General features: G+C 54.3%; 91 protein-coding genes and 1 riboswitch (1 of these 92 cut by a window edge). Of the genes, 74 read left to right on the top strand and 17 right to left on the bottom strand.

Annotated elements, in window-relative coordinates; all coding sequences use genetic code 11:
- Nucleotides 1–189 precede the first annotated feature (189 nt).
- The 18 genes from AC27KL_RS22185 to AC27KL_RS22100 all read left to right on the top strand — a co-directional run bounded on the left by AC27KL_RS22185 (nt 190) and on the right by AC27KL_RS22100 (nt 19,526).
- A complete protein-coding gene (locus AC27KL_RS22185; RefSeq protein ID WP_487171078.1) occupies nt 190–1,680 on the top strand; it encodes a methyl-accepting chemotaxis protein in 1,491 nt (496 codons plus the stop codon).
- Between the two features lie 243 nt (nt 1,681–1,923).
- Nucleotides 1,924–3,531, top strand: a complete 1,608-nt coding sequence (locus tag AC27KL_RS22180) for a spore germination protein (RefSeq protein ID WP_487171077.1) — start codon at nt 1,924–1,926, stop codon at nt 3,529–3,531.
- Nucleotides 3,532–3,537: 6 nt separating this feature from the next.
- The gene (locus tag AC27KL_RS22175) at nt 3,538–4,740 is read left to right on the top strand and encodes a Ger(x)C family spore germination protein (RefSeq protein ID WP_487171076.1); all 1,203 of its coding nucleotides are present in this window, start codon (nt 3,538–3,540) and stop codon (nt 4,738–4,740) included.
- Complete coding sequence (locus tag AC27KL_RS22170; RefSeq protein ID WP_036706286.1) at nt 4,733–4,948, top strand: hypothetical protein; 216 nt, start codon at nt 4,733–4,735, stop codon at nt 4,946–4,948. Before AC27KL_RS22175 ends, AC27KL_RS22170 begins: the two co-directional genes overlap by 8 nt.
- A gap of 57 nt (nt 4,949–5,005) precedes the next feature.
- Nucleotides 5,006–6,118, top strand: coding sequence for a GerAB/ArcD/ProY family transporter (locus AC27KL_RS22165; RefSeq protein WP_487171075.1), 1,113 nt, complete (start codon nt 5,006–5,008; stop codon nt 6,116–6,118).
- Between the two features lie 81 nt (nt 6,119–6,199).
- Complete coding sequence (locus AC27KL_RS22160; RefSeq protein WP_487171074.1) at nt 6,200–6,730, top strand: DUF2062 domain-containing protein; 531 nt, start codon at nt 6,200–6,202, stop codon at nt 6,728–6,730.
- 118 nt (nt 6,731–6,848) lie between these two features.
- Entirely contained in the window at nt 6,849–7,667 is an 819-nt protein-coding gene (locus tag AC27KL_RS22155) for a uroporphyrinogen-III synthase (RefSeq protein WP_487171073.1), read from the top strand.
- A gap of 190 nt (nt 7,668–7,857) precedes the next feature.
- Nucleotides 7,858–8,496, top strand: a complete 639-nt coding sequence (locus AC27KL_RS22150; RefSeq protein WP_339322603.1) for a ThuA domain-containing protein — start codon at nt 7,858–7,860, stop codon at nt 8,494–8,496.
- A gap of 106 nt (nt 8,497–8,602) precedes the next feature.
- On the top strand, nt 8,603–8,944 hold the full coding sequence (locus AC27KL_RS22145; protein ID WP_339322602.1) for a phasin family protein: 342 nt from the start codon (nt 8,603–8,605) through the stop codon (nt 8,942–8,944).
- Nucleotide 8,945: 1 nt separating this feature from the next.
- The gene (locus AC27KL_RS22140; protein WP_487171072.1) at nt 8,946–10,616 is read left to right on the top strand and encodes an ABC1 kinase family protein; all 1,671 of its coding nucleotides are present in this window, start codon (nt 8,946–8,948) and stop codon (nt 10,614–10,616) included.
- A 223-nt stretch (nt 10,617–10,839) separates the two neighbouring features.
- Complete coding sequence (locus AC27KL_RS22135) at nt 10,840–12,252, top strand: DEAD/DEAH box helicase (RefSeq protein WP_487171071.1); 1,413 nt, start codon at nt 10,840–10,842, stop codon at nt 12,250–12,252.
- Between the two features lie 257 nt (nt 12,253–12,509).
- Nucleotides 12,510–12,920, top strand: a complete 411-nt coding sequence (locus AC27KL_RS22130) for a YjdF family protein (protein ID WP_487171070.1) — start codon at nt 12,510–12,512, stop codon at nt 12,918–12,920.
- Between the two features lie 22 nt (nt 12,921–12,942).
- Nucleotides 12,943–13,419 carry a glutathione peroxidase gene (locus tag AC27KL_RS22125; protein WP_487171069.1) on the top strand — a complete coding sequence of 159 codons (477 nt, stop codon included), beginning with the start codon at nt 12,943–12,945 and terminating at the stop codon, nt 13,417–13,419.
- Between the two features lie 197 nt (nt 13,420–13,616).
- Entirely contained in the window at nt 13,617–15,680 is a 2,064-nt protein-coding gene (locus AC27KL_RS22120) for a molybdopterin-containing oxidoreductase family protein (protein ID WP_487171068.1), read from the top strand.
- Nucleotides 15,681–15,879: 199 nt separating this feature from the next.
- Entirely contained in the window at nt 15,880–17,106 is a 1,227-nt protein-coding gene (locus AC27KL_RS22115) for an MFS transporter (RefSeq protein ID WP_487171067.1), read from the top strand.
- Nucleotides 17,107–17,171: 65 nt separating this feature from the next.
- Nucleotides 17,172–17,672 carry a GNAT family N-acetyltransferase gene (locus tag AC27KL_RS22110; protein WP_487171066.1) on the top strand — a complete coding sequence of 167 codons (501 nt, stop codon included), beginning with the start codon at nt 17,172–17,174 and terminating at the stop codon, nt 17,670–17,672.
- A gap of 226 nt (nt 17,673–17,898) precedes the next feature.
- Nucleotides 17,899–18,684, top strand: coding sequence for an SDR family oxidoreductase (locus tag AC27KL_RS22105; RefSeq protein ID WP_487171065.1), 786 nt, complete (start codon nt 17,899–17,901; stop codon nt 18,682–18,684).
- Between the two features lie 179 nt (nt 18,685–18,863).
- Nucleotides 18,864–19,526: an MOSC domain-containing protein gene (locus AC27KL_RS22100; protein ID WP_487171064.1), complete on the top strand. Its 663-nt coding sequence runs from the start codon at nt 18,864–18,866 to the stop codon at nt 19,524–19,526.
- A gap of 69 nt (nt 19,527–19,595) precedes the next feature.
- Here AC27KL_RS22100 and AC27KL_RS22095 read toward each other — a convergent pair whose 3' ends face one another.
- The gene (locus AC27KL_RS22095; RefSeq protein WP_487171063.1) at nt 19,596–20,144 is read right to left on the bottom strand and encodes a GNAT family N-acetyltransferase; all 549 of its coding nucleotides are present in this window, start codon (nt 20,142–20,144) and stop codon (nt 19,596–19,598) included.
- Between the two features lie 266 nt (nt 20,145–20,410).
- Between AC27KL_RS22095 and AC27KL_RS22090 the strand changes: the two genes are divergently transcribed.
- The gene (locus AC27KL_RS22090) at nt 20,411–22,108 is read left to right on the top strand and encodes a glutamine--tRNA ligase/YqeY domain fusion protein (protein ID WP_212949922.1); all 1,698 of its coding nucleotides are present in this window, start codon (nt 20,411–20,413) and stop codon (nt 22,106–22,108) included.
- An 80-nt stretch (nt 22,109–22,188) separates the two neighbouring features.
- Here AC27KL_RS22090 and AC27KL_RS22085 read toward each other — a convergent pair whose 3' ends face one another.
- Nucleotides 22,189–23,427: an MFS transporter gene (locus tag AC27KL_RS22085; protein WP_487171062.1), complete on the bottom strand. Its 1,239-nt coding sequence runs from the start codon at nt 23,425–23,427 to the stop codon at nt 22,189–22,191.
- A 181-nt stretch (nt 23,428–23,608) separates the two neighbouring features.
- Here AC27KL_RS22085 and mobA point away from each other — a divergent pair, with 181 nt between their 5' ends.
- Both mobA and AC27KL_RS22075 read left to right on the top strand, forming a co-directional pair.
- Nucleotides 23,609–24,259, top strand: coding sequence for a molybdenum cofactor guanylyltransferase (mobA, locus tag AC27KL_RS22080; RefSeq protein WP_487171061.1), 651 nt, complete (start codon nt 23,609–23,611; stop codon nt 24,257–24,259).
- Between the two features lie 221 nt (nt 24,260–24,480).
- Entirely contained in the window at nt 24,481–25,167 is a 687-nt protein-coding gene (locus AC27KL_RS22075) for a TorD/DmsD family molecular chaperone (RefSeq protein WP_487171060.1), read from the top strand.
- 150 nt (nt 25,168–25,317) lie between these two features.
- Here the strand turns inward: AC27KL_RS22075 and AC27KL_RS22070 are convergent, their stop codons facing one another.
- The 10 genes from AC27KL_RS22070 to AC27KL_RS22025 form a co-directional block, all read right to left on the bottom strand.
- Nucleotides 25,318–25,635: a thioredoxin family protein gene (locus AC27KL_RS22070; RefSeq protein ID WP_487171059.1), complete on the bottom strand. Its 318-nt coding sequence runs from the start codon at nt 25,633–25,635 to the stop codon at nt 25,318–25,320.
- 2 nt (nt 25,636–25,637) lie between these two features.
- On the bottom strand, nt 25,638–26,009 hold the full coding sequence (locus tag AC27KL_RS22065) for a MerR family transcriptional regulator (RefSeq protein ID WP_487171058.1): 372 nt from the start codon (nt 26,007–26,009) through the stop codon (nt 25,638–25,640).
- A gap of 89 nt (nt 26,010–26,098) precedes the next feature.
- The gene (locus tag AC27KL_RS22060; protein WP_339322591.1) at nt 26,099–26,773 is read right to left on the bottom strand and encodes a serine/threonine protein kinase; all 675 of its coding nucleotides are present in this window, start codon (nt 26,771–26,773) and stop codon (nt 26,099–26,101) included.
- Between the two features lie 168 nt (nt 26,774–26,941).
- Nucleotides 26,942–30,166 carry an efflux RND transporter permease subunit gene (locus tag AC27KL_RS22055; RefSeq protein WP_487171057.1) on the bottom strand — a complete coding sequence of 1,075 codons (3,225 nt, stop codon included), beginning with the start codon at nt 30,164–30,166 and terminating at the stop codon, nt 26,942–26,944.
- Between the two features lie 68 nt (nt 30,167–30,234).
- Complete coding sequence (locus AC27KL_RS22050; RefSeq protein ID WP_487171056.1) at nt 30,235–31,155, bottom strand: TetR/AcrR family transcriptional regulator; 921 nt, start codon at nt 31,153–31,155, stop codon at nt 30,235–30,237.
- 249 nt (nt 31,156–31,404) lie between these two features.
- Nucleotides 31,405–32,289, bottom strand: coding sequence for an RNA polymerase sigma factor SigJ (gene sigJ / locus AC27KL_RS22045; protein WP_487171055.1), 885 nt, complete (start codon nt 32,287–32,289; stop codon nt 31,405–31,407).
- 133 nt (nt 32,290–32,422) lie between these two features.
- The gene (locus AC27KL_RS22040) at nt 32,423–32,890 is read right to left on the bottom strand and encodes a carboxymuconolactone decarboxylase family protein (protein WP_487171054.1); all 468 of its coding nucleotides are present in this window, start codon (nt 32,888–32,890) and stop codon (nt 32,423–32,425) included.
- Nucleotides 32,891–32,959: 69 nt separating this feature from the next.
- Entirely contained in the window at nt 32,960–33,274 is a 315-nt protein-coding gene (locus AC27KL_RS22035; RefSeq protein WP_339322586.1) for a DMT family transporter, read from the bottom strand.
- Nucleotides 33,274–33,618, bottom strand: a complete 345-nt coding sequence (locus AC27KL_RS22030; RefSeq protein WP_339322585.1) for a DMT family transporter — start codon at nt 33,616–33,618, stop codon at nt 33,274–33,276. Before AC27KL_RS22030 ends, AC27KL_RS22035 begins: the two co-directional genes overlap by 1 nt.
- A 27-nt stretch (nt 33,619–33,645) precedes the next feature.
- Nucleotides 33,646–34,233 carry a TetR/AcrR family transcriptional regulator gene (locus tag AC27KL_RS22025; RefSeq protein WP_339322584.1) on the bottom strand — a complete coding sequence of 196 codons (588 nt, stop codon included), beginning with the start codon at nt 34,231–34,233 and terminating at the stop codon, nt 33,646–33,648.
- A 314-nt stretch (nt 34,234–34,547) separates the two neighbouring features.
- Between AC27KL_RS22025 and cls the strand changes: the two genes are divergently transcribed.
- Together cls and AC27KL_RS22015 are read left to right on the top strand one after the other, a co-directional pair.
- The gene (gene cls / locus AC27KL_RS22020; protein ID WP_339322583.1) at nt 34,548–36,053 is read left to right on the top strand and encodes a cardiolipin synthase; all 1,506 of its coding nucleotides are present in this window, start codon (nt 34,548–34,550) and stop codon (nt 36,051–36,053) included.
- A 136-nt stretch (nt 36,054–36,189) separates the two neighbouring features.
- Nucleotides 36,190–37,020 (top strand): ABC transporter ATP-binding protein, encoded by an 831-nt coding sequence (locus tag AC27KL_RS22015; RefSeq protein ID WP_212949778.1) that lies wholly within the window; start codon nt 36,190–36,192, stop codon nt 37,018–37,020.
- A gap of 94 nt (nt 37,021–37,114) precedes the next feature.
- On the opposite strand, the gene AC27KL_RS22010 is transcribed toward AC27KL_RS22015, so the two are convergent.
- Nucleotides 37,115–38,632, bottom strand: a complete 1,518-nt coding sequence (locus AC27KL_RS22010) for a phospholipase D family protein (protein WP_487171053.1) — start codon at nt 38,630–38,632, stop codon at nt 37,115–37,117.
- Between the two features lie 226 nt (nt 38,633–38,858).
- Between AC27KL_RS22010 and fni the strand changes: the two genes are divergently transcribed.
- The 3 genes from fni to AC27KL_RS21995 all read left to right on the top strand — a co-directional run bounded on the left by fni (nt 38,859) and on the right by AC27KL_RS21995 (nt 41,745).
- Entirely contained in the window at nt 38,859–39,929 is a 1,071-nt protein-coding gene (fni, locus tag AC27KL_RS22005) for a type 2 isopentenyl-diphosphate Delta-isomerase (RefSeq protein ID WP_487171052.1), read from the top strand.
- A gap of 265 nt (nt 39,930–40,194) precedes the next feature.
- Nucleotides 40,195–41,295 (top strand): redox-regulated ATPase YchF, encoded by a 1,101-nt coding sequence (gene ychF, locus AC27KL_RS22000; protein WP_339322580.1) that lies wholly within the window; start codon nt 40,195–40,197, stop codon nt 41,293–41,295.
- A 219-nt stretch (nt 41,296–41,514) separates the two neighbouring features.
- A complete protein-coding gene (locus tag AC27KL_RS21995; protein ID WP_487171051.1) occupies nt 41,515–41,745 on the top strand; it encodes a hypothetical protein in 231 nt (76 codons plus the stop codon).
- A 121-nt stretch (nt 41,746–41,866) separates the two neighbouring features.
- Here AC27KL_RS21995 and AC27KL_RS21990 read toward each other — a convergent pair whose 3' ends face one another.
- Genes AC27KL_RS21990 through AC27KL_RS21975 form a run of 4 tightly spaced genes read right to left on the bottom strand, consistent with a single transcriptional unit; the run spans nt 41,867 to nt 44,473 of the window.
- Nucleotides 41,867–42,973 (bottom strand): DUF4097 family beta strand repeat-containing protein, encoded by a 1,107-nt coding sequence (locus AC27KL_RS21990; protein ID WP_487171050.1) that lies wholly within the window; start codon nt 42,971–42,973, stop codon nt 41,867–41,869.
- Nucleotides 42,970–43,491, bottom strand: a complete 522-nt coding sequence (locus AC27KL_RS21985) for a hypothetical protein (protein ID WP_339322577.1) — start codon at nt 43,489–43,491, stop codon at nt 42,970–42,972. The genes AC27KL_RS21990 and AC27KL_RS21985 overlap by 4 nt, the downstream gene beginning before the upstream one ends.
- A complete protein-coding gene (locus tag AC27KL_RS21980; RefSeq protein ID WP_036706349.1) occupies nt 43,488–43,910 on the bottom strand; it encodes a zf-HC2 domain-containing protein in 423 nt (140 codons plus the stop codon). Before AC27KL_RS21980 ends, AC27KL_RS21985 begins: the two co-directional genes overlap by 4 nt.
- A complete protein-coding gene (locus tag AC27KL_RS21975; protein ID WP_197069897.1) occupies nt 43,907–44,473 on the bottom strand; it encodes an RNA polymerase sigma factor in 567 nt (188 codons plus the stop codon). Before AC27KL_RS21975 ends, AC27KL_RS21980 begins: the two co-directional genes overlap by 4 nt.
- Before the next feature lie 189 nt (nt 44,474–44,662).
- Here AC27KL_RS21975 and AC27KL_RS21970 point away from each other — a divergent pair, with 189 nt between their 5' ends.
- The 48 genes from AC27KL_RS21970 to AC27KL_RS21735 all read left to right on the top strand — a co-directional run.
- Nucleotides 44,663–44,899, top strand: coding sequence for an SH3 domain-containing protein (locus tag AC27KL_RS21970; protein ID WP_487171049.1), 237 nt, complete (start codon nt 44,663–44,665; stop codon nt 44,897–44,899).
- A complete protein-coding gene (locus AC27KL_RS21965; protein ID WP_487171048.1) occupies nt 44,805–45,056 on the top strand; it encodes an SH3 domain-containing protein in 252 nt (83 codons plus the stop codon). The genes AC27KL_RS21970 and AC27KL_RS21965 overlap by 95 nt, the downstream gene beginning before the upstream one ends.
- Nucleotides 45,057–45,264: 208 nt before the next feature.
- Nucleotides 45,265–46,332, top strand: coding sequence for a peptide chain release factor 1 (gene prfA, locus AC27KL_RS21960; protein ID WP_036706357.1), 1,068 nt, complete (start codon nt 45,265–45,267; stop codon nt 46,330–46,332).
- A 25-nt stretch (nt 46,333–46,357) separates the two neighbouring features.
- Complete coding sequence (gene prmC, locus AC27KL_RS21955) at nt 46,358–47,311, top strand: peptide chain release factor N(5)-glutamine methyltransferase (RefSeq protein WP_487171083.1); 954 nt, start codon at nt 46,358–46,360, stop codon at nt 47,309–47,311.
- Between the two features lie 88 nt (nt 47,312–47,399).
- On the top strand, nt 47,400–48,629 hold the full coding sequence (locus tag AC27KL_RS21950; protein ID WP_487171047.1) for an FtsW/RodA/SpoVE family cell cycle protein: 1,230 nt from the start codon (nt 47,400–47,402) through the stop codon (nt 48,627–48,629).
- A gap of 95 nt (nt 48,630–48,724) precedes the next feature.
- Entirely contained in the window at nt 48,725–49,909 is a 1,185-nt protein-coding gene (locus AC27KL_RS21945) for an FtsW/RodA/SpoVE family cell cycle protein (protein WP_487171046.1), read from the top strand.
- 160 nt (nt 49,910–50,069) lie between these two features.
- Nucleotides 50,070–50,816: a stage II sporulation protein R gene (gene spoIIR / locus AC27KL_RS21940; RefSeq protein WP_487171045.1), complete on the top strand. Its 747-nt coding sequence runs from the start codon at nt 50,070–50,072 to the stop codon at nt 50,814–50,816.
- A gap of 253 nt (nt 50,817–51,069) precedes the next feature.
- A complete protein-coding gene (locus AC27KL_RS21935) occupies nt 51,070–52,206 on the top strand; it encodes an L-threonylcarbamoyladenylate synthase (protein WP_487171044.1) in 1,137 nt (378 codons plus the stop codon).
- 85 nt (nt 52,207–52,291) lie between these two features.
- Nucleotides 52,292–52,852 carry a manganese efflux pump MntP gene (locus tag AC27KL_RS21930; protein WP_487171043.1) on the top strand — a complete coding sequence of 187 codons (561 nt, stop codon included), beginning with the start codon at nt 52,292–52,294 and terminating at the stop codon, nt 52,850–52,852.
- 41 nt (nt 52,853–52,893) lie between these two features.
- A complete protein-coding gene (locus tag AC27KL_RS21925; RefSeq protein WP_487171042.1) occupies nt 52,894–53,481 on the top strand; it encodes a low molecular weight protein arginine phosphatase in 588 nt (195 codons plus the stop codon).
- Between the two features lie 172 nt (nt 53,482–53,653).
- A riboswitch (ZMP/ZTP riboswitch) is annotated at nt 53,654–53,736 on the top strand.
- 155 nt (nt 53,737–53,891) lie between these two features.
- Nucleotides 53,892–54,347 carry a ribose 5-phosphate isomerase B gene (gene rpiB / locus AC27KL_RS21920; protein ID WP_036706374.1) on the top strand — a complete coding sequence of 152 codons (456 nt, stop codon included), beginning with the start codon at nt 53,892–53,894 and terminating at the stop codon, nt 54,345–54,347.
- 12 nt (nt 54,348–54,359) lie between these two features.
- Nucleotides 54,360–54,968, top strand: a complete 609-nt coding sequence (locus tag AC27KL_RS21915) for a TIGR01440 family protein (protein WP_487171041.1) — start codon at nt 54,360–54,362, stop codon at nt 54,966–54,968.
- Between the two features lie 69 nt (nt 54,969–55,037).
- Nucleotides 55,038–56,285 carry a serine hydroxymethyltransferase gene (gene glyA, locus AC27KL_RS21910; RefSeq protein WP_487171040.1) on the top strand — a complete coding sequence of 416 codons (1,248 nt, stop codon included), beginning with the start codon at nt 55,038–55,040 and terminating at the stop codon, nt 56,283–56,285.
- A gap of 287 nt (nt 56,286–56,572) precedes the next feature.
- Entirely contained in the window at nt 56,573–57,202 is a 630-nt protein-coding gene (upp, locus tag AC27KL_RS21905) for a uracil phosphoribosyltransferase (protein WP_036706382.1), read from the top strand.
- A 20-nt stretch (nt 57,203–57,222) separates the two neighbouring features.
- Nucleotides 57,223–58,383, top strand: a complete 1,161-nt coding sequence (gene wecB, locus AC27KL_RS21900) for a non-hydrolyzing UDP-N-acetylglucosamine 2-epimerase (RefSeq protein ID WP_339322571.1) — start codon at nt 57,223–57,225, stop codon at nt 58,381–58,383.
- A gap of 178 nt (nt 58,384–58,561) precedes the next feature.
- Nucleotides 58,562–58,816, top strand: coding sequence for an AtpZ/AtpI family protein (locus AC27KL_RS21895; RefSeq protein ID WP_036706388.1), 255 nt, complete (start codon nt 58,562–58,564; stop codon nt 58,814–58,816).
- A complete protein-coding gene (locus AC27KL_RS21890; protein ID WP_212949792.1) occupies nt 58,809–59,186 on the top strand; it encodes an ATP synthase subunit I in 378 nt (125 codons plus the stop codon). Before AC27KL_RS21895 ends, AC27KL_RS21890 begins: the two co-directional genes overlap by 8 nt.
- 31 nt (nt 59,187–59,217) lie before the next feature.
- Nucleotides 59,218–60,021: a F0F1 ATP synthase subunit A gene (gene atpB / locus AC27KL_RS21885; RefSeq protein WP_487171039.1), complete on the top strand. Its 804-nt coding sequence runs from the start codon at nt 59,218–59,220 to the stop codon at nt 60,019–60,021.
- A gap of 83 nt (nt 60,022–60,104) precedes the next feature.
- A complete protein-coding gene (gene atpE / locus AC27KL_RS21880; protein ID WP_036706394.1) occupies nt 60,105–60,329 on the top strand; it encodes a F0F1 ATP synthase subunit C in 225 nt (74 codons plus the stop codon).
- 129 nt (nt 60,330–60,458) lie between these two features.
- Nucleotides 60,459–60,947 carry a F0F1 ATP synthase subunit B gene (atpF, locus tag AC27KL_RS21875; protein ID WP_487171038.1) on the top strand — a complete coding sequence of 163 codons (489 nt, stop codon included), beginning with the start codon at nt 60,459–60,461 and terminating at the stop codon, nt 60,945–60,947.
- Nucleotides 60,944–61,492 (top strand): F0F1 ATP synthase subunit delta, encoded by a 549-nt coding sequence (locus AC27KL_RS21870; RefSeq protein ID WP_036706400.1) that lies wholly within the window; start codon nt 60,944–60,946, stop codon nt 61,490–61,492. Before atpF ends, AC27KL_RS21870 begins: the two co-directional genes overlap by 4 nt.
- Nucleotides 61,493–61,508: 16 nt before the next feature.
- Nucleotides 61,509–63,023, top strand: coding sequence for a F0F1 ATP synthase subunit alpha (gene atpA, locus AC27KL_RS21865; protein ID WP_036706402.1), 1,515 nt, complete (start codon nt 61,509–61,511; stop codon nt 63,021–63,023).
- 248 nt (nt 63,024–63,271) lie between these two features.
- On the top strand, nt 63,272–64,138 hold the full coding sequence (gene atpG, locus AC27KL_RS21860; protein ID WP_036706404.1) for an ATP synthase F1 subunit gamma: 867 nt from the start codon (nt 63,272–63,274) through the stop codon (nt 64,136–64,138).
- A gap of 113 nt (nt 64,139–64,251) precedes the next feature.
- Nucleotides 64,252–65,655, top strand: coding sequence for a F0F1 ATP synthase subunit beta (atpD, locus tag AC27KL_RS21855; protein WP_212949798.1), 1,404 nt, complete (start codon nt 64,252–64,254; stop codon nt 65,653–65,655).
- A gap of 53 nt (nt 65,656–65,708) precedes the next feature.
- Nucleotides 65,709–66,119 carry a F0F1 ATP synthase subunit epsilon gene (locus AC27KL_RS21850; RefSeq protein WP_036706408.1) on the top strand — a complete coding sequence of 137 codons (411 nt, stop codon included), beginning with the start codon at nt 65,709–65,711 and terminating at the stop codon, nt 66,117–66,119.
- Nucleotides 66,120–66,678: 559 nt separating this feature from the next.
- Nucleotides 66,679–66,936, top strand: coding sequence for a DUF1146 family protein (locus AC27KL_RS21845; RefSeq protein WP_036706410.1), 258 nt, complete (start codon nt 66,679–66,681; stop codon nt 66,934–66,936).
- 390 nt (nt 66,937–67,326) lie between these two features.
- Nucleotides 67,327–68,670, top strand: coding sequence for a UDP-N-acetylglucosamine 1-carboxyvinyltransferase (gene murA / locus AC27KL_RS21840; protein ID WP_212949800.1), 1,344 nt, complete (start codon nt 67,327–67,329; stop codon nt 68,668–68,670).
- Between the two features lie 462 nt (nt 68,671–69,132).
- Entirely contained in the window at nt 69,133–70,473 is a 1,341-nt protein-coding gene (gene spoIID / locus AC27KL_RS21835) for a stage II sporulation protein D (protein ID WP_487171037.1), read from the top strand.
- A gap of 100 nt (nt 70,474–70,573) precedes the next feature.
- Nucleotides 70,574–71,320, top strand: a complete 747-nt coding sequence (locus AC27KL_RS21830) for a peptidoglycan DD-metalloendopeptidase family protein (RefSeq protein ID WP_487171036.1) — start codon at nt 70,574–70,576, stop codon at nt 71,318–71,320.
- A gap of 302 nt (nt 71,321–71,622) precedes the next feature.
- A complete protein-coding gene (gene spoIIID, locus AC27KL_RS21825) occupies nt 71,623–71,904 on the top strand; it encodes a sporulation transcriptional regulator SpoIIID (RefSeq protein ID WP_036715046.1) in 282 nt (93 codons plus the stop codon).
- 199 nt (nt 71,905–72,103) lie between these two features.
- On the top strand, nt 72,104–73,102 hold the full coding sequence (gene mreB / locus AC27KL_RS21820; RefSeq protein WP_036715062.1) for a rod shape-determining protein: 999 nt from the start codon (nt 72,104–72,106) through the stop codon (nt 73,100–73,102).
- An 83-nt stretch (nt 73,103–73,185) separates the two neighbouring features.
- Nucleotides 73,186–74,067, top strand: a complete 882-nt coding sequence (locus AC27KL_RS21815) for a flagellar hook-basal body protein (protein WP_212949804.1) — start codon at nt 73,186–73,188, stop codon at nt 74,065–74,067.
- A gap of 30 nt (nt 74,068–74,097) precedes the next feature.
- Nucleotides 74,098–74,916 carry a flagellar hook-basal body protein gene (locus AC27KL_RS21810; protein ID WP_036715049.1) on the top strand — a complete coding sequence of 273 codons (819 nt, stop codon included), beginning with the start codon at nt 74,098–74,100 and terminating at the stop codon, nt 74,914–74,916.
- A 12-nt stretch (nt 74,917–74,928) separates the two neighbouring features.
- Entirely contained in the window at nt 74,929–75,210 is a 282-nt protein-coding gene (locus tag AC27KL_RS21805) for a DNA-directed RNA polymerase subunit beta (RefSeq protein ID WP_212949806.1), read from the top strand.
- Nucleotides 75,211–75,530: 320 nt separating this feature from the next.
- Complete coding sequence (gene fabZ, locus AC27KL_RS21800; protein ID WP_036715052.1) at nt 75,531–75,968, top strand: 3-hydroxyacyl-ACP dehydratase FabZ; 438 nt, start codon at nt 75,531–75,533, stop codon at nt 75,966–75,968.
- Between the two features lie 40 nt (nt 75,969–76,008).
- Nucleotides 76,009–77,727: a phospho-sugar mutase gene (locus AC27KL_RS21795; RefSeq protein ID WP_212949807.1), complete on the top strand. Its 1,719-nt coding sequence runs from the start codon at nt 76,009–76,011 to the stop codon at nt 77,725–77,727.
- An 84-nt stretch (nt 77,728–77,811) separates the two neighbouring features.
- The gene (locus AC27KL_RS21790; protein WP_487171035.1) at nt 77,812–79,827 is read left to right on the top strand and encodes a DUF5693 family protein; all 2,016 of its coding nucleotides are present in this window, start codon (nt 77,812–77,814) and stop codon (nt 79,825–79,827) included.
- Complete coding sequence (gene csaB / locus AC27KL_RS21785) at nt 79,800–80,933, top strand: polysaccharide pyruvyl transferase CsaB (protein WP_212949810.1); 1,134 nt, start codon at nt 79,800–79,802, stop codon at nt 80,931–80,933. Before AC27KL_RS21790 ends, csaB begins: the two co-directional genes overlap by 28 nt.
- A gap of 30 nt (nt 80,934–80,963) precedes the next feature.
- Nucleotides 80,964–81,710, top strand: coding sequence for a WecB/TagA/CpsF family glycosyltransferase (locus AC27KL_RS21780; protein ID WP_373316228.1), 747 nt, complete (start codon nt 80,964–80,966; stop codon nt 81,708–81,710).
- Nucleotides 81,711–81,824: 114 nt separating this feature from the next.
- A complete protein-coding gene (locus AC27KL_RS21775) occupies nt 81,825–82,949 on the top strand; it encodes an MraY family glycosyltransferase (protein WP_212949813.1) in 1,125 nt (374 codons plus the stop codon).
- Between the two features lie 193 nt (nt 82,950–83,142).
- Nucleotides 83,143–87,132, top strand: coding sequence for an S-layer homology domain-containing protein (locus tag AC27KL_RS21770; protein ID WP_212949814.1), 3,990 nt, complete (start codon nt 83,143–83,145; stop codon nt 87,130–87,132).
- A 137-nt stretch (nt 87,133–87,269) separates the two neighbouring features.
- Nucleotides 87,270–87,611 (top strand): hypothetical protein, encoded by a 342-nt coding sequence (locus AC27KL_RS21765; protein ID WP_036715061.1) that lies wholly within the window; start codon nt 87,270–87,272, stop codon nt 87,609–87,611.
- 449 nt (nt 87,612–88,060) lie between these two features.
- Complete coding sequence (locus tag AC27KL_RS21760) at nt 88,061–91,099, top strand: S-layer protein (protein ID WP_487171034.1); 3,039 nt, start codon at nt 88,061–88,063, stop codon at nt 91,097–91,099.
- Nucleotides 91,100–91,204: 105 nt separating this feature from the next.
- Entirely contained in the window at nt 91,205–91,771 is a 567-nt protein-coding gene (locus AC27KL_RS21755) for a hypothetical protein (protein WP_487171033.1), read from the top strand.
- A gap of 125 nt (nt 91,772–91,896) precedes the next feature.
- Nucleotides 91,897–92,175: an alpha/beta-type small acid-soluble spore protein gene (locus tag AC27KL_RS21750; protein WP_487171032.1), complete on the top strand. Its 279-nt coding sequence runs from the start codon at nt 91,897–91,899 to the stop codon at nt 92,173–92,175.
- 328 nt (nt 92,176–92,503) lie between these two features.
- Complete coding sequence (gene metK, locus AC27KL_RS21745; protein ID WP_487171031.1) at nt 92,504–93,706, top strand: methionine adenosyltransferase; 1,203 nt, start codon at nt 92,504–92,506, stop codon at nt 93,704–93,706.
- 248 nt (nt 93,707–93,954) lie between these two features.
- The gene (locus tag AC27KL_RS21740; RefSeq protein ID WP_487171030.1) at nt 93,955–97,947 is read left to right on the top strand and encodes a SwmB domain-containing protein; all 3,993 of its coding nucleotides are present in this window, start codon (nt 93,955–93,957) and stop codon (nt 97,945–97,947) included.
- Between the two features lie 296 nt (nt 97,948–98,243).
- Nucleotides 98,244–100,451, top strand: partial view of a stalk domain-containing protein gene (locus AC27KL_RS21735; protein ID WP_487171029.1) — the 5' portion only. The gene runs 504 nt beyond the window's last position; only the first 2,208 of its 2,712 coding nucleotides appear in the window; the start codon lies at nt 98,244–98,246; its stop codon lies beyond the right edge, outside the window.

Genomic DNA, 100,451 nt, shown 5'->3' with positions numbered 1-100,451 from the left:
AAGGGGACAAGCCGGTCGTATCGCCGGTATTCCAGGCAGCCAACGGAAAGATGGCCGTGTCGATCTCGCAGGCGGCTCCGTCCGGGAAAGGCGTTCTCTCGATCGAGCTGAATCTCGACAATATCCGGACGCTCACCAAAAGGGGACAAGCCGGTCGTATCGCCGGTATTCCAGGCAGCCAACGGAAAGATGGCCGTGTCGATCTCGCAGGCGGCTCCGTCCGGGAAAGGCGTTCTCTCGATCGAGCTGAATCTCGACAATATCCGGACGCTCACCAATATGAAGCTTGGCAACAAAGGATACATATTCATTACCGACCAGGACCAAAACTACGTCGTCCATCCGAAATATACCGGCAAAAAGGCGGAGGGCGAATTTCTCAAACCGCTTTACGGCAAGTCTGAGGGCAACTTCTCATATACCTTTGAAAATGAGGAACGCCGCCTCGCTTTTACGACGAACAGGCTGACCGGGTGGAAGGTGGCCGGATCGATGTTCGAGGCCGACATTGAAGCGTCCGCGCACGGAATCCGCAATTCGGTGATCATCGTGATGACGGCGTCCATCTTGGCGGCGCTGGCGATCATCTTCTTGAACGTCCGGTCGATCATCCGTCCGATCAGCAAGCTGACGCAGGCGACGGAGCGGATCAGCCAAGGGGATCTGACGGCACGGATCGATACCTCCAGCAGGGACGAGATCGGCCACCTCAGCCGGCATTTCCAAGCGATGGTGGACAACCTTCGGAGCATGATCGTCAATGTCCAGGAAATTACCGGACAGGTAAGCTTGTCCGCCAAAGGATTGTCGACGAGCGCCGACCAGACGACCCAAGCGATCGAAACCGTGACGGAAGCGATACAGGAAGTGGCCGCGGGAAGCGAACAGCAGCTTCGCAGCGTGGAGCAAAGCATGGGCAGCATGGACATCATGTCCACGCAGTCGGAGCGAATCCGCACCCACATGGATGATGCTTCGTCCAAAATGGAGCGGACCACACGGTCGGCCGAGGAAGGCAACGCCGCGGTCGAAGACGTCACGGGCAAAATGGGCGAAATCCATGCCACCGTTCACGAGCTGGACGAAGTCGTCATGCATATGAGCGAACGTACCGGCCGAATCGGGGAAATCGTCACGCTCATGGCGGAAATCGCCAAGCAGACCAATTTGCTTGCGCTGAACGCCTCCATCGAGGCGGCGCGTGCAGGTGAGCACGGGAAAGGCTTTGCGGTCGTGGCCGTCGAGGTCCGCAAGCTGGCGGAACAGTCCGGCCATTCGGCGAAGCGCATCGAAGAATTGGTGGCGGGCATGCGTTCGGAAATGCAGCGGGTGCTTGCGGCGATGGGAGATGCCAAGGGCCGGGTGGCCGAAGGCATGGAAGCCGCAGACATTACGGGCAGATCGTTCACCCGGATCCTCAAAGCGGTTCAAGGCGCGGCGGAAGGCATCCACTCCGCGGCGGAAGCTTCGAGAGAGCTTGCGCGGAACGGTGAAAGCGCCGTGGAGGCGATCCGCCATATCCGGAGCCTGTCGGAGGTGGCTGCCGATAATACGCAGTCGGTATCGGCTTCCGCCCAGGAACAGCTTGCGTCCATCGAAGAAATCGCTTCTTCCGCCGAGCATTTGAGCAGCCTGGCCGAGAAGCTGCAGCATTTGGTGGCCAAATTTAAAATCGAATAAAGGCTCCCGGCAGGGAAAGGTCGTGCCCATGACAGGCACGGCCTTTTTTGCGCAATTGTCCGAATAATTTCCCGCGACTTCTTCCCGAAAAGCAACTCAACCGGCCGAGCGGTCGAGGTCTGCTTTTGCGGGCATGTTCATTTTTTTGGGGTGCCGGCGCCGGCAACACATAATTTATCCAATTTTGGCACAACCTATGGCTCATACGTCCATATTATAGCCGGCATACGAGGGGGTTAGAACATGAGTAAACGCGGAAAGAACCCCGGAAGCAGCGCCCAAGGGCTTGCCTCCGGCACTCCGCTCGGGCTCCCCTCTCCCCCTTGGGAGAAGCTGGAGATCCAGAAAAGCCTCGATCAGAACATCCAGACCTTAAAAACGATTTTTAGAGACTGCTCGGATATGGTATTCCGCTCCATCGAAATCGCTCCGGGCATCAATGCATTCATTGCTTACGTGGAGGGCATCGTGCTCTCGCTGGAGCTTGAAGGGCATATACTTGAGCCGATCGTCGAAGCGTACATGCGGATGAAAAACGAACATCCTCCGGAGCAGATCAAGGCTGCCGATCTCGAACCGCTGGAAAATACCCGCGTTTCCCTGCCGCAGGTGATGAGCGCCACGAAATGGATCGACGCGGTGGAGGGCATCCTCAATTCCAGCGTGGCGGTGTTTGTGGACGGCCTGAGCGAAGCGCATCTGTTCAACATCAAGGGCGGCATCCGGCGCCCGGTCCAAGAGCCGGAGACGGAATCGGTCATCCGGGGCCCGCGCGAAGGATTTACCGAAATGATCCGCATCAATACGGCGCTCGTCCGGTTCAAGGTGAAGACGCCGAATCTCAAGATGTACCGCATGGTGCTGGGGACGGATACCAAGACGGACATCGTCGTTTCTTATATCGAAGGCCTTGCGGATCCAAAGATGGTGAACGACGTCAAAAACAGGCTCAAGGACATTAAAATCGACGGGGTGCTCGAATCGGGCTACATCGAAGAAATGATCGAGGACCACCCGTATTCGCCGTTTCCGCAAATGCTCTATACGGAGCGGCCGGACAGCGTCGCGGCGCAGCTGCTTGAAGGCCGGTGCGCCATTTTCGTGGACGGGACGCCGCTCGTGCTGATCGCGCCCGTGACGTTTTTCCAGTTGATGCAGGCGAGCGAGGATTATTACGAGCGTTTTTTCATCACGAATTTCGTCCGGTGGATCCGGTATATTTTTCTGTTTATCGCTTTGTTCCTGCCTTCCCTTTACATTGCGGTCACGACATTCCATCAGGACATGCTGCCGACGACGCTTGTCCTGAGCATCGCCGCGGCGCGGGAGGCCATTCCTTTTCCGGCGCTGGTCGAAGCGTTAATGATGGAAATATCCTTCGAAGCGCTGCGCGAAGCCGGGATCCGATTGCCGAAGACGGTCGGCCAGGCGGTCAGCATCCTCGGAGCGCTGGTCATCGGGCAGGCGGCCGTCCAGGCAGGGATCGTTTCGGCGCCGATGGTTATCATCGTCTCGATGACGGGGATTGCGTCCTTTACGATCCCCCATTTCAATCTGGCGATTACGATTCGCCTGCTGCGTTTTCCGCTGATGCTGCTGGCAGGCGTGCTGGGGCTTTTCGGCATTATCCTCGGCATTACCTGGATTCTCGTTCACGTGACGCAGTTGTCTTCGCTTGGCGTTCCGTACATGTCGGGCGTCAGCCCGTTCCATGGGCAGGACCACAAAGATATTTTCGTTCGCGTCCCATGGTGGAAAATGCGTACGCGGCCGTCCTGGCTGTCGAAGAAAAATTCGGAGCGGGAAAAGCCGGATATCAACGGCAACCCCGTTTCCGACAAGGTATGGTGATGTTGGATGAAAAAAATACGTGCCGCAGGGCTGCTGCTGAGCGTGTCCGTCGCTCTTACCGGCTGCTGGGACCGCACCGAGATTAACGACGTTGCGTTCGTGATCGGCTCCTGCGTGGACAAAGAAGGCGATCAGGTCCGGAGCACGCTGCAAATCGCGCTTCCCGGCAGTTTGGGCGGGAGCGGGAGCGAAGGCGGCGGAGGCGGAACGGCCGGGAACAAAAAGTACTATCTGGAATCGAAGAAGGGAATCACGCTCCGCAACTCCAACCTGCAAATCCAAGCGGGTAACTCGCGGAGACTCTCTTTCGCCCACCGCAGAACGCTGCTGGTCGGAGAGGAATTCGCCAAAGGGGGCATCAGCGAAATGCTCGACCACTTCGCGCGCATTCCGCAAAACCGGCTTTCGTCCCTGGTCGCGATCACGGAAGGGCCCGCCTATAAAATCATGGACGCGGCCGCGCCGATGGAACAGTTCCCGAGCGAAATGATCCGCGAGTTGATAAATGAATTCACGAAAACGCCAGTCACGCTTAAAGTCCTCGCCAACGATCTGCTGACAACCGGCGTTGACGTAGTTTTGCCTTACATTTCGCTGCAGCAGGCCGTTCCCGATAATATCGGGGACCAGAACGAAAAAAAGAACATTCAAATTACCGGTCTCGCCCTGTTCAAAGATGACCGTCTCGTAGGGGTCATGAAGGGACCGGAAATAAAAATGATCAATTTGGCCATGAATCAGTCTACGTCTACGACATACGACGTGGCGGTGCCGAGCCCCAGCGGGAAAGGATACATCACGATCACGTTCATCGAAAACCTGGTGACGTTAAGACCCGTAATCCACGGCGACAACATTACGATGCACATAGACATTTTGGCCAAGGGAGGGGTCATCGAGAACAACTCCAACTACATTCTAGGCGATGAAAAACATATGAACCGGCTGGAGCAGGAGGCAAGCAAGGAGATCATCGCCCAGATCAAGACCGGGCTTCATAAACTTCAAGACCAGTACCATACCGATATCCTCGGATTCGGCCGGACGATACACCAAAAAAATCCGAAAGCCTGGGACCGCTTTAAGGACCGCTGGGATGAGCTTTACCCGAACGTCAAGGTCGTGGTCAACACCAATCTGCATATCGAAAACATCGGGGCGGTAAACAAACCGTTCGGCAGAAAGGACGTAAAACTGAAACATGATTAAAATTCTGATTATTTACGTGATTGCCTCCGCGATCATTTTGATTACGGACTTCAAGGTGATTCGCGATCTTCCCAAAATCAACCGCTGGTTCACCTATATTTTCCTGCTGGCGGGGATGGGCATTTTCGCTTATACGCTGCAGATCAGCCGCGTCGTGTATGCTTCCGTATGGTTGCAGAAATGGCTTGGCCCGCTAGTGCCTTTTTAGGATCGGGATTTGCGAAAATCCCCGGACATTAAGTCAGGTGAAGGAGGAACGTTTGACGTGCAAAAAATCACCGCCCGCCAAATCGTGCTGCTCGGCATGATCTACGTCATCAACATTACGTTTCTGAACGTGCCGAGCCAGCTGATTACCAGAGCCAGCCAGCATGCTTTTATTAGTTATGTGCTGTCAGGCGCCCTGGTTTTGCTCATGCTGTATTTGCTGACCCGGAGCTCCCTGCGGTTTCCGGGCCAGAACCTGTTCGAATCGCTCACCAGCCGGTTTCCGGCGGTCGGCCGGGTATTCGTGATCCTGTACATCTTGTTTTTCTTCATGATTCTCGTGCGGGATATCCGCATCGTTTCGGATTTTACGAACGTCGTGCTCCTGCCGGTCACTCCGCTCCTGATCACGGCTTTGTGCATTACCGCAACCATTATTTACATCGCCCGGGGCGGGGCCAGAACAGTGCTTGGGATCACGGAGCTGTACGGGCCGATCATCATTATCGTGTTCGCCATGATGCCGGTCATCGCCTTGCGGGACTTCAACTTTGGGCTGATGCGGCCTCTGCTGCATATCGATTGGGGGAGTGTGACCGAGGGAAGCTGGATTTCCGTCGCGTACATCGGTCAGATGCTGATCCTACCGTTCATTTTTTCCGGCAAGGATTTCAAATTCAAGTATGGTTTCTACTCCATGCTGCTCGCCGTAGGCATGCTTGTCGCAGGGGTGGTCATGGTCATTCTTTTGCTCGGGGTAGAGGTTTCCGAACGAATGATGTACCCCACGTACGAACTGGTTCGGCAGCTGCGGATCACGGACTTTCTGGACCGCTTTGACCTGATCGTGGTGGCCTTGTGGTTCCCGGGGGTTCTGCTGAATTTGGCCATCAGCTTGTATATCATTTGTTACGGATTAAAACTTGTCATCCCTTCCGTTTCGGGGAAAATGATGGCGGCGCCGATCGGTTTGTTTGCCTACAGCTGCGCCTTTTGGTTTTATTCCAACTCGATCGAGTTGTTTAACTTCAACGAGGAATGGACGCTGATCGCCCTTGTATTCATCCTCGTTTTGCCGATCCTGATCTTTCTCGTTCACCACCCTGCGAAAAATGCGAAACGAAGGGAACACGGCGGCGACGTATCGTTAGAAAAAGGGGCCCGAAAATGATACAATGGGCATAAGGGCAGGCCTTGACGGTACGGCTCTCCATGCGGCTTGACGCCGTTATGGGTTATGAAGGGTGATTGCATGATAAAAAAACAAAAGAAATATAACCTGTTCCATAAATTTTCGCGGAAGCTGCGCTTCAATATGATCAAGCTGTTCCGTTCCCCGGGCGGAGCCAGGAAGGTTTCGCTCGGCTTTGCGATCGGGTTCGGGCTTGAGATGATCGTCATTTCGACCGGATCGCTCGTGTATCTTATTTTTTATCCCACCGTCAGACTTGCCGGAGGATCGCTCCCCGCCGCCATTATCGGCAACGTCATCGGCAAGCTGACCTTCCTGCCTATCGTATTGCTTCCTTTTGCCAAAAAAATCGGGGAATGGCTGTTTCCGAAAAAAATGATCGGCGTGCCCATGCAGGAACATGCCTGGCGCAATTTGCTGCAAGGGGATTTTACGATCTTCAAGCATCTCTTGCAGGGAGGCCTGCACGTATTGATCGGTATGTCCGTATTCGGGCTCATTCTCGGGGTTATCTCCTACTTTGTCGTTCGGTATTTGTACAACCAGCGGCTTAAGCACCGCTTGTCCAAGAGGGCGGGCGCGCCGATGTAGAGCCGTTTTCGAAGTTTGCGGCCGAAGGCCATAAAACTCGGAAAACTCCTTCCCCTCGTTCTTCCGGTCAAGTATACTGTTCAAAACAGATTCGCTTCCGGGAGAGGGGAATACGTCAATGGCAAACCGATTGGCTGGTAAAACAATTGCCCTAACGGGTCCGCGCAAAGCGGAGGACATGGTCAAAATCGTTGAAAAAATGGGCGGTGCGGCCCTCGTTCGGCCCGCCCAAGGCACGGTGTTTCTGGATGACGAAAAGGTGCGCGGCGACCTGGCGGATTGGATCGGGTCTCCTCCGGACTGGACGATCCTGACGACCGGCATGGGGCTGGATGCATTGTTCGCCGTTTCGGCCGAGATGGGCGCGGAAGAGGATTTTCTCGATGCGCTGCGGCGATCGTCGCTGGCCGCGAGAGGGTACAAAACCGTAAACGCCCTGCGCAAAAGAGGGCTCGAAGCTCTCGTCCGCGACGATGACGGCAGCACGTCAGGCCTCATCCGCGGGCTTGCCGAATATCGGCTTCGGGACGCGGAGGTCGTGCTGCAGCTTCACGGCGATCCGGCGCCGAAGCTGGAAGCGTGGCTCGCGGAGCAGGGCGCGAAGGTCCGGAAGGTACTGCCTTATCGGCATACCCCGCCTGAGCCGGAGCAGCTGGAGCGGCTGCTCGAGGATATTTTGACCGGCGCGGTCGACGCCGCCGCCTTTACGAGCGCCCCGCAAATCCGCAATTTGGCGGAATACGCTAGGTGCCAAGGCAAACTTGAGGCGCTGGTAGCCGCCTTCGAAGGGCCCGTCGTCGCCGCGGCCGTCGGCAAACTGACTGCGCAGGCGCTGCGGGAGGAAGGCATCGCGCGGGTCGTGTATCCGTCCGGGGACGAGCGGATGGGCAGCATGCTTGTCGAGCTTGCGCGTTATTTTCAGACGCAGGATGCATAAAAATCATACTTGGTGTATTGGTTCAGGCATGAAAGCCATAGAGGGATGCGGACGAAAGCGGCATCCCTTTTTCATTAGGCTCCCTGCGAAAGGACGTCGATCCGCCCGCACGTGTTTCATGCATTCAAAATTGTGGAATATGACAATATAAGAATAGCCAAGAATGCGTTTTACCGAAGGAGGAACAGCTTTGTACAATAAAAAAAGCATTTTGCTCGGCGACTATACCCATCCGAAATTCCATCCGCTGCAGGGCGTGGACGCGCAGATCAGCTACATACTGAACGAGGTCATCTCGGTCCAATGCAGCGAAAACAAAAATTTGCTGCTTCTCGAGCATCTGAAGCCGTTTGACCTGTGCATCTGCTATTTCGACCTGTGGGACGATCAGGTTTCAAAGCAGCAAACGTCGGGTCTTCTTTCTTATGTCAGCCAGGGGGGAGGTTTGCTGGTGCTTCATAACGGCCTGTCGCTGGGGAACCGCCGTTATGAGCTGGCTCAGCTGATGGGCGGCCGTTTTGACGGGCATCCGCCGATTCAGCCGATCTCCTTCCGCGTGAGCGGGGAACATCCCGTGACCGAAGGCGTCGAACCGTTCGAACTCGAGGAGGAGCCTTACCAAATCCGGTTCGATCCGCTGACGGAAAAAGAGGTGCTGCTTGAATACAAGCTTGGGGAAGATTGGTACCCGGCAGCCTGGACCCATGAATACGGCCTTGGCAGAGTCGTTTATTTCATGCCGGGCCATCATGAGCCGACGTTCCAGCACCCGCAAATCCGCAAGCTCATCCTGCAGGCAGCCCGCTGGGCGGCCCATCTTCCCGGCTAAGTTCGGAGGGAAACCGATTTTCGGCGGCGTCAGAATAACGGTCTTTTAAATACGTAAGGCGATTTCAGGGTATAATAAGGGAAAATGAACCATGGGAGGGAATATGATGAGTGATCTGTTGAAAAAAGCCATCTCGCTCGGATGGGGCCTGACCATCGTCAGCAAGGAAAAAATCGAAAAAACGGTCGAAGAGTTGGTGAAGCGCGGCGAACTGGCGCCTACGGAATCCAAGGACCTGATCGAACGGCTGGTCGAACGCGGTGAGGAGGAGAAGTCCCAGTTCAAAGATTTTCTGAGGGAGCAAGTTCAGCGGATTTTGACAGAGCTTCATGTACCTTCCGGAAAGCAGGTTGCCGATCTGGAGCGGCGCATCGAGGAGCTGGAACGGAAGCTCGCCGAACGCGAAGGGACCGCCGGGGAGCGGGCGCCGGAAACGGGACATTCGTGATATGGCTGTCCGCATCAGGCATACCGGTCGTTACCGGGAAATCGCCATGGCGCTCATGCGTCATGGCTTTGGCTACATGGTGGAGGAATTGGGATTGTTTCAGATGCTGTCCTTGCCGCGGCGTCGGCTGAAGCATGAGCAGGCGGAGACGAAAACGCTCGGCGAGCGGATCCGTCTCGTGCTGGAGGATTTGGGGCCGACGTTCGTGAAGCTTGGGCAGCTTGCGAGCACGCGCTCGGATTTGCTGCCGGATACCGTGATCAGGGAGCTGGTGAAGCTGCAGGACCAGGTTCCCCCTTTCCCGGCGAAAGCCGCCCGAAGCATTCTGGAAGAAGAGCTGGAGGCGCCGGTTGCCGAGGTGTTCGCTCGGTTTGACGACGTTCCGGTTGCGGCCGCTTCCATCGGGCAGGTCCATTTGGGCAAGCTGAAATCGGGGGAAGCGGTGGCCGTCAAAATCCAGCGCCCCGGCGCGCTGCAAACCATTACGCGCGATTTGGCGATTTTGCGGGATCTGTCCCAGATCGCCGAAAAACGTTGGGAATGGGCCAGACGGTACCAGCTGACCAAGATCGTCGAGGAATTTTCCAAATCCCTGCTGGCGGAAATGGATTACAGCCGCGAAGGCCGCAACACGGAAAAAATAGCGCTGCAATTTCAGGACGACCCTTACATTTTCATCCCGCGGATTTTCTGGCAGTATTCTTCTTCGCGGGTCATGACGATGGAGTATGTGGAGGGCATTACGCTCAGCCAGCCCGAGCAATTGGAACAATCGGGATTCGATCCGAAGCTGATCGCCAAACGTTTCGTCAACGCCATGCTGCATCAGATGTTCATCGAGGGATTTTTCCATGCCGACCCGCACCCGGGCAACCTGATCCTCCGGAAGGACGGCAGCCTGGCCTTCCTCGACTTCGGGATGGTCGGACGTCTTAGCAGCGATATGAAGGATCATTTATCCGAACTTATTATTGCTCTTATGCGTAAAAATACGGACAGCATGGTCCGCGCGATCCTGCATCTCGGCCTGCTGCCGGAAGACAACGATTTGGATGCGCTGCGAAGGGATCTGGACACGCTCCGGGACGAATATTACGACATGCCTTTCTCCGAGATCGGCATCGGCAAGGCGCTCAGCGACCTGTTCGGGGTAGCCCAGCGCCATGCGATCATGATGCCCCCGGATCTGACGCTGCTCGGCAAGGCGCTGCTTACGATGGAGGGCGTCATTCAGAAGCTCGATCCGGAGCTGAGCATCATCGACATGGCGGAGCCGTTCGGAAAGAAGCTGATCAAGGATCGGTTCAGCCCCCGCCGCATCCGCGGCAAGCTGCTCGGAAGCGCGGCCGGGCTGGCCGAGGCGCTGCTGGATATGCCTTCCCAGGCGAGACATCTCTCCGCTTTGTTCAGCAAGGGCAAACTGAAGGTGGAGATCAGCATGCCGGAGATGGAATCGCTCATGCGCAAGCTGGACCAAATCAGCAACAGGCTGTCCTTCAGCATCGTGCTGCTGGCCTTCAGCATCATCATGGTCGGGCTGATCATCGGATCCTCCATGAACCGGCAGTCTTCGATTCTATGGCATTTTCCGGTGATCGGCATCGGTCTGGGCGTCGCGTTCCTGATGGTCGTATGGCTGCTGTACGCCATTTTCAAATCGGGCAAATTTTAAGTCCGGGCGGTGGCGGCGGATCAAATCGGGATTACCCGGCAAAAGGTGAATGATGACGGCGGCCCGCGAAGATCACGATGGCCTGCCGGCAAATCCGGAATGATTCGGCAAACGGGTTTGGGGGCGGAGTCGCCAACTTGCGGCATATCCGTTACAATAAGTATTTTGAAGATGGATTCGAAACAGGGACAAACGAAAAAGTGAACATAACGAGGTGGATGTTTTGCCAAATTTTTTAGAGCTGGGCATCAAGGAAACATGGGTTTCCGCCCTGAAAGAGAACGGGATTGCCGTGCCGACGCCGGTGCAGGCGGAGACGATTCCGCTGGCGCTGGCCGAACGGGACGTCATCGCCCGCGCCAAAACCGGAACGGGGAAGACGCTGGCTTTCCTGCTGCCGATCATGCAGAAACTGGACCCGGGCCGTCCTTTCCCGCAGGCCCTGATCATTGCGCCGACGAGGGAGCTGGCGCTGCAGATCACGGAGGAAGCGCGGAAGCTGGCGCGGGGCACTGAGATCCGCATCCTTGCGGTATACGGAGGCCAGGACGTGGAGAAGCAGCTGCGCAAGCTGGAAGGCGGGCGGCATCTCATTATCGGTACGCCGGGACGGCTGAACGATCATCTTCGCCGCGGCACGCTGGAGCTGGGCGGGGTCAAAACGCTCGTGCTGGACGAAGCCGACCAGATGCTGCATATGGGCTTCCTGGACGAGGTGGAGACGGTCATCCAGGCGCTCCCGTACCATCGGCAGACGCTGCTGTTTTCCGCCACGATGCCGGCCGAAGTCAAGCGGCTCGCTTCTTTTTATACCCGCGACGCCGAAGACGTCACGATCAAGGTGGAACATTCCCCGGTGCCGCTGAAGTCCATTCGCCAGCTGGTCGTCGAAGTGACGGACCGGACCAAACAGCAGGCGCTGATCTCGATGATTGAAATGTACCGTCCGTACCTCGCGATCATATTCTGCCGCACCAAACGCCGGGCATCGGCGCTGAACGCGGCGCTGCTGGAGCAGGGGTATGAGTCCGACGAACTGCATGGCGACTTGTCGCAGGCTAAACGGGAGCAGGTCATGAAACGTTTCCGCGAAGCCAAGCTGCAGCTGCTGGTAGCGACGGACGTGGCGGCAAGGGGGCTGGACGTCGAGGGCGTAACCCACGTCTTTAACTACGACATGCCGCATGAGGTCGACAGCTACATCCACCGCATTGGCCGCACGGGCCGTGCCGGCGGAAAAGGGATGGCCATCACGCTGGCATCCCCGAAGGACAAAGGGGACTTGCAGCGCATTGAGCAGGGCATCCAGTACACCATTGAGCGCCGCCGGTATGAAAAGGACGGGGCGATCGTGGAAGCGCGCGGTCCTCGTCCGGCGGAAGGACGGGCCCCCGACCGCCGGAAAGAGCAGGAAGGCGGGCGCGGCGGCGGCGGCGGTTCGAGCCGGGGCGGGCAAAGCCGTTCCCGCCGCGAGGATAAGCCGGCCCGGGCTTCCTCCCGCAAGGGGGACGTCCGCGGCGGTGCCAAGCGCGGAGCCCCGGGCGGCGGCAAACCGGGTCGCGGCGCATCCCAGGCGCAAGGCCGGAGAGGCCGCGGCGACGCTTCCGGACGCCGGGGCGGAAGAGCGGGACGTTAACATCAACGGATTCATGAACCGAAAAGCGCGGTTTTGCGCTTTTTCGGTTCATTTTTTTTTGCCGGGCGTCGATCCGGGCCGAACGCTTGCCGCGGCTTGCACTCGGCTTCGACTTGTGTATGATGGAATTAGAACGCAAAAACACGGCCCGGTTGGTAGTCCGGGCGCACGAGGCGGCGGCCCGGCGCCGTCCCGTGTCAGTAACCTTCCCCCCTCGGGATGTCCGGCGTTCCCATGTTGAACAGAGGGGGAGTACCATGAAATTAACGGTATTTTTCGAAGAACCATATTGGGTTGGAATTGTGGAAGCGGAGAAGGACGGCAAGCTGCTGGCGAGCAGGCATATTTTCGGCGGGGAGCCTTCGCTTCCGGAAGTATGGGAATTTGTCCTGCACGGGCTTTCTTCCGTGGCGGACCGGTTGTCTTGCGGCGTCGATATCGCCGAGGCAACGCAGCCGAAGGCTAACCCGAAAAGGCTCGCCCGGCTTGCGGCCAGGGAGTCCAGGGGACGCGGAGTCAGCTCGGCAAGCCAGGAAGCCATCAAGCAGGAGCTTGATTTGCGCAAGCGGGAAAAAACGCGCCTCTCCAAAGAGCTGCGGGAAGCCCAGGCGAAGCGCAAACGGGAAATTGCCGTTCAAAAAGCCAAAGCCAAACACCGGGGAAGATAATCCATGAAAGCGGGGGAAGAACATGTCGGTATATACGTATTCAGCCGCCACGCCGGCGGGCAAGGAAGTCTCTCTGGAGGAGTACAAGGGCAAGGTGCTGGTCATTGCCAATACGGCAAGCCAATGCGGTCTGACGCCGCAGTACGGCGACCTGCAAAAGCTGTATGAACGTTACCGGGATCAGGGGCTCGTCATTCTCGGTTTTCCGTGCAACCAATTCGGGGCACAGGAGCCCGGCAGCAGCGAGGAAGCCGCTTCGTTTTGCCAATTGAATTACGGGGTAACGTTCCCCGTATTCGCGAAAATCGACGTCAACGGCGAAGCCGAGCACCCGCTTTTTGCCTATTTGAAGGAGCAGCAGCCCGGAACCGCGGAAAGCAGCGATATCCAGTGGAACTTCACGAAGTTTCTGGTGAACCGCAGCGGCGAGGTCGTCGCACGCTATGAACCGCGCGAAGCTCCGGAAGCGATGGCGGGGGCCATCGAGCAGCTGCTGTAAGACGAACCGAAACGAATCGCAGCCGAACAACGAACATCAGCACGGGGAACCTGCCGCTTTTGCGGCAGGTTTTTCTTTTGGCGAAGGTTGGTTTGGTATGGGTGCGGTTTAATTTCTTTTGCGCATTTCCTGCCCGCCCATTAAGATAACTATAGAAGAGCGAACAATCTGGAAGCGACAAGGGGAGTGGAGCGGAAATGATAGACCAAAAAAACGGCGTGTTCCCGGCGGTATGCCCGCTGGATTGCCCCGACACATGCGGCCTGCTGCTGCATAAGGAAGACGGCAAAATCGTTAAGGTTACCGGCAATCCGGAGCATCCGATCACGCAGGGAGCGATTTGCAACAAAGTCCGCAATATGACCGAGCGGATTTATCATAAAGAACGCATTCTGTACCCGCTGAAGCGGACGGGCCCGAAGGGGTCCGGGGAGTTTAGGCGGATCACTTGGGACGAGGCGGTCAGTGAAATCGCGGCGCGGTACCGGGAGCTGATCGACGAATACGGGCCGGAGTCCATCTTGCCTTACAGCTTCTACGGCAACATGGGCATTCTCAGCGTCGACGGCATGGACCGGAGGTTTTTCAACGCGCTCGGATCAAGCCGCCTGGACCAAGCGATCTGCAACGCCGCCGGAAACGCCGGCTGGAAATATACGATGGGCTTCAAGGGGGGCACCTCGCCGGAAGATACGGAGCATGCGGATCTGATCATCGTTTGGGGCGGCAATCTGATCAGCACGAACATGCACCAGATCGTCATCGCCGAAAAAGCGCGCAAACGCGGTGCCAAGGTGATCGTCATCGACGTGCACCAAAACCGCACCGCCCAATGGGCGGACTGGTTCATTCCGCTTTATCCGGGGACGGATACGGCGCTTGCGCTGGGCATGATGCACGTCCTGTTCCGCGACGGACTGACGGACGAAGCCTTCCTGAAGCGGTATACCGTAGGGCATGAGGAGCTTCGCGAGCATGTCAGAAGCTACACGCCGGAGCATGTTTCGGCCATCACGGGCGTGCCGGCGGAAGATATCGAGAAGCTGGGGCGCGCGTACGGGGAGGCTTCCGTCTCCTATATCGCGATCGGCAACGGGCTTCAGCACCACGATAACGGAGGCATGAACGTGCGCAGCATCTCCTGCCTGCCGGCGCTGACGGGGCAGTGGCTGAAAAAGGGCGGCGGCGCGGTGAAAACGAACGGCGGTTATCATGCCATGAACAGCGATTATTTGGAGCGGCCGGATTTGCGGCCGAACCCCGGGGCGCGCGCCATCAACATGAACCGGATCGGCGAAGCGCTGCATCTGAAGGAGCAGCCGTTCAAGGCCGTTTTCGTTTATTGCAGCAATCCGCTGGTCGTTGCCCCCGATACGGAGCGGGTACAGGCCGGCTTCGCCCGCGAAGACCTGTTTACCGTCGTGCACGACCTGTTTATGACCGACACCGCCAAATACGCGGATATCGTGCTGCCAGCGGCCTCGTCGTTCGAGACGACCGATTTGTACGCATCGTATTGGCATCATTACGTGCAGCTGCAGGAACCCGTGATCGAAAGAATCGGGGAAGCCAAAAGCAACGTCGAGCTGTTTGCGATGCTGGGCCGCGCCATGGGGCTGGACGACGAAGCATTCGCGGAAACGGAAGAAGAGCTGATCGCCGGGGCGCTGAATTATCCGGAGAATCCGTATTTGAACGGCGTGACTCTCGACGCGCTGAAGGAGCGGCGCTTCGTGAAGCTCGACATGACGCCGCAAGCAACCTTTTTGGACCGCCTGCCGACGCCTTCCGGAAAAATCGAGCTGTATTCGGAAGCGATGAAGGAAGCCGGCCTGCCGCCGCTCCCGGAATATATTCCGCTTCAGGAAGGTTTTGACGGCACTAGGCGGCCCGGCGCAAGCGAAGCGTACCCGCTGATGTTCATTTCGCCGCCGAACCATAACTTCCTGAACTCCACTTTTGCCAACGTCGAAAAACACCAGCGGCTGGAGAAGGGACCGATGCTGCAAATCCACCCGCAGGATGCGGCGGAACGCGGCATCGAAGACGGGGACGACGTCGTCGTTTACAACGACCGCGGACGGCTGGAGCTGAAAGCGCTCGTGACGGACAAGATGCTCCCGGGAACGGTCGTCAGCCAAGGACTGTGGTGGGACGGCAAGGGCCGCAAGCAGCGGGCCAACGCCCTGACTCCGGACCGGCTGGCCGACATGGGGGGCGGAGCGGTATTTTTTTCGACCGTCGTCCAAGTAAAGCGTTAGCAGGCGTCATTGCCAGGAATGCGAAGATCATGGATACTGGTTTTGGGACAAGAGGACCGTGCCCGCTTGCGTTTGAAAAAGCCCCTCGGGGCTTTTTTGCATCGGAAAGCAGTCTTCGGGACCGTGGCATAGGAAAGATGCCGGGTGTCCCGCCACAGCTTGTCTAACACGCATTTTGCAAAAGCAGGAGACAAAATACATGAAATTTTTGCAGTCCTATCCGAACGAAGTCAAAATATTTCTTGCCGCCAGCCTGATCAACTCTGCGGGCGGATCGCTGATGTGGCCGCTGACGACGATGTACGTGTTCGACGAGCTTGGGCGCAGCATGGCCGATGCCGGCCTGGTCGTCATGATCCAAGCCTTCGGAGGCATCATCGGCCAGCTTCTGGGAGGGGCGCTGTATCATCGCGTCGGGGTCAAACGGCTGATCGTCGGCTCGCTCGGGTTATGCAGCCTTGGCTTGTTCGCGCTCCCTTTCATCAGCTCGTTTTGGGTCTTGTACATGATCATGATGGGGTTCATCGGGCTGTGCAACGCGGTGTCGATGCCTGCCATCCAGGCCTTCGTCGGCTTTCGGTTCGCGGACCGGCGCGGCGAGCTGTTTAACGTCATCTATGTGGCTAACAACATCGGCGTGGCGCTCGGAACGGCGCTGAGCGGTTTTCTCGCCGACGTGTCGTATCACCTGACCTTTATCCTGAACGGCGCAACCTCTGCCGTGTTCGCTTTGTTTTTCCTGAATTATTTGAACCGGCTCGACAAGCAGGAAGGCCCCGTGCATTTGGCCAAAAAGACCAAAGCCGCCGCGGGAGAAACCGTCCCTGCCCTTCTCGGCAATACGAGGCTTTATTTATATTTGGGGTTGGGCTCCCTGTTCCTGTGGTTCGGCAACTCGATCTGGAATACGGGGGTTTCGCCGCATATCATTTCCGAAGGGCTGCCGAAACGGGCTTACGGCTTTTTATGGACGCTGAACGGGATCCTGATTTTCGTGGCGCAGCCGGTCACGACCTGGATCAAACGGTGGTTCGCCAAAGAGTCGTCCTCGCAGATGACGGCCAGCGGCCTGTTTTATTTGGCGGCTTATGTGGTCATTCTGATGCTTCCGAGTTATCCCGGGCTCCTGTTTGCGATGGTGCTCGCCACGCTGGGGGAAATGCTCATCTCCCCGGCGGTGCCTGCGTTCATCTCGGATCATGCTCATAAAGCGGCTCCGTTTTACATTGGCGTGACCGGCGGTATGACCGCCCTCGGCCGCATGATCGGCCCCTATTTCATGGGCATCCTGTACGACGGCGGAGGGCTGGCGCCGGTGGCCTGGCTGTCGATCGCCATCGCCGTCGTGGCCGTTCTCTGTTTCGTCGTGCATGCGATGCGCAACAAGGCGGCGGAACGTGCGCTAAGCGAGTCCATCGGCGGATAGGGCAGGAAGATGATTCGCCGGAGAATTTCAACATCACACGTTAGACAAAAAGAGGTGCAATTGCCATGAACCTTGATCAGCAGACGCTTACGATCCGGTTGTCCACGATGAAGGATGCCCAGGCGCTCATGGATATCGATGCGTTGGTATGGACGGAGCGGACCGCGCCTGAGCCGATGCATTGGACTTCGCGGGAGGCGTTTCTGAGGCAATGCCCTCCGGCGTCGCAGCTTGTGGCCGAGGCGGACGGGATCGTGTGCGGATATGTCGGGTTTCGGGACCCCACCGGCCTCCCGGCCCATTCCCATGTTTGCGAGATCAATATCGCCGTGCATCCGGCGCATCAGCGGGAAGGCATCGGCACGAGGCTGATCGGCGCGGCCAAGGCATGGGCTGCCGGGCAGGGCAAACGCAAGCTGCGACTGCGGGTGCTTTCGACCAATCCTGGTGCGGTCCGTTTTTACCTGAAATGCGGGTTCGTGGAAGAGGGCCGGCTTGTTCGTGAATATATGATCGGAGGCCGGGAGACGGACGAAATTTGGATGGCATATTTTCTGGATGGATAGCCTGAATTTGATATTTTGCCGCGACGGGCTTATTCTTAATAGAATAGAGTAATAAATCAATGGACTTTCACGAGGTGAAGGTCCTTTGTTTCAAATGGCCGATTCGCCGGGCGTAAAGCCGGGTAATGAAGGCTAAATGCGTTTTTTGTCGGCGCCCGAAAGTTCGGAAATTTTGATATATTCGGTGGTAACCCATATTTAAAAAACGATGAAAAGGGGTTGTATGATGGATTTACAGCTTCAGGGCAAAAAGGCGTTGGTCATTGCTTCAAGCTCGGGACTCGGCAAGGCGATTGCCGCGGAACTCGTTAAAGAAGGAGCGGACGTCATGCTGAACAGCCGCAGCGACGACAAGCTGCAGGCGGTGCAGCAGGAGCTGCAAAAGCTCGGCAGCGGCAAAGTCGAATACTACGCGGCAGACATTACGATTCCGCACGAAGTGGAGGGGCTCATCCGTTATACGGCCGAAACGTTCGGACGGATCGACATTCTGGTCAACAACGGCGGCGGCCCGCCGTCGGGAACGTTCGAATCTTTTACGGATGAAGATTGGGAAAACGCGTTTCGGCTTAACCTGCTCAGCTATGTCCGGACGACCCGCTGCGCCCTGCCGCATATGAAGGAACGCGGGGGACACATCGTCAATATTACGTCCAGCTCCATCAAACAGCCGATCCCCGGCCTGATTCTGTCCAACACGTTCCGCACGGGCGTGGCCGGCATGAGCAAGACGTTGTCGCAAGAGCTGGCCCAATACAACATCCTGGTGAATACGGTAGCCCCGGGCCGGATCGCCACGGACCGCATCCAGAAGCTGAATGAAAGCAGCGCGAAGGACAAAGGGATTCCGGTCCAGGCCGTCGCGGAGCAGGCGCAAAAAGAAATTCCGCTGGGCCGTTACGGCGAACCCGAGGAATTCGCGAAAGCGGTCGTGTTTTTGCTGTCGGGAGCAAACACCTACATCACCGGCAGCACGCTGGTGATCGACGGAGGGCTGGTCGATGCCCTATAACGTATGCCATTTGCGCGTAACCGTTTGGCCGTACCCGTTCCCGTGCCGGGAGCGTGAAACCGCAGAAAACACGGACTTGCACACCGCAAGACGTCATCGGCGGAAAAATTCTTTGAGATCGGTCCTCCTTTTTTTGGTATGATATGGTTTAAAAATATCGGCAGGGAGATGGATCGAAGTTGAAGGAAAAAAACGCGTACGGCATCGTGTCCGTCAATGTCGGCAAGCCCGTAACGGTGGATTATTTGGGCAAGCCGCTGACGACGGGCATTTATAAACAACCGGTTCAAGGCGAAGTGTTCGTGGGACGCACGCAGATGGACGGCGACGGGCAGGCCGATACGGTCAATCATGGAGGGCCGGACAAGGCCGTTTGCGTATATCCGTTCGAACATTACGCATATTGGGAGCAGGCGCTGGACAAGACGCTGGATTATTCCGCATTCGGCGAAAATTTGACGGTGACCGGGCTGCTAGAAACCGAGGTGTGCATCGGGGACGTATTCGAAATCGGGGAAGTCGTCGTTCAGGTCAGCCAGCCGCGCTTCCCGTGCTTTAAGCTGGCCAGCAAACACGGCGTCAAGGATTTTCCGGCCCGGGTGCTCGATACCGGATTCAGCGGCTTTTATTTGCGGATTTTGGAGGAGGGCCGTTTAAGCCGGGATTCCAAGATCGTCAAGCGCTCTTCTCATCCGATGGGCGTCACGGTAGCGGCCGTGTTGAAGCAGCAGGCGCTCGGACGCCGCGCGGCGGACCGGGAAGAGCTGAAACGCCTGCTGGGCCTGGATGCGCTGGCGGCGACGGTCAAGGAATCTTTTGCGAAATGGCTGCAGGATAAATAAAAACCTCAAAAAGCCGCTTCAGCCGGATCGCGGATCCTGCCGGGGCGGCTTTCCTTGTGCGCTTCGTGTTTATCGCAGCAGCTTCCATTCGCTTTTCAGCATGCCGTAAATCGCATGGTTCACATACCCTTGGGGCAGCAGCTCCGCTTCGCGGACGATCCCCTCGAGGACGAAACCGAGCCTTTCCGGAATGGCGCGGCTGCGATGGTTGCCCGTGGCGCAGCGGATTTCGACCCGGTTCAGATCCAAATCCATGAGGGCGAAATCGACGAAAGCGCGGCAGGCGCTGGTCATGATGCCCTGGCCTACGAAATGTTTGCCGAGCCAGTAGCCGATGCTGACGGAACGGTTATGCCACTGAATCTCATGAAAGCTGATAATGCCCGCAAGTTCCCCGTGCACCCAAATGCCCGCGGAGACGGCGCCGTTTTCGGCTCCCTGCTTGATGGCGTTTTTCACGAAGTTCACCGTATGCTCCACGTCCGTGATGGCATCGACCCAAGGCAGCCACTCGCGCAGCGTGTCGCGCGAATCGACCGTCAGCTCGAACAGCGGGCGCGCATGCTGGAGGGCCAGCGGCTTCAGCTCGATATGGTCATCCAGAAGATATGTAAACATATAATTTCAGACCTTCTTTCTATATGAAAATGAGGTAAACGGCATTTGCCGCGCTTTTTGGCTTTCGTTTCCATTCTATTTTTCCATGCTACCCTAATCCCCTGCCTTTCGTCAAAGCTCAAAAAGCCGAATCATTGAACTATCCGGTTAATACAGGTATATTTAAATGAAACACGCTTATAAAGAATAGATGTAGGGTAGAGCAGGAAACTGCTGACGGTTCATTCTATGAGGCGGACATAAATCAGGATGAAAGGTTGATTACTGTGGAGAAACCAAGCACCCCCTCCAACTTTATCAAAAACGTAATGATCGATGACCTGGAGTCCGGCAAAGTCCAGAAAGTGATTACCCGCTTTCCGCCGGAGCCCAACGGTTATTTGCATATCGGACATGCCAAGGCCATCTGGATTAACTTTACGCTTGCGCAGGAATTCGGCGGTTCGACGAACCTCCGCTTTGACGATACAAACCCGCTGAAGGAAGACGTGGAATACGTCAAATCCATTGAAGAAGACGTCAAATGGCTCGGTTACGAATGGGCGGAAAAGCGCTACGCTTCCGATTATTTCGAAGAAATGTACAAGCGCGCCGAGCTGCTGATCCAAAAAGGCAAAGCCTACGTGGACGACCAAAGCGCGGATCAAATCCGCGAAACGCGCGGGACGCTTACCGAGCCGGGACAAAACAGCCCGTACCGCGACCGCAGCGTGGAAGAAAACCTGGAGCTGTTCCGCAAAATGCGCGCGGGCGAGTTCAAGGACGGAGAAAAGGTGCTGCGCGCCAAAATTGACATGGCTTCGCCGAACATCAACTTGCGCGACCCGGTCATTTACCGGATTGCCCACGCAACGCACCACAACACGGGAGATAAATGGTGCATTTACCCGATGTACGCTTTTGCCCACCCGCTCGAGGATGCGATCGAAGGCGTGACCCACTCCCTCTGCTCGCTGGAGTTCGAGGATCAGCGCCCGTTTTACGATTGGGTGATCGCGGAATGCGAAATGGAAAACACGCCGCATCAATACGAATTCGGCCGCCTGAACGTGGCGCAAACGCTGACGAGCAAACGGAAGCTGAAGCTCCTGGTGGACGAGAACATCGTGGACGGCTGGGACGACCCGCGCATGCCGACGATTTCCGGGCTTCGCCGCCGCGGTTATACGCCGGAAGCGATCCGCAGCTTCGTTTATGAAACCGGCATTTCCAAAAGCCAGGGCCTCATCGACCTGCAAATGCTAGAGCATTTCGTCCGCGAGGACCTGAAGCTGAAGGCGCCGCGCACGATGGCCGTGCTGAAGCCGTTGAAAGTGGTGATCACGAACTATCCGGAAGGCCAGGTCGAATGGCTCGAGGCGGAGAACAATACGGAAAATCCGGAGATGGGCACCCGCCAAATCCCGTTCTCGCGCGAAATTTACATCGAGCAGGACGACTTTATGGAAAACCCGCCGAATAAGTATTTCCGTCTGTTCCCGGGCAACGAAGTGCGCCTGAAAAATGCGTATTTCATCAAATGCCACGATTTTATCAAGGACGAAAACGGCAACGTGACCGAAATCCACTGCACGTATGACCCCGAAACGAAAAGCGGCACCGGCTTTACCGGCCGCAAAGTGAAGGGCACGATCCATTGGGTGGAGGCTTCCCACGCCGTGCCGGCCGAGTTCCGCCTGTATGAGCCGCTGATCAAAGCGAAGGATGACGGCGAGGCTGAAGGCGAGGAAGCGATCGACGAGACGGAAAAGGCCGAAAAAACGTTCCTGGACGAAATCAACCCGAACTCCCTGGAAGTTCTGCACGGGTTCGTGGAGCCGGGCATGAAGGACGCCAAGCCGCAGGACAAGTTCCAATTTTTCCGCCACGGCTATTTTAACGTCGATCCGAAATATTCGAAGCCGGGAGAGCCGGTGTTCAACCTGATCGTTTCGATGAAAAGCTCCTACCAGCTGCCGAAATAAGGGCGGAAGGGGTTCTGCTGCCCAATACAAAAGCCAGCGCAAAGACATGTTCTTTGCGCTGGCTTTTTTTCGTTGATGCGTCAGACGTCTTGCATTTCCTCGAATCCTTCTTCAGGGATGTCCGTTTTCGGGTGATGGCCCTGCGAGCGCAGCCAATACCACATCATGCCGAAGCCGACAGCCCCGACCAAAGCCATCAAGAAGCCCATGTTGTACATCGCGGCGCCGCCGAAGTTCTGGTACAGCCATCCGCCGGCCAAGCTGCCGATGACCCCGGAAATGCCGCTCCAGGTCAGCGTGAACAGGGATTGCGCCGATGCGCGATGAGCCGGTGGAACAAGCTGGCTGACGACCTGGATGCCGACGTAAAAATATCCGCCGAACGTGATGCAATGCATAATTTGAATGAACGCGACTTCAAGCGGATGCGAAGCGCCGGCCATCATCAACCACCGTATGCAGAAAAGCACGCTTACCAGTCCCAGACACCCGATCAGGGTCGGAAGGGAGCGTTTCAGGAAACGGTGAAAGAGGATCAGCACGGCAACCTCCAGAAACGACGAGAGAAACACGGCAAACCCGACCATCGTTTTGGAACCGCCAAGCTCCGTAATATAAAGCGACATAAACGTATTATTCATGACATTGGGGACGGAAACGACGATCCCAAGCAGTATGAACGCCACGAAATACCGGTTGATGACAAATTGGGCAAGTCCCCTCAGTCGGATGGGCGGCGTCTCCGAAGCCGCCTTCAGCGGCGGAAGGAGCAAAACCATACCGATGGCGAGCAGCAAAATGCCCGTGACAAGGAACGACAGCCGGGATATGCCGATCCGGTCGATGAGCATGCCCCCGGTCACGGCGACCACCGCCCAACCGATCGAACCCCAGTTCCGGAACGCGCCGAACCTTTCCGGCTGGCTCGCCGTGTATCCCAGAATCAGCGTGTTGCTTTGGGCGAACAGCGGGCTCTGAAAGAAGAAAAAGAGGATCATCGCCAAATAAACCATTCCGTAGGTGCCGGCATGGAACACCCATTGAAGGAGCAGCAAGGTGCCGGTCATCATGATCAGCAGGATCCGTCTCGTATTATGCAGACGATCGCTCCATTTCATCCAGAACGGATTGGCGAATAGGGACACGAGCGGGCCAAGCGCCATCAAGCTGCCGATTTCGAATTTGTTCATGCCTGCGTCCTGCAGGTATAATTGAAAAAAGCTGGTGAAGATCACCATGGTTCCGTAAATTAAGAAATTAAATGCCTTAAGCGGCAGCAGCTTGGACTGTTTTTTTACACGATCATGCACGTTGCACATTCCTTTCCGACCGAATGCAAATCGACAGAGGCTAGGTATAGAAGCCGCCACCCTCACTTTATCATTTGTTGAAAAGGGATACAAACCAATAATTGTTAAAGTGTCCACCCCGCGCGGTTTTTAAACGATGAACGGGCGTAATCAGAGGGGGGGACGGACCGAATTTTCAGGAGGTGATTCAATGACGGATACGAAGCTGACCGGCGTGGTGTTGGCAGGCGGCGAATCGAGGCGAATGGGGCAAAATAAAGCGCTGCTGGCCGTCGGCGGGGAAAAGGCGATCGAGGCCATTATCGGAGCCATGTCGGAGGCCGGCCTCGATGTGATCGTCGCCGCAAACGGGCAAACCGCAAGCGCCTACCGAATGCTGGGCAGGGAGATCGTCTGCGACCGATATCCGGGGCAGGGGCCTTTGTCCGGCATCCATGCGGCGCTGCATGCGGCCAGGACGCCGTGGATCGTCGTCGCAGCCTGCGACATGCCTTTCGTCACTCCGGGGCTGTTCCGTTTTCTGAAAAAGATCGCAGAGGACGCGGAAACCGGTCCGGCTGCGGGCGGATTCCAAGCGGTCATCCCGATGGAGGGAGGCCGGGTGCAGCCGCTGCTGGCGGCTTATCACGCCAGCGCGCTGCCCGCGCTGGAGGATTCGCTCGCAACCGGCCGGCTGCGGATGACCGAGTGGCTGGAGCGTCTTCGGGTCCGGTATATCCCCGAAGACGTTTTGGCCAAGGAGACGGGGCTGGAAGCCGGCCATGTGTTTTTTAATATGAACCGTCCGGAGGATTACCGGGCTGCACTCGCGAAGCGGCGCGAAGAAGAGGCGGGGCGTTAAGGCGCTCCGCCTTTTATGGCCGTGCAGCGATGTTTAGGCTGAGCGGCATCAGGGATCAGGGGGCTTCGAGCGTTTTTAAGCCACTCTTCTTTAAAATGGGCGGATTTGAATCGTGAGATGTGAATTAAGTCACATAACTGCGGCTGGGTTTCAGGTAAGGTGAAGATAGGAAGATACATCATCCTGAACAATATCCGGACCTGGATCAAGGAGGGGCGGCAATGACGACAACGCTGGAACCGCTGCTGGATACGGTGGAAGGAGCCCGATGGCTGCAGGGCAGGGGCTGGGCGTACCAGCTGCTGATCGATTTTTTGGAGAGTCCGCCGGGACTGGCGCAGATCGCGCCGTGGCAGCGCCAAGCCGGGCTGCGGGAGGAGCTGGCGCTTACGGCAGGAGGGCGCCGGCTGCAGGATTATATGGCAAGCATAACGCCGGATCGGCTGCTGGCGGCTTGCCGGACGGAGACGGAAGAGTACGGGCGGCTGTTCGTCGGCCGGAATGCGGTCTTCCCTTGCCTTCGCGAAAGCGCCTATCGGACGCAAGACGCGCGCGGCGCCCGGCGCTGCCTGCGGCAAATCCGGCAGGCTTACGAGGACTGCGGCATCGTCTTTAACAAGCTGCAAAGCGAAACGGACGATCATCTGACGATCGAGCTTGAGTTTATGGCCGTGGCCGGGGAACATATGGCCTTGACGGCAGGGCTGCCGGAATGCAGGCTGACGTGGCTGGATACGCAGGTCGATTTTTTGGAGCGGCATTTGCTGCAGTGGACGCCGCAGTTTGCGAAGGAACTGGCCGCCAGCGCGCGTACTCCGCTTTACCGGGAAATCGGCGGCATTTTGGGCGAGTTTATTCCCTATGATCTATCGATGCTGAGGTTGCTGCGAATAGAGCTGACGAAATAAAGAAAGGCGCGTGCCGGTGCGGCATGCGCCTTTTGCTGTCCCCGCAGGTTTAGCGGCGTGGGCCGCGGACTTTTTAATCGGCGCCGAGGGCGCCTAAAAAAGTCACGCGCTATTTATCTGCAAGGGCTCTTTATTGTTGGCCGGCCGCTTTCAGCCGTGTTTGGAGAGAACTTGCTCATACACGCTTTTCGGCCGCAAGCCGACCAGCTTCTCTACGGGCTCTCCGTCCCGGAACACGATCACCGTCGGCACGGACATCACCCGGTACCTGCTTGCCGTCTCCGGGGATTCGTCGCAATCTACTTGCAGAAAGCGGACCTGACTTCCTTGTTCGTTCGACAGCTCGCCCAGCATGGGCAGCAGCGTTTTGCACGGAGGACACCATTCCGCTCCGAATTCCACAAGCGTGGTTCCTTCCGGTTGGATGCGTGCCGCAAACATCTCATCGTTGACGGTTTCGATGCTCATCGTTATTCCTCCCGACCAGATATGGACCGCTCGAGCAGGATGGCATCGATCCGGTCGGTCAAGTTCTGCCGGATGTTCGTCAGCAGCTCGATTTGTTCGTCGATGTCCTGGAGCTTCTGCCGGTAGATCGGCAGCACCTCCTCGCAGAAGGCTTCCTTGTTTTTCAGCACGCACTGCAGGATGCCGGCAATCTCATCGGTTGACAGCCCCAGATTCAAATACAGCTGAATCGAGCGCACCTGCTCTACGGCAAACGGGGCGTACTCCCGGTATCCGTTATCTTTCCGGAACGGCGACAGCAGGCCTTTTTGCTCGTAGTAACGAAGGGAGCGGATGCTTGCTCCGGTCAACGACGACAACTCTCCGATATTCACCGTGAACTCCTCCTTCCTGCCCGGGGTATGTTTATTGTAAAGCCTGACATTAATGTGAGGGTCAAGAGGAATCTGTCGAATCTGTCGCCTTATTTTTTGTAAAACAGCTTTCGAATCCGTTCCGCAAACTCCTGCAGGTTGATGTTGAGCGGGTCCAGGCGGTTGTATGCGGCTTTGACCGCCTCAAGCAGCCATAGCGGGAGCTTTCTGCCCTCCAAAAGCGGATACACGTTGTCGTAAGCCCACAGCAGATGCTCCCAGCGTTTGTCGTTCCCGCTTTGGATATATTCGGACACATCGAGCACTTTCCCCCGGCCATTCTGCATAAGCACGTTTTTGAGGTGAATGTCCCTCGGGTTCAGTCCGTTCCTCCGAACCAGATCGCGTGCCGCCTCCACGTCGTCGATCACCTGCCTTGGGACCGGGATGCCGTAGAGCAGGCAGTCGTACAAGGTCGTTCCTTCCTCGCGGCTGATGACGACGTAACGGTCGCCGGCGCCGTAATAGACGGGGAAATACGGAATGCCCTCAAGCTTATGGTATACCTCGGTTTCCGCCTGTTTTTTCGGCAGCGCGGGTTCGGTATAAAGTTTGTAGGCATAAGCGGGAAGGGGCTCGTATACAAACACCGCGGCGTCGGTTCCGACGCCGATGCAGTACAAGTCGTCCGATTCGCCGACGATGGATACGGGATCGTTATCTCCCTGCTTTAGCACTTCCATGCGGGATAATGCCGGTTCCGCCTGTTTCCATTCTTCGTTCATTATGGCCGCCTCCTTGTGCTGCGGATTTTTTTCATTTTACTGCAAGCTGCAGGCCGATACAAACTTGATGGGCCGGGGGAATGGCCCTGGCGGAGTTACGATAAAAGGACGCGCCCCTCCCGCTCGGGGAAGAACGCGTCCTTATTGGTTATGCTGCGTTTTTTGAAATTAATCCTCTATCTTGGGTCTGCGGAACTTCATCAGGAATTCGTATACGACCGGCACGATGACCAGCGTCAGCAGGGTGGAGCTGATCAGGCCGCCGATCACGGTAATGCCGAGGCCCCTCGAAATGATGCCCGCGCTGCTTTCCAGCCCGGTGACGAGCGGGAGCAGGGCGCCGATGGTGGCGAGCGCGGTCATCAGAATCGGACGAAGACGGGTTGCGCCTGCTTCCAGCAGCGCTTCGCGCGTCGACAAGCCTTCGCGTTCCTTGTGAATGACCCGGTCGATCAGGACGATCGCGTTGGTGACGACGATGCCGATCAGCATGAGCGCACCCATAAGCGAAGATACGTTCAGCGTTTCTCCGCCGAGCCACAGGCCGACCAGCGCGCCGATGATCGTAAACGGCAGGGAGAAGAGGATCGCAAACGGCGCGAGACCGCCGCCGAACGTCACGACGAGCACGAAATACACGATCGCGACGGCCGCCGCCATGGCGAGGCCGAGCTGCGTAAAGGTATCGTTGATCTGCTCGGTCGTGCCCCCGAATTTGACCTCCACGCCGTCCGGAAGATTGATTTTGTCAATGCCCTTCTGCAAATCGGCGGATGCCTTGCCTACGTTGCTTGATACAATGTTCGCCGTGACGTTGACGACCATTTTGCCGTCCGTGCGCGTAATCGTATCCGGAGACGTGCCTTTTTCCACCTTGGCGACGTCTTTAATCGGCACGTTCATGCCAAGAGGGGACGCAATCGTTTCTTTTTCGATGTCGCCGATGCTCTTGTAATCTTTGCCGTCCGTTTCGATGTACACTTTGTATTTTTTGTTTTCGACCTCAACCTCGGTCAGCACCGGCTTCTCTCTTTCCGGACTCAGCTTCATGGCGATTTGCCCTGCCGTCAGCCCCAGGGAGCTCAGCTTCTGCTGGTCGGCGATGATCGTGTACTGGTCATAGGCTTTGGACAGGCTCGTTTTTGCTTTTTCGAAATTGGCTTTGTCCGCTTCGACCAGCTTCAGGATTTGATCGGCCACCGGCTTGATGTCCTCCAGGCTGTTGCCGAACACGCTGACGTTCAGCGAGCTTCCGCCCAGGCCGCCCGCCATGTCCATCGTGGCCCATTCGCCCTTGGCGACTTGTTTTTTCAGTCCTTCGATGAGGTTCTTCTTCACGTTTTCGAAATCTTTGGTGTCTTTTTTGTATTCGATATAAAAGAGCCCCGAATTGGAGGAGCCGCCGCCAAGCGGATTGCCGCTGCCGCCGACGGAATACTGCATTTTGTCGACGTCGGGCTGTTGCAAAATGTATTTTTCCGCATCCAAGGCGCGTTTTTCGACGGTTTCCAGCTGAGCGCCAGGCTCCGGAGAGTACGTCACCATGACGTATTTGTCCTCCTGATCCGGCAGGAAGCTTGTTCCGATGAGCGGCGTCAGGAAGCAGCTCGCCACAAGCAGAATCACGGCCAGGCCGAAGGTGAGCAGCTTATGCGAAAGCGACCAGTTCAGGATGCGCTGATAGCCGCGGGCCATTTTGCCGGGCTTGTCATGGTCATGCTTCTTCGATGCTTTGATGCCTTTGCGGAACAAGGAGTGCGCCATCATCGGCACGAGCGTGATCGCCACGAGCAGGGAAGCCAGCAGGGCGAATACCATCGTCAGCGCAAACGGCAGGAACAGCTCGCCGACCATGCCGCTGACGAACGCAAGCGGCAGGAAGACCGCGATCGTCACGATCGTCGACGACATGATCGGGATGAACATTTCGCGCGTGGCTTCGCGAATCAACTCGCGTCCGCGAAGTTTCTCGCCGCTGCTGCTCATCCGGCGGTAAATATTTTCGATGACGACGATCGAGTCGTCGACGACGCGCCCGATTGCGACGGTCATGGCGCCGAGCGTCATCACGTTCAGGGTGATGTCCAGTCTCCACAGGATCAACAGCGCGATCAGCAGGGAGAGCGGGATCGACAGGATCGAAATCAGCGTCGAACGGATGTTTCTCAGGAAGATCAGGATGATGATTACCGCGAACAAAGCGCCGAAAACCGCTTTGCTCATCATCGTGGACACGGCGTCCTCGATCGGCTTGCCCTGGTCGAGCAGAACCGTCAGGTGCATGCCCTTGAACTCGCTTTCCAGGGCCTTCGCTTTATCCTTAACGGCGTTTACCACTTCGACGGTGTTGGCGTCGTTGTCCTTGACGATCTGCAGGCCGATTGAAGCCTTGCCGTTCGTGCGGGATACCGACTCGGCCTTGCCGATGACCTGGATGTCGGCGATATCGCTCAGTTTGACCGTCGGAATGCCGGCCGCCGCAAGTCCTTGCCCGGCTGCGCCGCCGGTCATGCCTGCACTGGCGCCTCCGGCAGGCGGAGCGGCATTGCCCTGCGCACCGGCTGCCGATCCTGCTCCTTGGGCTGGAGCGCCGGCCGCTGCGCCTTGTTCCTGTGCTCCGGCTGCTCCGGAGGCTGCGCCTCCCGCGTTAGGGATGACGGGGATGGCCAGGTTTTTCAGGTCGTCCAGCGTAATGACGTTGCCGTCGACGACAACGGCCTTCGAGGATTGATCCAGCGTGAACAAGCCCAGCGGAACGTGGATCGAAGATCCTTGGACGATGCCTTTGACGGTGTCTTCGGAAAGGCCGAGCTGGGCCATTTTTTCTTTGTTAAACTTCAGCTTTACTTCCTTGACGTATTGCCCCGAAATCGAGATGGAGGCGACGCCCGGGATTTTTTCCAGTTCGGGCTCTACCTGATTTTCGATATTGCGGGTAAGCTTCTCCAGATCGTCCGAATCGTCGGAGGCGCTGAGGGACACGACGGGGAACGAATTCATGCTGAATTTGGAGATGGTAGGCTTCTGGGCGCCGTCCGGCAGTTTGACCTCGTTCAGCGCTTCGCGCACGGCCGCCGTCGCTTGGTCGAGGTCCGTGCCGTAATCGAATTCCATCGCGATGTTGGCCGCGTTTTCCATCGACGTGGAAGTGACGGTTTTGACGCCGTCGACGTTGCGCAGCCGCTGCTCCAGCGGCACGGTCACGTCCTGGACGACCCCTTCGGGGGCAGCGCCCGGATAAACCGCGGTCACGCTAAGGAACGGGATGTTGATGTTCGGGATGGTTTCCTGTTTCATCGCCAAGCCGCTGTACAATCCGGCTGCCGCGACGATGACGGTCAGAATCCAGATCGCAAACTTGTTGTTCAATGAGAAATTAATGATTCCTTTCATCTCGCAGGTTTCTACTCCTCTCTATTTACCTTCCAAGTATGGGGTGTAGCCAAAATCGTCATGTATTTTCATAGCTGCTCGGCTCGGGAAACGATGTAAAGCTCGTAAATTTCCTTCAGTTCCTTGTTCAGCGGCCCAAGCTCCCGGATTTGTTCCAGGTTGCTCATCATGCCGGTCAGAATGGCTTTGCGCGGCTCGATGTCGAGCAGTTCCTGTTCCATGATTTCAATGGAATCGAGGGCAAATTCCTTTCTGGCCGCGTCGATGTCGGCAACTTTGAGCCTATCCTTCATTTGTTTCGTCACCATAAGCGGATGGCGCGGACGGTCCGGGCTTGTCATGTACTTATCCAGCCATTGGGACCACGTCTCGGTGGCGATCATCGGCTCCATTTGCTTGCGGAGCGTGCTTGCCGCCACGTCGTCCAGCAGCATCACAAGGCGTTCCGCCATCCGGCGGACGTTCAGCGGCAGCCCCGGGATCATGAGCATCCGGATGTATCCGCCGAGCATGCCGGTCACAAACAGCGTCAAATCCATGGCGTGGGGCAGGATGTCCTTCCCATAGATGACGGCCAATTTGTCGTGGAACCATTGCAGCGCGTGGACATGCTTTTCGCGGATGCATGCCTCCAGGGCCGGCTTTTTGCCGCCCATATGCTGGTCATGGAGCTGCATGATCGCAAACTCCCTAAGCTCGACCAGACGGTTCAGCAGAACTTCGACCTGCTTTTGAAGCTGTTCCTTCGGAGTCAGAAGATGCTCCTGCTCCACCTGCATGACGCTGTCGCGGATCATCCCTTCGCAATACGAATAAATGCTTTGTTCAAGCTCTTCCTTCGATTTGAAGTGCAAATAAAGGCTTCCCTTGGACATCCCGCAATACTCGGCGATTTCCTGCATGGACGTGGACGAGATCCCTTGGGTGGAAAACAGCTGCAGGGCAGTCTTCAAAATCTGTTTCTTTTTGTCCGCCAATTTCTCAGACAAACGAACATTCACTCCTTTCTGAACACTTCGGTTCTTAATCTGACCGTGTAGTCAAAAAAATTATATTACAAAAGGAAGGGGGGATTCAAATTTGCGTCTTTGGCCCGTTTTTGGGCCGACGGGGATTCCCTTAACGTTAGAGGAGCAGACTGATCTAAGAATGAGGATTCATGCATCCGCGGAGCAACAATAGAAGCCATGAAGAGCTTCTTCATGGCTTTTTTGTCGCCTGATAAAGGGGCGTTTTTATTACGTTCGCAAGTGAACTAACTTGTGCGGGTTTTTGATCATATACACATGCCGCAGCCGATCCCCCGATTCGGTAAAACGGAAGCAAACTGCTGCTTTCGCTCCATGGCCGTCCGTAAACACGATAGCCGTTTCGCCGTTCAGCTCGGTGATTTGCCTGCTCCAGATCCGCATATCCCGATAAGCCTTCGGAGAGCAAAACAATCTCAGGATGCGGTCGCGGCCGAAAATCGGCCGGATGGCCGTCCGTGCCACGCCTCCGCCGTCGGAAATAAGCACCGCGTCTTCCGCAAGAAGTTCAAGCAGCGCCTTCGAATCGTAGTGAAGAAAAGCGTCCGCAAACCGCTCCACGGCTGCCCTTTGCCGCTCGGTGCCCGGCGGGGATGCAGGCTTTTCGTTTCCCTGAAGCTGCCGTTTGGCCCGGCTGAGTATTTTGCGGCAATTGGCTTCCGTTTTGCCCGTCATGTCCGCAATTTGCCCATACCCGTATTCGAACACTTCCCGCAGCAGAAATACTGCCCGTTCGATCGGGTTAAGCCGTTCCAGCATGAGCAGATAGGCGTAGGAGAGCGTATCCTTTTGCTCCGCTGCAAGCTCGGGCAGCTCGGTGGATGCCGCGATGGGCTCGGGCAGCCATTCGCCGATGTATTCCTCGCGGGTTTTCCTCGCGGAACGCAGCAGGTTCAGGCAACGGTTCGTCACCGATTTGGCGATATAGGATTTCATATGGTGAATTTCCGCCGGGTCCTTGTCCGCAAGCTCGGCGAATACGTCCTGGACGATATCCTCGGCATCGGCGTACGTGCCCAGCATACGGTAGGCGATGGACAAACCATAGGCCCGGTAGGTTCGGTAAAGCGTTTCGAATGCCGCCGTATTCGTCATCTCCAGCCTCCCTCTTTTCGTTATTGTACGGGTATGATACATTTCTGCGCCCAAGAGGGATCAACCTTCCGTGCAATGAAAAGAAACCCTGCACCTTCGCTAAAAGGGCAGGGTTTTCGATTCCGCGAACCGATTAAGCTTTAGCGTTCTCAGACTGCGAGAAGCATCCGGGGAACAAGCCCGTCGAAATCGCCACCCGGTTCCAGCCGTTGATCGTGTTGATCGTCAGAATCAGCTCCATGAACTCTTTTTCGTCAAAATACTTCCGGGTTTCCGCATAGACGTCGTCCGGCACGCCCTGCTCGGAGATCTTCGTCACCGCTTCGGCCAGGGCAAGCGCCGCCCGCTGCCGCTCCGTAAAAATCGGCGCCTCGCGCCATGCGCTAAGGAGTACGATATGATTCGAATAGTCCCCGTGTTTCATTAAATCCTTGGCGTGCATATCCAGGCAAAACGCGCAGCCGTTGATTTGCGAGACGCGGATTTTGATCAGCTCCTGCAGGACGATATCGATCGAAGTGGCCGAACTGGCCTTTTGCAGATTTCCCAACGCTTGGAATACATGCGGATTTACGGTCCGGTAATTTAATCGCATGTTCATTTCCGTTTCCCTCCTCGTCTTGTCGTTCCATATAGGAAGACAAAGAGGACCTTCATTTTGTGACATCCATTACGAAATTAATTTCAAACCTACCGCCGAACCGAGAATCATCGCGATAAAAAGCATGCGGCGCCATTCCTTCGGCTCCCCGAACACAAACATGCCCACAAGCGTGCTGCCCACGGTCCCGATTCCGGTCCATACCGCGTACGCCGTCCCCATCGGCAGGGTATTCATCGCGAAAGACAACAGGGAAAAACTTGCGGCGAAAGCGGCGAACAGCAGCAAGTAGGCAGTCCAGCCTTTTTTCTGCGTTACGCCCTTGATGCCGATGACGCCGAAAATCTCGCTGATCCCGGCAAGCACGATCGCTGCCCAAGCCATTACGCATCCGCTCCTTTCTTGGCGCCTTCATCCGCCGTAATCAACTTCAATCCGATGACGCCTGCCAGCAGCACGAGAATCAGCAGCGTTTTCGGCCAACTGAACGGCTCCCCGAAGACGAGCATTTCCGTAACGACCGTGCCGGCCGTTCCAAGACCGGTAAAGACGGCATATACCGTCCCCACGGGAAGATGATTCGATGCTTCGATAATGAGATAAAAGCTGACCGCGATCGCGGCAATCGTCAGAATCCATTCCAACAGGTTAGTGGAATGTTTCAAGCCCGAAACCCACAGCACCTCGACGACGCCGCCCAAAATAACGTACAACCAATTCCGGTTCATGTTGATCCCCTCCTCTAATCATTCCTTCTAGGCTTGCGAAGCTTGAATGCCTGCCCAGAAAATAGGCCAGGATGCTTTCAGTCTCCGCTTGGCGCTGGCCATCCCGCTGTACACCATCTCGATCATAATGCCGTCCACCAAGGTCATATAGGCCACCGAGGCATCCTCGGGATTGGCGATGGGTGCGGTCCCGTCCGCCTTCCCTTGCTCCATCAGCCGCAAAACGCGCCTTTCCATGGAATCCAAAAAGGGATAAATCAGTTTCATGACTTCGTCGTACAAGGAAGAAGGCGGAAAAAAGGACATTCGAAGCACGAATTTGCTCTCGCTGCTGCGGTTGTATTCCTCTTGAAGAAAGGCCAGCAGCCCAGATAAACGCCGATCCAGCGGCTGGTCCTTCCGGCTGATGAAAAAGCGGGTAATTCGCCGCTTTTCTTCTTTCAGCGCGTTTTTGAGCGAACAGAGGAACAGGTCGTCCTTTCCCTTAAAATGGGCGTATATGGAAGGCTTTTTGATCCCGACTTCTTCGGCTATTTTCTGCAGCGAGGCCCCTTCGTAACCATCCTCCGCAAAATGCGCCAGCGCGGTTTCCAAAAGCATTCTTTTTGCATTCATAAACATCGCCTCCATCAAAACTACCTAACGGTCGTTAGGTACATCATTTCACGAATGCAGCCGGTTGTCAAGACCGCCGATGCCTCTTTTTGATCATTGCCTTGAAGAGGCGTCCTTATCTGCGTCAATTTTTTCTGTTTAAGAAAAGGGATGGCCCCCTTTCAAATCCCGTTTTTTAAACTGTTTTTTATCGCGGGATCTATAGGAAGATGGCGTCACTTCATGTAGAATAGAATTTGCTGGCTGTATCTGGATTTTCGCCAAATTCCGGAACAGGCCGCGCTTTTGGAAAAGCGGACGAATCGGGGGAAGAGATGAGAAGGGCTATACAGGCTGTACTTATTGCGGCTTTATTATTTGTCTTTTATTACGTCGGATTCGGGTTTTTCGGCAAAACGGCAGGCACGATCGTCAGCATATTTTCGACCCTGACCGTCGTATCGCTCGGATTCATGATATTTATGGAGAACAGAAACCCTTCATCGACGATGGCGTGGATTTTGCTGTTGGCGCTGGTGCCGGTCGTGGGGCTGTTTTTTTACCTGCTGTTCGGGCAAAACTACTTCAAACGCCGCAAATTCGACAAAAAGGCCGAGCAGGATTCGAAAATCTACGAGATGCTCGAGGAAGGAAGCGTCCGCATTCAGCAGGACCTGTCGGATTTGAATCCGATGCAGCAGCAGCTGCTGAAGCTGTCCCAGAGATTGGCGAGGACGCCGATTTCGTTTTCGAGCGAAACCCGCATTTTGACCAATGGCAAAGAAACCTTCTCCACGCTGCTGCAGGAGCTGGAAAAGGCCAAACATCATATTCATATGGAGTATTACATTTACCGGGCGGACGATATCGGGACCCGGATTCAGCGGATTTTGATCGAAAAAGCCAAAGCCGGCGTCCACGTGCGGTTTATGTACGATGCCTGGGGCAGCATGCAGCTGCCGAAGTCGTTCCTGAGGGAGATGGCCAACGCCGGGGTCAAGGTTGCGGCATACGGAAGCTCCAAAGCGTTTTTCCTGTCGAGGGTCAACTTTCGCAATCATCGTAAAATCGTCGTCATCGACGGGAACGTGGGGTTCATCGGCGGTCTGAACGTCGGGGACGAATATTTGAGCCGCAATGCCACCTACGGCTTTTGGCGGGATACGCACATGTCCGTGAAAGGCGAAGCCGTCCGGACGCTGCAGATCATTTTTCTCCAGGACTGGAATTACATGACGGGGGAACAGGTGCTGGAGGCGGAATACCTATCGCCGCTTCTGGCGGAACGGAACAGCGGGGCCGTCCAGATCATTCCGAGCGGGCCGGACAACGACCGCCGCGCGCTCAAAAATATTTTTTTCTCCATGATCACTTCCGCGCAAAAATCCGTGTGGCTGGCGACGCCGTATTTCATACCGGATGAGGACATCCTCACCTCCCTGCGGGTGGCGGCCATGTCGGGCCTGGACGTTCGCATCCTGTTCCCGGCAAAACCGGATAAATGGCTGCCGTTTCTGGCATCCCATTCCTATTTCCCGGCACTGCTGGACGTCGGCGTGCAAATTTACGAATACGAAAAAGGGTTCCTGCATTCCAAACTGCTCATCATCGACGGCGAAGTGGCCACGATCGGCACGGCGAACATGGATATGCGGAGCTTTCATTTGAATTTCGAGGTGAACGCGCTGCTCGTGCAGACGGAAAGCGTGAAGCGGATCGTATCGGATTTTGAGCGGGATCTCAAATCGACGAAGCAAATCGTCATGGACAAGTTCATGAAAAAGAAAATTCCCGAACGGATTCTGGAGTCGCTCGCCCGCCTGATGTCCCCGCTTTTATAGCGGGGCGGGCAAGCCCGCCGTATTGACATTGGTTCCGGGACATTTTATATTTGTGATAATGATTATCATTTGCTGCCTGGCGGAACTTTGGCTTGGATGGCGATCAAAAGAACAGAGAATGGGGAGGTAACCGGCGATGACCCTTTTGCAAACCGAGGCGCTGACACTCAGTTACGGAGATACGGAGATTATTAAGGACCTCAGCCTTCAGATTCCTGAAGGAAAGGTGACCGTGCTGATCGGCAGCAACGGATGCGGCAAATCGACGCTGCTGCGCTCGCTGGCCCGCCTGCTCAGACCGAAAAGCGGATCTGTGCTTCTGGACGGCAAGGAAATCCACCGCACATCAACCAAAGAGGTAGCAAGAAACATGGCGATTTTGCCGCAGGGGCCGACGGCTCCCGAAGGACTCACGGTGCTGCAGCTGGTCAAACAAGGCCGATATCCGCACCAGTCCTGGCTGAAGCAGTGGAGCGAGGAGGACGAACGGCTTGTGCGGGAAGCGCTGGAGATGACCGGGCTTACCGACATCGCTGAACGCACGGTGGATTCGCTATCCGGCGGCCAAAGACAGCGGGCGTGGATCGCCATGACGCTGGCGCAAAATACCGATCTTATTTTGCTCGACGAGCCGACCACATATTTGGACCTGAACCATCAGATCGAAGTGCTCGATCTTCTGTACGAGCTCAATCGCGAACAGGGCCGCACTATCGTCATGGTGCTCCACGATTTGAATCTGGCCTGCCGTTATGCCGACCACATGATCGCGGTCAAAAACCAGGGCGTATTTTGCGCCGGGGCACCCGAAGACGTGCTGACGCCTCAGATGGTCAAGGAAGTGTTTTACATGGACTGCATGATCGCGGAAGACCCGATTTTCGGCACGCCGATGTGCGTACCGCACGGCAAAGGCCGCCTGTGCGGCGACCGCTGCCAGTTTAAGTCCGTTTGCGAGCAACCATAAAACGCCATAAAAAAAGGTGTCCCGCCCGGCGGAACGCCTTTTTTGCATGCTTCCATGTCGGCGGGGGAATACCGGGGGTACCGTAATACCACTGTCAATAGGTGGTGTAACGGACCGCCTTCTGGACGCGGTAAATGAGATTTTCGTACCAGGTGGAGCGGTAAGCGCCGAGATCGAGGCTGAAGGAGCCGTCCCGGTTGTTCCATAAGCGGTCGAAATAATGCTGCAACTGCAAATCCAGCGGCGAGCCCGCCGGCATGGAAACCCACAGGTCGTTTTCCAGGTTGTAATCGTCCAGGTTGCGAGGGGTCATGTTTGCGGCGCCGCCGATGATGACGGAATATCCGGTCGGCTTTTGGATGTACATCATTTTCGTATGGAACTGCTCCTGCGTCGTATGGTACCAGCGGATGGAGATGCTCCCTTTTGAACGTTTGGCCAGCATGGGAGCGATCTGCCGGTTCGGAATCCCGATTTTTTTCTGTCCGAAGGCGTTATTGTTCGGATCAAGCACCAGGCGGACGTCCACGCCGCGCGCCGCCGCGGACAGCAGGGCGTTCACCACCTTTTTGTCCTCGATGTAAAACATGCCCATCCAAAGCGTATCGCCCGGCTTTACCTTCTCGATCTCCTGCAGCACGTATTTGTACGTTTTGCCTTCCGTTACATACCGGACGCCGATCGGCCCCCGGTTTTTTCCGGCGTGTTCATCCGGAATGTACCGCGGAAGCTGGCCTCCCTTCGATAAGTCGACCGCGCCCTGTTCCGACGCGAGAATATCCTGAATCACCGGACCCTGCACTTCCAGGGCCACATTGGAATGATAGGCGCTGGCGTCGTGGACGTTGCCCGAAAGGACGAGGGCGTTTTTTTCGCTGACGACGACTTTTCGGTGGTTTGCCTTCACGTTTAACAGCTTCAAGTAGGAGCGGACCGTCATTTTCGGAGCTTTGTTCGCCATCAAATTCGGCACCCATCCTTGGCCGGATTCGCCGAACCATTGCATAAACGTGCGCCATACCGCCGAATAGATCGGATTCGGGTCGCGCAGCGGATTCAGTTCCGTCACCACGACCCGGATCCCGGCTGCCTTCAGCCGTTCCAGCAGCGGGTTGGGAGCGGAGCCGTATTCCGTGTTGACCGGATCGGTAATCATGACGATGTCCATGGCGGGGAACGCCTTTTTGTGGCGTATGAGGTGATCGGTCAAATCTTCGCTGACCTTCGGAAAGTTTTGGCCCTTATGGGTGTAGTTGTTGAACAGGAACAAGTCGATCACGAGAAACCGCCGGGACTCGTCCACGATTTCATGGATGCGGTCCTTGATCTGCTGCTCGCTCACCACCCTGCCGGACGGATCGGGGTAGGTCAGGTCATAGAGAAACCGGACGTTGTTCACGTAATAAAGCGGGCTTTCGTGGGAAAGGCCCGGAGGGAGCGGTTTATGGGTCTGGTATATGACCACGCATACGAGCCAGAGCACGAGGAGGGCCGACAAAGCCGTGGCCCAGCGGCCTTTGCGCCGCTTTCCGCGGCGAAGGCTTTCGGATCGGTTGTCTGAAGAGGGGGGATTCGCCCCGTAAGCCGCGGCACTGTCCGCCTTTTGTCGCATGTGTCATCCTCCGTTTCGGCTGCTTTTTACGCGTTCCGTCCGTTTTTTCAAATCCACCTTCTAGTCTGGACTAAAAAGGCGCCGGTCATGAATCGGATTTGAACTAAAGGGTTAGAAATGAGATGATAGGAGAATATTTTGGCGGACGGATGCGTAATCTACGGGTTCATATTCGGCCGGATCACATGTGTATGGCCAAGCGGGAAGATGCGGAAGGGGGATCGCGATGAGCGATAATCATACGGGCAAAAAATCGCTTTTGCCGGAAATCGCAACGGGAGAACGAAAAATTGAACATGTGCGGATCAGTTTGACGGAGGATGTCAGCGGCGTAGGCGTGACGTCCGGACTGGAAACATACCGCTTTCGCCATTGCGCGCTGCCGGAGACGGATTTTGAGGCCATCAGCCTGGAGACCTCCTTTTTGGGCAGGCCGGTGCGCACGCCGCTGCTGATCAGCTCCATGACGGGGGGAAGCCAAGCGACCGGGGCCATAAACGAACGACTGGCCGCGGCCGCCGAGGCGCGGGGCTGGGCGCTTGGAGTCGGATCGGTACGCGCCGCCGTAGAGCGGGAAGAGCTTGCATACACCTTCCATGTGCGTAAACATGCCCCCACGATCCCCGTCATCGCCAACCTGGGAGCGGTGCAGCTCAACTACGGCTTCGGGGCGGAGGAGTGCCGCCGTGCGGTCGACATAGCGGGAGCGGACATGCTGGTGCTTCATTTGAACGGATTGCAGGAAGTGTTTCAGCCCGAAGGCAATACGAACTTCAGCGGATTGCTGTCCAAAATCGAGCATGTATGCCGGCAGCTGGAGGTTCCGGTCGGGGTCAAGGAAGTCGGCTGGGGCATCGACGGGGAGACGGCGGCGCTGCTTTTGGAGGCGGGCGTGAAATTCATCGACGTCGCCGGAGCCGGAGGCACCTCCTGGAGCCAGGTCGAAAAGCACCGCAGCCAAGACCCGATGCGAAGAAGAGCGGCCGAGGCCTTTGCCGGGTGGGGCAATCCGACGGCCGAATGCGTCGCGGAGATCCGGAAAACGTCGGCGGAAGCCGGGTTGATCGGCAGCGGCGGCCTCCAATCCGGCGTGGATGCCGCCAAGGTGCTTGCGCTTGGGGCCGACCTGGCCGGGTACGGGCGAAGCATGCTTGGCCCGGCCGTGGAGTCGGAGGAGGCGCTGCATGCGGTGCTGGCCCAAGTCGAGTTTGAGCTGCGCACGGCCATGTTCGGGATCGGCGCGGCCGATATCGCCGCGCTGCGGGCGACCGACAGGCTGGTCCGGATTTCGCCGTGACGGCTGTCTGCACCAGCTTTCCGCCCTTTTGCGGAAGGGATCATGGCGTTTGGCGCGAACCTCCGCCGCATCGGCGGGGAATCGGTTCCTTATCTTGATGCCCCCAAGGTTCTAATATATAATGGGTAGGATTGAGAGGCTGCGCATTTGCAGCGAAGTAACGAGGATTCGCGTATGTGTTTTTTTAATAGATGAGGGTTTGCAGCATCCTTCAATTCATTCAGGCTTAAGCCTAGTCCAATATGAAATAGGAGTGTCATCATCCATGGCTTTGAAAGCAGGTATCGTGGGACTGCCGAACGTCGGCAAATCCACTTTGTTTAATGCGATTACGCAGGCGGGAGCCGAATCCGCCAACTATCCGTTCTGCACAATCGACCCGAACGTCGGCGTCGTCGAGGTGCCGGACGAGCGCCTGGACAAGCTCACCGAACTTGTGCAGCCGAACAAAACCGTGCCTACCGCATTCGAATTCGTGGATATCGCGGGCCTGGTCCGCGGCGCCAGCAAAGGCGAAGGGCTTGGCAACAAGTTTCTGGCCCATATTCGCGAGGTGGACGCCATCGTCCATGTCGTCAGATGCTTTGAGGATGAAAACATTACGCACGTCGACGGCAAGGTCGATCCGGTCAGCGACATCCAGACCATTAATTTGGAGCTGATTTTGGCCGATCTGGAGAGCGTGGACAAACGGATCGACCGCGCCCGCAAAAACATGAAGGGCGGCAACAAGCAATACGAGCAGGAGATCGCCATTCTGGAACGCGTCAAAGAAGCGTTGTACAACGATCAGCCTGCGCGCAGCGTGGAGCTGACCGAAGACGAGAAGGTTGTGCTGCGCGATCTGCATCTCTTGACCATGAAGCCGGTTCTTTATGCGGCCAACGTCAGCGAGGACGGGGTATCCGACGCGGACAACAATCCTTACGTGCAGCAGGTCAAAGATTTCGCGGCGGCGGAACATGCCGAAGTCGTGCCGATCAGCGCGAAAGTCGAAGCGGAAATCGCCGAGCTGGAGGGAGAAGACAAGGCGATGTTCCTGGAAGAGCTGGGCCTTGAGGAATCCGGCCTGAACCGCCTGATCAAAGCGGCTTACCGCCTGCTCGGCCTGTATACCTATTTCACGGCCGGGGTTCAGGAGGTACGGGCGTGGACGATCCGCAAAGGAACCAAGGCGCCTCAGGCTGCAGGCGTGATCCACTCCGACTTTGAACGCGGATTTATCCGGGCCGAGGTCGTTTCCTACGATGACCTGATGGCCGCCGGCAGCATGAACGCGGCCAAAGAGCGCGGCCAGCTCCGCCTCGAAGGCAAAGACTACGTCGTTGCCGACGGCGACGTGATGCATTTCCGGTTTAACGTGTAAGACGAGAGTTCGACATATTAGGCTGTCCCGACAGCGCACTTCACCCGATTGCTGGTCATGATTAGCGAAAGAGTTGAAGTTTGCCCAGGGGCAGCCTTTTTACATCCCTTTGCAGTCTGGCTCCGGGCAAGGCAACGCCCGAAATGAACGGAATGGGTGCTACGGTGATCGGACACCATAGGAGTACATGGACATCTGCTTAAAAAGGGGGAGGATCCGTTGAGCGACGACATCAGTATTTGGACGCTAAAGAAAATGCCCATGCAGGAAGTCATTCAATATATCGAGCAGAACAGCACGCCCGCATATCGGGCGCGGATGGCCAAAATAAACCAAGCCGATTATGAGCGGCTGCCGTCCGAACAAGCCCAGGACAAGCTGGCGGACGCCATTTCGAAGATGAGCGAGCAGGAATACACCGATTACTTGTTGGAGCTGGTCGATGAATAAAGAATGAACGACGGGCCTGCAAACAAAAAGATCGGCCTAAACGAGATGAACAATCTCGATAGGCCGATCTTTAATTTTACGAACGAATAAAATGAACATCTCCTGTAGAGGCGTCTAAAGGTTACTCTCCATAATTGACCTTGATGCTCCCGTTGGATGTCGACAGCACGACTTGGTGGGAACCGTCCCCGACCACAGCCTGTTTATGTTTATCACCGCCGTCCTCGGTCCACGGAACACTGCCGCTGATGGATGAGTTGGTGGTTTCGGCCTTGATTTCGGCGCTTGTGTTTTCGGGAACCTTCAGGTTAATGCTGCCGTTTGTGCTGCTTAAGGTCCAGTCGCCGCCAATGGCGGACGTTCCCCGGATCGCTCCGTTGGTCGTCTTGGCGGTGACCGCGCCGGCGATCCGTTCGATCGTAAGGGCCCCGTTGGTCGACTTCGCTTGGGCGGAGCCGCCGATGTCCTTCACGCGAACCGCTCCGTTTGTCGTCGAAGCCGACACGCTGCCTTTGATTTCCTCCAGCGTAATGGACGAGTTGGTGGTTACGGCCGTGAAGCCGGCGTCCATTTGTTTCCCGGTCACCGAGTCGTTTTTGGTATGAACCTCGACCTCAAGAGATTTCGGAACCGATACGTTCAAATAATCATCCGGGATGAAGCCGAAATTAAACCAAATTTCAGGATTGTCTTCGAGCGAAAGGACGAGCGTGTCTCCCGACGAACTGACCTTCCATCTTTCTTTGGCTTTGAGGTCGGCATCTTCCTGATGTTTGGCGTCCCGGAAACGAAATTTTCCGTCGTAGGTCAACTTGGCTTCTTCGGTGCCGGTGACGTTGATCTTCCCGTGATCGACCATGATTTCGACGCGTTTGATGCTGCTCCCTATTTCCTCCTGGCCCCGAATGGCGCTGACATATCCCCGGTTGAACAAGCTGCTCACATCGGGAACCACGGTCTGAACCATGCTGACCAGCAGCAGCAGAATCAGGATCGTGACGCTGAATCCGCCGAGACGGACCCTTCTTTCGGAGTGAACGATATTGGCGATGACCACCTCGACGCCAAGCAGAATCAGCAGCATGGGCCAAACGTATTTGAGCGCTTCAAACGAAATGATGTTGTTGAATTGCAGCAAAACGATCACGCCGATGCCGATCAGGCCGATGGCAGAAGTCCATCGGCCGACCTTGACGGGCGGAGGCGTTTGATTCATTTGGGGGTTCATAAAGATTCGCTCCCTCTACGATCGGGTTTTTTTAGCAACAGACGCAGGCCGTAGCCGATTAATGCGACGGCGAGCAGGACGCTGGCCGTGTTTTGCTGAAGCAGCCAGTGCCAGAGCGCGGGGAAGATGGTCATGAGCAGCACCGCTGCCCCTACGATGACGCACCCGATCCCGGTCCAGACCGGATTCAGCTGGTTTTCCCGCGGATATCCGCCCATTGCCATCAAATCCTGCATCGTCCAAGGATACCCGAAGGTTTCCTGCCCCATCATCATGCGTTCCTGCTCCAGGGCTGCGGCTTTCATCCAAGCGGCTTTTTGCAGCGCGTCGAACAGTTGATAGAACCACAGAATCGCCAGAGCGAACGAGAAAATCATCGGAATGGACGGAATCAGGATGATGCAGGCCGCGGCCCCGATCATCATTTGCAGTCCTTGTTTGGTGAAACCCAGGTACAGGTGTCCGACGCCCGGAATCATCGCGAGCAAAAACGTCAGCCATCTACTTTTTCTAATCATCGTTTACCCTCCTTAAATATATGATCCACGGAATCGGAGAAGATTTGCGTCGCCTGGGTGATGCCCGAGCTTACGTGTTCGAACACGTTGAATTGGAACAGGAAGAAGGCCAGGCAGGCCGCTACCCCAAAATGGGCGATCATCGATCTTCGGGAATCCCTCGGCTTCAAACGCGAAGTCTGGCGTGTATATAGAGGCGGCATCTGCCGGATTTCATCCATGATGTCCGCCGTTAAATCGGGAAAGTCGTTCGTTTCTCCAGGCTGTTGCCAGATGAGGGCCATTTCCTGTACCTCCTTGTGCCATGCCTGGCAGGCAGGACAAGTACGGAGGTGCTGTTCGATGAAAAGGGAGGATTCGTGAGGAAGTTCCCCTGCGGTATAAGCCCCCAGCTGGTATTGGATCAATTCGCATTTCATCGTAATTCCTCTCCTTTCTTTCGCATCATCGCCCTTGCACGGTACAGCTGCGATTCCACCGTTTTGGCGGTAATCCCGCGCCTCTCGGCAATTTCCTGATAAGAGCATTGTTCAAAATAATACATCCGGACGGCCGACCGGTACGGCTCCGCCAATTCGTCGACCATCCTTCGGATCCGGCTGCTTTTTTCTTCGGACAGTACGATTTGTTCCGGGGTCTCGCTTGTAACCCAATCGTTTTCGTTGACTTCCCCGGGACTCCGCCGCGCCTGCTCGCGCTGCTGCGCGCGCTTCCAGTCGAGACATTTGCGGACGGCGATCTGGTACAGCCAGGTGGAGAAGGAGGAATCCTCGCGGAAGGCGGGAAGGGCCGAATAAGCCTTCATGAAGATGTCCTGCGACAAATCCTTGGCCGACGTATCGTCGGACGTTATTTTAAGGCACACGTGATATACCATGTTTTGGTACCGCTGCACCAGGTATTTGTAAGCTTCCGGATGGCCGGCCTTGACGGCCCGGACCCATTGCAACTCTTCCAGTCTTCTCCCCTCCTCCCGTTTCATTTCGTTAGACGCCCCGCGCGAAACGAACCCTGCAAGATTTTTAAAAACTTTTTTTTAATTCTACCCTAAGGCGGAAGGGTGCTGTATTTGTTTTGAATGATTTTGCGGCTGGCCTTTGTTTGCTTTCCATTTTGGCATACAATGAGGTTTAAAATGCTAAGCGAACATGAAGATGTTAGGGAGGCAAGCATGAGTCAATTCTATAGCGTACATACCCGGCACCGCTCCAATTATCCTCACCCGATTCGCCTGATCCAAGGTCAGACGGTCGTGCTCGGCCGAATCGACGATGATCCCGAAGGCTGGAAAAACTGGAGATACTGCTACACCCTTGACGGCGGCATGGAGGGGTGGGTGCCCGCCCGAGCAAATCATCGAAAAAAACGGGACGGAAGGCAGGATCACCGAAGACTACTGCGCGCATGAACTCGATGTCGTCGAAGGCGACACGGTCGAACTGTTTAAGGAACTGAACGAATGGGGATGGTGCCGCATGGCGAGCGGGCAGGAATATGGATGGATTCCGATGCGGAACCTTGAGCCGTTGGCACGACAGTCAACCGGCTATTTCAGAGTTCAGTAGGGCCGCTGTTTTGAAGCTGGAAAAAATACATGTTCCATGTTATAATAAAAAGTCGTCTGTCCATGGTGTGCTAGCGAAAGGATAAACGGCTTTTTCTTCATATGATACCAAAAAAACAGCCCCACAAAGTGACGCGTGATGTCTGAAGCTTATTCCGATTGCTTTGCGGGGGCCCGGAATATATTAAAAACAGGAGAGGTGACCCCCCTTGTTGGACCGATTGCAAGCCTTGGCAGACCGCTATGAAAAACTGAGCGAGCTGCTGTGCGACCCAGATGTTGTGAACGACAGCAAGCGACTTCGGGAATATTCGAAGGAACAATCCGACTTACAGCCTGCTTACGAGGCTTATACCGAATATAAAACCGTAACGGAAGAGCTGGAGGCCGCCAAAGCGATGCAAGGCGAAAAGCTCGATGACGAGATGCGCGAAATGGTCAAAATGGAAATCGAGGAGCTGTCCTCGCGGCAGACCGAACTGGAAGAACGCATCCGCATCCTGCTGCTTCCAAAAGATCCGAACGACGACAAAAACGTCATCGTCGAAATCCGCGGCGCGGCGGGCGGCGACGAGGCGGCGCTGTTTGCGGCCGACCTGTACCGCATGTACACCCGCTACGCCGATACCCAAGGCTGGCGCGTGGAGCTGATGGAAGCGAACATGAACGATCTCGGCGGCTTCAAAGAGGTTATCTTCATGATCAACGGCCGCGGCGCCTACAGCAAATTGAAATACGAAAGCGGAGCGCACCGCGTGCAGCGCATCCCGGCAACGGAGTCGGGCGGCCGGATCCATACGTCGACGTCGACGGTGGCGGTCATGCCTGAAGTCGAGGATATCGACATCGAGATTCTCGACAAGGATATCCGCGTGGACACGTTCTGTTCCAGCGGCGCGGGCGGACAATCCGTCAACACGACCAAATCCGCCGTACGGGTTACGCATATCCCGACCGGAATCGTGGCGACCTGCCAGGACGGCAAATCGCAAAACTCGAACAAAGAAAAGGCGCTGCAGGTGCTGCGCGCCCGCATTTTCGATATGAAACGCCAGGAAGAGGAAGCGAAATACGCCGGCGAGCGCAAAAGCAAAGTCGGCACCGGGGACCGCAGCGAGCGGATCCGGACTTACAACTTCCCGCAAAGCCGGGTGACGGACCACCGCATCGGCCTGACGCTGCATAAGCTCGATCAGGTGATGAACGGCGAAATCGAAGAAATCATTTCCGCGCTGAACATCGCCGAACAGGCGGAACTGATGGAAAAAGGGGAATAACGCTTTGCATGATGCCACGTTCGTGATGACGCCAAAGCAAACGATACGGGAAGCCTTCGTTGAGGCTTCCTCTTTTTTAAGCGGGTGCGGCGTAACCGAACCCCAGCGCAGCGCCCAGCTGCTGCTTGAGCATGTGCTGGGGCTGGAAGGGGCCGCCTATTACATGGCGCTGCCCGAGCCGTTCCCGGCGGAGCGCCGCGAAGCTTGGGAGCGCGCGGTGTCGCGCCGCGGGGCCGGGGAGCCGGCGCAATACATTATCGGGATGCAGGAATTTTACGGCATCCCGTTTGAGGTAACGCCGGCCGTGCTCATACCGCGGCCGGAAACGGAGCTGCTCGTGGAGGCCGTGCTGGCGCAGGCCGGACGTTTATGGCCGGAGGGCGCCGCGCGAAGCGGCGCTCCAGGCGGACCCGATGCCTCCGTTGAAGGGGCATCGGGCAAAAACGGCGCCGAGCGGCGGCTCGAGTGCGCCGACATCGGCACGGGCAGCGGCGCCATCGCGGTCACGCTGGCGCTGCACGCCCCGCGCTGGCATGTCCGTGCCAGCGACATCTCGGCAAGCGCGCTGCAGGTGGCCGCGCGCAACGCCGCCGCAAACGGCGCGCAGGTTGCCTTCCTGGAAGGCAACCTGCTTGAACCGTTTGCGGGGGAATGGTTGGACATTCTGGTGTCCAACCCGCCGTACATTCCTGCGGCCGACATTGCCGGCCTGCAGCGGGAGGTGCGCGACCACGAGCCGCGTACCGCACTTGACGGCGGCACGGACGGACTCGCGCCGTACCGCCTCATGATGGAGCAGCTGACGCTGCTCCAGGCCCCGCCCCGGCTCATCGCCTTCGAGCTCGGGCAGGGGCAGGCCCGCGAAGTCGCGCAGCTCCTTCGCGCCGCCGGCCATTGGGACGAAATCATCATCGTCCCTGACCTCGCCGGCATCGAGCGCCACGTGATCGGCGTCTCCAACATGCAGCGCCTGAGGTAAATTTTTCTTTGCATCCGGTTTAAACTACAATAGAGGTATTGAGGCTTGGGGAATTTCGCCAAATCCAAAACATATTGGAGGATGCCGCATGCTGCAGAAATTCAAACGCATGGACATGTCCATCATTTTCATCCTGCTTGCGTTGATGGCGTTCAGCTTGCTTTCCATCTACAGCGTCACGGCCGGCAGGCCCAAAATCGGACATTATTCGGAGCGAATGGCCGTTTATTACGTGGTCGGATTCGCGGCTTTTTTGAGTTTCTCGCTGATCAGCTACAAGCTGCTGATCAAGTATGCCTTATATATCTATTTGTTCGGCCTGATGCTGCTCGTGCTGGTGCTGTTATTCGGCAACGAATATTACGGGGCCAAAGGGTGGATCACGCTTCCGGGCGGACTCAGCCTGCAGCCGGCGGAATTGTTCAAACTGTTTCTCACCATTTTCATTTCCTTCCTGCTGGTCCGCAAGCGCAAAAACAAACTGCTGTTCTGGCGGGACGTGGTCCCGCTCGGCCTTGTCACGCTGGTTCCCTGGGCGCTGGTGATGCTGCAGAACGACCTGGGCAACGCCCTCAGCTACATGGTCATTTTGGCGGGGCTGCTGTGGGTCGGCAACATCAAATATTCGCATGCGTTTATCGCGCTGGCGATCGCCTCTGCCGCGATTTTCGGAGGCATTCAGGCTTACATCCATTATCATGACAAGGCGGTCAAGCTCATTAGCGAAGATCTCGGCAAAAAACACTGGATCGCCCGTTTCGACCCGTGGCTGGTGCCGGATCTGGCCTCCCGCGACGTCAGCTGGCAGACGTACAACGCCAAGCTGGCCATCGGTTCGGGAGGCATCGAAGGCAAAGGGTACATGAAAGGCACGACGATTCAATCGGAGCGCGTGCCGCTGGCTTATGCCGACTCGATTTTCGTGCAGATCGCCGAGGAATACGGCTTTATCGGCTCGTCGGTGCTGCTGCTGCTTTATTTTATCCTGATCCACCGGATGGTGCTGATCGCGGCCGATTGCCGCGATCGGGCCGGGCCGTATTTGATCACGGGCATCATCGCGATGTTCGTTTATCAGATATTCGTCAACATCGGGGCTTTTATCGGCCTGATGCCGCTGACCGGGATCACGCTCCCTTTTATCAGTTACGGGGGGACCTCGCTGGTCATCAATATGGTGAGCATCGGGGTGGTTATGAGCATCCGGATTCATGGGCAAGAGGAGGAAGAGCCGTTTCCGCTTCCGGAAAGCATGGAGAAAGGCGGCCGGTACGGCCGTTTGCTCCGGCGTCTTCGCGATGGATTTAACAGGAATTGAATATGGGGCTGCTATTCCATTACAATAGTACAGTGAGTTTTCGGCAAGGATCACGGCAAGAAGGGCGGGAGAGGCCCGCATCAGGGGGATAGCAGATGCTTCAAAAGCTGAAAAAAGTGGATTACGTCGTCGTCTTTATACTTATGATTTTCATGGGCGTCAGCATCATGGCAATATACAGCGTTACTACGGATACCAAGTTCGCAGGCTCCCACATCAAAATGCTCCAGTATTACATCTTGGCTTTTGTCGTTTTTTTCGGGCTGGTGTTACTGGATTATAAGTTGCTCGTCAAGTATGCGTTATATATTTATTTGTTCGGCAACGCGTTATTGGTCGCGGTCAACTTTTTGGGATCGGACGTGAACGGGGCCCAGGGCTGGTTCAAATTCGGAGGATTCAGCCTGCAGCCGGCCGAGCTGTTCAAGCTTATTTTGATCATATTCCTGACGTATTTGTTGATGAAAAGGCCCAAACCCAAGCTTTCCCTATGGAGGGACGTGCTGCCGATCGGGGGGCTGACCTTTATTCCGTTTGCGCTGGTCATGATCCAAAACGACCTTGGGAACGCGCTCAGCTATGTGCTCATTTTGCTCGGGCTGCTGTGGGTTGGGAACATCAAGTTCCTGCATGCGTTTCTGGCCCTCATTATTTTGGGAGCGGTCGCCGTCGGCGGGATTTTCTCTTATATTCACTTTCATGACAACATCGAAAAATTCTTGAAAGACATCGGACGGGAACATTGGACGGAACGGATCGACCCTTGGCTGGTTCCGGACAAAGCGACGGCCAAAGCCTCGTACCATACGAAAAACGCCAAACTTGCCATCGCTTCCGGCGGCATGATGGGCGAAGGGTACATGCAGGGGACGTCGGTCCAGTCCGGCCGCGTGCCTTACACGTATTCCGACTCGATTTTCGTGGAAATCGCGGAGGAGTTCGGGTTTGTCGGGTCGTCGGTCGTTCTGCTGCTGTATTTCATATTGATTCACCGCATGATCCTGATTTGCCTCGAATGCCGGGACCGGGCGGGGCCGCTGCTGATCGTCGGGGTCGTGTCGATGATGCTTTACCAGATTTTCGAAAACATTGGCGCCTTTATCGGACTCATGCCGCTGACGGGGATTACGCTGCCGTTTATCAGCTACGGCGGTACGTCGCTGCTCATCAATATGGCCAGCATCGGCATCGTGATGAGCGTGCGCGTACACGGCCACGAGGTGAGCGAGGATATTTTCGCCCCGGCCCCGCAGAAAGCTGCGGCCACCAAACAGGCTTGACACGGACAAGTGGACCGTTTTCCCTGACCTTAACAAGGTAATGGGAGAACGGTCTTTTGTACGATTTCGCTAGATTCATAGATTCCAGGTTTAGACTCTATCATTTCCGGCCATACTGGTCAGTATCATAGCAGGATTTGATAGAGGGGGCATGAACGGCATGTGGAATCATAACGAAAAAGAAGACCGTCTCCGGTCTTTGGTGAAGAATACCGCCATTATTTTTTGTATCTTATTGATGCTCGCCATGACTTGGGAAGCGCAAAAAACCGACGCCGCCGTCGCCGGCGGGCCGATTCCGGGGGAATCGATCCGGCTGCGCATCCTGGCCAATTCCGATCATCCGGACGACCAGCTCGTCAAACGGCAAATCCGGGATGCGGTGGTGGAGCAAATGGATGCCTGGGTACAGGATTTGGAGGATCCGCAAAGTCTGGAGGCGGCTCGCGCAACGATCCGCGAACATTTGCCCGAGCTTCATGACTTGGTAGGCAGAGAGCTGGAAGAGCGGGGAATCGGCTACGGTTACCGCGTGGAACTCGGCGTTGTGCCTTTCCCGACGAAATTGTACGGGGGCACCGTGTATCCTGCGGGAAACTATGAAGCGCTGCGGATTACGCTGGGCGAAGGCAAAGGCCAGAACTGGTGGTGCGTGCTGTTCCCGCCGCTTTGCTTCATCGATGCAGGAAGCGGCGACGCGGCGGCAAAACCCGCTGCGGCGAAAGCGGAATCGTCCAAAGAGCTGTCGGGCAAAACGAAAAAAACGTCCTACAGCCCGGGAGAGCCGGGAAGCCAAACCGCAAAAGCAGCAGATCAAGCGCCGGTCAAAGCATCCGAACCGGAAGTCCGCTTTTTTCTCTGGGACATGCTTGAAGGGATCTTCAGCTGGTTCAAGGCCTTGTTTTAACATTCCGCATCCGGCGTTTTCCGGACGGCGGCCCGGGCGGGAGATACAACCATCGTTTCAGGTGTGATAAGATAAGGAATGGATAAACCATTTTATCGGTCAAACGGCTCAACTTCATAATCACGGCATATGCGCGTTAGGGTGCTGCTCGACGGGTCGCTGATCGGCTGAAAAGCCTGAGGCAAAGCCGTGGTTCGAATTTGGGTCTTTTTAAATATTGGGACGAACACCAGACAGAAAGACAGGGATAAACATGGAACGAACAGATCATGGGACGGTTTCGGGGACATCGGCCACGCCTTATTGGCGTATCGGTCCGGAGCTTCTCTCCGAGCCCGGCCGGCTGAAAGAAGCGCTTAAACCGGCGGCGGCCATTCTTCGGGAAGGAGGCGTGGTCGCTTTTCCGACCGAAACGGTATACGGCCTTGGCGCCGACGCCCGTTCCACAGCGGCGGTTGAAGCGGTATTCAGGGCGAAAGGCAGACCGTCGGATAATCCGCTGATCGTACATATATCGCGGAAGGATCAGCTGGATGGGCTGGTGAAGGAAGTTAGCCCGGCGGCGCAGCGGCTGATGGAAGCCTTTTGGCCGGGACCGCTCACGATCGTGCTGCCGGTACGGCCCGGCGCGCTTTCGGACCGCGTGACCGCGGGACTGGACACGGTCGGGATTCGGATGCCGGATCATCCGGTCGCGCTGGCGCTCATCGAAGAATCCGGCTGTCCCGTGGCGGCGCCGAGCGCGAACCGCTCGGGACGGCCGAGCCCGACGCTGGCCGGCCACGTGCTGGAGGATCTTGCCGGCGCCATCGGCGGCATCGTCGACGGCGGCGCGACCGGCGTCGGCGTCGAGTCGACCGTCGTTCACGTGGCGGAGGACAGCATCGTGACCGTCCTTCGGCCGGGCGGCGTGACGCTGGAGCAGCTGTCGCAGGCGGCGGGAGCGCCTGCGCGTTTGGATCCGGCGCTTCTGCCGGAGTCCGGAAGCGAGCCTGTCCAGGCGCCGAGAGCTCCCGGAATGAAATATACGCATTATGCTCCCAAGGGCTCGCTCCGCATCGTCACGGGACCTTCGGCGTCCGAAGTGTCCGATTGGATTGACCGCCACTTGCGGGAAGCCGCTGCCCGCGGCGAACGGACCGGGGTTCTTGCGTTCGAGGAGCATATCGGCCGCTATCAGGCCGATTGCGTCGAATCGCTGGGGAGTTTGTCCGATTTGAGCGCGGCTGCGCATCGCCTGTATGCCGCCCTGCGCCGCATGGACGAAAAGGGAATCGGCTTTATTTTATCCGAGGCTTGCCCGGAAGACGGTATCGGCGCGGCGATCATGAACCGCCTCCGCAAGGCGGCGGGACAGGACGTCGTCAGGCTTGAGGGGGCCGATCGGTAGCCTGTCCGGAACAACGTACAAGTCATGATTGTCCACCTGTCCGCATATGGTTGTACAAGAACCTAACGGACATGGAGGAATGGGAATGTTGGAGACACCCGCCGGTTTGGGTCAGCTGATCGCGATCCTGATGATGGCCGCGGCACTTGGAATGGACGCATTTTCCCTGGGGATCGGAATCGGCATGAAAGGGATTCGCCTGCTGCACGTGCTGAAGATCAGCGTGCTGATCGGCTTGTTTCATATCCTGATGCCCCTGATCGGCATGTATACCGGACAATACATGAGCTCCCTGCTTGGACAGGTGGCCGACTACGTTGCCGGGGGACTGCTCATCCTGCTCGGCGTTCACATGGTATTCGGCTCTTTCAAAAGCGGAGAGACCCGGATGATCGACCACCGGTCGCTGCCGGGCATGTTGTTGTTCGCCTTAAGCGTCAGCGTGGATTCCTTTTCCGTCGGGCTGTCGCTCGGGATGTTCCAGAGCAATTTGATCGTCACCGTGCTTGCCTTCGGCATCAGCGGCGGGGCGATGTCGGTCATGGGACTCCTGCTGGGCCGGAGGGCAAGCCGCAACCTGGGGGATTTCGGGGAGGCGCTGGGAGGCGTGATCCTGCTGGCATTTGGCCTCGCCTTTATCTTTTGATACAATAATCGCCAAAGAACAATCCGGGAGGTGCGATAGACGTGAAGCATATCTTGTTTGTGTGTACAGGGAACACGTGCCGCAGCCCGATGGCGGAAGCCCTTCTCCGCAAAATGGCCAAGGATCGCGGCATCGACGTGGAAGCCCGTTCCGCCGGCGTCGCGGCCATGGACGGCATGTCGATGTCGCGGCATGCGGAGGCGGTTTTGCGCGACCATGAGATCGACGACCGCCTGACTTCGAAATCGTTGAAGCCGGAAGCGGTCGATTGGTCCGACTTGATCCTTACGCTGACCCAAAGCCATAAGCAGCAGGTCATCCGCAACTTTCCGCATGCGGCGGACAAAGTGTTCACGCTGAAGGAATACGTGGAAGACGACGAAGGCGTGCTGAACGACCTGAAAGAGCTGGACGGCCTTTACGCGACCTGGGAGGTCAAACGCTCGCTCGGACAGGAGCTGACCGATGCGGAGCGGGAACGCTTGATCGAAATCCAGCAGCGCGTGCCGAGCTTCGATATTTCCGACCCGTTCGGGGGATCCCGGGAGGATTATGATTTGGCCGCGGCCGAAATCCGGGCCGCGATCGAACGTTTGCTGGATAAGCTGGAAGCTTATCGCGCATCGTAAGCAAAGCATGGGGATCGGTTTCGGTTTTGATCCGGGGCGCGTCAACGAACCTCTTCAAGGGAGACAGCGGCCCAGGCTGCACGTTACCTCGGTGCGCCTCCGGCAGGCGGAGCAAGGACCGAAATTGCTTGCTTTTCGCCGTCTAATGATTTATGATGGTTGTGAAAAACCTTGGATCCGGTGTAACTGGCGACAACTGTGGATGAAACCACGATGGAGCACCGGATGATACGGCCGGTCGCCTGGGCAAAAGAGCAATTCTGCGGTTATCCGCGGACTGCTCTTTTTTGTATTCATAGGGAGGATTTTGCAGGCATCCCCATGAAGGTATTTTCATCTTGTGGCTTTGAAATAGGGTATAATGTACAAGAAGTCACAAAAGCACGACATTCAGGGAGGTTTTTCGAAACATGAAGATTGCTGTGGGAACAGATCACGCGGGAGTGCGTTTGAAAGAAGACATCATCGCCGTTATTCAGGAAATGGGCCACGAGGTCGTGGACGTGGGGTGCAGCTGCGCTGACTCCGTGGATTATCCGGACTATGCCCTGCCTGTATGCGAGCAGGTTGCCTCGGGTGAGGCTGATCGCGGCATTCTGATTTGCGGTACGGGGATCGGCATGAGCATCGCGGCCAACAAGGTTCCGGGAATTCGCTGCGCGCTGGTGCATGACGTATTTTCCGCCAAAGCGACCCGGGAGCACAACGATTCGAACGTGCTGGCGATGGGCGAGCGGGTCATCGGCCCCGGCCTGGCGCAGGAAATCGCGAAAATCTGGCTCGATACGCCGTTCAGCAGCGGAGAGCGCCATACGCAGCGCGTCGGCAAAATCAAAGCGATCGAGGACCGTTATCTGCAGCGTTAGGGAGGTATTCGCATGGAATTTTCCGAACAAGGCATTCCGGCGGAAGTTTCGCTAAAAGAGCAAGTGTCGGCTATTTTGCGCGAACTGGCGGAAGCGGCCGGGCTTGGCCCCGGCAAGGTCGTCGTGGTCGGAACCAGCACGAGCGAAGTGGCGGGCCGGCGGATCGGCACCTCGGGGGCGCTTGAAGTGGCGCAGGAGCTGCTGGAAGGCATCCGGGAAGTCAGCCTCGAGTTCGGTTTCGAGCTCGCGTTCCAGTGCTGCGAGCATTTGAACCGGGCGCTTGTCGTGGAGCGTTCCCTTCTTGCCGCTTTGCGGCTGACCGAAGTGGCGGCCGTACCGGTGCCGAAGGCCGGAGGTTCCATGGCCAGCGCGGCATACCGCTCCATGAAGGAGCCGTGTTTGGCCGAAACGATCGAAGCGGATGCGGGGATCGACATCGGAGAAACATTGATCGGGATGCATTTGCGGCGCGTGGCCGTGCCTTACCGCACCAAGCTTCGATATGTGGGGGAAGCGCGCGTGAATACCGCCTTCACCCGGCCGAAGCTGATCGGCGGCGAGCGTGCGGTGTACCGCATCTCGCCCGGGCAGGATACAGGCAACGCCTCCGCTTGCGATTAAACGTCGGGGATTGGACAGCGTTCATGCGCAAAAAAATAGGAAAGTTTATTTTAAGGGAGGAACAAGAAGATGGATCAATTGCGTAAAGCAGACCCAGCGGTATTGGATGCGATGAATTTGGAGCTGAAGCGGCAGCGCAGCAACATCGAGCTGATCGCTTCCGAAAATATTGTCAGCGAAGCGGTGATGGAGGCCATGGGCTCCGTCCTCACGAACAAATATGCGGAAGGTTATCCGGGCAAACGTTATTACGGCGGATGCGAGCGCGTAGATATCGTCGAGGATATCGCCCGCGACCGCGCAAAGCAGCTGTTCGGCGCCGAACACGTCAACGTGCAGCCGCATTCCGGCGCACAAGCGAACATGGCGGTATATCTTGCCGCGATTAAACCCGGCGACACGGTGCTCGGCATGAACCTGGCCCACGGCGGACATTTGACGCACGGCAGCCCGGTTAACGCCTCCGGCCTTTTGTATAACTTCGTCGCTTACGGCGTTCGCGAAGACAACTTCCTGATCGATTACGACGAAGTGCGCAAAGCCGCGTTCAAACACCGTCCGCGTTTGATCGTTGCCGGCGCCAGCGCGTATCCGCGCACGATCGATTTCGAAGCGTTCGCTTCGATCGCAAACGACGTGGGCGCGTTGTTCATGGTCGACATGGCGCATATCGCCGGCCTGGTTGCCGCGGGCGTTCACCCGAGTCCGGTGCCTCATGCCCAATTCGTCACGACAACGACGCATAAAACGCTTCGCGGTCCGCGCGGCGGCATGATTCTGTGCAAACAGCCGTGGGCGCAGGCCATCGACAAAGCGGTATTCCCTGGCACCCAGGGCGGTCCTTTGATGCACGTCATCGCGTCCAAAGCGGTGGCGCTTGGCGAAGCGCTTGATCCTTCGTTCAAAACCTATGCCCAAAACGTCGTGAAAAACGCCAAAGTTTTGGCCGAAACGCTGATCGGCGAAGGCCTGAACATCGTATCCGGCGGTACTGACAACCACTTGATGCTGGTGGATACCCGCAGCGTGAACATCACGGGTAAAGACGCCGAGAAGGTGCTGGATTCCATCGGCATTACCGTGAACAAAAACGCGATTCCTTTCGACCCTACCAGCCCGTTCGTCACAAGCGGCATCCGGATCGGCACGCCAGCCGCCACTTCGCGCGGCATGGACGAGGCCGCCATGGAGAAAATCGGCAAAATCATCGCCATGACGCTGAAGCAGCCTCAGGACGAAACCGTCCTGTCCAAAGCGGCTGCCCTGGTGAAGGAATTGACGGACCAATATCCGCTGTATCCGGAACTCAACTATTAATTCGCATCCTACTTGAACCTGAAAGGGCTGGAGGCTTGGCCTCCGGCCCTTTTTTTGTGCATGCCGCATCAATACCCTCCGGCCGGCCAAACGGTTTCCGGATTGCAGCCCTTGTCACAAAAGGTTTAATCTTCCGCGGCTTGGGGCGAAAATAAACATGTGAAACGTGGTGCAATTTCATTTCAGGGAATGATATAATAAACAAGATTTGTGTACCTAGACGTCTTTGCACATGGCAAACCGGCACTGGCAGCACTTAGACTTACGATTACCGGAGGGACAATACAATGGGAAAACTGGTGATTTGCGATCACCCTTTAATTCAACACAAGCTGACTTTTATCCGTGATGTGCGGACAAACACAAAAGATTTCCGTGAACTTGTTGACGAGGTTGCTTCTTTGATGGCTTATGAAATTACGCGCGAGGTTCCGCTTGAAACGGTGAAGGTCCAGACGCCTGTCGCCGAGGTCGACGGCAAGGTGCTTGCCGGACGCATGCTCGGACTCATTCCGATCCTGCGTGCGGGCCTTGGCATGCTTGACGGGGTTTTGAAGCTCATTCCCGCGGCGAAGGTGGGCCATGTCGGCTTGTTCCGCGATCCCGAAACGCTGCAGCCCGTCGAATACTACACCAAGCTGCCTACCGACGTAACGGAGCGCGAGCTGATCGTCATCGACCCGATGCTGGCAACGGGCGGTTCCGCGATCGCGGCGATCGACGTGCTCAAAAAACGCGGCTGCACCCAGATCAAAATGATGAATCTGATCGCTGCACCTGAAGGCGTCAAAGCGGTGCAGGAAGCTCACCCGGACGTAGACATTTACGTGGCGGCCCTCGACGAAAAATTGGACGACCATGGATATATCGTGCCGGGCCTCGGCGATGCCGGCGACCGCCTGTTCGGAACCAAGTAAGCGAAAAGAGGTTAGAGTTCATGTCTAAAATAAAAGTGATGACGATTTTTGGCGTGCGTCCGGAAGCAATCAAGATGGCTCCGCTCATTTTGGAGCTGGAAAAACACCCCGAGCATATCGAATCGGTGGTCTGCGTGACCGCCCAGCATCGCCAGATGCTGGATCAGGTGCTTGACGTGTTCAAAATCAAGCCGGATTACGATCTCGATGTCATGAAGGACCGGCAAACGCTGAACGAAATTACCATCCGCGTGCTGGAGGGGCTCGAGCCCGTGCTTCGCGAAGCGCAGCCGGACATCGTGCTGGTGCATGGCGACACGCTGACGACTTTCCTGGCCAGCTATGCGGCATTCCTGCAAAAAATCCAAGTAGGGCACGTGGAGGCGGGACTCCGGACTTGGAACAAGCTGTCCCCGTATCCGGAAGAGATGAACCGCCAATTGACCGGCATCCTCGCGGATCTTCATTTTTCGCCGACGGATTGGTCCGCGGACAACCTGAAACGGGAGAACAAAAACGAATCAAGCATTTATGTCACAGGCAACACCGTTACCGATGTGTTTCAATATACGGTACAGCCGGATTACACGCACCCGGTGCTGGAATGGGCGGCAGGCAAAAGGCTGATCCTGATGACGGCGCACCGCCGCGAATCGCAAGGGGAACCCCATATGAACATTTTCCGTGCGGTCAAACGCATTGCCGACGAATTCGAGGACGTCGCGATTTGCTATCCGGTGCATCTGAGCCCCGCGGTGAAGGAGCCGGCCCACGCCATCCTCGGCGGCCATCCGCGAATCAAGCTGATCGACCCGCTGGACGTGGTGGACCTGCACAACTTCTATCCTCATACCCATCTGATCCTGACGGACTCGGGCGGGCTTCAGGAAGAAGCACCTTCTTTTGGCGTGCCGGTTCTCGTGCTCCGCGATACGACCGAACGTCCCGAGGGCATTGAGGCAGGAACGCTCGAGCTGGTGGGCACGGACGAGGAAAAAGTGTACGAGCGCACCAAAACGCTGCTGACCGACCAGGCGCTTTACGAATCGATGAGCAAGGCGGCGAATCCTTACGGGGACGGCAAGGCGTCGGAGCGGATCGTTCAAGCGATTTTGCATCATTTTGGCATCCGAAAAGAACGTCCGGAACAATTTCACAGAATGTTCACAAAGGAAAGTTGAACCAACATTCTTGAGGCAAAGAGTACAGCATACAGTTAAACTGTACGGTTTGCACGGTTTTGCGGCGTTTTGCTGTGATGATTTTCATAGTTTCGGACAAAAATGACATGAATCCGCTCAATTGACAAACTCTTGTGACATTCAGTAAAATGAACAGGGATTATGAGGGTGGACTATAGTGAGTAAACCTGAAAAGCCGCGTAAAACCAATAAAAACGTTGCAACCCCAATGAAATATATCGGACTTGCAAGCGCAATCGGAATTGATCTGGCAGCGTGTACTTTAGGGGGCTTTTATTTAGGCTCCTGGCTGGACAAGATCTTGGGAGGGCCCGGACTTTGGATCGCTTTCGGCGTTCTATTCGGACTCCTTATCGGCGGCGTAAGCGTTTTTATAATCACCAAGGCAGTCCTGGGGGAAAGTGATGAATGAAATATGGAAATACCGCAGGGTATTGACCAGAACCACGCTTTATTTTCTTGCCCTATGCTTTTTGGGTGCTGCTTTCTTTCCCGATTACAAGAGCATTGCGCTCGGGATGGTGCTTGGCGCTACCGTCAGCCTGCTGAATAGCTTCTATCTGGGCTATAAGGTGCAGAAGGTGACCGATGCGGTCGCAAACGGAGAAAGCAAAAGAGTGAACATGGGGTTCTTGACCCGCGCAGCGGTAAGCGTGCTGGCCGTCATACTCGCCTATCAGAAGCCGGAAACGTTTAATTTGTACGCGGTCGCAGCTACCCTGATCTTATCGCAGTTCCTTCTCTTATTTATAGGAATTCGATTGTCTCGCAAAGAAGAGTAGATTGCTCAACTGAGAAAGGGGTGAGAAAAATATGCATGAATCACCGATTATTGAATTGGGCGGCATTCCAATTGACCTTTCCATCGTTCTCATGCTCATTGTGACCTGCGTGATCGTGTTTGTCATCGCGAAACTGGCAACTCGAAATTTGTCTGTCGAAAATCCGGGCAAATTGCAAAACTTCATGGAATGGGCAGTTGAATTCGTTCAAAATCTGATTTCAAGCACGATGGACTGGAAAAAAGGGAAGCATTTTCTGTCCCTTGGTCTCACTTTCATCATGTTTATCTTCGTAGCGAACTTGCTGGGCTTGCCGTTTGGTATCGTAACCGACTATCACGGCACAGAACATGCGCACATTTTCGGCAAGGAGATCGTCTCCGTAAAAGAGGCCTTCGAGAAAAATCCGGAACTGGAGGAAGTTGGAGTCGCTTGGTGGAAATCCCCGACGGCCGACGCTTCCGTGACGATGGCGCTCGCGTTGATCGTTTTCCTGTTGTCGCATTTCCTCGGCATCACGAAAAATACGAAGAATTATTTCAAACACTATTTTCAGCCATACTGGTTCTTCTTCCCGATCAACGTCATCGAACAGTTCGCGAAACTGCTCACGCAGGGCATGCGTCTATTCGGTAACATCTTTGCGGGCGAGGTGCTCATTTCGGTATTGCTGAAACTGACTGCGCTTGGCGCGGCGGGCTGGGTGGCTTCGGCGCTCGGACTCGTGGTATGGCAAGGATTCAGTATTTTCGTCGGCGCAATCCAGGCCTTCGTATTTACGATCCTGACAATGGTGTACATCTCGCAAATGATCGAGTCGCATGACGAACATTAGCTTCAAAGTTAAGCTTGGAGTAAGGCTTCACTTAACTCAACATAAATACAAACAAAATACACATCTCTAAGGAGGATTTACAAATGGGAGTTTGGGCATTTTTGGCAGCTGCTATCGCAGTAGGTTTGGGCGCGCTTGGCGCAGGTATCGGTAACGGTTTGATCGTATCTAAAACGGTTGAAGGGATCGCTCGTCAACCAGAAGCAAAATCCACTCTGCAAACGACGATGTTTATCGGTGTTGGTCTGGTCGAAGCACTTCCAATCATCGGTGTCGTACTCGCGTTCTTGTTCTACGCAGGAGCTTAATTTAACACAAGCAGGGTTTGGCGGGGAAGGCCACGGCCATCCGCGCCTTCTTTTTAGCCGTGAGAATTATGGTCTTTCGTAAACGAGAGTGAACGGCAGTGCACGTGCACCGGAAAGGAGTGACTAAGATTGAGTATTAACATCCCGTCTTTTATACTCGCGTTGATCGCATTTGTGATTTTGTACCTGCTTCTCAACAAGTATGCTTTCGGACCGCTCTTTTCCATCATGGAAAAACGCCGTGAGCTGGTGTTGTCGCAGATGAACGAAGCTGCGCAAACCCGCGATCAGGCAGTCGCTTACGTAGAGGAGCAGAAGAAAGCCCTCGAGGCGGCTCGCAAGGAAGCATACGAGATTATCGAACAATCCAAACAAACGAGCAGCAAGCAGGCCGACCAGTTGATGGCGCAGGCGAAGGAAGAAGCGGCGCGCATCAAGGAAGAAGCCGTCCGCGATATCGCCAGCGAAAAGAACAAGGCGGTTCAGGAACTGCGCAACGAAGTGGGCGCCGTTTCCGTGAAGATCGCTTCCAAGCTGCTTGAGAAGGAAGTCAGCAGCGAAGGCGTGCAGGAAGAACTGGTGGACCAATACCTTAAAGAGGTAGGGGGCAGACCATGAGCCGGGAAACGATAGCAGCCAAGCGTTACGCAAAGGCGCTGTTTGAAGTGGCTGCAGGGCAGCAGAAGACGCTGGAAGTGGAGCAGGAGCTGAAAGCCGTCGTGGAAGCCATCGCGCAAGACAACGACGTGCAGCAGTTTATCTCTACACCCAACATTTCCGTGACAGTAAAACTGGATGTGCTGAAAAAAGCCCTTCAAGAAAAAGTATCCCAGCCGGTCATCAATACCGTAGAACTGCTCATTGAGCGGGGCAGAGCTGATATCCTCCCGGATCTTCTGGAAAGCTATATCCGGATCGAAGGTGAAAGCCTCGGAATTGCGGATGCGACAGTGTACTCCACTTATCCGCTGAGTGAGCAGGAAAAAGGGACCGTTGCTGCACAATTTGGAGCTTTGGCCAACAAAAAAATCCGCGTGACGAACGTGATCGATAAAAGCCTGCTCGGCGGCGTAAAAGTCATCATCGGCGACAAGCTGTATGACGGAAGTCTGGCAGGGAAGCTGGAACGGCTTGAAAAGTCTTTTAACAGACTAGCACAGTAGATAGGGGTGAAGACACTTGAGTATCAGACCTGAAGAAATCAGTACGCTGATTAAAAGTCAAATTGAACAATATAAATCAGAGATCGAGGTATCCGAAGTCGGTACCGTTATTCAAGTTAGTGACGGTATTGCCCGCGTTCACGGGATCGACAACGTCATGGCCGGCGAGCTCGTGGAATTCGAGAACGGTGTCGTAGGCCTTGCGCTGAACTTGGAAGAAAGCAACGTAGGTGTCGTTATCCTCGGACCTTACACGGAAATCAAAGAAGGCGACCAAGTGAAACGTACCGGGCGCATCATGCAGGTTCCCGTAGGCGAAGCGCTGCTCGGACGCGTCGTGAACCCGCTTGGTCAACCTCTCGACGGCAAAGGACCTATCGAAGCATCCGAATTCCGTCCTGTAGAAAACAACGCTCCGGGCGTTATCGACCGTAAATCGGTACATGAACCGATGCAAACCGGTATCAAAGCGATCGACGCCATGGTACCGATCGGCCGCGGCCAGCGCGAGCTCATCATTGGCGACCGTCAAACCGGTAAAACGCAAATCGCGATCGACACGATCATCAACCAAAAAGGCAACGGCGTAAAATGTATTTACGTTGCGATCGGCCAAAAGCAATCCACGGTTGCTCACGTCGTAGAAAACCTTCGCCGCCATGGCGCCCTGGAATACACGATCGTCGTTACGGCGTCGGCTTCCGAGCCGTCCCCGCTCTTGTACATCGCTCCTTACGCCGGCTGCGCAATGGGCGAATATTTCATGTACAAAGGCGAGCATGCCCTGATCATCTATGATGACTTGTCCAAACAAGCAGCGGCATACCGCGAACTTTCCTTGCTGCTCAAACGTCCTCCAGGCCGCGAAGCTTATCCTGGTGACGTATTCTACCTGCATTCCCGCTTGCTGGAACGCGCAGCGAAGCTGAGCGACGCGCTCGGCGGCGGTTCCTTGACCGCGCTGCCGTTCATCGAAACGCAAGCTTCCGACGTATCGGCTTACATTCCGACGAACGTCATCTCGATTACGGACGGTCAGATCTTCCTGGAGTCCGAGCTCTTCTATGCCGGCCAACGTCCGGCGATCAACGTGGGTATCTCCGTATCCCGCGTAGGTAGCTCCGCTCAAATCAAAGCGATGAAAAAGGTTGCCGGCGGTATGAAGCTCGACCTTGCCCAATACCGTGAGCTTCAAGCGTTCTCGCAATTTGGTTCCGATTTGGATAAATCCACGCTTGCCCGCCTCAACCGCGGTGCCAGACTGATGGAAATCCTGAAGCAGGGCGTTAACCAGCCGCTCAAAGTCGAGCAGCAGGTAGCGAGCTTGTATACGGCTGTCAGAGGCCATCTGGACGACATTCCGGTGAGCGACATCCGCCGCTTCGAAAAAGAATTCCTGGCGTTCCTGGAAAGCAACCATCCGGAAATTCTGGCGTCCATTCGCGACACCAAAGATCTTGTCGCTGACAACGAAGCAGCCTTGAAGGATGCCATCGCGAAATTCAAGAGAGGCTTTGCTGTGACGGCGTAAGTCATAACATGAACCGGGCCGCAAGGCTCGGATTCATCTTTTTCAATGAATGCGAACATGCTTTGGCACAGGTTCCGAAGGCGCGGGAATACAGCCTCCGGTCCTGGGCCAAAAAACGGATAAATGCTGTTATGATCGGCTTGGCTATAGCTAGCAAAATGCTTACGAAGTAACTTTGGCTTCGCCAAAGCTAAGCAAATGCTTACGAAGTAACTTTGGCTCCGCCAAAGTTTTGAGGTGGTGAAAACATGGCAAGAGGATTGCGTGAAATCAAACGTCAGATCAAGAGTATTCAAGGTACGAAGCAAATCACGAAAGCGATGGAAATGGTCGCCGCCTCCAAGCTGAGAAGAGCCCAGGAGATGGCGCAGCATGCCCGTCCTTACTCCGATAAGCTGAAAGAAGTGGTGTCCAGCATCGCTTCCGGTACGAAAGGCATCAAGCATCCAATGTTCGAAAAACGCCCTGTGAAAAAGACCGGTTATCTGGTAATCACCTCGGATCGCGGTCTTTGCGGCGGGTATAACTCGAACATTTTGAAAGCAGTGATGTCCACGATTAAAGAGAAGCACAAGTCCAAGGACGAATACGTGATTTTCGTTATCGGGCGCAAAGGCCGTGACTACTTCCGCCGCCGCGAAATGCCGGTTGTCGAGGAGGTTACGGATCTGTCCGATACGCCTTCCTTCTCGGATATCAAATCCATCGCTTATGCAGCGGTACGTCAGTTTGAAGAGTCCAAAATCGACGAACTGTTTATCTGCTACAACCGTTTCGTGAACGCACTGACTCAAATCCCTGAAGTAAATCAGCTCCTGCCGATGGAAAACATGGAAACGCAGTCGACCGGCGTAACGGCAAGCTACGAATACGAGCCTTCTCCGGAAGCCGTGCTCGAGGCGCTTCTGCCAAGATATGCCGAAACGCTGATCTTCAGCGCGCTGCTCGACGGTAAGGCGAGTGAGCTCGGATCGAAAATGACGGCGATGGGCGCTGCAACGAAAAACGCAACCAAGCTGATCAACGAATTGACGCTTACGTACAACCGTGCCCGTCAGGCTGCCATTACTCAGGAGATTACCGAGATCGTGGCCGGAGCGAACGCTCAGGCATAAGTAGAACGTTTTTGTACCAAATGACAAACCATGAACGGATTTTGGCGTAAAGCTGCCAGCAGCTTACGATGAAGGTTTGCATAGAAGCAGACTTGTAGGAGGGAACAAAAAAGATGAACAAAGGACGCGTAGTCAGCATTATGGGTGCGGTTGTCGACATCGAGTTCGAAAGAGGTCAACTTCCGGAAATCTACAATGCGATCAAAATTGAGGGCACTGTCGCTGGCGGACGCCAAATCGACCTGACCCTGGAAGCTTCAAACCATCTTGGCGACAACATGGTACGCTGCATCGCCATGTCCTCCACGGATGGTCTGGTTCGCGGCATGGAAGCCGTCGACCTTGGCGCTCCAATTACCGTGCCGGTAGGAAGCGCGACGCTTGGCCGCGTATTTAACGTACTCGGAAAGCCGATCGATGAGGCGGGAGACGTTTCTACGGAAGTAACCAGCCCGATTCACCGTGAAGCTCCAAAATATGATGAATTGTCCACGCAAGCCGAAATGCTTGAAACGGGGATTAAAGTTATCGACTTGTTGGCTCCTTACCAAAAAGGCGGTAAGATCGGTCTCTTCGGAGGCGCGGGCGTAGGTAAAACCGTCGCCATCCAGGAATTGATCCACAACATCGCGCAAGAACACGGCGGTATTTCCGTATTCGCGGGCGTCGGCGAACGTACCCGTGAAGGTAACGACTTGTACCATGAAATGAGCGATTCCGGCGTTATCTCGAAAACGGCGATGGTTTTCGGACAAATGAACGAGCCTCCGGGCGCGCGTCTTCGCGTTGCGTTGACAGGTTTGACGATGGCCGAATATTTCCGTGACCAAGAAGGCAAAGACGTGTTGCTCTTCATCGACAACATTTTCCGCTTTACGCAGGCCGGTTCCGAAGTATCCGCTTTGCTCGGCCGCATGCCTTCGGCCGTAGGTTACCAGCCTACGCTGGCAACGGAAATGGGTCAGCTGCAAGAGCGTATCACATCCACGAAAAAAGGTTCCGTAACGTCCATCCAGGCGATTTACGTTCCTGCGGATGACTATACCGACCCGGCTCCGGCAACGACATTCGCCCACTTGGACGCAACGACCAACCTGGAGCGTAAAATTTCCGAGATGGGTATTTACCCGGCGGTGGATCCGCTCGCTTCGAGCTCCCGGATTTTGACGCCTGAAATCGTAGGCGAAGAGCACTACAACGTTGCTCAAGGCGTTAAGCAGCTTCTTGCCCGCTATAACGAGCTTCAAGATATTATCGCGATCCTCGGTATGGATGAATTGAGCGAAGAAGACAAGCTGATCGTAGCGCGTGCCCGTAAAGTACAACGCTTCTTGTCTCAACCGTTCCACGTTGCGGAAGCATTTAACGGCATGCCGGGTACTTACGTGCCTGTAAAAGAAACGGTCCGCAGTTTCAAAGAAATCCTCGATGGTAAACACGATGATCTTCCTGAAGCAGCTTTCCTCTTTGTAGGAACGATTGAAGAAGCGGTAGAAAAAGCAAAAACACTGGAATAAGTCCTGCGCGGGGGCGTTAAGCTCCCGGTGAGAGCTGTTCAGGAGGGATGAAAGTGAGTACCTTTATATTGGAAATTGTGACGCCGGATCACTTGGCATATTCCGGAGAGGTAGAAAGCCTGACGGTTCGGGGTGTGGAAGGCGATCTCGGCATCTTGCCGGGACACATTCCGATGGTAACCCCACTTCAGGTCGCTCCGCTTACCATCAAAACTGGCAATAAAACCAGTCAAATTGCGGTGAACGGCGGCTTTGTGGAAGTCCGCAAAGACAAAGTGGTTGTGCTGGCGGAAAGTGCCGAAGCAGCCGAAGAAATCGATTTGCAGCGTGCGCAAGCCGCTAAGGAACGTGCGGAACGCCGTTTGGCCAATGCCGACAAGCAGGCCGAAATCGATTATCGCCGTGCGGAATTGGCCTTGCAAAAGGCGATCAACCGGATCAATGTTCATAGCAACAACAAATAAATAAGCTGTTCAGCCCGTCTCATAGGTTTTGAGGCGGGTTTTTAAATGACCGGAGCGTATGATATGCGGGAAAGTTATCGAGGACGCCTGTTTGTAACAGGGCTTACCTTTGCCTATGGGGCCTTCTAAGGCGGATCATATACGCGATTCTTCCTGTGCAGGTACCAAATACCAACTTGAACCTACGCCCTGAATGTTCCTGTTTTAGCTTGGATTGACATGAAAACGGAAATAAGAGGTTGCTTGTTTTGGTGATTTATAGAATGCAAACTTCATATTGGAATTGGATATAGGAGAAAACGATGCCTCTTGTGTCGAAAAGCGCGAATATATAGGATTTTTTATCCTTTTTCAAATATATTTCCGAGGAAATGACGAATGTGGAGAAGCAAAAGAAAGCCGTTCTCTTTTGATCTAAAAAAGGTATTCCTTTTTTTGGATTGAAAGTTTTCGAAAAATTACGGTTTTGAAGCTGGATTCTTGATCCAAAGCCAAGTATTATATAATAGTTCAGTCGAACCTTTGCGGAAGCAAATCCTACAGGAAAGGTGGAGTAGCCATGGATTCCAATTTTGCAAATAACCTGGTCGGCAGTTTGGGCGTAACGGGCTTGATCTCGATGATTGTCTCGCTGGTCTGCATTGGACTGTCTTGGTGGGCTCTGCAAAATTTAAAGCTGGATTTGTTCATCCGGTTTCCGAAGAGTCCCCAAGGCAAACTGCTGCATTTGCTGCTGGCCATTATTTTGGGACATTTCGTCGCGAAATTCCTGCTGGATTACTTGAACTGGAGCCAAATGATCAAATACATGTTTTAACTTGACGGTATGTGGTTATAACCCCATTAGGTTATCCTGCAAGACAGGAAGTCGAATGAACGGAAAACTTGTCGAATAATAACATTTTTTTATGTCAACAATGAGTATAACGGGATTTATAGCTTGTTCTAACCCCCTTTCGTATCGGCTGCCCGGGGTCTGACATTGCAGATTCGGCGCACATCGGTATCCCTCCGTATTCATGAAATGATCCGGCCAAATTGAAAGTAGGTCTTAAGACACAAACCAAGCTGTGTTCTGGGCCTCATTCGTCAAAAAACGCTTGTATCCTTGAAATGGTCGGTGTTAAGATGGAGGTTAGGGAATTCACAATGTGTTTTCTAATAAATACAGAATTTGCGGAAAAAAATGGACGCGGAGGGAATCATGATGAGCAAATTTATCGTCCGCGGTGGCAATAAACTGACCGGAAGCGTGAAAGTCAGCGGAGCAAAAAATTCAGTTCTTCCGATCATCGCTGCCTCTCTTCTTGGGGAAGAAGGAGTAAGCGTCATTCATGACGCACCTCCTCTTGACGATGTAATTACAATCAGCAAAGTGTTGGAATCCATAGGTGCAGGCATTACATACGACAACAATGTAATGAGGGTTGATGCCCAAGCTATTTCCTCTTGCGAAGCGCCTTACGAATGGGTGCGAAAAATGCGTGCGTCTTTCCTGGTTATGGGTCCCTTGCTTGCTAGAATGGGGCATACGCGGATTTCCTTGCCGGGCGGCTGCGCCATTGGAACGAGACCGATTGACCAGCACTTGAAGGGATTTGAAGCTTTGGGCGCCGAGATCAGTCTCGGACAAGGTTATATTGAAGCGAAAATCAACGGCAGACTGCGCGGGGCTAAAATCTATTTGGATGTGGCAAGCGTAGGCGCTACTGAAAATATTATGATGGCAGCTACCCTGGCGGAAGGGGTGACCATCATCGAAAATGCGGCAAAAGAGCCGGAAATTGTCGATTTGGCAAACTACCTGAACGGCATGGGCGCCAAAGTTCGCGGCGCGGGTACGGGCGTGATCAGGATCGAAGGCGTCGAGAAGCTGCACGGCACGGAGCATACGGTCATTCCGGACCGGATCGAAGCCGGCACGTTTATGGTCGCTGCGGCGATCACCGGCGGCGACGTGTACGTGGAAGGCGCGATTGCGGACCATCTTGGTCCGGTCATCTCCAAAATGGAGGAGATGGGCGTCACGATCGAAACCGACGAAAACGGAATCCGCGTAACGGCGAACCATCCGCTGAAAGCAGTCGACATCAAAACCCTGCCTTATCCAGGCTTCCCTACCGACATGCAGGCGCAAATGATGGCGCTGCTGCTTAAATCGGAAGGAACGAGCGTCGTCACCGAGACGGTGTTCGAGAACCGGTTCATGCATGTGGACGAATTTCAGCTCATGAATGCGGAAATCAAGGTTGAAGGCCGCTCGGCCATCGTAACGGGCGGAGCCAACCTGAAAGGCGCCAAAGTATGCGCAACGGATTTGCGCGCCGGTGCCGCGCTTATCTTGGCGGGCCTCGTTTCCGAGGGGACGACCGAAGTAAGCGGAACGCATCACATTGACCGCGGATACGTGGATCTGGCGGAGAAGCTGTCTGCGCTTGGCGCCGATATTTGGCGCGTTTCCGTCGACGAGCCGGTGCTTGAACCGGCCAAGAAAAAAGTGGAGCTGGAAGAAGAGGTTCCTCTGTTCAAAGTCCAGCCGACTTGGGTATAACTGTTTTTATTTCTTATTAATGAAGTAAAAAATAACATTGTACTGGAATCGAGCAAGAACTTGGACTGGAACAAAACATAAAGTACGTGTTTTTGGGAAGAAGGCCGGGCCTGTGAGGGTTCGGCCTTTTTTGCGTTTCGATCGTTTTGCAGAATTCTCGTCTCCCGTTTCTTCAATATAGAAGAGAAGCTGCAAGCGGAAGAAACCATGTATGCGATGCGTGCGACGATCGGGTGAAGCTGCGGTTTTCTGCATGAACGTGCCGTTATGTTCGGGGCATATGAATCTTCTTTTCTCTTAAAAAGGAGTTCTATCATCCAAATTTGGGTCATAACTATACGTATCGGGATTGTTGAGAGGCGAAATAGCTGGAGGAATCCGACCACAATCCCTTACGCAAGCCGAATGCCGATGACATTCTACCAATAGCGGTTGATCCGAACCAATGGAGGTTGAAAGAATATGAACGATCCTCGCACGCAAATCAGAGTTTCCGTCGGGCAGGGCCGCCAAGCTGCGGAGCCCGAGCATGCGATACATCAGGAGGGCGGCCGGGAGCGCAGCCCGGCCGCCACCCCCCGGCAGCACCTGCGGGTGCTGCCGGCTCCCGAGGCGCAGCCGCCGCAGGCCGCTGCGCCGGAGATGCCGGAGCCGCGCGAAGCGCTCCGGCAAGGGCCGGGCGCGCCCGCAGGCGCCCGGCAGGAGCCCGGGCGGCGGCCATGGGCCCCGCCGCCTCCCGCGCGCGGCCGCGGCAAAGCCTGGCGGCCGCAGGGACCGGGCAGCGCCCGCAGGCTCCGCCCCGCCGCCATGTGGGCGGGCGGGCTGCTGACGCTGGCGCTGCTCATCCCGGCGCTTGTGGTGGCAACGCACCAAAAGCCGGATCCCGCGCCGGCGCCGATCCCCGCGCCGGCCGCCCCGGTTGTGCCGCAGCAGACGGCACAGCCGCAGGTGTCCGTTTATCTAACGAAGACGGGCCAGGTGGAGAAGCTGTCGCTCGAAGATTACGTCGTTGGCGTCGTCGCGGCGGAAATGCCCGCCGAATTCGACCTTGAAGCGCTTAAGGCGCAAGCGGTCGCGGCCCGCACCTTTATTGTCCGCAGGCTCGCGGACGGGGATAAAAGCGGCGTTCCCGGTTTGCAGGCGGACGTGACCGATACGGTAGCCCACCAGGCTTACATTTCCCAGGCCGAGCTGGCGGCCAAATGGAAGGAAAAACCCGAGGAGCTGGCGAAGCTGAAACGGGCGGTGGAAGAAAGCCGCAACACGATCATGACCTATAACGGCAAACCGATCACCGCTTCGTTTTTCTCTACCGGCAACGGGTACACCGAAAATTCCGAAGACTACTGGAGCCAGAGCATCCCGTACCTGCGCAGCGTCGCCAGTCCATGGGACGAGCAGGCGCCGGGTTACAAAGAGACCGTTCAAATGAGCATCAAGGATTTTTTGACCAAGCTCGGATTGGCGGACAAGGCGGTTCCGGCTTCGGCGACGGGAGAACACCGGCCTTTTATCCACATCCTATCAACGACCGAAGGCCATCGGATCAAAGAGATTTCGATCGGGGGCGAAACGTTCACCGGCCGCGAAGTGAGAGAAAAACTAGGGCTGCGCTCCAGCGAATTCAGTTGGAAGACTTCCGGCAGCGACGTGTTGATTACGACGTACGGGTACGGCCATGGCGTAGGCATGAGCCAGTGGGGGGCGGAAGGCATGGCGAAGGAAGGATACACCGCTACGCAAATCCTGAAACATTATTATACCGGCGTCCAATTTTCGAAAGCTTCCGATTTTGTAAAATGAGACTCCGAAAATGGGCCGATAGATTTTTTTCAAAAATAATATAAGAGATACGTATAAAAGGTTTGACCCCGGTAACAATGATTACTGAGGTGATAACCATATGAATGAACAAAACAAAAGTAGTCAAAACCATGGAGAAACTCCTAAAAAATCACAGGGAGAGCTGGTAAACCAGTCGTCTGCATGGAAAAAGCTGTTGTCCAAACGGTGGGTATACCCGGCAGCTTACGTGGCCGCAGCAGCAATTATACTAACCTTAGTTTGGGTCTACCAGGATGCCAGCATGAAGAACCTTCCGCAAGACCCTGCTAAAGTGTCGGAAACCGCAAACGCGCCTGCTGCCGGCGAAACCGGCAAGGACGCCAAACAAGACAAAGCCGTTGAAGTGACCGCAACCGTCGAAGACATGGCATGGCCGGTGGCCGATGCCAAGGAAATCAAAGTCGTGAAGCCGTTTTTTGAGGAAGATGGCACGCCGGAAAACAATCAGGCAGCCATGGTGCAGTACAATGACACGTTTATGCCGAACGTCGGCGTCGATCTCGGACGCGAGGACGACAAAGCTTTCGAAGTCAAAGCGGCGCTCGGGGGCAAAGTCACCCGCGTGGAGCTGAATCCGCCGCTCACCGGCACGGTCATCGAAATTACGCATGACAACGACGTCCAAACGGTGTATCAATCCCTTTCCGACGCCAAAGTCAAAGAAGGCGACACGGTGAAGCAGGGCGATACGATCGGTACGGCCGGCCGCAGCGAACTCGAAAAAGACCTGGGCAACCACCTGCACTTCGAAGTGCGTGAAAAAGGAGCGCCGGTCAATCCGGAAGAGCTTCTTCCCAAAAAATAATTAAAGCACGAGGAAAGGCAGGGAAATCCCCTGTCTTTTTTTTCGTCCATTCCTTTGCTTCGCGTTTCATGCCGGTCCTTCATACGGCGCAGCCTTTATTGGGAACCGGGCCGATGCATCCTTTTCCGGAGCCCGTCAAAGCGCTCGGTCGGCTCCGAAGCCAAGGTCCCGTTTCCTTAGGTTTTTTGCATGCAGCGAAAAATAAATAGGCCTAAAGGAGCTTGTCAGCCCTCCAAAGCGCGAATATATAGGCACGCCCCTCATATAATGTACCAAACTATCCACAGTAGGGAGGCGGGAACGTGCACGATTACATCAAGGAACGGACTATTAAGATTGGACGTTGTATCGTGGAAACGAAGCACACGGTCCGGACTATAGCCAAGGAATTTGGCGTATCAAAAAGCACTGTGCATAAGGACTTGACCGAGCGGCTGCCGGAAATCAATCCTGATCTGGCTGACCAGGTCAAACACATACTCGAATACCATAAGTCGATCCGTCATCTACGGGGAGGGGAAGCGACAAAAATCAAATACAAAAAGACGAAAAAACGCGAAGCCGTGGCGTCGGCCAAATCGTAACGATTGGCTGGTCAAATAGCGCCTTAAACCATTGAATCCGTCCCCTGAAGTATGATATGTTAAAAGATGGTATGAGGTCGAAAAATGTGATCCCTGCTTCCCTATATACATAATTCCTGCCGCATCTTGTCGAAAAGGGACTTCTTAAGGCTCAGGGACTCTTTTACCATAAAATATGACTTTGGGGGCTCTTTTCATGATGTTTAGCAAGGATATTGGAATTGATTTAGGTACGGCTAACGTTCTGATCCATGTCAAAGGGAAGGGGGTTATCCTTGACGAACCTTCCGTAGTGACGATTGAAAGCGATACGAAAAAGGTGCTTGCCGTCGGCGAGGACGCCCGCCGGATGGTGGGACGCACGCCGGGCAACATCGTGGCCATCCGTCCGCTTCGCGACGGGGTCATTGCGGATTTTGCCATCACCGAGGCGATGCTGAAATATTTTATCGGACGTGTGGGTGCACGCGGCTGGAGCAGCCGCCCCCGCATCCTGATTTGCGCGCCGACCAACATCACGTCGGTCGAACAGAAGGCCATCCGCGAGGCGGCCGAGCGCAGCGGGGCCAGGGACGTCTTTTTGGAAGAGGAACCGAAGGCCGCGGCGATCGGAGCCGGCATGGACATCTTCGAACCGAGCGGCAATATGGTCGTCGACATCGGCGGCGGCACGACGGATGTGGCCGTGCTTTCCATGGGCGACATCGTAACGGCATCTTCTATTAAAATGGCGGGGGACAAGTTTGACGAGTCCATCGTAAAATATATCAAAAACAAATATAAACTGTTGATCGGCGAACGTACTTCCGAGGATATCAAAATCAAGATCGGCACGGTGCGTCCGGGGGGACGCAAGGATGAAATGGATATTCGAGGGCGCGACATGGTTTCGGGACTTCCGCTCACGGTCACCATTTCGTCGGACGAGGTTCAGGAGGCGCTGTGGGAGCCCGTTTCCTCCATCGTCGCTGCAGCCAAGTCGGTTTTGGAACGGACACCGCCCGAATTGTCGGCGGACATTATCGACCGCGGCGTCATATTGACAGGCGGGGGAGCGCTGCTGAACGGACTGGACGAGCTTCTCTCCGAAGAACTCCGCGTTCCGGTATTGATTGCCGAAGACCCGATGCATTGCGTCGTCAAAGGGACGGGCATCATGCTGGACAATTTGGACAAGGTGGTTAAGAAAACGGTCTGAGCGTCCGATAAAAAAGTATAGGATCGCGGGCCGTCAGGCCCGTTTACGGATATGCACCACCAGGAAAAGGGGGCTCCCGCTCAATGATTAGAGGATTGTACACGGCAGCCGCCGGCATGCTGACCCAGGAAAGCCGGCATGATACGGCGGTTCAAAATTTAGCGAACATCAATACCCCGGGCTACAAACAGGTAAACAGCGTAGCGCGTTCGTTTCCGGAAATGCTGCTGTCGATGGTCGGCGGTGCAAGCGATGTCCCGGCAACCAGGATCGGCAAGCTGAACACGGGGGTTTTTGCGGAAGAGGCGTTGTCGCTATATCAGCAGGGCGTCATTCGGGAAAGCAGCAAACCGACCGATTTTGCGCTCGTGTCCGATATGGAGATGACCGATCCGGCCACCGGGCAACCGATCCGGTTTGACGGCTCCGGCAAATACGTGAACGCGGACGGCGAAGTCTTTTACAAGCCTGAAGCTTTCTTTACGGTGCAGGATCAAAACGGAGAACTGCGGTATACGAAGGACGGCAGCTTTAAAGTCGCCCTTGACGGCAGCCTGCTGACCCAGGAAGGATACCAGGTATTGGATAGCAATAATCGGCCGATCGTATTGACAGGCCCTGCAGACCGTTTTAAAGTGGACGAGCAGGGATACGTCCTGAATCCGGCCACCGGAGCGCGTGGGGCGCGGCTGGGCGTGGCGGTCGTGGGACAACCTTATCAGATGGTCCGCGAAGGAAACGGCGTATTCCGGATCGACGATCCGCAAGAGGCCGGCGTCCGTCCCGTCGGCGGAACCGACCGCGTGGAGGTACGCCAGCACTATATCGAAAGCTCGAACGTCAACGCGTCCGAGGTCATGGTCGATATGAATACGGCGCTGCGCGCGTACGAGGCCAATCAGAAAGTGATTCAGTTTTACGATAAAAGCTTGGAAAAAGCCGTCAACGAGGTTGGCAGGGTATAAAGCGGATATGAGGGTTAAGGGAGGTCTAACATGAACAACTCCATGATCAGCGCGATGGTGTCGATGAACGGGATTCAACGCAAACTGGATGTCATTGCCGACAATATCGCGAACCTGGATACGGTGGGATACAAACAAAAGGATACCACGTTCGAGGATACGCTGACTTCCGTGATGCAGCAGCCGAAGGACTTCAAGCAGCAGGGAAGATTTTCGCCGCTGGGATATACGACCGGCTTCGGCGTCCGTACGGGCGACGTTTTCCGTGATCTGTCGCAAGGACCGCTGGAGCAGACGAACCAGCCGATGGATCTGGCGATCGAAGGGGAAGGCATGTTTGCGGTCGAAGCAGGCGGCAGACGGGCGTACACGCGGGAAGGCGCTTTCCATTTCGTTCCGGATCCGGGCGTTCCGGGGTCGATGGTGCTGGTCAATAACCAAGGCTATTTCGTGTTAAACGAGAAAAACCAGCATATCCGGGTGTCCGATAAGGCGAAAGTGGCCATTGACCCTCAAGGCAAAGTTCTCGTCGATCGGGGCGGCGCCATCACGACGGCAGGCACGCTTAAAGTGCTGAAGCCGCTGCGCGAAGATGAGCTTCAGCAAATGGACGGCAACCTGTTTGTCGTTCCGGCGAGATTAACCGAGAATCAGGTGTTTGAAGTACCGGCAGCAGGAGGCCTGCCGAAGGATACTTCAATCCGTTCCGGATATCTCGAACAATCCAACGTGGATTACATGGGCCAAATTACCGATATGATGCAAATGCAGCGCGCGTATCAGTTGGCGGCCCGGGCCATTGCTTCCAGCGATACGATGATGAGCCTGGCCAATAATATGCGGGGTTAGGTGGAAGCGGCTATGAGCGATACGAATAAGCCAACCGATCGTTTGGCTAGGGTGCGGCATACAAACGATGCCGAAGGCAAGCAGGACGGGAAACCGGATGACGGGACGAAGCCTGCCAGGAAAAAAACGGCACGCTGGAGAATTGTCATACGCTGGATGATTCCGCTGTTTCTGCTGCTTGCGCTGGTCGGCGGGTTGATTGTCGGATACGTCGTCATCGGCAAGCAAAGCTTGTCCGACGTGTTTAAGTGGGAGACATGGCAGCATGTCATCGATTTGGTTTTTGCTCCTTAAAGGGCGAAACATTGCAACAGAGTGACAGAAAACTCCTTCGTTCGTCCGTGGGAGTTTTCTTTTTTTGCTCGGAAAATGTATAATGATGGGGGACTTGAGAACACCCAAAAGGGCCCTCTCCGGGCCGCGCCAATCGACTGCGGCTTGATGGAGAAAGCCCCTTATCTGAACCTTCACTTCTGCAGTTGGTGAAGGATACGTATAGTTTTTTCCGTATATTTATGTTTTTATGCAATGATAGAGGTTAGAAACGCCGTTTAGGCGCAGGCGGTAGCGGCGCCCATCGGCTCAACCCACTTTTGGAAGGAGAATTGATACCCGTGCTTAACGTTAAAGAAATCCAGGAGATTATCCCTCACCGTCCCCCGTTTTTGCTGGTGGATCGGATCGTGGAAATGGAGGTCGGCAAACGTGCGGTCGGCATTAAAAACGTGACGATCAACGAGCCGTTTTTTATTGGCCATTTTCCGGAATATCCGGTGATGCCGGGCGTTCTTATTACCGAAGCGCTCGCCCAAGTAGGGGCTGCGGCGATTTTGCAGGAAGAAAGCAATAAGGGCAAAATCGGTTTTTTGGCCGGCCTTGACGGATTCCGTTTCAGAGGACAAGTCGTTCCGGGCGATACGCTCCGTTTGGAAGTGGAAATCACCCGATTGAAAGGGAGCATCGGCAAAGGCCATGCGGTCGCGAAGGTTGACGACAAGGTGGTTGCCGAAGGCGAAATCATGTTTGCTTTGTCCGATCCAACCAAAGGTTAGACGAAACCAATATTAAAAAGACGGTGAAAGGGGAAACGATATGACGCAACTCAGCTTAACGGCAGAAGAAAACGTACGGCGCTGGTTATCCGATCCTTCGGTCGACGAAGAGACCAAACAGGAGCTGCAACAGCTGCGCGAGCAGCCGCAGGAGCTGGAAGACCGTTTTTATAAGGATCTCGAATTCGGAACCGGCGGCCTCCGCGGCGTGATCGGCGCGGGAAGCAACCGGATGAACCGTTATACCGTGGGCAGGGCCACGCAAGGTTTTGCGCGCTACATTCTTGAGCAGCACGGCCAGGCGGAAGGCACGCCATCGGTCGTGATCGCCCATGATTCCCGCCATTTTTCTCCGGAATTCGCGCTTGAAGCGGCACTGGTGCTTGCCGGCAACGGCATCACCGCCAAACTCTTTCCGTCGCTTCGCCCGACGCCTCAGCTTTCGTTCAGCGTACGCCATTTGAACGCGACCGGAGGCATCGTGGTGACGGCCAGCCATAACCCGCCGGAATATAACGGCTATAAGGTGTATAATGCCGAAGGCGGCCAGCTGGTTCCGGACCAGGCGGAAAAAGTGATCGCTTATATTCAGGAAGTCGATTCTTTTGCGGCGGTCAAACGGCTCGATCGTTCCGAAGCGGAAGCGAAAGGGCTGCTTGTATGGCTCGGGGAAGCCGAAGACGAAGCATTCGAGGATACGGTCGCGGCGGCAAGCGTCAATCGGGACCTGATTGCCTCGAAGCTGGGCAAGGATTTTAACATCGTTTTTACGCCGCTGCACGGCACGGGCAACATCCCGGTGCGGAACGTGCTCAAAAAGGTTGGCTTTACCAACGTGCATGTCGTAACCGAGCAAGAGCAGCCGGATGCGGAATTTTCGACCGTCAAATCGCCGAATCCGGAGGAACGCGAAGCGTTTACGCTGGCGATGAAACTCGGCAAAGAGCTGCAGGCCGATATCCTGATCGGCACCGATCCCGATTGCGACCGCATGGGAGCCGTCGTGCTGAATGACAAGGGCGAATATGAAGTCCTTTCCGGAAACCAATCCGGAGCCATCATGATTCACTATTTGCTGAGCCAGCTGAAGGAAAAAGGAAAACTGCCGGATAACGGCGCGGTCATCAAAACGATCGTGACGAGCGAAATGGGCGCGACGATCGCCCGGCATTACGGGGCGCAAGTCTTCAATACGCTGACCGGCTTCAAATATATCGGCGAAAAAATGACGGAGTTCGAACAATCCGGCTCGCATACGTATTTGTTCGGCTATGAGGAAAGCTATGGATACCTTGCCGGAAACTATGCACGGGACAAGGATGCGGTGCTTGCGTCGCTCCTGATCTGCGAAGCGGGCGCTTACTATAAGGCCCAGGGCAAAACGCTCTACACCGTGCTCCAGGAGCTGTACGAACAGTTCGGATACTTCCGCGAGAAGCTGGAATCCCGCACGCTGAAGGGCAAGGACGGGTTGGCCCAGATCCAGGCGAAAATGACGGATTGGCGCAATCATCCGCCGCAGACCATTGCGGGGGCTTCCGTGAAGGAAGTGCTGGACTATTCCAAAGGGCTGGACGGGTTGCCGCGCGAAAACGTGCTGAAATATATGCTCGATGACGGTTCATGGTTCTGCCTGCGCCCATCCGGCACGGAACCGAAGATTAAGGTGTATTTTGCCGTTCGCGGTACGTCGCTGCAGGATGCCGAGGAGCGGATCAACAAGCTCGCGGCCGAAGTGATGTCGAGGGTGGACGCCTAACACGACAAGACAAGGATAGTCCGCAAAGCCCCGGCCGTTGCTGCTGCGGCTTTGCGGAGTGTTATAAACGAGGAGGTACTTTTGGTGCATCAAAAATGGCAGCACTTTAGCACGGCATCGCGCAAATGGCTGTGGATCCTGGTCGTACTGGGCATCGTCGCCGCATTGCCGGTCGCGTACGACCGATACCAAACGGAATCATCAGCGAGCAATGTGGAGTTGGTATTCAACTACCGCGGCTTGGCCGAGGTGGCTTCTTACCATGCCCATCCCGAGCAATTTTTGCAGGAGCAGCTGGATAAATTAAAAGCGGCCGGCATCACAAGCATGGCCATGTTTGAAAGCACGCTGGACGATTTCAAAAAATCGCGGCGTCTCATGGTCTATAACGCCCATGACATTGCGCAAATGACGCAAAGCGTCGTGCCGACCGATGAAAACTTCACGTACATTCTGTTTACCAATGAAGAGAATGCAGGCCGGTTAACGCCTGTCATCGAAGACACGTTCAAGAGCCTGGACATCAACGTGAAACCTTGGGAGTTCCATAACCAGAAAGGTTTGATCATCGAAACGTCGCCGGAGGACGCCGCGCTCAAACCGATGCAGCCGGATCCGATCGCGTTCGAAATGCTGCGCAGCAAAGGATTCCATATCGTGCCGCGCATGTCCGACAGCCTTCCTTACGACCAAGAGGCGATGGAGAAGCTGCTTGCTTATTATGAAGCCAATGACGTCAAACGGATTTTGTTTGAGGGAGACTCGGTCAGAGGGTTTAACGATAACGAAGACAAAAACAGCCTGCAAAGCTTCGCCAACCTGCTGAACCAGCACGGCATCGGCATTGCGGCCATCGAAAACACGAAAAAACCGCAGGCGGGCATGTCCACGCTGGCGTATAACATCCATTATAATGTCGTCCGGCTGTATTCTCTGAGCGAAAAAGACGCGCTCCTGGACGAAGACACGATCGCCGACCGTTTTGCCTTGGCGACCAAAGACCGGAATATCCGGATGCTTTACATCAACACGGCGCCAAGCCGGAGCGCATCCAAAGCGATGGTGACCGATTCGATCGACAACATCATCAAAAGTTTGAAAGAGCCTGGCAACGCCATCGAACAAATGGAGAAAAACGGATTCCATATGGGACGCGCAGAAGCCTTCCATATTACCGATTCTTCCTTGCAGCATTATTTGAAAATGGTCGTCGTGCTTGGCGGAGTCGCTTTTGTGGCGCTCATGATTTCTTATTTCCTGCCGCTGCTTACTTTGCCGGCCTTTGTCCTCGGTTTGATCGGCAGCGCGGGACTGTATGTGCTGAAGCCTGCGTTGTTTGAACAAGCGCTTGCTTTGCTCGTGGCCATCAGCGGCCCGACGGTGGCGATGATTCTTGCGGTACGCAAACTCAATGCCCTTAACGGCGCGGATTCGGAACTGGCAACGGGACGGCGCGTGACGCATGCCATCGTGTTGTACATCAAAACGGCCATTATTTCCATGGCGGCGATCCCGTTCGTGATCGCGCTGCTCAACAATATTACGTACAGCCTCGTGCTGAACCAGTTCCGCGGCGTCAGCCTGCTGCATGCCGCTCCGATTCTGCTTATCGCCGTGTTCGTCATTTTGTACCGCGGCGGCAAACCGTTCCGGCAGATCGGCAAGCTGTTCAGAACGCCGATTACGCTGCTGTGGGTCGTCGTGGGCGTCGTGATCGCCGGCGCCGGCATGTATTATTTGAGCCGGACAGGCAATGCGGGCAAAGTCAGTTCGATCGAGATGGTGATGCGCACGTTCCTGGAAAATACGTTCCATGTGCGTCCGCGCAACAAGGAAATCGCCATGCATCCGCTCTTCCTGCTTGGCATCTTCCTGTCGATTAGATACCGGAATGCCGTTTACATCATGATTTTCGCCGTCATCGGCCAATTGTCGATGGTGGACACTTTTGCCCATATTCATTCGCCGATGAAAATTTCGCTTGCCCGCGACCTCCTGGGTCTGGGAATCGGATTTATCCTCGGACTGATCGCTATCGTGGTATGGCAAATCGCGGAAGGATGTTGGAAAAAATGGTCACCTCGCCTGAAACAACAGTAGTCATTTCGGGGTATTACGGCTTTAAAAACAGCGGAGACGAGGCCGTGCTGCAGTCCATTCTGACGGCGCTGGAAGAACAGGGGAAGCAAGCGGGGGTCAAAATCACCCCCGTCGTGCTTTCGATCGATCCGGCATGGACGTCGTCGACCTACGGCGTACGGGCGGTTCACCGGATGAAGCTGGGCGAAGTGAGAAACGCTCTGAAGAACAGCAGCGGTTTGATCAGCGGGGGCGGAAGCCTTTTGCAGGACGCCACCGGAACCAAGACCATTCCGTACTACCTGGGGATCATCAAGCTGGCCCAATGGCTGAACAAGCCGGTGTTCATTTACTCCCAAGGGATCGGCCCCGTGAACCGCAAGCTGTTTTATCCGCTGATTAAAGGAACGTTCAAAAAATGCGAATACATTTCCGTTCGCGACGAGCAATCCGCGGAGCTGCTGCAAAGCATGGGGCTGGAGCGGGACCGGATTCAAGTGGTTCCCGACCCCGTGATGGGGCTAACGCCTGAAACGGAAGGCTTGGCTTCGCTTGCCTCGGATGAAGATCCGCAGCTGCCCGTCATCGGCATTTCCGTCCGTTATTGGGATGCGGAGCGCCGGGAGCTGCGGGCGATTGCCGAAGGGCTTCGGGCATTTTGCCAAAAGCAGCCCGCCCACCTGCGCTTTCTGCCGTTTCATTTTCCGGGCGACGAAAAGGCGTCGCAGGACATCATCCAGCAGATGGGGGATTTGGTTTCCGCCGGAAGCAAAGTGTCGGTATGCCGGGAGGCGGTTCATCCGCGCCATATGCTAGCCGAAGTGGGGCGCTGCGACCTGGTCATCGGGATGCGGCTTCACAGTTTGATTTACGCCGCTAACCGGCAGGTGCCGCTGATCGGCATTTCGTACGACCCGAAGATCGACCATTTCCTGAAAAGGCTCGACGTTGAGCCTGTCGGAACGAGCAGTTCGCTTTCCCCCGCGGCGCTTGCGTCGGAAATCTCCAGGTTGTTGGCCGGCGCGGATCGGTGGAAGGAAGAAGCCAAACTCCGCATCGACAAGCTGAAGCGGGAGGCGCAGGAGCCTGCGCGGCACATCATTGAGTTTTTGAGCAGTAAAGGATAAGGGGATTTGACCGTGAACCAATTCGAACAGATGCCTACGGTTCCCATCTACGGTTTGCAGATATGCAGATGGGGGATGGAGGACACCGTTAAGTATTTAACCCATAAGTTGCAGTCGGAAGAGCGCAAGCCTATACAGGTAATTACGGCCAACCCGATCATGGTGATGAAAGCTCTGGAAGAGCCGGATTACATGCAGGTGATGAAAAACGCCGAACTGCTCGTGCCGGACGGTACCGGCGTCGTGTGGGCGGCCGCCAAAACGGGAATGCCCGTCCAGGAACGCGTGGCCGGGTTTGACCTTTTACATGAACTGATGAGAGTCGGAGAAGACTACCATTGGAAGGTATACTTGCTCGGTTCGACGCCGGAAGTGATTCAGGCCGCCGCGGAGCGGTTACATCTGCAATATCCGGGCGTCGAAATCGCGGGCTACCGCGACGGTTATTTCAAGGCGGAACAGGATGCGGAGGTCATCGCGGAGATTCGCAAGGCTGCGCCGGATATTTTGTTCGTCGCGCGGGGGGCGGATACGCAGGAACCATGGATTGCCCGTTATAAGGAACAGCTTGGCGTTCCGCTTATGATGGGCGTCGGCGGAAGCTTCGACGTCATCTCGGGCAAGTCCAAACGCGCGCCGAAGCTGTTCCAAAAACTGCGTCTTGAATGGTTCTACCGGCTGCTGAGAGAGCCGACGCGGGCCGCAAGAATGCTTGCGCTGCCGAAATTCGCCCTTAAAGTGATGCGGGATAAAGAAAACGTGACGAAACCCAGATAAAAGACGCTTATGAACTGCAAAAACCCGATTTTTTGCTGAAAAACAGGATTGGTTTTATTTTTTTGATGAGAGTATAATTCAATCCGGTAAAGAAAATGGGGGTTGAACGTACACATGTTAATGATAGCCATCATCGGATGTATCGTGTCATTGGCTTTGGCACTGCTGTTAACGCCGCTGGTGAAAAAACTTGCGATAAAGATCGGCGCCGTCGATGTTCCGAACGCCCGAAAAGTGCACACGAAAATCATGCCCCGGCTTGGCGGATTGGCGATATTTTTGGCATTTATGCTGTCCATGTTTGCCGTCCTTCCATTTGTCGCAGATCAGTTTTCCGCTCGGGATGCGAATTTTATTAAGGCCTTCTTGCTTGGGGGATCGCTGATCGTCCTGACCGGCGCCTTGGACGACCGGTTTGAGCTGTCGGCCAAAGTGAAACTGCTTGGACAAATCATTGCCGCGTGCATCGTCGTTTTCGGCTTTGGCATCACGGTCGATTTTGTGAATATACCTTTTAACGATTCCTACTCGTCGCTCGAAAGCTGGATCGCCATCCCGCTCACGATTTTCTGGATCGTCGGCGTCACGAACGCCATCAACCTGATCGACGGTCTGGACGGGTTGGCCGCCGGAGTATCGGGCATCGCGATCGGAACGATTCTGGTCATGTCCCTGCTCATGGGCAACCTGACCGTTGCGCTGCTCTGCCTGCTGCTGCTTGGCGCGATCATCGGATTCCTGTTCTTCAACTTCCATCCGGCACAAATTTTCATGGGCGATACGGGTTCGCTGTTCCTCGGCTTCTGCCTGGCGATGTTGTCCATGCTCGGATTTAAGCAGATCGCGATCGTTTCGTTTATCACACCGCTGATCATTATCGGCGTGCCGCTGTCGGATACGTTTTTCGCCATCGTGCGCCGCTGGATCCAGAAGAAACCGATTTTCGCCCCGGACAAGGGTCACCTGCATCACTGCTTGCGGGAAATTGGCTTCAGCCACCGCCAGTCTGTCCTCATCGTATACGGCATCGCCGCCTTTTTCGGCGTCCTGGCTGTCATTCAGTCTTCCGCCGCGATGTATGAAGCGAATTGGGTCACCTTCGTCGTCATCTGCGTGATGATGTTCTTCATGCAAATCGGCGCCGAAGTTATCGGACTTGTCGGGAAGACGAAACGGCCGATTCTGGATTTGGTTGCAAGGCTCCGAATGAAAGCAAGCGCGGAGCGCGGTTCGAAGTAAACGTGGATTGTTTATGCGTCATGCCATCATATATTCATATGCAGAACGTCGCACCTTGGGTGCGGCGTTTTTTGATTTCTATTTTGGCGGTGTTTTTCAGGCAAGGGTTTTTTTATTGTTAGGTTTTACTAAATTATCGATTGGCTGGTGCCGATAAAAGAGATAAATGCATAAAACAGGAGGGAAAATGATTTTGAAGAGGATCCTATCCGTATTTTTGGCAGTTGTCCTTGTCATCAGTTTGCTGCCGGCTTCTTTTGCCAATACGGTAAGCGCAGCGCAAGCCGGCACTTTTTTTATTTTTCCGAACGAGCAGTATGACGTCAATTCGGCGCGTCTTGTCAATGAAGACCGCGTTAGTTTGACGGGTACGCTGAACGGGGTCAATGATAAGCAAATTTCTTACAGCGTATTTCAATTGACGAAAAAAGCGGATGGCACGATTTCCATCGTCAATTCGAATGAAGGACAAACCGGCAACATCATCGTCAACAACGGCAAAATCACGGTGTCCAACATCAAGCTTTTTTCCGGATTGAACCGGATTACGTTTAAAGGCCTGCAAGGCACGACGCAAGTCGAAGATTCGATCTATGTCGAGTACCGCAACGGGCCGACGATTTACGATTTGAAAGCGAACCTGGTGGACGGCAGCCAGGCCATTGAATTGAAGGAAGACAGTCCGGCCGTATTGACGGCTTCCCCGGGAAGTCCTGCGTACGGCAAAACCAAAACGGATATCAGCATCTCCGGTTATGCGCCGAGCGCGGATAAAGTGACGGTCGAGGTTAACGGACGCAGTTGGACTTATACGGTGTCGAGCTACAACAACTACAAGTTTTTTGCTTCGCCGATCAATGTCAACAGCGGAAGCAACATCGTCAAAATCAAAGTTTTGAATCAAAACCAGACGCTTGAAACTAGCCGCGAAGTTACGTTTTATAACGGCAAGGTCACCTTTTTTGACGTAAGAGCGACGGACGGTACCGACGTATCGGCAGATCTGTCGTCTTTCCCTAACTTCAATGTAAGCAGCACGAATATTACCGTCAAAGGTAAAGCAATTATCCCGATCAAAAACGGTCAATTGCCGGATGCGGCAGCTCTTTCGACCTATTTGGGGTACGCGTTTGCCAACGGGGCATCCGGCAGCGGAACCGCGCCCGTGACCGTGCTCGAGAGCGCCAACGATTACATGATGATCGAGTTCTCCGGCGTGGCTCCGGTTTCGGCGCAGTTCGACAGCCTGATCAACGTGACGCTGACAGCTGCAGACGGCACGACCGGTGCAGGCATTAGTTCGACGGTCGGTTTAACCTTAAGAGACAAAAACAAGCCTTTTATCCAGGAAGTCAATTATTTGTCCGGTTACAGCAGCGGCATGAGCACGTCGCAGATCCTGAACCTTTCGGGGACTTCGATGAACGGCGCCAACATTTTCTCCCTGCCGATCGCCATGGAGGTTTTGGTCGCGAACGGGGCAAGCGTCAATAACATCACGATCACCGGCATCACGGATGCCAAAGGCAACGCCCTTACGCCATTCAGCCAGCCGGTTGTCCTGGCCTCCGAAAGAGTCGTTAGAAACATTAACGGCAATCAGGTCGAACTGCAGCGCATCATCATCCGGGTAGACAAGCTTCCCGCGGCAGGCTATCAGAAGATTACCTTCCAGGCCAACAATGTGGCCGGGTCTGAGCTGACCGTTCCGGTTACGCTGCTTTACGGCCCTTATGTGCAGTTCACATCGCTGTATGACGACATGAAAATCGAGATGGATACGAATAATCCGAATCTGAAGGACAACGTCATGAAAGACGTGGATTATTTCAAAGGGCAGCTGATGAACGTCGCCAACGACAGCGAAATCAAATACAGCGGCACCGACCAAACGATCTTTTTGTACATCAATAATACGCTTGTGAGCCTTGAGAAGGATCCGACCTCGTCTGAGGTGTCCAAGTTTAGAATCGCTTCAGGCGACGAGAATAAAGCTTACCAAGCGTTGTTCCCAGGCAACAACATCATTAAATTCGTGTTTAAGTCGCCAAAGAACTCGTATGAAAAATCGATCAATATCAGCTACGTGCCTTTGAACGTACCTGTGATTCCGGTACCGGATTCCGTAGGGGTATTCCCTTACAGCATTGACAATACCGACCCGGTTCCTGACAACAACGACAAGAAGTTCGAAAAGACCGGTTCCGTCTATACGACGACCGAGAAAAAGATGAACGTATACGGAACGTTCGATTTCATCGATTTGGGCCAAACCAAAAGCGCGGTGGACAGCAAGCTTCTCACCAATTCAGCAAGCAACTCGAAATATATGCTTAAAATCTCGACTCCAACGACGGATGGCAAAACCCAAGAATATACTTGGTCCATGGATCAAAGATTTTATGCATTAAAAAGCCCGGGCGACGTATTTAACAGCTCGAACGGCAATACGAATCCGAACCTGAACGTTTATTATGATTACGACACCCAAACGTTCAGCTTTAAGCTTTTGAATCAATCCTTGCCGCTGAACGGCAGCCCGATCGTATACAACATCACGGTGTATAACAGCGGGGAAGGCGGTCCGACGGCAACGTTCCGACTCGAAGTCACTTATAAAACGGCACCGTTCCAGATCATTCGTCCGCTTGAAGGCAGAAGACTGGTGAACCAGAACTTCGTCGAAGTTATCGTATCGTCCGACAACGCATCGAAAGTGATGATCGGAAAGCAGGAAGCGAAGAAGTCCGCTTTTGACGCGGATTACGATCCGTCCAACGGCATCGATTACCCGAATGCGTATCGGGCGATCGTTAAAGATCTCAAGCCGAACAAGGACAACAAAATCGACATTACGGTATTTGTCGGAAACGATCAACTGAAAGACTACATTACCGTCAAATACGTGCCGACAAGCATTCCGGGCGCGCAATATTTGGAAACGATGAAAAGCTCGCACAAAGCTTTTGACGGCAATTTGACGTTAACCTTTCCGAAAGGAGCAAGCCTGATCCGGAGAGATTACAACGTGGCCGACCAGTTCAAAAACCAAGTGTTCTCCGGGCATGATATTTTGTTCGCCATCGCGAACAGCGAGGACGGCGTCGTAGACCGCCGCGAATTCGAAGTGCCGGTTGCCAATTTCGATAATGAAATCGCGCTGGGCAAACAGCTCTTTATCGGCAACTTCCAGCAGCGGTTTGTCAAATCGAGCCCTGTATTCTGGATTGATCCGGGAACGGCCGACGATATCAACACGGACAAGGTATATGACCCGATTACGCATGGTTCCGACCCATACCAGCTTCCGGGGTCCGAAGTGCGAAGCTTCTATAATAGAGAAAGCATGAACGAGCTGGTTCCGTCCAAACGCGGGACGCTGACGCTCACCTATGACGCGAATATTACGCAGGATGCGGGACGGCTCGTAACGGTATTCCGTTTTGATCCGGAGCTGCAGAAATGGGAAAACATCGGCGGCGTCGTGGATCCGAAAAAACATACGGTTAAAGTGCCGTTTGACCGTTTTGGCTACTACGTCGTTGCCAAATTAGGTTATTCCTACAACGATGTCGTGCAGCATCCGTACGGCCGGGATTATATCGAAACCATCTATGCCAAAGGCGTCATGAACGCCTTCGATCCGTCGGAACGTTTTGGAACGGATTTGTATATTTCCCGGGCTGAATTCGTGCGCGCGATCGTCAGAGCGCTGGAGATTCCTTTGAATTACCAGGGACCTAAGCATTTCTCCGATATTCCAAGCTCGCTTACGAGCATTAACGTCGACGGTCTATGGGATTTCAGATATATCGAGACCGCGGCGCGCGAAGGGATCACGAGAGGGGCGCAGCCGCAGTTCTTCGACGCGGAAAGCGCCATTACCCGCCAGGACGCTTCGGTCATGATCGCCAAGGCGCTCAACCTGAAGCTTGAGACCGACCGGGCGAAAATCACGAAGGATCTCCAAAAGTATTTTAAAGACTATGCAAGCATCGATTACTACGCGCAGCCTTCGGTTCTGGCCATCGCCAAAAAAGGCTTCATCCAAGGTTCGCCTGTCGATCCGGCCGATCCGAAACGGGGTAACATGTTTAATCCTACCGCCAATATGCTGCGCGGAGATGCCGCCATCATTATGGGCAAAGTCATGGCAGACCTGAAGAAGCTGCCTAAGATGTAAGCATGAAAAAACAAACAGCGGGAGCCGGCAATTCCGGCTCCCGTTCTATTTCCAATTACAATTCTTTGTAATTTGTCGAGGATTAGGATACAATGACGTAGAATACAATTTATAATTTAAAGGGTGAAGGCTATCTTATGAAACCGATCTATTCCAAAGCTCAGTTGGACTATATGAAAGCAAAAACCAAATTTGAGAATAAGGCCAGCACATTGGAAAAAAAGATTGAGATGACTCGCAAAACGAGAGAAATTACTCAAGAAGTCATGGAAGGCCTTGTAATGGAAACGGGCTTTCATGATGCCTATAACGAACTGCTGCAGTCCGAAAACGCACTGATCGAGTGGTCCCACTCCACGATTAAGCACGAAAAAACATACCGCGAGAACAAACAGCCGATCGAACAGATGTATGAGAACCTGAACTCCAGTCCGGAGATGCGGGCTCAGATCATCGAACTGGCCATGAAAATTCGTTAACGTTTTGTAACTATTACATCCATTCATTGATCATAAAGAACGCCAAACGGCGTTCTTTTTTCTTTTTCGGAAGATCCATTTCCAGTTCGCAAAGCCCCTAAATTTCCACATATCTCCTGTACAAGCAGGTAAATATCCCATCATTACGGCACTCGGGTAACAATTTTGAAATTTTTTTAAAAAAGGTGCAACTTTTTATAACGGCGTGCGTCTAAGATGTAGAGTCAATTACGATGGGCGAATCCAACAATGTCCTGTAGAAGAAATTTGTCTATATTTTAGAAAAATGTTCTTTACGGCATCTTGACCCCATTGTATAATACTTAGGTAGTATTAGGAATCTACTCTTTTTTTGTCGTATTCCAAGTTTACCAGTTTCTGTGATTTCGTCACAGACATCATTTATATGGAAATTTTGCTCCGACTCGGGAAAGGGGGTGCACGTGACTATGAGTAACAAGAGCTACCCAATTAAAGAAAACTCTAATGTGATGAAAGTTCAAGGAGGAGAACAAAAGGTTATGAAGAAAATTTTGACAGTCGCTTTGTCTACAGCAATGGCATTCTCCATGTTTGCTTCTGTAGCATTCGGTGATTCCGCAGTATCCGTACAAGAGAAATATGATTCCCTGAAAGCTAAAGGAATCTTCAATGGTTACCCAGACCAACAAGCTCACCTGGAAAGAGACATGACTCGCGCTGAGTTCGCGAAAGTCCTGACTAAACTTCTGGGTCTGAAAGAAGTAACTGGCACTCTGTCTTACAAAGACAAAGGCTACGACGCTAAAAACTGGGCTGTTCCTTACATCGAAGCAGTAACTGCTGCCGGCATCATGGAAGGCCAAGACAAAGTAAAACAAATCTTCAACTACAACGGTAAAGTAACTGTTGAAGAAATGGCTACTGCACTGGTTCGCGCATTGAAACTTGAAGTTCCTGCGAACGCTGATAACAGCGCATCTACATGGGCTAAAGGTTATGTGCAAGCAGCAATCGACAAAGGTCTGATCTCTAAAGGCCTGAACTTCCAAGCTAACGCTACTCGCGAACAGCTGGTTAACGCTGCTTACCAAGCAGAGCAAATCATCAACCTTTCCGTTAAGTCCTACAAAGTAGCTGAGAACGGTAAAGACATCGAGTTCACTTTGAGCTCCGGTGAAGTTGTAAAAGTAACTTTGGAAAAAGCTCTCGAGCCTAACAAAGAAACTGAAGTTAAATTCAAAAACTCCGCTGGTCAAGAAATCACTGCAAAAGTGACTTGGGTTGTAACAGCCGCTCAAAAAATCGTTTCTGCTTCCGGTACAAACTACAAAGAAGTAGTAATCAATTTTGATGGCGAGCTTGACCAACAAACAGCTGAAAATGCAGACAACTACAAAGTTGCTGAATTTACAAAACTGGAGTCCGCTACTTTGTCTTCCGACAAGAAGAGCGTAACTCTGTTGCTGCAAGAAGACAGCAAATTGTCTTCGCAAAAAACTTACAACCTTAAAGTTAACGGCGTCAAAAATGCCGGCGGCTCTAAGACTTTCAATGAATCAATTCAATTCTCTGCAGTAGATACTCAGCTTCCTCAAGTTAAAGAAGCTAAAGCTTTGGGAACTAAAGCATTCAAAGTTGTGTTCTCTGAGCCAGTTACACAAACAACTGCAAGAAACTTGGCTAACTACAAAGTTGACGGCAAGAACATTTCCGGGCATGTAGATTATACTTATCCGAACATTGCCTTCATCACTACTGATCTGAGTGTTGGTAAACACACTTTGACAGTACAAGATGTTCAAGATTATGCAAACTTCAAAGTAGCTCCAGTTGAAACGGATCTGACGGTTGCTGAAGATACAGTTGCACCAGAAGTTGAATCCGTAAAAGCAACGGACCTTACTAAAGTTGAAATTACTTTCAATGAATCCGTAAAATCGATCAGCAAAGTTTACCATACTTCCAGCAGCAAAAATGCTGATTACAAAATTAAAGACAACAAGCTCATCTTGACTTTCGACAAAGATAAGCAATTGAGCCTGGGTGAAAACACGATCTATGTTGATGGTGTAACTGACTACAGCGGTAACTCTGCTAACCGCCAAGTTAAAGTAACTCCTGAGTTGGATACAACTCGTCCAACTGTAGCTGGCGTAACTAGCGAAGTTGACGGAGATGTTACGAAAATTACTGTTGAATTCTCTAAAGATGTAAATGCAACTGACATCGCTAACAGAGAAAACTTCACCCTGAAAAAAGAAAATGGAGACATTTTCACGGGTAAGGGCTTTGATACTAAAGGTCATCCAGTAAATGAACCTCAATTCGCAGTGAGCAAGTACAACAATGAAAAACTGAAAAACAAAGTGGTTCTGACGACAATCGGTAAATTGCCTTCTGGCAAATATACCCTTGAAGTTGCAGGTGTCCGTGATAACACGGCAATTGGAAACACAATTGTTCCTCAAAGCGTAAGCTTTACTGCAACTGAAGCAGGTAACATCGAGCTTAACTCTGCTTGGTATACGATTGACGAGGACAACAACTACGTTGTAAATGTTCAGTTTAATAAGCCTGTTGTAACTACTGGTAGCGGAAATGCTCTGGATGTAAACAAATACAACTATGTTGTTGGATCAACTTACTATCCATTCCCATCCACATCGACTGAAATTAAACTTTACAGCTCTAATACTGTACAACTGACAGTTCCTAGAAAAGATGTTAAAGTTGATTTCGACGCAGGAAATGTTAATATCCGTGCAATCAACATCTCTGATGCTGATGGAAACTTTGTATCTGATAAAACAGTTAGCTTGAAAGATCGTAAGGCTTCGAGAATTGAAGTCGACAAAGATAGTGTTAAAGCTACTGCGAAAAACAAAGTCGTTGCTGACTTTAAAGGTGAATTGACTCGTCTGTACGCTTCTGATTTTGAATTTACAATCGGAGCAAACACGTATAATTCTAGCGACTTCTCTGCCACGATTGTAAATGCATCCGCTGGAAAAACATCGGTTGAATTTAAGTTCTACAATGATGTGATTCCTGCTAATTCCGGTGTTACACTTAAAACTGTTGCACAAAACGACATTAGATCCGTTGATGGTTACGGACGTAACCTTGAAGCGATTGCATCGGCACCAGTTGCAGATAAGATTGCTCCTGTATTGTATACAGAAAAAGGTGCCAATCCTTTGAGTGCTCAGATCGGTACTTCTACTGTAAGTGGAGCTACTTACTATGAAGCAGAAGTTTCTTTTGTGGAAAATGTAAAAGTATTCTACACTTCTGCAGCATTCAAAGTTGCTGTGAATGGTAATTATGCCGATACAGTTGGTGCTCGTGTAGAAGGCAACAAACTGTACGTTCAATTCAAATCTGATGTAAAAGTCGGCGACATTAGAAACCTTGAAGTTTACCTCAATGGTAACGCAAATGGTAAATTCGTTGTTGACGAAGCAGGTAATGCTGCTGAAGACTTCAGAACCTCGGTAACTCGCTAAGATTTAAGGAATTAAATTATTCTGTAAGAAAGAGGGGCTAATGAGACTATCTCATTAGCCTCTTTTTTTAAATTATTATGTTTTATAATCATAAGGAGGGGTTTTATGAGTAAAGTATCTAAGATGATATTTACGATAGCATTACTATCTGGCGGTCTCGCCCTCGGCTCCATCTTCAACATTACCGCCCAAGGCGCAGGCTCTGTAAGCCAACCCGGTACAGCCGACGATCCTGTCGTTACTAAAAGCTACGTAGACCAACAAATCCAAAAAGCTTTAGGCGGTGGCGGAAATGCAACGACTACGCCGCCGACGAATCCAACCACGCCAACCAATCCAACAACACCTCCGGCAACGGAAAAGCCATCCAGCGGAAAAGATGAAACTACGACCGTTGAAAATACGGTGTCCGTCGTTACCCTGAAGCCAGGTGAAAAATTGATTGCCAAAGCCGGTACTGAGTTTATTATTCGCAGCGGCAAAGGCGTTGTATACAGTCAGGACGCCAACGGTGTAGCCGATCTTACCGACGGAAAAGATATTGCCAATGGACAAGCTGTAGGGAATAACCATTTGCTTTCTTTTCCAAGAGATGGACGCGGCATCATGGTGCAGGAAGGCAACAAATATAATTTGATAGTCATGGTGCGTGGGGGATATTCGATCCAATAACATCCATAGATAGCGCTTTGTATAGCCTTATTTTTGCCAAAAGTAACAATGATTTATACGTCTATTGCGACGTGAAATACAGATACTATACCTGCAGTACCAACCATGCAGGAGGTGCATTTTCAATGCCTAGATCAAATAACCGGAATCGTAAGCTCGTGCCTGAATCCAGAGATATGCTGAACCAAATGAAATACGAAATTGCTTCGGAGCTGGGGCTGAGTTCGGCCTATGGTTCTTCCGGCGGGTTTGCGGACACTGAGTTTGCGGGAGAATTAGGGGAGTTTGGCGGATTTGCGGGCGGTGGTTCTTATGCCGGACATTTGACTTCCCGTCAAAATGGATCGGTCGGCGGGGAAATGACCAAACGTCTCGTTCGCCAAGCGCAACAAAGTTTATTGTAATCCTAAACCATCATTTTGATTCGAAAGCACTGCACAACAGCACAAAAGTTCCTTTTGGTGGATTGATTTATCCATTAAATGGAGCGGTTTTTGCAAATGTAGGATTCATTCTCCTTTCGTTGACATAGGTTGACAAATGCGTTAATATGTCCATTGAGGATTGTCATGCAGCCTTTTCCTGCCTGGGAAAAGGTTCATTTTTTGTATAGGGCATACTTAATGATTATTGATAATCAAGACCATAACGCCGCGCTATGCGGCAGAGCTGTAAAAGGAAGTACGTCGGTTGACGTTTTTCTTAATATTTGATCCTTAGGAGGTTGAACCTATGTCTGTAAAAGGACGTCATCTGTTTACTTCAGAGTCCGTTACGGAAGGACATCCGGACAAGATTTGCGACCAAATCTCCGATGCGGTGCTTGATGCATTTCTGGAAAACGATCCTTACGCTCGCGTAGCCTGCGAAGTGTCGGTTGCGACTGGCCTTGTGTTGGTTATTGGTGAAATCAGTACCAAATCCGAGTATGTAGATATCCCAGCTATTGTTAGAAATACCGTTAAAGAAATCGGGTATACACGCGCCAAGTTTGGCTTCGACTACAATACGATGGCCGTGCTGACATCCTTGAACGAGCAGTCTGCGGACATCGCCCAAGGCGTAAACGCTGCGCTTGAAAGCCGCGATCCTGCCCAGATGGATAAGGAAACGGAAAATATCGGTGCAGGCGACCAAGGTTTGATGTTTGGTTTTGCGACCAACGAAACGCCGGAGCTTATGCCGCTTCCTATCGCGCTTTCTCACCGTATCGCCCGCCGTTTGTCCGAAGTCCGCAAAGACGGCACGCTTGACTATCTCCGTCCGGACGGCAAAACGCAAGTGACGATCGAATACGTGGACGGCAAACCGGTACGCGTGGATACGATCGTAGTGTCGACTCAGCATTCCGAGGATGCAACGCTTGAGCAAATTCAAGCCGATATTAAGGAAAAGGTTATTCTTCCGGTCGTACCGGCAGAATTGCTGGATGAACAAACGAAATATTTCATTAACCCAACCGGACGTTTCGTGATCGGCGGTCCTCAAGGGGATGCCGGCCTGACGGGCCGCAAAATCATCGTCGATACCTACGGCGGTTATGCCCGCCATGGCGGCGGCGCATTCTCCGGCAAGGATCCAACGAAAGTGGACCGTTCCGCAGCGTATGCAGCACGTTATGTTGCCAAAAACATCGTTGCAGCCGGACTGGCAGACAAATGCGAAATCCAGCTTGCTTACGCGATCGGCGTTGCAACGCCGGTGTCCATCAACGTGGATACGTACGGCACGGGCAAAGTAAGCGACGAGAAGCTCGTTGAGCTGGTCCGGAACAACTTTGATCTTCGTCCTGCAGGCATTATCCGCATGCTGGACCTGCGTCGCCCAATCTATAAGCAAACCGCCGCTTACGGTCACTTCGGCCGTACGGACGTGGATCTGCCATGGGAACGCGTGGATAAGGCGGAAGAGCTTAAAGCCCAAGCGGGTCTGTAAGCTTTCATCTTTAACGGATATAAGATTATAATTCCCGGGGGTCACCGCTTTGCGGGGATACCCTACAAATTAAAACCTCAGTTTGGCTTTGCGCCGGGCTGAGGTTTTTTGTCGTAAAAAACCTTCCGGCCAAAGTCCTAAACTTCATCCCTTTTTTGACCGAAAAAGAAGTATAAGCGTGTGTTTTGTGACGGGCTCATAAAACATGTCAGGAGAACACGACGCCCGGGAAAGGAAGGATGAGACGAATGAGAAAAAGGCTGTCACTGCTGCTGGCCTTCATCTTAACGATCGAGGTGGTCTTTGGGGGAGTCGGGGCTGTCACTGCTGCCGCCGCTTCTACGGCAGATTTAACCGCGAAAATTTCGGCCGCTCCGAATTCGTGCAGCACGGAAGGAGCTGGTCTGACGCCAAGCTTCAATTTGGATTTCAATCAACCCATGAAATTAGTCATACTCGGCGGCGGGATCACCCGAATTTATCTGCAGGATTTAACCGATCCGAAGGGGAGCATGGATAGTCTCCCGATTCAGGGAGATCCGGCTCAACCAGGGACGCATTTTGAGGTAAAATTCGACAATCAGAAGCGGCTGCAATATGGTCACAATTATGTTTTGAAAATGAGCGCAGGAGCTTTTGAAACGGCTGACGGACAAAATACGCCTTCGGAAGAGGCGGCATATCCATTTAGTACGGTAAAAAAAGCCGTGCAGTCTTACGAGCCGGCATCGAATGCAACCGGGATCAATCCCGTGCAATTGAAGCTCAAAATGAGATTCAACGAAGACATGGTTGCCGGTACAGGTTTCATTCAGGTCGTCAAACAATCGGACAATGCCGTCGTGGAGACGATTCCAGCCGCCGGCAATCAGGTGAGCGTCAATGGCTGCGAGGTTGTCGTTTCTTTGAGCCAAACGCTCGCGAACGATACGACGTATTGGGTAAAAGTAGATCCGAATGCTTTTGCAACCAAAACGGGGCTTCCGTTTGAAGGCATAAACGGCTCTGGCGAATGGTCTTTTAAGACGCAGCCGAAGACGGCCATCGTAAGTACATATCCGCGCAACAATGACGTCAATGTTCCGGCAGCGACAAAATTGACGTTAACTTATAATTTTCCGGTAACCGCAGGAACCGGTGCCATCGAACTTCGGCGGACAAACGGCGCTTTGATCCAGTCTATTCCTGCGAACCATACTTCTTTGGTAACGGGAAGCGGCACCACCCAAATCACGATGGACTTCAGCAATTACATGACCGGCAACTCCGGGTATTATGTGACGGTTGCCGACGATGCTTTTAAAGATTCGCAGGGCAATGCGGTTCAAGGGATCACGTCGCCTAATGGATGGAGGTTTACGACCGCTGTTGACAGTTCCTCGGCGCTGAGCATCACAAGCTTCAGTCCATACCATCAAAGCACCGGCGTCGCCGTCGATTCGGATTTGTACGTCACCTTTAATCGGGAAGTAGTCCGGGGCCCTGGCGAAGTGTCGGTACGCAAATCGGGGAGCAGTTCGTATGTTCCGGTCGACGTTAACGTCAACGGACGCGAAGTGCGGATACGGCTTCAGTCCGGTTATACGTTCGATTATGACTCGACCTATTACGTCACGATCGGAAGAAACGCTTTTTACGACGCGCAAAATGACAACAACCAGTACCCGGGATTAACATCGGGCTGGACGTTCCAGACGCCGGTGACGGACAAGCAGCCTCCGGTGCTTCAAAGCAGCGAGATGTACAACAATACGACGATCCGGCTCGCCTACAACAAACAACTATACGCGGACACCTGGCTGCAAACCAGCAGCTTTACGGTAACGGTCAACGATGAAAAACGCAAAATCAGCTATGTTTCCACCTCGGGGAACAGCGTATACATCACGCTGGAAACCGGCGTGGCGGTAGGCCAGAACGTCAAAGTTAGCTACAGCGGAGGTTCGCGTCCGATTCAAGACCTTTACAAAAATCAAGCCGCGACCTTTTCGGGGCGCGACGTGGTGAACGGAATGGACACGGCCCTCCCCAAACCTTCAAGCGGTTATGTTTCATACAGCAATCTAACCTTATCCTTTAATCAGTCTCTTAAATCGGTTTCGTCATTCGCTTACGAACAATTTACGGTAAAAGCGGATGACACCGCCGTGAGCATCAAGTCGATCAGCCAAAGCGGACAAACGGTTTATTTGACGCTGAGCAGTCCCGTTTCGGACGGCCAGGTGGTAAAAGTAAGCTATAAGCCGGGAAATGATCCGCTGCAGGACAGCAGGGGACAAAACATCAGCGCGTTCACGGATTTTTTCGTGCGAAACTATCAGGACACGAAGCCGCCGGTTTTCCAAAAAGCCGAAGGCACGGACAAAAAAGTGACCCTGACGTACAACGAACCTTTAAGCACGACCAATATCCCGATGAAAAGCCAGTTCTCGGTCCTGGTAAACGGGGCGCCGAATTACGTGAGCGCGGTCGAAGTGAAAAACAACCAGGTGATCTTAACCCTCGCGACATCCATAAACAAGCTTTCCAAAGTGACGATTTCCTACGTTCCGGGAACAAGCCGCCTGACGGATCTTAACGGCAATGCCGCAGGGTACGTCAACCTGGAGCCCGTCAAAATCATGGAAAGCGGCGCGTCCGGAGAGGTCAAATCGATATCGGTGCAAGGGGACGTCGTGCAAATTACGTATTACCGAACGCTTTTGCAGACCAATGTTTCTTCGGGCCTCTTCCAGGTGTATGTGGACGGATTGATCCGCGGCGTTCTGCAGGTGGTTGTTAACGGCAATACCGTTACCCTAAAGCTGAGCAGCCCCGTCTCCAGCGGACAGAGAGTCGAAGTGACGTATCTGACGGGTGCAAACGGCGTGACGGACAGCGACGGCAACAAGATGCCGGCATTCAATAACCTGGTGGCAGGGGAGTTCACCGGGGACAAGACGGATGCGAACCGGCCGGATTATATGTCGCTGACCGAAGTAAAAAATTTTGGAATATCGGCATTTGCGTTAAGCGAGGCGGCCGCAGTTCCCGCAGCCAATATCCAGTCCCGAAACAATCAAACGATCAAACGCATCGTCGTGGATTCGGAGAAGCTTATCAACGCTTATGAATACATCGCAAGCAGCAAATCCGGCACGCATCTGACGTTAATCGAGGCACAGTCAGGATCTACCGGCGTTTCCGTTAGCCTTTCGCTTAGCGCTTTGGAAAGCATTTATGCCAAGGACAAAAATGCGGCGATTGCGGTAAAAGCGGGGGAATCGATGATGGTTCTCCAGCTGAGCCGGCTCGATATCGCCGGAATTGCCCGAAGCCTGAACACCTCCTCGTCCAACGTTGCTTTAAACATCGCGGTAGAAAAGCTTACGGGAGATGCAGCGGCATTTATGAACGGTAAAATCAGCGCATCCGCGATTACCAAAATGACCGAACCTGTGGATTTCTATATCACAGCCGTCCATAACAGCGCTTCGTCCTATTCGGTGGATGTGCAGGTTGACAATGAGTATTGGATTTCGAACACTTCGACTTCGCTTGTCGATAAAATAAGCGTGTTCCGATGGGATCGGGGCGCGGACAAAATGACCTTCGTTCCTTCCATCGTTCTAAACCAAGGTGCAAGGAAAGTTTTTAAAGCCAAAATCAAAGGAAACTATACCGTGGTCATTGGCGTTTCCTACAAATATTATACGGACGTCGTCAGCCACTGGGCTTCCAAAGCGATCCAAGCCTTATCCGGAAAACTGATCATCGAGGGCCGGACGAGCAACAAATTCGAACCGAACAAAATGATCACCCGGGCCGAGTTTGCGGAATACGTAGCCAGAGGGCTCGGCCTTTCCGGCGATGTGCAAACGTCCCAGCGCTTCTACGACATTACCAATACGAAAGAGAATGCGTTTATCGGCGCGGCGGTCAAAGCCGGAATCATCGTCGGCAATAAAGACGGTTCGTTTAAGCCGAACGACCCGATTACCCGCGAAGAAATGGCGATCATGATGATGCGGGCCATGAATTATGCCGGATACCAGGCGACGCTTGCTTATACTCCGGAAACGTATCTGCAGAAGTTCGCCGACTATAAAAAGATTCAAGTCAAGGATACCGTTGCCAAGCTCCTAAAAGAGGGCATCATCCAAGGCGTGAGCGAGAAATCGTTCCAACCGAAAGGCAATGCGACAAGAGCGCAGGCGGCGGTGATGCTCCAAAGAATGCTGGAAAAAATAGAATATATGTAAGTTTTGCCAGCCTGGTCCCCCCATTCGGAGGTGGAGCGGGCTTTTTTTCGACCGAATCCAGCGATTTTCGTTAAAAAAAGCATATTTATCCGTAACTTTTCCCGTTTAAAACAGTCTATTAAATAGGACAGAGGTTACAGAAAAGTAATCTCTTAAGCTCGTAAAAGCGAACCGAATGGGCAACATTGGCCAGCGGTGGAACTTTTTTCTAGGCAAAGACGTCAGTAGATTATTAGATTTATTCCGGTTCATAGGGTTGGAATGTGTTTTAAAAAAAGATGGGAGAGTAACGCTTCATGAAAAGAAACGGAAAGACAAGTGACAGCAAGCAGGGGATGGCGACAAGCAAAAAGTGGATGGTCGTTTCGCTCGCGGGATTGCTTTTTATCGCCCCCGTCGTCGGCAGCGGGATTCCGCTGAACGGGCATTCCATTTCCTCGGTAGCAAGCGCCGCGTCCGCATCGGTCGTCAAGCTGGATGAAAATCCGGTGACGTCGGGCGCGATGTTGACCAAATACAAGTTCACGACGACCCGTTCCGGGAAAAAGGCCACCGCTTTGGCGGACGTGATCCGGATCGATCTGCAAAACCCGTACGTCAAGATCGACGTGATGAACGGCAAAGGCGGCCAGTTTACGACGAAACAAAGCACCGGCGGCATGGCCAAAGAAAACGGCGCCGTTGCTGCGGTGAACGGGGACTATTTTAATACCACCGCAGACGGCGCGCCGATCGGCGGCCAAGTGACGGACGGACAGCTTCTGTCGACGCCGTCGGACATTAAAGGGATGTATTCCTTTGCGGTGACGACGGACGGCAAGCCGATCATCGACGAGTTTGCTTTTAGCGGCTCCGTAACGGCAGAGGACGGATCGTCCTTCCCGCTCGCGGGCATCAATAAATCTTCGTATAATCCGGAAAGCAGCAGCGCGACCTACAGCCACGTGGATGCCATGTACATCTACACCAGCGCCTGGAAATCGACGGAACGTCCGAAAAACAGCGCAACGACGCCGATCGAGGTGCTTGTTCAGAACGACGTCATTACGCAGATTTCCGACGTGGGCGGATTCGTGGGGATGCAGGTGCCGCAGGACGGATATATTTTGCGGACCCACGGCAAAGCCGCCGAATTCGTGAAAAATCATCTGGCCGTCGGCCAAACGCTGAAGACCAGCTACATGCTGAACTCGAAAACGATGGGTCAGTCCGTGGATCCCTCCAAACTGCAGACGATGATCGGCGGGCACACCATTTTGGTGAATAACGGCAAAGCCGCCGCCTTCTCCCGCGACGTGTCCAGCATCGGCGGATACCGGGCGCGGACGGCTCTCGGCTACTCGAAGGACGAGCGTTACGTCTATATCGTGACGGTAGAGAAAAACGACAACAGCTCCGGCATGTCGCTGGGCGAGCTGCAGTCGTTTATGGTCGACATCGGCGTATGGAAGGGCATGAACCTCGACGGAGGCGGTTCGACGACGCTGGTCAGCAGGCCTCTGGGCGAAAATGACGCCACGCTTACCTTTCATACCGAATACGGGACGCAGCAGCGCAGCGTCGTGAACGCCGTGGGCGTGTTCTCCGAAGCGCCGAAGGGCGAACTGAAAGGCCTGAAGATCAGCGGTTCCTCGGCCATCCTGATCGGCCAGCAAGCCTCCTTTAAGTTAAAAGGCTACGACAATTACTACAATCCGGTGGATACGTCCAGCCTTACGCCGACATGGAAATCCAGCAACGGCAACATTAAAGTGAGCGGCCAGACCGTTACCGGGGTGAAGCCGGGAACCTCGACCATTACCGCGGTCAGCGGCCAGGCGAGCACAAGCATGCAAGTGAAGGTGCTGGGGGCAAGCGATTTGACCGCGCTTAACGTCGGTTCCCAAACGGCGCCGCTGCAGGCAGGCAGCACGGTATCCGTGCCGGTGACCGCCGTGACGAAGGACGGGGACAAGGTCGAAGTGCCGGAAAGCGCGCTGAAGTGGGAGTTCGTCGGCTTTAAAGGCAGCGTGAAAAACGGCAAGCTGACCGTGGCCTCCGTTGATCCGGACGTTAAAGTGGGGTATGCGATCGCCCGTTACAACGGCTTCAGCACGGCGGTCATCCTGTCGGCAGCCGGCGAAGACCTGTGGGAGAACTTCGAAAACGTCTCTTATCCGGTCCAGTTTACGAGCAATCATCCGCAAGTGACCGGCACCGCCGCCGTAACGCAAGGAACCGGGGACCATGCAGGTTCGAAAGTGCTTCAATTGACGTATGACATGACCGCGGGCACAGGCAAAATGTACGCGTACGCGGAACTGAACGGCACGGCAGGCAAAACGATTGCGGCTCCGGCCACCCGGATGTCGATCGACGTGATGGGCGACAACAGCCTGAACTGGGCCCGTGCGGAGCTGAAGGACAACAACGGTCAAACCGTCTATGTGGATCTGGCCAAGGCAATCGACTGGGACGGCTGGAAAACGATCGACGTCGACCTCAGCGATAAAGGAATCGCCTTC

It is taken from the genome of Paenibacillus sp. YAE3, from assembly GCF_057546105.1.
Note: the sequence above shows the minus strand (reverse complement) of the source record. Positions and strands in the feature narration are given on the sequence as shown.

Bases quoted from the DNA above. Each gene is read 5' to 3' on its own strand.
- AC27KL_RS22185 (WP_487171078.1), top strand. From the start codon at position 190: ATGGCCGTGTCGATCTCGCAGGCGGCTCCGTCCGGGAAAGGCGTTCTC.
- AC27KL_RS22180 (WP_487171077.1), top strand. From the start codon at position 1,924: ATGAGTAAACGCGGAAAGAACCCCGGAAGCAGCGCCCAAGGGCTTGCC.
- AC27KL_RS22175 (WP_487171076.1), top strand. From the start codon at position 3,538: ATGAAAAAAATACGTGCCGCAGGGCTGCTGCTGAGCGTGTCCGTCGCT.
- AC27KL_RS22170 (WP_036706286.1), top strand. From the start codon at position 4,733: ATGATTAAAATTCTGATTATTTACGTGATTGCCTCCGCGATCATTTTG.
- AC27KL_RS22160 (WP_487171074.1), top strand. From the start codon at position 6,200: ATGATAAAAAAACAAAAGAAATATAACCTGTTCCATAAATTTTCGCGG.
- AC27KL_RS22155 (WP_487171073.1), top strand. From the start codon at position 6,849: ATGGCAAACCGATTGGCTGGTAAAACAATTGCCCTAACGGGTCCGCGC.
- AC27KL_RS22145 (WP_339322602.1), top strand. From the start codon at position 8,603: ATGAGTGATCTGTTGAAAAAAGCCATCTCGCTCGGATGGGGCCTGACC.
- AC27KL_RS22140 (WP_487171072.1), top strand. From the start codon at position 8,946: ATGGCTGTCCGCATCAGGCATACCGGTCGTTACCGGGAAATCGCCATG.
- AC27KL_RS22130 (WP_487171070.1), top strand. From the start codon at position 12,510: ATGAAATTAACGGTATTTTTCGAAGAACCATATTGGGTTGGAATTGTG.
- AC27KL_RS22125 (WP_487171069.1), top strand. From the start codon at position 12,943: ATGTCGGTATATACGTATTCAGCCGCCACGCCGGCGGGCAAGGAAGTC.
- AC27KL_RS22120 (WP_487171068.1), top strand. From the start codon at position 13,617: ATGATAGACCAAAAAAACGGCGTGTTCCCGGCGGTATGCCCGCTGGAT.
- AC27KL_RS22115 (WP_487171067.1), top strand. From the start codon at position 15,880: ATGAAATTTTTGCAGTCCTATCCGAACGAAGTCAAAATATTTCTTGCC.
- AC27KL_RS22110 (WP_487171066.1), top strand. From the start codon at position 17,172: ATGAACCTTGATCAGCAGACGCTTACGATCCGGTTGTCCACGATGAAG.
- AC27KL_RS22105 (WP_487171065.1), top strand. From the start codon at position 17,899: ATGGATTTACAGCTTCAGGGCAAAAAGGCGTTGGTCATTGCTTCAAGC.
- AC27KL_RS22095 (WP_487171063.1), bottom strand. From the start codon at position 20,144: ATGTTTACATATCTTCTGGATGACCATATCGAGCTGAAGCCGCTGGCC.
- AC27KL_RS22085 (WP_487171062.1), bottom strand. From the start codon at position 23,427: ATGTGCAACGTGCATGATCGTGTAAAAAAACAGTCCAAGCTGCTGCCG.
- mobA (WP_487171061.1), top strand. From the start codon at position 23,609: ATGACGGATACGAAGCTGACCGGCGTGGTGTTGGCAGGCGGCGAATCG.
- AC27KL_RS22075 (WP_487171060.1), top strand. From the start codon at position 24,481: ATGACGACAACGCTGGAACCGCTGCTGGATACGGTGGAAGGAGCCCGA.
- AC27KL_RS22070 (WP_487171059.1), bottom strand. From the start codon at position 25,635: ATGAGCATCGAAACCGTCAACGATGAGATGTTTGCGGCACGCATCCAA.
- AC27KL_RS22060 (WP_339322591.1), bottom strand. From the start codon at position 26,773: ATGAACGAAGAATGGAAACAGGCGGAACCGGCATTATCCCGCATGGAA.
- AC27KL_RS22055 (WP_487171057.1), bottom strand. From the start codon at position 30,166: ATGAAAGGAATCATTAATTTCTCATTGAACAACAAGTTTGCGATCTGG.
- sigJ (WP_487171055.1), bottom strand. From the start codon at position 32,289: ATGACGAATACGGCGGCATTCGAAACGCTTTACCGAACCTACCGGGCC.
- AC27KL_RS22040 (WP_487171054.1), bottom strand. From the start codon at position 32,890: ATGAACATGCGATTAAATTACCGGACCGTAAATCCGCATGTATTCCAA.
- AC27KL_RS22035 (WP_339322586.1), bottom strand. From the start codon at position 33,274: ATGGCTTGGGCAGCGATCGTGCTTGCCGGGATCAGCGAGATTTTCGGC.
- AC27KL_RS22030 (WP_339322585.1), bottom strand. From the start codon at position 33,618: ATGAACCGGAATTGGTTGTACGTTATTTTGGGCGGCGTCGTCGAGGTG.
- AC27KL_RS22025 (WP_339322584.1), bottom strand. From the start codon at position 34,233: ATGAATGCAAAAAGAATGCTTTTGGAAACCGCGCTGGCGCATTTTGCG.
- cls (WP_339322583.1), top strand. From the start codon at position 34,548: ATGAGAAGGGCTATACAGGCTGTACTTATTGCGGCTTTATTATTTGTC.
- AC27KL_RS22015 (WP_212949778.1), top strand. From the start codon at position 36,190: ATGACCCTTTTGCAAACCGAGGCGCTGACACTCAGTTACGGAGATACG.
- AC27KL_RS22010 (WP_487171053.1), bottom strand. From the start codon at position 38,632: ATGCGACAAAAGGCGGACAGTGCCGCGGCTTACGGGGCGAATCCCCCC.
- fni (WP_487171052.1), top strand. From the start codon at position 38,859: ATGAGCGATAATCATACGGGCAAAAAATCGCTTTTGCCGGAAATCGCA.
- ychF (WP_339322580.1), top strand. From the start codon at position 40,195: ATGGCTTTGAAAGCAGGTATCGTGGGACTGCCGAACGTCGGCAAATCC.
- AC27KL_RS21990 (WP_487171050.1), bottom strand. From the start codon at position 42,973: ATGAACCCCCAAATGAATCAAACGCCTCCGCCCGTCAAGGTCGGCCGA.
- AC27KL_RS21985 (WP_339322577.1), bottom strand. From the start codon at position 43,491: ATGATTAGAAAAAGTAGATGGCTGACGTTTTTGCTCGCGATGATTCCG.
- AC27KL_RS21980 (WP_036706349.1), bottom strand. From the start codon at position 43,910: ATGAAATGCGAATTGATCCAATACCAGCTGGGGGCTTATACCGCAGGG.
- AC27KL_RS21975 (WP_197069897.1), bottom strand. From the start codon at position 44,473: ATGAAACGGGAGGAGGGGAGAAGACTGGAAGAGTTGCAATGGGTCCGG.
- AC27KL_RS21970 (WP_487171049.1), top strand. From the start codon at position 44,663: ATGAGTCAATTCTATAGCGTACATACCCGGCACCGCTCCAATTATCCT.
- prmC (WP_487171083.1), top strand. From the start codon at position 46,358: ATGACGCCAAAGCAAACGATACGGGAAGCCTTCGTTGAGGCTTCCTCT.
- AC27KL_RS21950 (WP_487171047.1), top strand. From the start codon at position 47,400: ATGCTGCAGAAATTCAAACGCATGGACATGTCCATCATTTTCATCCTG.
- AC27KL_RS21945 (WP_487171046.1), top strand. From the start codon at position 48,725: ATGCTTCAAAAGCTGAAAAAAGTGGATTACGTCGTCGTCTTTATACTT.
- spoIIR (WP_487171045.1), top strand. From the start codon at position 50,070: ATGTGGAATCATAACGAAAAAGAAGACCGTCTCCGGTCTTTGGTGAAG.
- AC27KL_RS21935 (WP_487171044.1), top strand. From the start codon at position 51,070: ATGGAACGAACAGATCATGGGACGGTTTCGGGGACATCGGCCACGCCT.
- AC27KL_RS21930 (WP_487171043.1), top strand. From the start codon at position 52,292: ATGTTGGAGACACCCGCCGGTTTGGGTCAGCTGATCGCGATCCTGATG.
- rpiB (WP_036706374.1), top strand. From the start codon at position 53,892: ATGAAGATTGCTGTGGGAACAGATCACGCGGGAGTGCGTTTGAAAGAA.
- AC27KL_RS21915 (WP_487171041.1), top strand. From the start codon at position 54,360: ATGGAATTTTCCGAACAAGGCATTCCGGCGGAAGTTTCGCTAAAAGAG.
- glyA (WP_487171040.1), top strand. From the start codon at position 55,038: ATGGATCAATTGCGTAAAGCAGACCCAGCGGTATTGGATGCGATGAAT.
- upp (WP_036706382.1), top strand. From the start codon at position 56,573: ATGGGAAAACTGGTGATTTGCGATCACCCTTTAATTCAACACAAGCTG.
- wecB (WP_339322571.1), top strand. From the start codon at position 57,223: ATGTCTAAAATAAAAGTGATGACGATTTTTGGCGTGCGTCCGGAAGCA.
- AC27KL_RS21890 (WP_212949792.1), top strand. From the start codon at position 58,809: ATGAATGAAATATGGAAATACCGCAGGGTATTGACCAGAACCACGCTT.
- atpB (WP_487171039.1), top strand. From the start codon at position 59,218: ATGCATGAATCACCGATTATTGAATTGGGCGGCATTCCAATTGACCTT.
- atpE (WP_036706394.1), top strand. From the start codon at position 60,105: ATGGGAGTTTGGGCATTTTTGGCAGCTGCTATCGCAGTAGGTTTGGGC.
- AC27KL_RS21870 (WP_036706400.1), top strand. From the start codon at position 60,944: ATGAGCCGGGAAACGATAGCAGCCAAGCGTTACGCAAAGGCGCTGTTT.
- atpG (WP_036706404.1), top strand. From the start codon at position 63,272: ATGGCAAGAGGATTGCGTGAAATCAAACGTCAGATCAAGAGTATTCAA.
- atpD (WP_212949798.1), top strand. From the start codon at position 64,252: ATGAACAAAGGACGCGTAGTCAGCATTATGGGTGCGGTTGTCGACATC.
- AC27KL_RS21845 (WP_036706410.1), top strand. From the start codon at position 66,679: ATGGATTCCAATTTTGCAAATAACCTGGTCGGCAGTTTGGGCGTAACG.
- murA (WP_212949800.1), top strand. From the start codon at position 67,327: ATGAGCAAATTTATCGTCCGCGGTGGCAATAAACTGACCGGAAGCGTG.
- spoIID (WP_487171037.1), top strand. From the start codon at position 69,133: ATGAACGATCCTCGCACGCAAATCAGAGTTTCCGTCGGGCAGGGCCGC.
- AC27KL_RS21830 (WP_487171036.1), top strand. From the start codon at position 70,574: ATGAATGAACAAAACAAAAGTAGTCAAAACCATGGAGAAACTCCTAAA.
- mreB (WP_036715062.1), top strand. From the start codon at position 72,104: ATGTTTAGCAAGGATATTGGAATTGATTTAGGTACGGCTAACGTTCTG.
- AC27KL_RS21815 (WP_212949804.1), top strand. From the start codon at position 73,186: ATGATTAGAGGATTGTACACGGCAGCCGCCGGCATGCTGACCCAGGAA.
- AC27KL_RS21810 (WP_036715049.1), top strand. From the start codon at position 74,098: ATGAACAACTCCATGATCAGCGCGATGGTGTCGATGAACGGGATTCAA.
- AC27KL_RS21805 (WP_212949806.1), top strand. From the start codon at position 74,929: ATGAGCGATACGAATAAGCCAACCGATCGTTTGGCTAGGGTGCGGCAT.
- AC27KL_RS21795 (WP_212949807.1), top strand. From the start codon at position 76,009: ATGACGCAACTCAGCTTAACGGCAGAAGAAAACGTACGGCGCTGGTTA.
- csaB (WP_212949810.1), top strand. From the start codon at position 79,800: ATGGTCACCTCGCCTGAAACAACAGTAGTCATTTCGGGGTATTACGGC.
- AC27KL_RS21780 (WP_373316228.1), top strand. From the start codon at position 80,964: ATGCCTACGGTTCCCATCTACGGTTTGCAGATATGCAGATGGGGGATG.
- AC27KL_RS21775 (WP_212949813.1), top strand. From the start codon at position 81,825: ATGTTAATGATAGCCATCATCGGATGTATCGTGTCATTGGCTTTGGCA.
- AC27KL_RS21765 (WP_036715061.1), top strand. From the start codon at position 87,270: ATGAAACCGATCTATTCCAAAGCTCAGTTGGACTATATGAAAGCAAAA.
- AC27KL_RS21760 (WP_487171034.1), top strand. From the start codon at position 88,061: ATGAGTAACAAGAGCTACCCAATTAAAGAAAACTCTAATGTGATGAAA.
- AC27KL_RS21755 (WP_487171033.1), top strand. From the start codon at position 91,205: ATGAGTAAAGTATCTAAGATGATATTTACGATAGCATTACTATCTGGC.
- AC27KL_RS21750 (WP_487171032.1), top strand. From the start codon at position 91,897: ATGCCTAGATCAAATAACCGGAATCGTAAGCTCGTGCCTGAATCCAGA.
- metK (WP_487171031.1), top strand. From the start codon at position 92,504: ATGTCTGTAAAAGGACGTCATCTGTTTACTTCAGAGTCCGTTACGGAA.
- AC27KL_RS21740 (WP_487171030.1), top strand. From the start codon at position 93,955: ATGAGAAAAAGGCTGTCACTGCTGCTGGCCTTCATCTTAACGATCGAG.